Consider the following 115,343-nt stretch of genomic DNA (forward strand, 5'->3'; position numbering starts at 1 on the left):
CATTCTGCAATTGGATATAGAACGCCTAATGAAATGGAAATGTTCTATCGGAAAAAACAGAAATTAGTAGCATAAAAAGTCTCCACTTTTAAGTTGCAATTCCATTCTTAGTAATGGCTTTGCTCGTTTATAGACCATAGTTCATCATTCATAGTTTCAAACATTCATCATTCTAAAGTTCATAGTTTATAATCATTCCTTACAAATGCCCTTTCACATATAAAGTAATTAAAGAAGCATGCGGCATCCCTAAAGTATTTCCCGGAGTTATTTTTAATAAATTCTGTAAATAAATATCACAAATGCCCTGTAATACCTTGTACTGATTTTCTTTGGTGTCTTCATCGTAAGAAGGAAAGTCATATACTGTTATTTTGCCGGTGACATCAACAATAACCCTGAAGGCATAATTGAACTTTTTGTAGGCGTTTTGAATATCAATTTTAAACTCGGGATACAAATAATCGTAAGAGCTGCTTTTAGTAAGAGGATCAAAAGAAGAGTAAACCTCCACGTTTACAGCTTTGCTTTTTGATTCTAGTTTAACCGGATTTCGGGCAGCAAATAAATAATTGGAATCTAAAGGGTTTTCATTAGCCAGTTTAATTCTTTCTTTAACAAATAAGGTGTCCTTAGAACCAGGTTCCCTTAACTTCTCTTTAGTAGAATGCAGTACATCCTTAATATATTCATCCGAGTAAAAAGTCATATAAACATTAGATCGGTCATCGTTCTTTACCCTTAGGCTTTTCACCTCTAAACGTTGTAAAATAATACTGTCTTTGCTCAATAATTTTACAGCAAACCATTCCCTTGCAAAATTATAATAGTTGCTATGATCGTGGTGCAGATAAAACCCAACTAGTTTATTTAGGGTAGGACTATAAACCTCAACAGAATCATTCCTTTGAAAGCGCAATACCCATTCCGGTTCCTGCTGAAAACCAATAGTGTCAAAAGATAAGCCGTTTTCAAATTTTCTCTTAACCTCATTAAATGTAATTCCTTTAAGGCTTTCAAAATCAATACTGTCTTTGCGAGATGAAGTGTTTTTAGGATTGTTATTTCCACAAGAAAATGTAGTAGCCAGTATAAAAATGCAGAAAATATAGTGCAGTGCTAATTTCATCAACGTAAATATAGTTTTAAGAAAGCTGCAAAAATGCTAGAAAAAAAGATTAAAAGCGAATTGTTGTTTCACATAATAGCAAGTTTAGCAGGGTATTACATCTGTATGTTATAGTAAAACAGCTACGAGGCGTAAAATAAGTGTGTTTATTGAAAATCTTATCACGAAAATACCAAATCAACTTTTATCTTTGCAAGCTATTATGAATAAGACTGCTAAAGAAATTCGTCAGGCTTTTTTAGATTTTTTTGCTTCTAAGGGCCATCAGATAGTTCCATCGGCACCCATTGTGGTGAAGAACGACCCTACGTTAATGTTCACCAATGCCGGAATGAACCAGTTTAAAGATTTATTTCTGGGCGAAGCCCCTATAAAATATCCGCGGGTGGCAGATACCCAAAGATGTCTGCGTGTTTCGGGTAAACATAACGATCTGGAAGAAGTGGGGATAGATACCTACCACCATACCATGTTTGAAATGTTGGGTAACTGGAGCTTTGGCGATTATTTCAAAAAAGAAGCGATAGAATGGAGCTGGGAGTTACTAACTGATGTCCTGAAACTGGATAAGGAACGTTTATACGTGAGCGTGTTTGAAGGGGACGAGAAAGAAGGTTTACCTATGGATACCGAGGCGTATAATTATTGGAAAGCGTTGGTACCGGAAAGCAGAATTCTGAAAGGCAGTAAAAAAGATAATTTTTGGGAAATGGGAGATACAGGACCTTGCGGACCTTGTTCTGAAATCCATTTTGACAATAGAACCGATGAGGAAAGAGCAAAAGTAGATGGCGCTTCCTTAGTTAATGCAGACGACCCTCAGGTAATAGAAATATGGAATAACGTATTTATGGAATTCAACCGTCTTAAAGATGGTTCTCTGAAAAAATTACCCGCACAACACGTTGATACCGGAATGGGTTTCGAGCGTTTGGTGAGGGTTATCCAGGCTAAGACTTCTAATTATGATACAGACGTTTTTATTCCGCTGATAGATTTTATAGCAAAATCTTCTGCAGTTAACTATAACTCCAATGCAACTCCAACCGATTCAGATTGGGGGCAAGCAGTAGCTATGCGTGTAATGGCAGACCATATCAGGGCAATTTCATTTGCTATTGCCGATGGTCAGTTGCCATCTAACAATAAGGCAGGATACGTTATTCGTCGTATTTTGAGAAGAGCAGTGCGTTATGCCTATCAATATCTTGGATTCAAAGAACCATTCTTAAATAAGCTGGTACCTATTTTAGCAGCACAGTTTAAAGGTGTGTTTGATGAATTGATTACCCAGCAAGACTTTGTACAGAAGGTTATTCTCGAAGAAGAAAACTCTTTTCTGAGAACATTAGAAAATGGTATCAATCGTTTTGAGAAATACATTTCCGAAAATAAAGGCGAAAAAATAAACGGAGCATTTGCTTTCGAATTGTATGATACCTACGGGTTTCCAATAGATTTAACCGAGTTAATGGCTCGCGAAAAAGGACTTTCTGTTGATATGGATGGCTTTAATGCCGAATTGCAGAAACAAAAAGAGCGTTCAAGAGCCGCTACGGCAATTGATGCAGGAGATTGGGTAGTAGTAAATGATGGCGAAGAAGTGGACTTTGTTGGATACGATGCTACAGAAGCCAAGTCCAGAATATTAAAATACCGTCAAGTAAAAGCAAAAGGAGTAGAGCAATACCAGTTGGTTTTGGATGTAACCCCTTTTTATGCCGAAAGTGGAGGTCAGGTTGGAGATAGAGGTATCCTGACAGGAGATGGTGAAGAAGTAATAATTAACGATACCAAAAAGGAAAACGGACTGATTATCCATTTTACAGATCAATTGCCCAAAAACCTGGAAAGTGAATTTCTGGCCAGGGTAGATCTGCATTCCAGAACGCTGACAGAGAATAATCACTCGGCAACCCATTTATTGCATGCTGCTTTAAAATCGGTATTGGGAGAACATGTTAATCAGAAAGGTTCATTGGTAAATGAAGATGTACTTCGTTTTGACTTTTCGCACTTTGCCAAAGTAACCGAAGAAGAACTCTCAAAAATAGAGGCTATTGTTAACCAAAAAGTCAGAGCCAATATTCCTTTAAAAGAAGAAAGAAACGTACCTTATCAAAAAGCATTGGATAGTGGTGTTACTGCCCTGTTTGGCGAAAAATATGGTGATTATGTACGCGTAATTACTTTTGATGACCATTATTCTAAAGAGCTTTGCGGTGGAACACACGTTAAAGCAACCGGTCAGATAGGTTTCTTTAAAATTGTGTCAGAAAGTGCTGTAGCAGCCGGAGTAAGGCGTATAGAAGCTATTACTGCAGATAAAGCAGAAGAATATATAGTTGCCCAAACCAGATTGCTGGGAACAGTTAAAGAATTGCTTAAAAATCCTAAAGATGTAACCAGAAGCCTGGAAACCTTATTAGAAGAAAATAATAAGCTTAAAAAAGAAATAGAGAAAACAATACTGGAACGGGCGGCAGCATTAAAGGATAGGTTGAAAGAAAATGCTAAAATAATTGACGGTGTACGTTTTATAGCTGCAGAAGTTAACCTGCCCAATACAGATGCTATTAAAAACTTAGCCTATCAGGTTAAAGATATTGTAGATAACCTGTTTTTAGTATTAGCTTCAAATATAGACGGAAAACCCAATCTTACCGTAATGATTTCCGAAAATCTGGTACAGGAAAAAGGTTTAAATGCAGGCACTATAGTAAGAGAATTGGCTAAGGAGATACAAGGTGGTGGCGGTGGACAGCCTTTCTTTGCAACAGCAGGGGGTAAAAACCCGGAAGGTATAGCCAGCGCATTGGCAAAAGCAGAAAGTTTCCTGAAATAATACATACAGAATATTATAAACAGGAGCTGTATTAAAAAAACTTGTTATTCGAATCGGAGCAAGCTCTGAATTTATTTCAGAGCCTGCCCCGATATTTAGGAATCTACTGTTACAGCGTTAAACGGCTATGTTTTAGACTCTGAAATAGCTTTTTCCAGACTCGATTCAGGAAGTTCAGAGGGATAGATTTTACTAATTTGATACAATTCCGATTCTTTTCCTAAAGCACTTTTATTAAGTTAAAGAGAAGAACTATATATCATTGCATCCGCCAGAACTTATTTCAGCACTTCTCCCAACTATTAAGAATCTGTAAACCTGGATGCTTAATCAAATTCAACATAACAGGAGTGTTGGTCTTAACTAGATACTCATGCGAAAGCATCCGGAAATCGGAATAAACAAATTACTGTTGATATAACCCTTTTTTAGCTTTGATGCTATTGGGGAAATAGCCAATAAGGAATAGCAGTCCCTTGATTTGTTATCTTTCATTTTTATTTTAAGATACTATTGATTAAATTGTTTTTTCTAATGCATACAGAGAGAAATCATTTCTCTGAAAAATACTTCCCAAAGTCCATCAAACTCCGTTAAAGTCTGCGAAAGTTCGCTGAACTCCGTTTATGCTGTATACTTGGCTCGACCCTGTGCCGTAATTGGTTCGCATTTGGCCTTATACTTGTTCGATAGTTCTTCGGGAAATGCTTTTTAAAATGTCTTTTTTGCCGAAGACTTCCCGAACAATACCCGAAGAACACTCGAAGAAAGGTGCCGCTTGTGTCGGAACTGTCTTGGGTCTGTCTCCTGTATATCATTTAGCTGGGCTGTGTCAAAAGTATTTTGTCATCGTAAGTTTGTAGAAGAGGATTTGGATTAGGTTTAACAACATATAATTCTGTTTTTTTTTATTAAGGTCCAGCAAAAGAGAAAGATAAAAACTTTTAGTCGTCTCGACCGTAGCGGAGAGATCTGTTTTAGAAGTGCTTAACAATAAGATTTTTTTAGTTCTCAATCGCCTAATCTCGAAAGAATGAGAGATATGCTAAGCGGGTAAATGCTTCTTGTGCCTTATGAGAATCTTGATATGTAGCATGAAATAAAAGAAATTATTTTAAATTTATTAAGATCCAATACACAGGCTTAGGCTACATTGCGCCTTTACAATCTTAAAGGCTACTTAGGGGGGCTTATAGAATAACCTGCATTTCCGTTCATTAGAAATGCAGGTTCACGTATGGAAGTACATACGTAGCAATATAAAAGTGCTTTAAAGTAATATTCAGAATATGCAATTAATTTAAATGGGTCTATTAGTTGGAAAATTTCACTTTGAATTTTCCCTCAGTTATTTCTACCCTGTCGTTATTTTTTGAAGTTACGTATCCATGGAAAATACCTGATACAACTCCGTCTTTTTTGTAGGTAACATCAAATAAAGCAAGACTACCACCTTCACTATCGTTTTCGGTTGAAAATAAAAGTCCGGTATTGTTGGTGTATTCAAGATAGCTGCTGCCAGAAGTTTGATCAGCACCAATAGTTAATCCTGGTACAATACCAATAAAGTTCTCAACAAAATAAAATTTAAACTTTGGATTAGCGTTATCTTTTCCTGAAGCTAAAAGTGTGAACGTTTTGTTGTCTCCTTCATTCCCTCTTAGTGCTGTAAATTCTGTAGAGGTAACGGTTGTACCATTCACTTTATAAGTTAAATAATATTCTGATTGTGTTTCTTCGTCTTTTGCATCACTATCATTTTTCTTGCATGACATTATCGCAAAAGTAGTCAACGAAATAAATAGAAGTAACTTAATAGATTTCATTTTTTTGTGTTATTTTTTAAGATAATTGTTTAATTTTTAAATTATGTATGTTTCTGTTTTTGTTTTTTGTGGTGTCTACACAAATTTTTGAAGTATTAATGTTTAACGTTCATCATTGGTGTTTTTATCTGTTGTTTTTTGTGATGCAAATATAGTTAAACATCTATAATGTTTCTTGTTATGTAATAAAAAATCTTTTATTGGTGTTTTTTTTGTTTTTATTTAAAATTTAAATAGTAGTTGTTGATGAAGATTTCAAGAAATCAGCTTTTTGATTTACAGATTTATAAAAATCTTGTTTTAACAATAAATTATTGTTGAATTGTTTTTTATGTAATTTATTATCTTTTATATTTTATTTGTGTGATTGAGTATTTAAAATATAAGTTTTTATTGTGTGTTGATGCTATGATTTGAAATTTATATATCTTTTTAGATAAAATCAATTATAAACCTTTTGCCTATGTTTACAGTTTGCTTAAATGGAATTTCCCCCCTCAATGGCGCAAGAATGATGGGATGCTAAGCGGGTAAATGCTTCTTGTGCCTTATGAGAATTTTGATATGTAGCATGAAATGACAGAAATTATTTTAAATTTATTAAGGCACAAGTATCCAATACACGGGCTTAGGCTACACCAGTTGAAGGGTAAAGCCGATTAAAAAATTTGAAAACCTATTTCGAATGAAATATTATAAAAAATGATAACGTTTTATGCTGTTTTTTTAAGAGTATTAGTTATTTGTATCGAATAAGCCGTCAAAAAAAGTACCTTTGGAGATTTTTCCGGTACTTTATGAATTTAGCTGTTGCCCTTTTTTTTGAGTTATACTTTTTTTTATTTCATAGGTAGTAATGTTTGTAAGAAGAATTTTATTAACTATACTATCTGGAATACTTGCTATTACAGCATTATTTCATCTGCTACCTTGGTTGGCCGCAACTGCACTCGTTCCATTGCTCTATAGCTTTAATAAAGCTTCAATTACTCAAACACTTCAATTATCTTCAATTTTTGCTGTCAGTTTTGGTTTATGTTTTTTTAGCTGGATACCCATTAGTGCAGAACTTTTCAACGGAAATTGGATCTCTGGATTGTTTGTTTTACTAATTTTTACCTTGGTATTAAGCATTTACTTTCTGTTAGTTTTTGGACTATATAAATATTTAGAAAAGCCTAAAGCTATTTTTAAAAATGCTTTATTATTAGGAGCAATTGTGGTGTTTTTCGACTATATCAAAGACGCTTTATTTGTTACCATGCCTTGGTTTGATTTCCATTTTGGTAATGCCTTGGCAGGAAGTAAATATACCATACAATTGGCAGAACTCGGTGGCGTTTATATCCTTAGCTTTTTCGCAGTATTTATTAATGTACTTATTGTAGAGGCTATACAAGGTAATTTAGCTGTAAACCGAGTGCTTGTTGCATTATTGCTTTTTGTAGGTATAAATGCAGGTTTACACGTTTACCGTAGCCATCAAGAAGAAGGTAAGGAGATTAAAATTAACCTTCTTACCGAAAACATAGATCCACGTATCAAATGGGAGGAAGAGGGTAATAAAGTAGTAGGGCAATTGCTGGCGCTTAACCAAAAGGCAGTTAGCTACCCTGCAGATGTTAATGTGTGGACAGAAACGGTAGTGCCTTGGACTTACATGGTTAATGATGATTTTGTAAATGAGATACTAAAACCTAGCCAACAAAGTAATAGTTTAACTTTATTGGGTATTAACACACAAGCTGCCACCAACCAAGTTTTTGATAGCGCCTATTTATTAAACCCTAAAGGTGCAGTACTGGGTAGGTACGATAAAAATTATCCATTAGCAATTATAGAAACCGGGTTAGAAAACACGCAGGTTTCTCTTAACCAAAATAGAGGAATCTCGGTAGCTAAAGGTAAAGAAACAGATCCAATAACCACACCTTGGGGCAAAATGGGAGTTTATATCTGTAATGAAGCCAGTCTGCCCAAAGTAGCAAGAAAATTAGTGGCTTCTGGAGCCAGTTTCTTAGTAAACATCAGTAACGACGGTTGGTTTGCAAACTCCTTTATTCCTAAGCAGCACTTCTATTACAACCGCCTTAGGGCTGTAGAGAACAGGCGATATGTGGTGGCCAATAGCAATTTAGGCTATAAGGGTATTGTTAGCGCAAATGGCGATATCAAGATGTATCTACCCACCAAAGAAAGCGAGCTTACACAGGTAACCGTGTGGAAACAAAGTGCCAATACGCTATATGGCTTATGGCCTCTTGGTATGTTTATCCTATCAGGTATTATCATCATCAATCATAAATACAATAAAAAATGAAAAAACAATTTCTATTACTAATCTTCTTTTTAGGGTTAGCAGAAATAGCTTCTGCTGCCGGTATTAATGTTAAAAATTGGCGTTGGCGTAATAACGATGGCAATGAAACTACAGCGACTTGGAAAGCCGCAGAAAATACGGCCATAGAAGTGGTTGATTTGAATACCGTACTAAGGTTGAGAATGGAACTTATTAGTGATCCTGATAATTCGGAAGTTTTAAACTTTATACCTCGTATTTGTTATTCAATAGGAGATGATTTGAATACTTCTACAATTATAGGAGATGAATCTACTACTGCTTTTGTATTGGTAAGTACTGCTAATATAACAGATGGTACACCCACCACAAAACAGCTTACCAGTAATTACCCCTTTCAGCCCGGTTTAGTAGTAAGCAATTTCAATTCAAACACACATAGCTTACCAGTAGGTTATAAATCAGAATACGAATTTGTAATTAAACCCACCGCTAATATAGTACCTGGCAAAAAGTATTATTTCACAATAGATTTTAAAAAACACTATAATAGTGCAACCAGACCTTATTTAACAGTCTCTTCAGCCTTACCAGTTAAACTGGCAAGCTTTCAAGTACAAAAAAATAATGAAGGAGCTTTATTAATTTGGAAAACCGAAAGCGAAACTAATAACGATAGGTTTGAGGTAGAACGTAGTGCTAATGGTAAAAAATGGGCTGTAATTGCTAAAGTACCTGGAAAGGGGATAGCAGCATCCTATCAACATCAAGATTTAACTCCATTAGCCGGAACAAATTATTACCGTTTGGTACAATATGATAAAGACGGTACTTTAGATTATTCTGGTGTAAGGTCTGTTAACTTTGCTTTAGCCCAGGCCGAAATAAGTATTTATCCAAACCCCACTACACAAAAACTTAACATTGCATTGCCAAACTTTAAAGGCAAAAGTGTAGAGCTAAAAGTTGCTGACCTTAAAGGTAAATTGGTAGCTGCTAGCACAGTAACTGTTACAAACCATAAAATAACATATCTCTTGCCAAATGGAATAGCAAAGGGGATATATGTTATCAATTTAACAGGTGATAACCTTAACTATAATCAAAAAGTAACTGTAAAATAATTGCATTTTATAACTTTTAGAGCTGTCTCTTTTAACCTGAGACAGCTCTAAATTATTATAGGCTAAGATTTTGTCTTGTCTTAAAATAGATTTACAAGTTATTAGAAAGCAGTAATACGAGCAGATATAAAAAGTGCAGAAGGCTAAGGAGAAGAAAATAAATAAAGGAAGTGTAAAGCATAAAAATAAATAAAATGCCAACAACAAAACCAGCTGTAACCAGAAAAGAAAAGGTGCTATATACTGTCTTGAAAATAAAAAATCGCTTAACTTAGGAGTTATGTTTGATTTTAGATTAAAAGTATTCCATACCGTAGCCAAAAGACTTAATTTTACTAAAGCAGCAGAAGAGCTTAATATAACGCAGCCTGCGGTAACAAAACATATCAAAGAAATAGAATCTTATCTGAAATCGAAAGTTTTTGAGCGTAACGGAACTAAAATTACACTTACTTTAGCAGGAGAAACTTTGCTGAAATATACCGAGCAGATTTTTTCTATTTACCGACAGCTCGATTATGATATCAATAATCTTAACGAAAGACATAAAGGAACATTAAGAATAGGGGCAAGTACTACCGTGGCCCAATATATATTACCACCAGTATTGGCCGGATTCCATCAGAAATATAAAGATATTAAAGTTTCGTTAACGATAGATAACTCTGAGAAAATAGATCTTTTGCTGCAACAGAAAAAGATAGATTTAGGGATTGTAGAGGGGCGGTCAAGAAATAACATGTTTAAATATACCGAGTTTCTTAAAGATGAGATTGTACTGGTAACCAATAGTAATAACGAACTCGCAAAAAAAGCATTTATTGAGATAGAAGAGCTTAAAGAAATACCTTTATTATTACGTGAACCAGGTTCGGGGACGTTGGAGATTATTGCCCATCACTTAAAGCCGTTTAACATTAAAATAAGCGAGCTTAACAGAGAAATGCAATTGGGGAATTCTGAAAGTATAAAGGCGTATTTACAACATAGTAATTGTTTTACTTTTTTGTCTGTACATTCAGTAGTAAGCGAGCTGACGGATAAAAGGTTTACCATTGTAGATGTAAAAGACCTGACTATTGAGCGGTATTTTTACTTTATGGAGCCACAGGGAGAAACAGCCTCATTGATAGAGCTGTTTAAGAATTTTGCTTTCCGTTATAACTTTAAGTAATGGCTTATTAAAAATAACTATTTCTTTTAGAATCGTAGTCGTTGCAGATTTGTACTATCAAATCACACGACATGAATATTTTAGAAACACGAAAACAATGTCTTCTCTTTTTTGAAAAGAACACCTATCTTCAAAAGACACTTTTTATAACTCTCGCCTTATTGTGCCTAACCCCGTTGGCTAGCCCTTCAGTAGCTTTGTTGTTAGGTATTTTAACTATTCAGCTGATAGGGCATCCTTATATAACGCTTAATCACAAGGCTATTCATATTCTTTTACAGGTTGCAGTGGTTGGTTTGGGATTTGGAATGAATGTAAACAGTGCATTGCAGGCAGGAAAAAATGGGATGCTTTTTAGTGTGGTCTCTATAGCTACTACTTTGTTTTTAGAACTTCTGTTAACCAAAAAACTTAAAATAGAAAAGGTAACGGGCTATTTGATAGCTGCTGGTACAGCAATTTGTGGTGGAAGTGCTATAGCTGCTATTTCACCTATTGTAAAAGCAAAAGAAAACCAAACTTCTGTGGCATTAGGCGTAATTTTTGTCCTTAATTCAGTGGCATTATTTGTATTTCCTTATTTGGGACATATTTTAAACCTAAGTCAGACTCAGTTTGGATTATGGTGTGCAATAGCTATACACGATACCAGCTCTGTGGTTGGTGCAGCAAGTAAATATGGTGCACAGGCTTTAGAAGTAGCTACAACGGTTAAACTGGCGAGAGCACTTTGGATTATCCCTTTATCTGTATTGTCTGCGGTATTCTTTAAAAATACAGAGTCAAAAATAAAGATTCCGTACTTTATAGGTTTGTTTATACTGGCAATGTTGGCCAATACCTATTTTACAGGCGTACAATACATAAGTGCTTATATTGTACACTTGTCTAAAGCGGGATTAAACTTGACTTTATTTTTAATAGGTAGTGGTTTAACGGCAAATGTACTGAGGTCTGTAGGATTAAAGACACTTGCTTTGGGGGTAGTATTATGGTTTTTTATATCAGGAATGAGCCTTCTGGTTATATTTCAGATTGCTAAATAACATGATTTTAGAGGAAAGAATAGCTTTAATTATAAGAAAGTGTCTAATAAAAAGAGACTGTCTCAAATTAGTGTTTTTTTGTCAGGCTAAGCCCCTCATCAGGCTCAGGATAAACTCAGTCTAAGCCTCTTCAGTATTACTTGGATACATATTTCGACTCCGCTCAATGTGACAAATTCGATTTTTTAGACACCTTCTTTTTTATGGTATTACTCATGAAATAAATATGTGATGTTCTTTTTAGAGAGGCATTGCTGTGAAGTCATTGCGTTAAGTTAATGCACAAAAAAGCTCTATAGTTATGCTGAACTTGTTTCAGTATCTCATTACCCAGGTCTATTAATCCCTAAATAACCAGGCAAGGTCTTTTTAGAGAGACCTTGCTGTGAAGTGAGTTTTTGTCATTAGGAGAGCCTGTTCTGATTCATTGGAAAGGTTACAACGAAGCAATCTCTTGCTGTAATTCATTCTATATTGATTTGAATTATTCCTCAGATAACAAGATCTTGTGAATACAATCTCTATGAAATGAAAAATATTCTATTTCCCGTTTTCGGCATCCTTAACCCAAACAATTTTATACTGTTTACTTAATGATGGATTAATTTGTTCTTGATAAGACTCAGGAGCAGTAATGGTTTTAGGATCTCCATCGCTGTAATAACGTGTTTTGTTTTTGTTTTGAAGGTTCATAAAATGTTCAGGACCATAAGAGGTATCACCAGCCTGTACACGTTCTATCTCCAATCGGTTGAAATCTTTATGGTATGGAGAAACTGAAGTTGCCGAACCTACTAATAAAACAGCCTCATGATGGTAAGATACATCTTCAAATTTGCCTTTAGACTCTAAAGACTTGTTTTTTGCCCGCATTCCTAAAGGAAGTGCTAAACTACGAACTTCATAATCGGGGATAAATTCTTTAATTTCTTTTACAAACATTCCTAGATGCTTTTGTACACCGGCATCATCCAGTTTATTTAAAGGCACATGATACCAGCCATGATTACCAATTTCGTACCCATTTTTAATTAACCATTCTAACTTTTCTTTTTTGTATTCTGGCTGTGCAAACAATCTTAAATTAGGCTTAATGGCAGGTAATACATAAAAGCTTGCGGTTAGTGGAAAATCCGGATGTTTCTTTTTAAAATCTTCCAGTATACCAACAGCACAGTCCGGATCTATTTCTAACTTTCCGTTTTTTTCGATATACCTGAATTGGCCACCGCTGGAGTCGTCAAAAGTTAAAGCAAAAGGCGTTTTTCCGGCAGGTATATCTAATTTTCCATAAGCAAGATCCAGAACAGAAACCGGATAGAAATTATTCTCATAAAGCATTTTTAAATCTTTTCTCAGGTTATCCGGAGTCCTTCGCCAACGGTCTTCGGGTTCACCAATAAGATGGTATTCTAAAACCATTACTTTACCCAATTCATTGGGGACAAAATCTTTGTTTTGAGCTATTACCGTTTTGGGAGCTTCTGTAATGGCAGAAGCAGAATCAACAACTACATTCTGATTGGTTTCATGATCAGTTTGTTTAGAGTTAGACTGCGAGCAAGACCATAAAGTCATACTGGCAGCAAAATAGGTCAGATGTTTTTTGAGACGCATGTACAATAGATTAATATTCACCAAAAATAAAATAAATAAGAGTCTGTTTAAACTTATCTGATGAGAATATTTATCTCTTGTTTGGGGAGGGAATGGACGGGTATATTGCTCTGTAAATGACAGGCTCTTTAACTATTTATGAATTTGAGAAATGTACCCTCTGATTATTTTAAGATAATAATTACATTTGCGGCATGTATCAATTTCTAAAGCCGATTTTTTTTCAATTTAATCCTGAAAAAATTCATCATTTTGTAACCGGAACATTGCAAAGAGCCCAAAAAGTATGGGGTTTACCTAAAATAATTAAAGCTGGATTCAGGTATGACGATAAATCTCTAGAAAGAGAAGTTTTTGGATTAAAGTTTAAAAACCCTGTAGGACTGGCTGCAGGCTTTGATAAAAATGGAGAGTATATTGAAGAACTTGCCAATTTTGGTTTCGGTTTTATAGAAGTTGGAACCGTGACTCCGTTGCCGCAACCCGGAAATGATAAACCCAGAATGTTTAGACTGCCAAAAGACGAGGCTATTATTAATCGCATGGGATTTAATAATAAAGGGGTAGATGTTTTGGCCAGAAAGCTGGAAAGTGTTAAAAGAGAAGGGATTTTGATAGGGGGGAATATAGGTAAAAACAAGAATACGCCTAATGAAGATGCGGTTAACGATTATATCAAATGTTTTGATAGGTTGTTTGATGTGGTAGACTATTTTGTTGTGAATGTAAGCTCTCCAAATACTCCTAACCTGAGGGCATTACAAGAGAAAGAACCTTTAAAGAATATCTTGAATACATTACAGGAAAGGAATGGTAAATCAGGGGTTTATCGCCCTATTTTATTGAAGATTGCACCCGATTTGACAAGCGATCAGTTAGATGATATTGTAGAGATTGTATTGGAAACTAAAATTGCGGGAGTTATAGCAACAAATACAACTATTTCCAGAGAAGATTTAAGCTCGCCTGAATACCTTAAAAAAGAGGCAGGTGGATTGAGCGGAAAACCTGTAAAGGATAAATCGACAGCGGTTATCAAATATCTTTCAGAAAAATCCAATAAAGCATTTCCTATTATTGGAGTAGGCGGTATCCATTCGGCTGCAGATGCTAAAGAAAAACTGGAAGCAGGTGCAGCTTTAGTGCAGATTTACACCGGTTTTATTTACGAAGGACCGGGTTTGGTTAAAAAAATCCTTAAATCTCTGAAAGCATAATCTAATTGTAATAAAGCAGACTGACCGTTGCCTTGCTTAATGGTCAACGATATATTTGTATCATTAAACTAAAGAAATGACTGAAGAATTAGAACACGTAAAATGTTTAATCATAGGATCTGGGCCTGCAGGGTATACTGCAGCTATTTATGCTGCCAGAGCTGATTTGAAACCGGTTATGATTACGGGTATGCAGATGGGAGGGCAGTTAACCCAAACTACTGATGTAGAGAATTTTCCTGGTTATCCGGCAGGTGTGATGGGACCCGAAATGATGGAAGATTTTCGTAAACAGGCAGAGCGCTTTGGTACAGATATCCGTTTTGGTTATGTATCATCGGTAGATTTCTCAGGATCGGTACATAAAGTGGTGGTAGATGATACCAAAACTATTCTTGCTGATACTGTAATTATTTCTACAGGTGCTTCTGCAAAATATTTAGGGTTAGAATCAGAACAGAAATATAATGGTTTTGGAGTATCTGCCTGTGCGGTTTGTGATGGCTTTTTCTTTAAAAATCAGGATGTAGCCATTGTAGGTGCCGGAGATACTGCAGCAGAAGAAGCTACTTATCTGGCTAAATTGTGTAATAAGGTTTACATGTTGGTTAGAAGGGACGAGTTCAGGGCCTCTAAAGCAATGGTTAAAAGGGTGTTAAATACACCAAATATTGAAGTGTTGTATAACTCTGAAACTAAAGAGGTGTTGGGCGATGGAAAATCTGTAACCGGCATAAAAGTTTTCAATAACCAAACTAAGGAAGAGAAAGATATTGCAGTAACAGGTTTCTTTGTTGCTATTGGCCATAAACCTAATACCGATATTTTTAAAGATTGGTTAGATATGGATGAAACCGGATATATTATTACTAATCCGGATAGTACAGCTACAAAAGTTCCCGGAGTTTTTGTTTCTGGCGATGCACAGGATAAAATCTTCAGACAAGCTATTACCGCTGCAGGTACTGGTTGTATGGCTGCCTTAGAAGCAGAAAGATACCTGGCCGCTAAAGAGTTTGAATAATCTCAGGTTTTCGGGCTGAGGTGGGGAGTTGTGTAGACTTCGGGATCCTCAGCCTGATAATATTTTTAATGTTCAATGTTGAATTGTTATAACTATGAACTATAGAATGATGAACGATTAAAACAATGAACGATCATAAACTATGAATGATGAACTATGGTCTATCGACAATGGACTATAAACTATAAAATAAATCGTCGTCATTGCGAGGAACGAAGCAATCTCATTATCAGAATCCTACAGCAGTCAGGATTAACAGTCATTCCCAATTAACTAACAGACCCTTCGAGAGCCTCAGGGTGACGTGGTTTGTTTGAGGTAGGAACGAGATGAACTTCTGAATGATGAACGATTAAAACAATGAACGATTATAAACTATGAATGATGAACTATGGTCTATCGACTATCGACCATGGACTATAAAACAAATCGTCATTGCGAGGAACGAAGCAATCTCATTATCAGAATCCTAAACCAGTAAGTGTTAACAGTTATTACCAATTAACGAACAGATCCTTCGAGAGCCTCAGGGTGACGTGGTTTGTTTGAGGTAGGAACGAGATGAACTTCTGAATGATGAACTTGTTATAACTATGAACTATAGAATGATGAATTTTTAAAACGATGAACGATTATAAACTATGAATGATGAACTATGGTCTATCGACTATGGACAATTGACTATAAACTATAGAGCATTCACAAAAATCCTTTCCTAAAAAGAACTAAAAATCAAATATCACCAATTCTTCTGCCTTCAAAAGAACTGAATCTATGATGTTTAGGTTCGCCAATAACCTGTTTGCCATAAATACTGTTATTTCCAGAAAAAAGATAAGCTACAATGCAGGCTATGGCTACGTATACGCCACATTCTGTCCCAAATAATTCCATGGCCATTAAAGTGCAGGCAATAGGTGTATTGGTGGCTCCGGCAAATACAGCAACAAATCCCATTCCTGCAAGCAATCCAAACGGTAAAGGAATAAAGAAAGAAAGGGCATTTCCTAAAGTTGCCCCGATAAAAAAGAGTGGGGTAACTTCTCCTCCTTTAAAGCCCGCAGATAAGGTAACAATAGTAAATATCATTTTAAGCAGGAAATCATAAGCGGGGAGTTGTGTAGCAAAAGAATCTACAATAACAGGAATACCTAAACCAATATATTTAGTACTCCCGATGGTGAGGACAGCTAAAGCAACAATTATCCCACCAACAAAGGGTCTTAATGGCGGATAAGAAATATTGTTCTTAAATAGCTTTCCTGTAAAATGCATGGATTTGCTAAATATTGCAGCACATAAGCCAAAAAATATACCTGCTAAAACCGCATACAAGATATTCGGTAACGAGATGTCAGGAATAAAATCAATATGATAGTGGGTATGTTTAGCATTCCATAGTTTAGTAACCAAATCTGCAATAATAGAAGCTGAGAAAGCAGGAAATATAGCATCGTATCTTAACCTGCCTATTAAGAATACCTCCATGCCAAATATAGCTCCAGCTAGTGGAGTACCAAAAACAGACCCGAAACCGGCAGCTATAGCAGCTATAATCAATATCTTCCTTTCAGCCGGAGTCAGTTTTAGAGGTTTACTTAGCTGATCGGATATAGAGCCTGCCATTTGTAATGCAGTCCCCTCGCGTCCGGCAGATCCACCAAATAAATGGGTGGTAATTGTTCCTATATAAACTAAGGGAGCCATTTTAAAAGGAATGGTTTCCTTGGGCGTATGGATGGTTTCCAAAAGTAAATTATTCCCTGCTTCAACGTCTTTGCCATAATAATGATAAAGTAAACCAATAGCAAAACCAGCAACAGGTAAGAGGGCAATTAGCCATAAATGGTTTTCACGATACTGGGTTGCCCAGTCCAGAGATTTTAGAAAACCAGCTGAAGCAGAACCTACCAGTATTCCAATAACCAGACTAATGAAGAGCCATTTTATGATATAAAGTGCGGCAGGGTAATGTCTGAAAAACACCTTGACAAACAGATTTATTTTTACAGCGAATGATTTATTTTCTTTTTTAGACATGACTTTCCCGATTAAAAAGTTAATTATTTAATTTAATCAGGCGTCATCAGCTCTTGCAGAGCGGTTGGGTAAGGAAGAACACCATTTCCTTTTCTGTTGCCGCTAATTTAGAAATAAATATTTATTTACAAAAATATTCGGAAAGTTGGACAACGATGCTTTATTTCAATAAGAGGAGAGTTATGTAAAGTATCCCAATCGCTAATGACATAACAATAAATACCTTAAAGTAGGACAGCATGATAATTTCTGCTATACATCAGCCAAAACCAGCCACATCGTTTTATGTCCTTATTGATATATTCGTTATATCAAAAAATTAAGAGCGATGAGAAAAGCACAAATTAATTTATGTCATTTAAAAAGAAAGAGTATAAAGCCGGTGTTTGCACTATCTTTAGTGACGATTATGAGTGCTTGTACATTAAAAGGAACGAACATGCAGTACCAGGAAAAACAACTGACTTTTGATCAAAAAGGTCACATGCTTAATCATACCCAAATATTTTCTCAGGATGGGAAATGGGTGGTTTACGATACCAGAAACGACGATACAAAAATAGGAGCTACACCAAGTATAGAAATACTAAACATAGAAACAGGAGAAATCAGGGAGATTTACCATACTCAAAATCAGACAGAGTTTGGTCCAGGAGTAGGGGCGGCAACTTTTTCGCCAACAGAAGATAGAGTTATTTTTATTCAGGGAATAAGAAATGCCGATAAAAACCGTCCTTACGATTTTACCAGAAGAACGGGTGTAGCTATAGATATTACCAATCCTAATCAGGCCATTTTTATGGATGCCCGGGATATCAATGCTCCGTTTACACCGGGAGCTTTAAGAGGGGGAACACATGCTCATTCATGGAGCGGAGACGGACAATATATTTCGTTTACATATAATGATTATGTAATGGAACAATTGGCAAAAACAGATTCTTCTGTTAAAGATTTGCGTACTATTGGAGTCATGTTCCCTAAAAAAGTATCGGTTAAAGACGATGGTAGTTTAGAGAATAATTCCGGAGAAATGTTTTCTGTTTTAGTTGCTGATGTAGTAGAAAACCCAGCGGATAATACCGATCAGATAGACAGGGCTTTTGATGAATGCTGGATTGGGCAAGATGGTTATCAGAAAGCTGATGGCTCAAAGCAACCGAAAGCCATTGCTTTTCAGGGGAATGTAAGAGAAAACGGACAGGTTAAAACAGAAGTTTTTGTGGTAGATTTACCAAGTGACCTGACACAGTTTGGTCCTGATCGTCCATTACAAGGCACCGTGAATAAACGACCTTACACTCCAGCAGGAGTTTCACAAAGAAGAATTACCCATTTAACAAATGGAGTGCAGGGACCACGCCATTGGCTTAGAACAACACCAGATGGTAGTCAGGTTATTTTTCTATCTAAAGATACAGCCGGTTTTATCAACGCTTTTGCGGTCAACATCAATAGTGGTGAGGTAAAGCAATTGACCCATAACCAGTTTGATATGCAAAGTGGTGTGAATATAAGTCCCAACGGAGAAGCATTAGCTTATGTGGCACAGAACTCAGTATATGTTTCTGATATTAAGAATAATAAAACAGAGCAGTTAACTAAAAACTTCTCTGATACAGAGAAACCATCCAGTGCGGTATCCTGGTCAAAAGACGGGAAAAGTTTGCTGTATAACAGAATGGTTGATGGTTATATCCAAATCTTTAGACTAAACCTTCAGTAATATATAATTCGAAGAGGGGTTGTATAAAAAATAAAAATGTTGTCATTTCGATGAGTACAGCGAAGAGAAAACTCTTACCTAAGTACTTCTGAAAGAGATTCTTCGACTGCGATCGGGATGACAAGGTTCTTTTGATACAACCCCTTCTCTATTATTTAAACTTGCTTTTATATTCTACAGGAGTGCAGCCCATCACTTTCTTAAAATGTCTGTAAAAATTAGAAGGGTTATTAAAACCGCATTCCATACTAATACCTTCAACCGTCATTGTTTCTTTAACCAACATTCTGCAGGCATGACTTATTCTTATTTCTGTTAAAAAATCATAAAAAGTCTTTTTGGTCATCTGCTTAAAATACCGGCAAAAAGAAGTCACACTTAAATTACTTAACGAGGATATTTCCTCAAGTGTAATCTCATTTTTATAATTGGTTAAAGTATAAGTACATATTTTATTTATACGCTCCGTATCAGAATTATTAGCTTTATAGAAAGCATTGGTAGAAGTAATAAATTCATATTCCTCTGTATAGGCCAGTGTATTTAAAATAGACAGCAGAATAGATAATCTATCTAAATTAACCGCATTCAGAGCGTCATGCATTAGTACTTCCAGTCTTTTTTTAGTGTTACCTTTAATAATCAGGCCCTTTTTTGCTTTCTCATAAAGTTTAGGTATTTGAAAAGCCTCTGGCAGATTCAATAGATCTTGTCCCAGGCAGTTAGGTAAAAAATGTATTACCGTAGCTTCAACATTAAGATCACTGTTATGCGAGAAATACTCATCCTTACATCTCCAGGTATGGGGGAGGTTTTCGCCTAATAAGACCATTTCCCCAGCAGAGAAGTTACTGATATTATCTCCGATAAATCTTAAACCCTCACCCTTTTTTACATAATGAAGTTCCAGTTCGGGATGGTAATGCCATATTGTGCCAAAATTAGCAGATACATCGTTCCGTATACTATAAGACGTTTGTAATCTAGTAGGAACCTTGTGGAATTGAGCCTTCATATTCATACCCTTAACAATTTAATATGTGTTCTAATCAAATAGGTTTTCTAGTATAATCTAGGTCTAGCTTAAAGCTTGAATCTAATTTAACAGAAAAAAAATGATTCTCCATAAAATATGATAATATGTTGAATAAAGAAGGTAATAACTCGCAGATTTTTCACCTATTTGCTTCTGATATTTGTATAGACAACGAAATATTGGGTATATGTATATGATATGTTATCCAATTATAATTCTTCATTCTAAACCTTTATAATAATGAATACAGAGAAGAAAATTAGCTTAGTATGTAGTGGCGATTTACGCCCATCGGCCAATATAAGCTGTTGGCAGGCACAGTCAGAAATGGAAGCCCTTTTAGGTAAAGCCATTGAAGCAGAAGGATGGAAAGTAGAAAGAGCACACGGTTATGATGCTGTTAAGAAACACGGTTTCATAGACTCGCAACGTATGGGAATCGAAGTTTTTAAAAATATAGATCCTCATGCACCTTTAATAGTTGCAGAAAGTGTTTGGCAGTATAGTCACCACGTTCTTGCCGGATTAACGACACACAAAGGTCCAATTTTAGTAGCAGCTAATTGGAGCGGTGAATTTCCGGGATTAGTGGGTGCGCTTAACCTTACGGGATCTCTGACAAAGGCAGAGGTAGAGTATAGCTTTTTGTGGAGTTTAGACTTTACCGATGAATTCTTTATTAAAGGATTGAGAGAATGGTTGTCAACAGGGAAGGTTACACAAGATTACAGTCATGTTAAAGACCTGGATAAGGTAACTTTACCAGCAGAAGACGAACAAAAAGGACGTGCTTTCGGGAAAAACCTTAAAGATAACAAAGCCATTATGGGGGTGTTTGACGAAGGTTGTATGGGCATGTTTAATGCTATAGTTCCTGACCATTTGTTGCATGCTACCGGTATTTTTAAAGAAAGACTAAGTCAGTCTACCTTATACGCAAAAATGTTAGAGGTAAACGATGAAGATGCAGAAAAAGCACTTCAATGGTTGCTGGATAAAGGTATGAAGTTTGACTGGGGAACAGTAGAAGAAACTGAATTGACCAGAAATCAATCTTTAATACAGTGCAAAATGTATATTGCTGCTGTACGTTTAGCTGATGAGTTTGGTTGTGATACTATAGGTATACAATATCAACAAGGACTAAAAGACCTGGTGCCTGCAAGTGATTTGGTTGAGGGTTTATTGAATAACGTAGAAAGACCTCCGGTATATTCAGAAGATGGCAGAGAACTTTATGCAGGAGAAGCATTGCCGCATTTTAATGAAGTAGACGAATGCGCAGGTATAGACACCCTATTAACTTACAGATTATGGAAGGAATTAGGTTTGTCGCCAGAAAATACCTTGCATGACCTTCGTTGGGGCGAACATTTCAAAAACGAAAACATTGACGACTACATCTGGACATTTATGATTTCCGGAGCAGTTCCGGCAGCGCATTTTGAAGGTGGCTATAAAGGAGCAGATAGTATCAGACAGCCAGCTATGTTCTTTAGAAAAGGTGGTGGTACTTTAAGAGGGATCAGTAGAGCCGGAAATATAGTATGGAGCCGTATATTTATAGAAAACGACGAGTTACATTGCGATATTGGTGTAGGTAAGTCTGTAACACTTCCTTTAGAAGAAACACAAAGAAGATGGGATTTGACTAATCACCAATGGCCAATTATGAATGCTACATTGGACGGTGTTAGCAGAGACCAGATGATGGGAAGGCATAAAGCAAACCACATTCATGTAGTTTATACAGATGATGAGGCTTCTGCTCATAAAGCTTGTCGTATAAAAGCAGCTGCAATTGCTGAATTAGGAATTAAAGTTCATTTCTGCGGTAACGTAGATGTAGAAGGTAAAAAGTTTGCATAATAGCATGACGATTCAAAAGTTAGTGATAGGTTTGGATTATGGTACCGATTCGGTAAGGGCTTTGTTGGTTGATGCCCTTACCGGAAAGGAACTTGCCAGTGCCGTACATCCTTATAGAAGATGGAAAGAAGGTAAATATTGTGATGCCTCTCTTTCTCAATTCAGACAGCATCCTTTGGATTATATCGAAGGAATGGAAAACACCATCCAATCTGTAGTAAAGCAGGTAGGAGAAGCAGTAGCTGCAAATATTAAAGGTATTGCTATTGATACTACAGGATCAACTCCGGTAGCGGTTGATAAGCAGGGGACACCTTTAGCTTTGTTGCCTGAGTTTGCCGAGAACCCTAATGCTATGTTTGTATTATGGAAAGACCATACCGCTAACAAGGAAGCAGATGAGATTAACGAGCTTTCGGGAAAATGGGCTGTTGATTTTACCAAATATTCAGGTGGGTTGTATTCATCAGAATGGTTTTGGGCAAAACTGCTTCATATTACCAGAAAAGACGATCAGATTTATCAGCATGCTTATTCATGGGTGGAGCACTGCGATTGGATGCCTGCTTTATTAACTGGAGTAAATCGCCCGGAAGATATTAAAAGAAGCAGATGTACAGCCGGACACAAAGCCATGTGGAATGAAGAGTTTGATGGTTTGCCGTCTGAAGAGTTTTTGGTAACCTTAGATGCTCGGTTAAAAGGACTAAGAGATAGATTGTATAAGGATACTTATACTTCTGATACCTGTGCAGGAACAATAACAGCGGAATGGGCAGAAAAATTAGGTTTACCTAAAGATGTAACAGTTGCAGTAGGAGCATTAGATGCCCATTTTGGAGCAGTAGGTGCCGATATTGCGCCTTATACTATGGTAAAAGTAATTGGTACATCTACCTGCGATATGGTTATTGCACCATTGGATAAGCATAAATCTCATTTGGTAAACGGAATATGCGGACAGGTAGACGGTTCTATTACTCCGGGATTTTTGGGATTAGAAGCCGGTCAATCTGCATTTGGTGATTTATACCACTGGTTTAAAAACCTATTGTTTAATCCGATGAAAAAGTTGATGGGAGATTATGTGGATGAGGAGAAGCTGAACGAAATAGATGGAAACATCCTGAACTTTCTTTCGGCAGAGGCCAGTAAACTACCGGTAACACCAAACGATGTGATTGCTTTAGATTGGATAAATGGCAGACGTACTCCAGATGTTAATCATCATTTAAAATCGGCCATATTTAACCTGTCTTTATCCACTGATTTTATTTCTGTATTTAAAGCTTTTGTAGAAGCAACGGCTTTTGGAGCAAGAGCTATATCAGAACGTTTTAATAACGAAGGAATCAATATTGAAAGTGTGATAGCAACCGGAGGGATTTCAAAAAAATCGGAATATGTGATGCAAACGCTGTCTAATGTGCTAAATAAGGAAATAAGAATTGCCAGTAGCGAACAAACCTGTGCTTTAGGTGCTGCTATGTTTGCAGCAGTATCGGCAGGGATTTATCCTACTTTAGAAGAAGCCCAGCAAAAGCTGTCTGCAGGATTTGATAGAGTGTATAAGCCAGAACAAGATAAAGTGGAAGTATACAATCAGCTTTATCAAAAATACCTAAAACTGGGAGAGGTAACTCTTGATTAAAATACAATAACCACAAAGGACACTATGAACGCAGAGATGTATCGAATCTTTGAGAACTTAGTGCCCTTTGTGGTTTTAAACTTATAGCGTTTTTTATTTCTTAGCCTCAGCGTATCTTCTGCTAACTTCTGTCCAGTTAATTACGTTCCAGATATTGCCCAGATAATCTGCTCTTTTATTTTGATATTTTAGGTAATAAGCGTGCTCCCATACATCAATACCTAAAATAGGGGTACCTTGTGTAGATATAAAAGGCATCAAAGGATTATCCTGATTACCTGTAGAACTAACTTGTAGCTTACCATCTGCATTTACAAGAAGCCATGCCCAACCAGAACCAAATCTTTTAACAGCAGCATCGTTTATTCTTTTCTTTAATTCGTCTAAAGACTTAAACTGTGCATTAATAGCCTGAGTTAATTCTGCTGAAGGAGCAGTGTTCTTTTCAGGGGTTAATATAGACCAGAACAATTCATGATTGTAATGTCCACCTCCGTTATTTCTAACAGCGGCATTGTTCTTGTTTAAGGATTTTAATACTTCTTCAATACTTTGTTTTTCGGCAGGAGTACCTTTTACAGCATCGTTCAGGTTTTTAACATAAGTAGCATGGTGTCTGGAATAGTGAATTTCCATAGTTTGTGCATCAATGTTTGGTTCCAATGCATTGTATGCATACGGAAGTGGTTTTTGCACAAACTGGGCAAATAAACTATGACCTGCCAATAAAAAGGCTCCTAAAATGAATGATTTAATTTTCATAACGATTTCTAGTTTTATACATTTAAATCTGCCATAATATTACTTATTTTCTCTTCCAGTTTAGCATCAACAGCATTAAAATCATTTTTATTTGACAAAGGCTCGTTAATACTGCAATAAAATTTGATTTTGGGTTCCGTTCCTGATGGACGGGCAGAAATAATACTGCCATCAGCAGTTACAAATTGTAATACATCTGATTTAGGTAATTCTATAGGTTTTACCTCGCCAGAAAGCATGTCTTTCTCCTGTCTCAGCGTATAATCTTTAAGAGCTACAACAACAGAACCCCCCAGACTTTTTGGAGGATTGTTTCTGAACCTTTCCATCATTGCTTGAATTTCTTCAGCTCCAGATTTTCCTTTTTTGGTGATAGATACCAGCTTTTCTTTATAGAAGCCGTATTTCACGTACATATCAATCAATGCATCGTATAAACTGCTTCCCTGATCTTTATAAAAAGCTGTCATTTCAGCAATAAAAGCACATGAAACAACCGCATCTTTATCCCTTACAAAATCGCCAACCAAATAACCGTAACTTTCCTCGCCGCCTACAATAAACTTTTGTTTACCTTCTAATTGGGTCATAATTTGCCCGATGTATTTAAATCCGGTAAGTGTATTGTAACAAGTAACATTCTTATCAGCAGCAATTTTATCAATAATATAAGAAGTAACTATGGTTTTTGTAATGTATTCGTTTCCGGTAAATTTCCCTTTCTTTTCCCAGGCTTCCAGCATATAATGGATTAAAAGAGCGCCTGTCTGGTTTCCGTTAAGTAATACAAACTCATTATTATGGTTTTTAACAGCAATACCCACCCGATCTGCATCAGGGTCGGTAGCCATAACCAAATCAGCATTCACTTCATCTGCCTTTTTTAAGGCTAGCGTAAGTGCTTCTTTTTCTTCTGGATTTGGATAGACCACGGTTGGGAAATTTCCATCAGGTGTGGTTTGTTGATCTACCAGAATAATGTTTTCAAATCCAAACGCATTTAAAGCTTTAGGTACCAGGGTAATCCCTGTTCCGTGAATAGGTGAGAAAACTATTTTTAAATCTTTTTGGCGTTGTATAGCCTCTGGAGAAACACTTAAAGAATGAATTTTCTGAATGTAAAGTGTATCCATATCCTCACCCAACAGTTCTATATTGGCTGGGTTTGCGGTAAATTTAACTTCATCTATAGATTGGATATTTCCCACTTCATCCATTACCATTTTATCATCAGGGGCAACAAACTGACCACCATCTGCACCGTAAGCTTTATATCCGTTATATTCTTTTGGATTATGAGAGGCCGTTAGCATCACTCCGCTTTTACATCCCAGTTCTCTCACCGCAAAAGATAAAAGGGGAGTAGGTCTTAGTTCTTTGAAAAAATATACTTGTATGTTGTTAGCAGAAAGTACATCGGCTGTTATTTGCGCAAAATAATCAGACTGATTACGGCTATCATGCGCAATAGCTACTTTTATTTTCTCGTTAGGATACTTCTTGTTCAGGTAATTTGCTAATCCCTGAGTGGCTATACCAATGGTATATTTATTTATACGGTTAGAACCTGGACCCATTATACCACGTAGTCCACCTGTACCAAATTCAAGACTTTTATAAAAAGAATCGGTTAATTCTGTATACGAGCCGGAGTCTAAAAGATCCTGTATTTTCTGTTTAGTTTCAACATCGTAATTTCCATTTAACCAAATATTGATTTTGTCTTGTACAGACTTGTCTAGTGCTTCCATATTTTTAGAACGTTAAAGCTTCAAAGTTAATAAATAGATAAAATTATACAGATAAATAAAACTCTGCATCATTAGAATTAAAGTCTAACTTCAAAAGTAAAAAATCGTGGCAAATAAATTTAATTTTCTTAGTTCTATCATGAAAAATATAAGAAATGCTACTCAATGTGTATAAGAAGTAGGAGGAATATCTTGTGTTTTATGAATAAGACTTTAGTCAGGTTTTTACCTTAAGCCTTTAGTTAGATGGTTTTGTATATAAAAAAGTGATCACTTATTGAACTACCATGATCTGGAAATTTTTAGTGTAAATAAAAATATTTAAATTCTTGTAATAAAGCTATTTATTTATTGTTATTTGAATATTTTGTTTCTTTCAAAAATACTCACCCTCAGGTTGGTGTATACGTCGTTATTTACTTAAAAATAACTGTATTATTACTTGCTTTTTATGTGCCTTTTAGCGTTTAATTACTATATTTAGGCGCTTTTACAAAAAGCACTCATAAAATAGTATAAAAACGTATTATACCAGAATAATCATAATTAAAACTATGTCGAACAAATCTAAAATTATCTACACAAAAACAGATGAGGCGCCAATGTTGGCAACCTATTCATTTTTACCCATTGTACAGGCTTTTACAGCTTCTGCAGGTGTTGATGTAGAAACTAGAGATATTTCGTTGGCCGGAAGAATCCTGGCTAACTTTCCAGAATATTTAAAAGACGATCAAAAAATTGGTGATGCTTTGACAGAGTTAGGGCAATTAGCAACCACACCAGAAGCGAATATTATCAAATTACCTAACATTTCTGCTTCTATTCCTCAGTTAAAAGCGGCTATAGCAGAGTTGCAGGCTGATGGATATGCTATTCCTAATTATCCGGATGATGCACAAACTGAAGAAGAAAAAGCAGTTAAAGCAAAATATGCTAAAGTTTTAGGTTCTGCGGTTAACCCGGTTTTACGTGAGGGTAACTCAGACAGAAGAGCTCCTAAAGCAGTTAAGAATTATGCAAAAGCTAATCCACATTCAATGGGGGCCTGGTCTGCAGATTCTAAAACTAAAGTTGCACACATGGATGCTGGAGATTTTTATGGTTCAGAGAAATCAGTAACCGTAGAAGAAGCTTCTCAGTTTAAAATAGAATTTGTTGCTACAGATGGTGCGGTAACCGAATTAAAAGGTCTTGCGCCTTTAAAAGCAGGTGAAGTTATCGATTCATCGGTAATGAGCTTGTCGGCTTTAAAAGCATTTGTTGCAAAAGCTAAAGCAGAAGCCAAAGCGGCTGGTGTGTTATTATCTGCACACTTAAAAGCAACCATGATGAAGGTTTCTGATCCTGTTATTTTTGGTGCTATTGTAGAAGTTTATTTTGCAGATGTGTTTGCAAAATACGGACAGCTATTTAAAGATTTAGGTGTTAATATTAATAATGGCTTAGGCGAGGTGTATGCTAAAATAGCAGGACAGCCACAAGAAGCAGAAGTAAAGGCTGCTATTGATACTGCTATTGCTGCTGGTCCGGATTTGGCCATGGTAAACTCTGATAAAGGAATTACCAATTTACACGTCCCTTCTGACGTTATTGTTGATGCTTCTATGCCGGCAATGATCAGAACTTCTGGTCAGATGTGGAATAAAGAAGGTAAACAACAAGATACGCTTGCTATTATCCCAGATCGTTGTTATGCTGGTATTTACGTAGCTGTAATAGAAGATTGTAAAGCAAACGGTGCTTTTGATCCGACAACAATGGGATCTGTGCCTAACGTAGGTTTAATGGCTCAGAAAGCAGAAGAGTATGGTTCTCATGATAAAACTTTTCAGGCTGTAGCAAACGGTGTTATCCGTGTAGTTGATGCTAATGGTAAAGTGTTTATGGAACAAGCTGTTGAGGCTGGTGATATTTTTAGAATGTGCCAGACTAAAGATGCACCTATACAGGATTGGGTTAAGTTAGCGGTAAACAGAGCTCGTTTATCTAATACACCTGCTGTTTTCTGGTTGGATGAAAACAGAGCGCATGACAGAGAAATTATTAAGAAAGTAAATAAATACTTACCAACTTTTGATACTACAGGATTAGATATCCGCATTTTAGCACCAACAGAAGCCTGTAAGTTCTCTTTGGAAAGAATCAGAAAAGGAGAAGATACTATTTCTGTAACAGGTAATGTATTGCGTGATTATTTAACAGATTTATTCCCAATTTTAGAACTGGGTACATCTGCAAAAATGCTATCTATTGTTCCTTTAATGAATGGTGGAGGTTTATTTGAAACCGGCGCAGGTGGTTCTGCTCCTAAACACGTAGAGCAATTTATTCAGGAAGGTTATTTACGTTGGGATTCTTTAGGTGAGTTTTTAGCGCTACAAGCTTCATTAGAGCATTTGGCGCAAACACAAAATAATCCTAAGGCACAGGTTTTAGCAGATGCTTTAGATGAGGCCAATGCCAAATTCTTAGCTAACGATAAATCTCCGGCTCGTAGAGTAGGACAAATAGATAACCGTGGATCTCATTTCTATTTGGCTTTATATTGGGCAGAAGCTATGGCAGCACAAAAAGCAGATGCTGAGCTGGCAACCAGATTTGCATCTTTGGCTAAAGCTCTTGCAGATAACGAAGCAAAAATTAATGAAGAGCTGATTGGAGCACAGGGAAAACCACAAAATATAGGTGGATATTATTTCCCTAAAGACGAGTTAGGTAGTAAAGCTATGAGACCAAGTGCCACTTTAAATGCAGCTTTAGCAGCATTGTAAGCGTTGCTATATTATATTAGAAGAAGCTGTTTAAAAGTTAAATGTATCTGTTATGTTTATGACAGGAAACTTTTAGACAGCTTCTTTTTGTTTGTACAAACAATCAATAGATTGTCATTTATCTTCTTACATACCTCAGCCAAGCGGTAATTAAATATATTTGCCGCGTATGTTTTTAAAACTGTTCCATTTTTTAGCACTTTTTGGGTATCTCAATATCCTCGTTTATGAGGCTGGTTGTAATACTATCCAGAATGGACAGTCTTTATTTGACGGAGATTCGTTGATAGAGTTTGTATTAAATGACGTACTAGATATACCTGTAAAACAAAATAACCCAGATAGTGAGGTCATGTATGATGACTATCGTATTTTTCATTCCGGGATTTATGTTTTGCCTGTATTATTTTTGATAACAGCTTTCTTTTTTGGTCTGTTGCCATTTATAATTAAAAAAGAAAGTCACCCTTTTTATCGAAATAAAAGTATTTGTCTGCCAGGATATTATTCTTTTTTATTTCGATATAAACCCTTCTAGATTTATTTCTTCAGTCAATTCTAATAGACATTGCGTAGGCTATTTGTTTACGTAAGCTATCCCTTTGAATTTATTATTCACACAACTATTAATATTTATTCTGATTTGATAAGTCAGAATTGAAACACTTTGTATTTAATGAAAGCTAATACTATTATGCAATTATTTATTGCATCTTTTGGGATTTCTTTGGTTTCTTCGTGTACAGTTAACAGCACAGAGAAAAATCCGGAACAAGAAACCAGACTTATTCCTGTTAGTCCAATCATCTCTCTGGATACAATTATCTATAACGATTATATAGCCGACATTCAGGCTGTAAAAAACGTAGAGCTGAGATCCAGATTAACAGGATTTTTAGAAAGGATTTATGTAGATGAAGGAGCAACCGTTAAAAAAGGGCAAATCTTATTTAAAATAAATGATGCCGAATATAGTTCAGATTTAGCCAGAGCAGAGGCTGCTTTAAATAATGCTATTGCAGATGCAAAAACTGTAGAACTTGAAAAACAGCGAACGGTTTTACTTGTCGATAAAAATATTGTTTCTAAAACAGAGCTCGAGTTGGCTAAAGCCAGATTTAAGGCAGCACAATCTAAAATAGAAGAGGCCAGATCTTTATATCAATTGGCAAAAACAAGATTGTCACAAACTTTAATAAGAGCACCTTTTGATGGAATAATAGATAGAATTCCTTTAAAAGAAGGCTCTTTATTAGAAGAAGGAGCTTTATTGACATCTGTTTCTGATTTGTCTTTGGTGAACGTATATTTCGATATCTCAGAAAAAGAATACCTCAACATAGCTACAGATTCTTTATTTGATAAGAATACATTTAAAAAGAAAGTAACGCTAACCTTGGCTAATGGAAATGTTTATCCTTTTGAAGGAGTTGCAGAGTTTGCAGAAAGTGAGTTTGCAACCAATACGGGATCAATTTCTTTAAGAGCTCGTTTTAAAAATCCAGAAGGTTTACTGAAACATGGTTCTTCTGGTAAAATAAATGTACCCATAGAAACCGGAGAAACGTTGGCTGTTCATCAAAAATCAGTATTTGAAATACAAGACAGAACCTATGTTTATAAACTGGATAATCATAATAAGATTAAGATGACTTCATTCAGAGCGGGGCAAAGAGTAGGACATTTCTATTTGATAGATGAAGGACTTGATTCTAATGATAAAGTAGTTTTTGAAGGAGTTAAAGGGCTTAAAGATGGAATGAATATTCAGCCTAATCACTTGAAATCAGCTGACGTTTTGGGTAAATCAAGAATTTAATTGAAGAACAGGGAAATTTAAAAACTTATGTTTGAGAAATTTATAAAACGACCGGTTTTATCGCTCGTTATATCTCTTTTTATAACCTTATTGGGAGGTTTGGCACTTTTTACATTGCCAGTAACCCAATTTCCGGATATCGTGCCACCATCGGTAGTGGTAACAGCAAATTATACAGGAGCAAATGCCGAAGTGAGTACCAATGCAGTGGCTATTCCACTGGAAAAAGCGATAAATGGTGTGGCAGGAATGACATATATGAGTTCGGTGTCTACCAATAACGGTACGACATTAATTCAGGTTTTCTTTAAAGTAGGTACAGACCCGGATATTGCCGCTGTTAACGTTCAGAACAGAGTGACTACTGTTTTAGATGAATTACCTGAAGAGGTAATTAAAGCAGGTGTAACTACAGAAAAAGAGGTGAATAGTATGTTGATGTATCTGAATGTCTTTAGTGATGATAAAACCGCTGATGAACGCTTTATATACAACTTCACGGATATCAATATTCTTAAAGAACTAAAACGTATAGAAGGTGTTGGTTTTGCTCAGATTATGGGTTTACGTGATTATGCGATGCGAGTTTGGTTAAAGCCAGATCGTTTGGCAGCCTATCAGATTTCTAGTGAAGACGTTATAGAAGCATTAAGAAAACAAAACGTAGAAGCAGCGCCGGGACAAACCGGAATTGGATCGGATAAGTCCATCAATATGCAACAGTATGTATTGCGTTATCCTGGAAAGTTTACTAAAGAATCTGAATATGAAAATATCCCAATCAGAGCCAATGCAGACGGATCTATTATCCGTGTAAAAGACATCGCTGATATTGAGTTTGGATCTCTGGATTACGAGATGGTTTCTAAAACAGATGGAAGACCTTCTGCTTCTATTATGTTAAAGCAATTGCCCGGTTCCAATGCACAGGATGTGATTAAGAATGTAAAGGATAGGATGGCAGAATTGCAAGAGACTTCTTTCCCTCCAGGCATGAAATACACCATGGGTTATGATGTTTCTAGATTTCTGGACGCGTCTATTTCTAGTGTGGTAAAAACCCTGATAGAAGCCTTTATCTTGGTTTTTATAGTTGTATTTATCTTTCTTCAGGATTTTAGGTCGACATTGATTCCTGCTTTAGCAGTGCCAGTATGTTTAATTGGAGCATTGTTTTTTATGCAAATGCTGGGTTTCTCTATCAACTTATTAACCTTATTCGCTTTGGTACTGGCTATTGGTATTGTTGTGGATAATGCTATTGTCGTCGTCGAGGCTGTTTATGCTAAAATGGAAGAAGAACATTTGCCACCAATGCAAGCAACTATAGCAGCGATGAACGAAGTTGGAGGAGCGGTTGTTGCTATTACTTTGGTAATGTCGGCAGTATTTGTTCCGGTAGCTTTCTTGTCTGGTCCGGTAGGTATTTTCTACAGGCAGTTCTCGTTAACATTGGCATCGGCTATTGTTATTTCTGGAATTAATGCATTAACCTTGACACCAGCTTTATGTGCTATTATTCTACGTTCGCCACACGATAAACCAGAAGCAAAAGGTTGGTTAGCTAAATTCTTTAAGAGATTTAATAAAGTATATGATAAAACCGCTAAAGGTTACGAAGGTGTTTTGACAAGAACAGCAGGTCGTAGGACACTGACTTTTGGATTGTTAATTGGATTTTTTGTAGCGACCTGGGGGATGAGCAGATTACTTCCATCTGGATTTATCCCGACAGAAGATCAAGGGATGATTTATGTTAATGTGACGACTCCACCCGGAGCGACTGTTGATAGAACGGAAGCTGTATTGACGGAAATAGATAAGCTTAGCAGAGAAATGAAAGCCGTAGAAACGGTTTCTACATTAGGAGGATATAGTTTGGTGAACGAGGTTTCCGGAGCGTCTTACGGTATGGGAATGATTAATTTGGTAGCGTGGGAAAACCGAAAAGAATCTGTAGATGATATTATTGCTGAGCTGAAAAAGAAAACTGCACACATAGTGGATGCGGATATAGAATTTTTTCCTCCGCCAACTGTTCCGGGCTTTGGTAACTCTTCGGGTTTCGAGTTAAGAGTATTGGATAAAACCGGTAATGATGACTTAAATGCTACTTCCAATGTTTTGAAGAAGTTTATTGAAGACTTGGAATCTACGCCAGAGGTAGGAAATGTTTTTACTTCTTTTGATGTGAATTTCCCCCAGTACGAATTGCATGTAGATTACGACATGGCGGCAAAACAAGGGGTGTCGGTAGAAAATGCAATGGCAACTTTACAGACCTTAATGGGAAGTTACTATGCTACTAACTTTATCCGTTACGGACAAATGTATAAAGTGATGGTACAAGCTGGTCCTGGATATCGTGAAAAGCCAGAAGATGTACTAAAACTGTATATCAAAAATGAACAAGGAAAAATGTTGCCGTTTTCTTCTTTCATTACGATGAAAAGAGTTTATGGTCCAGAACAGATTACGCGTTACAATATGTTTTCGTCGGCCATGCTAAATGGTGATGCAGCCGAAGGTTACAGTAGTGGCGAAGTGATAGAAGCGGTAGAAAAGGTTGCTCAAAATCTTCCGCAGGGTTATGATATTGAGTGGACAGGGATGACCAGAGAGCAGATTATATCCGGGAATCAGGCACTTTATGTATTTGCCTTATGTTTACTTTTCGTTTACCTAATATTAGCAGCGCAGTACGAAAGTTTCTTGTTGCCTTTACCGGTATTATTGTCACTTCCGGCAGGAGTTTTTGGCGCATTTTTCTTCTTGAAGATATTCGGGTTGGAAAATAATATCTATGCGCAAGTTGCACTGGTGATGTTGATAGGACTATTGGGTAAAAATGCAATCCTGATTGTAGAATATGCTATTTTAAAGCAAAAGCAAGGAATGAGCTATTTACAAGCGGCCATAGAAGGAGCGGTTGCGCGTTTAAGACCTATTTTAATGACCTCTTTTGCTTTTGTAGCGGGTTTAATTCCGTTGATGTTTGCTAGTGGCGCCGGGGCTTTAGGAAATCGTTCTATTGGTGTAGCATCAGTAGGAGGTATGTTGATTGGAACAATTATCGGTGTATTGGTTATCCCTGGTTTATATGTTTTATTTTCTAAGAACACGAAAAAGAAGAAAGCAAAAGTTATTATGGCAGCACCTCTGGTTTTATGGCTACTTGGAGCATGTTCTGTTAAAAATGATATTAAAGAGCATAAGCACCAGGTAGTTCCTCAAAACTTTAAGGAAGAGTTGACAGATACAATTACTGTAGCTACGGTTCCCTGGAAGGAGTTGTTTAAAGATGAAAATCTGATAGCATTAATTGATACTGCTTTGGTTAACAATAAAGACCTTAAACAGGCATTGTATCGTATAGAACAGGCAAAAGCCAGATTAAGGTTAAAGAAAAATGTGATGTTACCCAATCTGAATGTAGTTGCTGATGTCGGTATCACTAAATATGGGTTTTATACTATGGATGGGATAGGTAATTATGATACAAACTTCTCCGATAATCTAAAAGCAAATGAAAAACTGCCGGATCCACTTCCTAATTATTTTCTTGGATTACAGACATCCTGGGAGATAGATGTTTGGGGAAAGCTTAAGAGTCAAAAAACAGCAGCTTTGAACGAATTTTTAGCCAGTTACGAAGGCCAAAATCTTCTACAAACAGAATTGGTAAGTCAGGTAGCTTCCGCCTATCTGGAGTTGCAAAGTCTTGATGAAGAATTGAGAGTATATAATCGCAATATAGATTTACAACAGAAGTCTTTAGAGGTTATAGAAGTTAAAAAGGAAGCGGGAAAGGCCGATGAATTGGGAGTGCAACAGTTTAAAGCCATAGTTTCTAACTCGAAAGCTAAGAAAGAAGAAGTTTTACAGCAGATACAGTTTTTGCAAAATCATATCAGCTATTTATGTGGCCGGTTTGGGGAAGAGGTGAAAAGAGAAAAAACTATTGTTCAGGACGATTTATTTGAGCATATCCAAGTTGGATTACCCACTCAGCTTATTGCTAACAGACCAGATGTAAGGCAGGCCTTATTAAGCCTGAAAGCTGCCGGACATGAGGTAAAGTCTGCGAGAATGGCTTTTTTACCTACAATAGCTTTATCACCTTATATAGGCTTACATACTTTTGATATCGAAAAGTTTTTTGATGTTAAATCATTGACCTGGGGATTGTTAGGTGGTATAACGGCACCTGTTTTTAATCAGCGCGCTATCCGGTCTGATTACGAATACTTTAAAGCATCTTATGGTTTGGCTTTTGAAGATTATGAAAAAACGGTCTTACATGCATTTAGAGAAGTGAAAGATGGTGTTTCTGCAGATGAATATATTCGTAACCGTAAAAGGTATATGCTGGAAGAAACTAAAGCTTTACGATTATCTGTTGCTGCTGCACAGGATTTATTTATTGCAGGTAGAATAACTTATTTAGATGTATTAAATGCACAGAAGAGTGTAATAGATGCTGAAATTAGTCAGATTACGGTACGTAAAGAATTGTTACTAAACCAAATTACTTTGTATAAAGCATTGGGTGGTGGCTGGAGGTAATTAATCTCTATAAAAACTGAAATAGTGTGTCGATGGAAAATCTTATTCCAGACACACTATTTTTATTTTAAGAGTTTTCTTTTTTACCGTAGATATTTAGAATTAAATAACCAATAATACCAGCTAAACAGGAAGCGATTAATACAGAGAATTTAGCCTGTGTCTGATACTCGGGGTTGCTGAAAGATAGCAACGCTATAAAAATAGACATGGTAAAGCCTATTCCACCTAAAATACCGAGTCCAAAAACCTGTTTCCATTTACTATTTCTGGGTAAACTGCTTATTTTAAGCTTTACAGCAAGGTAAGACATCAGGGTTATACCAAGAGGTTTTCCCACTAACAAACCCAGAATAATACCTACACTTAAATGTCCGAATACGCCATCCAGCATTTCGGGTTCAAATTTTATGTTGGTATTTGCAAAAGCAAATAGGGGCATAATCAGAAAGTTTACCGGTTTAGAAAGTATATGTTCCAGTTTTTCTAAAGGAGATTCTTTAGCATCAGGAGTAGTAGGTAGAAAAAATGCCGTAATTACACCTGCAATGGTAGCATGTACCCCAAAAGAATGCACAAAATACCATAGAAACACTCCTGGTATAAGGTATAGATATACTTTTTTTACATTGAAAAAATTTAAAGCAGCAAGAATGGCTATTAAACCAATAATCTGGGGGAGATAAGAAGTGTTTAATTCGGAAGTGTAAAAAATAGCAACCACCAGAATAGCACCCAAATCATCTACAATAGCTAAAGCTGTTAAAAATACTTTTAAAGGGAGCGGGACTTTATCACCTAAAATGGCCAGAATGGCTATAGCAAAAGCAATGTCCGTTGCCATAGGGATGCCCCAACCATGTGCTGTATCTGTACCCGTATTAAATAAGGCGAATATGGCCGCAGGTACCAACATACCGCCAATTGCTGCAAAAATAGGTAATAATGCTTTTTTAACAGAAGATAGTTCGCCTTCTACCAGCTCTCTTTTTATTTCTAACCCAACCAGTAGAAAGAATATAGCCATTAATCCATCATTAATCCATAATAGAATAGGATAGCGTAAATGGACAGATTCGGAATGGTAGCCTATTTCGGTAGTAAGAAAGTTTTCGAGATAATTTCCAAATGCAGAGTTTGCAATAATTAACGAAAGTAAAACACAGAATATAAGAATAATGCCACCGGCAGATTGCGACTTCATGAAATCTTTGAAGGCGGCTAAATTGATTGATTTTGCCATCCTGCAAAATAATAAAAACCTATAAAAAACCTATAAAAAATCGGATAAATCGCCCTTACCTTGCCTCAAAATTTCGAATTCATCATCAAGGCAACTCACTACAGTAGAAGCTACATTATCGCCATATCCTCCATCAATAACCAGGTCTACCAGATTCTCGTATTTTTCATGGATAAGCTCCGGATCGGTAGAATATTCAATAATGTCGTCTTCATCTCTGATAGAAGTAGATAGGATAGGGTTACCTAGTTTTTCTACTATGGCTCTGGCTATATTATTATCAGGAACCCTTATACCTACTGTTTTTTTATTGCTTGATAACAGTTTTGGGACATTTCCGTTGGCATTAAATATAAAGGTAAATGGACCTGGTAGGGCTTTCTTTAATAGTCTGAAGGTAGAAGTATCAATGGGTTTTATATAGTTAGAGATATGACTTAAATCATGACAGATGAAAGAGAAATTAGCTTTATCTGTTTTTATCCCCTTAATTTTAGCAATCTTTTCAATTGCTTTTTGATTACTGATATCGCACCCCATACCATAAACAGTATCTGTAGGATAAATGATAACACCACCTTTTTTAAGGACATCTACCACTTGCTGGATAGCTTTCTCGTTGGGGTTTTCCTCATAAATACGTAATAACATAAGCGCTTTTGTTTTCTATTATTCTACAATATTACAAATTTAAGGTTTGTATGCTATACTGTACAGCTTAATGAACAGTTTTAAATCTGTATCTAATACAACCTATTTGGTTTAAAATGGTTTTAAGGTTACTTTTTTCTATAAAGTTACAAATGGCATTGTATTGGTATACAGTTGTTTGTGAAATCATAAAACTGAACGGTTATGGAAAATGCATTGTCTTCTTCAGAACTAGAGTTAATCAATCAATTTGATAAGCAGTTATTGTCTGTTTTGAGTAAGGATCTGGAGAGTTTCAGAGATAGGAAACAGGAATATGTGGCAGATTATTATTCATTTGCCATTTTTGATAATGATTTGAAAGAATCACTGAAGTCTGAAATTCAAAAATTAAGAAACCTGGATTTAAGTACTGCTAAATTGTTAGGTGCCATATAACAGACACTTATTATATCTATATAGATAAAAAGTAGAGAATATAAATTATTAATTCTCTACTTTTCTATTTAGGAGAGGTGTGTGCCTCTTAAAATTCAGCATTTTTAGGGAACCTAGGGAAAGGAATTACGTCCCTGATGTTGGTCATACCGGTAACAAACAATACCAGTCTTTCAAAGCCTAAACCAAATCCGGCGTGAGGAGCACTTCCGTATCTTCTTGTATCCAGATACCAATAAAGTTCGTCTTTGGGAATACCTATCTCATCCATTCTTGCTTCCAGTCTATCCAATCTTTCCTCCCGTTGAGATCCGCCTACAATTTCACCAATTCCAGGGAAAAGAATATCCATAGCAGAAACCGTTTTCTTTCCGTTTACCAGCTCGTCATCCTGTCTCATATAAAAAGACTTAATCTCGGCAGGGTAGTTGGTTAAGATTACCGGCTTTTTGAAATGTTTTTCTACCAAGTAACGTTCGTGTTCGCTCTGAAGGTCTGCACCCCATTCATCAATCAGGTAGTTAAACTGTTTCTTCTGATTAGGCTTAGAACGTCTTAATATTTCAATAGCTTCTGTATAGGTAATTCTTTCAAAATCGTTATCCAGACAGAATCTCAATTTCTCAATCAGGTTAAGCTCATTTCTTTCTGCCTGCGGTTTGTTTTTCTCTTCGTCAAGTAATCTGCCTTTTAAAAACTCCAGTTCTTTCTCGCAGTTTTTAAGCGCATAATCAATTACATACTTCAACATGTCCTCGGCAAGGTTCATGTTATCTTCCAGATCAGCGAAGGCAACCTCAGGTTCTATCATCCAGAATTCAGCAAGGTGTCTGGTGGTATTCGAGTTTTCGGCTCTGAAAGTAGGGCCAAAAGTATAAATCTGTCCCAATGCCATAGCTCCCAGTTCGCCTTCAAGTTGGCCAGATACTGTTAAGTTAGTAGATCTGCCAAAGAAATCTTCCTTGAAATTTACTTTTCCTTCCTCGTCTCTTGGCGGGTTATCAAAATCTAATGTAGTTACCCTGAACATTTCTCCTGCACCCTCGGCGTCAGAAGCTGTAACAATAGGTGTATGAAGATAAAAGAAGCCTCTTTCATTAAAAAACTGATGGATAGCAAAAGCCAGTGCATTTCTTACTTTAAAAACAGCATTAAAAGTAGTTGTTCTGAAACGCAGATGTGCAATTTCTCTTAAAAACTCCAGACTGTGCTTTTTAGGTTGAAGCGGGTATCTCTCCGCATCGCTCTCTCCTAAAATTTCTACAGTAGTAGCTTTAACCTCTACGCTTTGTCCTTTTCCAACAGATTCTACCAGTTTTCCAATAGCTTTAATGGCTGCTCCGGTATTTATTTTCTTTAAAATCTCATTGGCAGTATTTTCAAAATCGACAACAACCTGAATATTAGATAATGAAGAACCGTCATTAAGTGCAATAAACTGATTATTTCTGAAAGTTTTCACCCAGCCCATAACAGTAACTTCTTTTCCAAACTCTGTTGACTTTAACAAGTCGCTAACTTTGTCTCTCTTGATCATAATACAAACATGATATATTTTAAATGTGTGCAAAAATACAAACTTTAAGGCATTTATAATAACATTGAGGATGTTTATTGTTTAAGCTCATTACGATGTAACCACCACAAACAACTAACAAATTGTACATTTGTAAAATGTCGGTATTTCAATTTAAAGAGTTTGCGGTAGACCAGCGTGATTGTCCTATGAAAATCAACACAGATGGAGTGTTGCTGGGGGCTTTGGCAGATGTTGACCAGCGGGTAAAAGTGCTTGATATTGGAACCGGAACCGGAGTAGTTGCATTAATGCTGGCTCAAAGAAACCATCAGTCTGATATAGATGCCATAGATATTGATTTAACGGCGTTTGAACGGGCAGGGGCTAATTTTGAGGGATCTTTATTTCATAACCGATTAAAGGTTTACCATCATTCTTTTGTAGACTTCTTTGCATTAAACCCGATGAATAACTATGATTTAATAGTTTCTAATCCACCCTTTTTTTTAAATTCTTTAAGGTCTGATAAAGCGCAGAAAAATATAGCAAGGCATACTGATATTCATTTTTTTGTAGATATGCTAAGATTATGCAGTTTGCATTTGTCTGTTAATGGAGCGTTGGAGCTGATTGTTCCTATGGACTTATCAGAAGTCATCATCAATTTAGGTGCAGATTATGGCTTGCAAACTACCCAGGCTATACGTATTAAATCATTTGAGAATAAAGAGCCTTTCAGGAATATCCTTAAACTGGAAAAAAATACGGATAAAGCCTTGGAAGAAAAGGATTTTGTAATTTACGAAAGAGAGAAAGAACATTCTTTACAGTACCGTACGGCACTAAAAGACTTTTTTACGATATTTTAATTTCCATTTATGAAGAAGATAGGTTTATTGGCAGATACCCACAGCTACCTGGACGATGCTGTATTTAAATATTTTGACGACAGGGATGAAATATGGCATGCAGGCGATTTTGGAAATATAGAACTTGCTGATAAATTAGCCCAATTTAAGCCCCTGAAAGGTGTTTACGGGAATATAGATGGAAAGGATGTGAGAGTGGTTTATCCAGAACATTTGAGGTTTATGTGCGAAGAGGTTGATGTATGGATGACACATATTGGAGGTTACCCGGATAAATACAGCGCGTTGGTGAAGCCTGAGATATACACTAACCCGCCAGATCTGTTTGTTTGCGGACACTCGCACATACTGAAAGTTATTTACGACAAAAAAATACAATGCTTACATATAAACCCCGGTGCAGCAGGAAAGCAAGGTTGGCATAAACAAAGAACTTTAATTAGGTTTTGCATTTCTGAAAAAAAAATACATACATTAGAAATCATAGAATTGACTAATAGATAATGTATAAAGTACACTAAGTATTTATGGCTACAGTAAAGACACTAGGGCAGTTTATTATAGAAAAACAAGCGGACTTCCCTTACGCAAAAGGAGAACTTTCCAGGTTATTGAGAGATATCGGGATTGCAGCAAAAATTGTAAACAGAGAAATTAATAAGGCAGGACTGGTGGATATCCTGGGAGAAGCAGGAACGGTAAATGTGCAGGGCGAATCCCAAAAGAAGCTGGATATTTATGCCAATGAGCAGTTTATCAGTGCGCTGGAAAGTGGGGGCGAATGTTGTCTGGTGGCATCAGAAGAAAATGAAGAGGTGGTGTTATTAAACTCCAAATTTTCAAAAGACGGAAAATATATAGTTGCTATTGACCCGCTGGATGGCTCTTCTAATATTGAAGTAAATGTAGCGGTAGGTACTACTTTCTCTATTTACAGACGTAAAACTAATATAGACGAAGAACCTAACGAATCTGATGTATTACAAAGAGGAACAGAACAGGTTGCTGCAGGTTATATTGTGTATGGTTCGTCTACTATGCTGGTTTATACTACCGGTAAAGGTGTAAATGGTTTTACGCTTGACCCATCTATCGGCGAGTTTTGTCTTTCGCATCCAGATATGAAGATACCTGAAGATGGTACTATTTACAGTATTAATGAAGGTTATTATGTTCATTTCCCGGAGGGAGTAAAGAAATACATTAAATATTGCCAGGTACATGATAAAGAAACCCACAGGCCATATACATCCAGGTATATTGGCTCTATGGTTGCCGATTTACACAGAAACCTGATCAGAGGCGGAATCTTTATTTATCCAACAACGGCAAGTAACCCCAAGGGAAAACTGAGATTGGTGTACGAATGTAACCCATTGGCTTTTATTATAGAACAGGCTGGTGGAAGAGCGACTAATGGCTTTAAACGCATTTTAGACCTTGATGTAACAGAAGTTCATCAACGTTCATGTATATTCATTGGTTCTAAAAATATGGTGCTTAAAGCGGAAGAAATGATGCATGAGTACTCTCCAATAGATACAGAAACCGTATCTTTATAATACTATATCTTAAAGACCGTTTACAGTAAGCGTGGTACTCAACCCATACTATCCGTAAACGGTCTTTATGCTTTTAATACCCAGGCATTCAGGTTTCTCTGTGTATCTCTAAAAGTTGTTTAATTTTTTAAGAAGTATTCCTTACTTCGCTGATATAGTTTTGATTAAACCTAAGGATTGTTTATTATTGTTAACGTTAAATAGCTTTATAAACTATAACGTACTTACTATATCTATTCATATACTTAAATACTATGCGTAAACTTTATTTAGTATTACTGTCATTATTGGCTTGTACCTTTGTATTTGCTCAAAATAAGAACTACGGCATTATTCCCATGCCAAATTCTATACAGGAAAGAAATGGTTTCTTCAAATTAGATCAGGAAACTGCTATTATATTCAATACGGCTGAAGACAGAAAATCAGCCGAATTGTTTCGCGATCTGGTTAAATCAACAGAAGGTATAGAGTTGGTGATTGCCAAAAACTTTATACAGAAACCCAAAACGCTTATTTCTTTTAACTCATCGCCGGACTTTAAAGACGAAGCTTATCGACTGACCATTTCAGCAGATCAGATACTTATAGAGGGAAAGGCTAAAGGAGTATTCTACGGCACCCAATCTTTGTCTCAGCTTTATTTAGCAAACAGATTAAACGAAAATAAACTCCCTCAGTTACTGATCAATGATGAACCTCGTTTTGCTTATAGGGGTATGCATTTAGATGTTGGCAGGCACCTGTTTCCTGTATCTTTCATCAAAAAGTATATAGACCTGATGGCTATGTATAAATTGAATAATTTTCACTGGCATTTAACAGAAGATCAGGGGTGGCGATTAGAGATTAAGAAATATCCTAAATTAACAGAGATAGGGGCTTACAGAAAACAAACGGTGATAGGCAATTACCACCAGACTTTCCCCAGAATTTATGATGGGGTTAAATATGGAGGTTTTTACACGCAGGAAGAAGCCAGAGAGGTAGTGGCTTATGCAGCTTCTAAATATATTAACGTAATTCCAGAGATTGAACTTCCCGGACATTCGCTGGCAGTTTTAACGGCTTATCCGGAGTTGGCATGCGGTAAACATCCTGGCCCTTTTAAGGTGGCTGAAATGTGGGGTGTTTTTCCTGATATTTATTGTGCCGGAAAAGAAGAGACTTTTCATTTTCTGGAGGATGTACTGACCGAAGTGCTGGATATTTTTCCTTCTAAATTTATTCATATAGGTGGTGATGAAGCTCCTAAAGACAGATGGAAAACCTGTGAGTTCTGTCAAAAACGTATTAAACACCAGAAACTTAAAGACGAGCATGAGTTGCAATCGTATTTTATCCATAGAATGGAGAAGTTTTTGAATAAAAAAGGTCGTGATATTATTGGGTGGGACGAGATATTGGAAGGTGGATTGGCTCCTAATGCTACGGTAATGTCGTGGAGAGGTGAAAAAGGAGGAATAGAGGCTGCCAGACAAAAACATAATGTAATTATGACGCCAAGTAATCAGGGTTTGTATTTTGATCATATTCAGGGCAGGACAGATCAGGAACCTACTACTATTGGCGGCAACGGTTTTATAGAGCGTGTGTATAACTATAATCCGGCTTCAAGTGCTTTAACCGCCGAGCAACAGCAATACGTAATAGGGGTACAGGCTAACTTATGGACAGAATATATACCTACTTCCAATAAAGTGGAATATATGCTTTTACCAAGATTAATGGCTTTATCTGAGATTGCCTGGACACAAATTGCCAATAAAAACTATAAGAATTTTAATGAAGACAGATTACCTATGCATCTGGCAGAATTGGATAAGCAGTATCTTTCATACCGGGTGCCTGAAGTCATTGGCGCTAAGGATACCAGTATTAATGTAACGGGATCTTATGATTTTAAGTGGAAAGCACCGGTAGTAGGAGCTCATATTTATTACACCATAGATGGTTCTAACCCAGATGAAACTGCTATGTTATATAAAGGAGATCTTACGGTTAATGTACCTAAAGGTGAATCCAGAGAGGTGAAGTCTATAGCTATAACTCAAAATAACAGACGAGGCAAGATTGTGGCAACCAAGCTTTTTAACAGAGATGCATTTGAGGCGCAACAACCAGCTTTTACTTTAACTAAGGGAAGTTTAAAGTACTATTATATTCCCGGTAAGTTTACCACTACGCTGGAACTGGATACCAATACAGCTACTCAGAAAGGGACTGTAGATGCTATTAACCTGGCTAAGATAAAAAATAAGGCTAGAGAATATGGATTGGTTTATACAGGGTATATCAATGTAAATGAGGATGCTACGTTCGAGTTCTCTTTATCCAGTAATGATGGTAGCCGTTTATATATTGATGATGAGCAGATTATAGAGAATGATGGCAGGATATTTCAGTATGAGCGTTCTGCGGGTGTTCCGTTAAAGAAAGGATTGCATAAAATAAGAATTACTTATTTTGATAATGGTCCCGCTTCTGCTTTGAAGTTTTATGTTAAAGGAACGGATAATAAGAAAATAGAATTACCTTCTGTGATGATGTTTAATTAGGGGGAGAGAACGATGAACGATTAAAACTATGAACTTTAGAATGATGAATGATGAATGATGAATGATGAATGATGAATGATGAATGATGAATGATGAATGATGAGCCATGGACTATGGACTATATAACTATGAATGATGAACGATTATAAACTATGAATGATGAGCTATGGTCTATCGACTATGGACAATTGACTATAAAACAAATCGTCATTGCGAGGAACGAAGCAATCTCATTATAAGAGCCATTAACCAACAGACCCTTCAAATACCTCAGGGTGACGTCGTTTGTTTAAGGCGGGAACGATAAACTTCTGAACGATGAATGTTAAAACAATGAGCCATGATCTATCGACTATGAATGATGAACTACTACAAGCCATTGTTAAGAACGCCCTTCCGGCCTGATAAGATTTGGCAGCGTAACCATAGCAATCTTCATTTACTAACATATAATACAGCACCAACAATGCAATCTGACGTGGTGCATAACCAGTCATAAACCAATTAACAAATCCACGTGTGCAGATTGCAGCTGTCAAAAGATTGGTATAGGTGAAGCAACAAAGGTTATAAGCCTTGATTTATTCATTAGTTTTTATTGTTTTTTGGTATTCATGAACTCGCAAGCTCATTTTTTTGGTTCGTTTTTCATCAAGGAAAAATGAACTAGGCCTGTCTGGCTATGAAGACGGAAAGCCATGAATAAAGGCAAAAAAATAACAGTCATTACCAATCAACCAACAGACCCTTCGAGTGCCTCAGGGTGACGTGGTTTGTTTGAGAGGGGGAACGATTAAAACTTTTGAATGATGAACGATTAAAACTTCTGAATGATGAATGTTAAAACAATAAACTATGGTCTATCGACTATGGACAATTGACTATAAAACAAATCGTCATTGCGAGGAACGAAGCAATCTCATTATAAGAGCATTAACGATAAGAGCCATTAACCAACAGATCCTTCAAATACCTCAGGGTGACGTGGTTTGTTTGAGAGGGGGAACGATGAACTTCTGAATGATGAAAACTATGAACTATGGTCTATCGACTATGGACAATGGACTATAAAACAAATCGTCATCCCGAGCGCAGTCGAGGGATCTGTATCAGGAGTACCAGTGAATAAGATTTCTCTTCGTTGTACTCATCGAAATGACAGCATTTTTACTTTTGATACAACCCCATCATCCCGTTTGTTTTTAGTAAGTAGTTATATCCTTATTTCCTCTAAAGCCTCTTCTTTTTGATCCTCCGGTGCTTGACTGTCCGTCTTTGGAAGAGTTCTTGTTCTTTTTTCTCCAGTCGTAGCCGCTATGGTTCTTTTTATCGGTATTCTTAGCTGGTTTATTAGTTCCCTTGTTTTCTCCGCTGGCTTTATGACTGTGTGAAGCAGGTTTCTTAGCTGCTTTTTTATCGGTTTCCTTAGCCGTGAAGTTCTGCATGGGGAAAGGATTGTTTTCAGCCACCGGGATAGATAAACCTATTACTTTCTCTATATCTTTTAAAAATGGTTTTTCGTCTACATCGCAAAAGGAGAAGGCAATACCTTCGGCTCCGGCTCTTCCGCTGCGGCCTATTCTATGTACATAGGTTTCGGGGATATTGGGTATTTCGTAGTTAATTACATATTTTAAATTATCTACATCTATCCCTCTGGCGGCAATGTCTGTAGCTACTAGTACTCTTATTTTTTTAGTCTTGAACTCCTCCAATGCTCTTTGTCTGGCGTTCTGAGATTTGTTTCCGTGGATGGCGGCAGATTTGATGTTTTCTTTTAACAGTACTTTCACTACTTTGTCTGCGCCATGTTTTGTTTTGGTAAAAACCAGTACAGAGTCTATGTTCCTGTCTGTGAGTATATGGAATAATAAATTGTTCTTATTGCCTTTGTCTACAAAATATACGGTCTGGTTAATGGTTTCTGCTGTTGATGAAGCAGGTGTAACTTCAACTTTTACCGGCGATTTTAAAATCTCTTCAGACAGTTTTTGAATGACTGGCGGCATGGTGGCGGAAAAGAACAGCGATTGTCTGTGCTGTGGTAATACGGCAATAATTTTCTTGACATCATTGATAAAACCCATATCCAGCATCCTGTCTGCTTCGTCCAGCACAAAAAGACTGATGTGCTTTAAGCTCAGGTGCTTTTGATGCATCAGATCCAGCAACCGTCCCGGGGTAGCTACTAAAATATCTACACCTTTTTGCAGTGCATCTACTTGTGATTTCTGATTTACCCCACCAAAGATAACGGCATGTTTTAACCTCAGGTTTTTGCCATAGTCGCTAAAGCTGTCGCCAATCTGGATAGCCAGCTCACGGGTTGGTGTTACAATTAAAGCTTTAATGGCATTTTTCTGGTGACTTTGTTTCAACTCCTCATTCAGCAATTGCAGAATAGGGATGGCGAAAGCCGCAGTTTTTCCGGTTCCGGTTTGTGCGCATCCTAAAAGATCTTTCTTCTGTAAGATTAATGGAATGGCTTGTTCCTGAATAGGAGTTGGGTTACTGTAGTTTAAAGACTTTAAAGCTTTTTGTATGGGTTGAATCAGGTTCAACTCTTCGAATGATGCCATGGTTGTAGTATAAGCGGCAAAAATGCCTAAAGAAAAAAGAGGCTGTCTCATAAACAGGAATTGTCATATTGAGCGGAGTCGAAATATGCCTTGAGTGGCACTAAATAGACTTCGACTCCGTTCAGCCTGACAAAAAACACTAATTTGAGACAGCCCGTTTTTTAGATTTTGTTATTTTATTTTTTATTTTCTTCAATCCATTTTCTGGCATTTACGAAAGCTTCAATCCAAGGGGTAACCTCATCAGATTTTCTGTTGCTTGGGTAAAAACCATTTTGCCAAGGGAATATTGCTCTTTCTAAGTGTGGCATCATGGCTAAATGACGGCCGTCTTTAGAAACAATAGCTGCGGTATTATCTCTGGATCCGTTAGGGTTTGCAGGATAAGTTCCGTGGCTATAGCCAATAGCAATATTGTACTCGCTGCACTCGTAAGGGAACTCGAATTTTCCTTCTCCGTGAGCAACCCAAATACCTAATTTAGAGCCAGCTAAAGATTTCAATAAGATTGAGTTGGTGTCTTTGGCAACATTCACGTTCAGGAAGATAGATTCGAACTTACCAGAACTGTTATGCTTCATTTTTACTCTTTCTTTATGCTCAGGATAGATTAAGCCTAACTCTACCATTAACTGACATCCGTTACAAACACCTAAAGATAAAGTGTCCGGACGAGCGTAGAAGTTATCTAAAGCTGCTTTTGCTTTTTGGTTGTATAAGAATGCACCAGCCCAACCTTTTGCAGAACCTAACACGTCTGAATTGGAGAAACCACCCACATAAACAATAAAGTTTACATCAGAAAGGTCTTCTCTACCAGAAATTAAGTCGGTCATGTGAACGTCTTTCACGTCAAAACCAGCTAAGAACATAGAGTAAGCCATTTCACGATCGCCGTTTACACCTTTTTCTCTGATGATAGCTGCTTTAATACCGCTTTTTGTTTTTCTGCCATGCTCTAAACCTAAATCAACCAGTTTTCCTGTAAAGTTCTCAGGGAATCTGAATTCGATGGCGTGGTTGGTATAGTTCTCGAAACGCTCTGTAGCCAATTCAGGCTTAGTTTGTTTCAGGTCTAATAAATAAGAAGTTTTGTACCAGGTAGTTCTTAAATCGTCAACATTGAAAGATTTTTTGTTACCGTTTAAGCTTATTGTTAATTCGTTACCTAAAACTACTTTACCAATAGTTTGGGCATTAACACCTTGGGCTGCAAGTTTGGCTTTTATTTCTGCCGCATTGCTTACCTGAAGTACCAAAGCAGGGTTTTCGGCAAATAATACTTTAGTTAGACTCGTTTCGTTGAAGAAATCAACGTTGGCGTCAATAGTAATATTCTTTTCTGCAAAACACATTTCTAATAAAGTAGTAATTAAACCACCAGAAGAAACGTCATGTCCTGCAAGAACTAAATCATTTTCAATTAAATCCTGAACCGCATTGAAAGCAGCTTTAAAATAAGCAACATCTTTAATGTCAGGGGTATTATTTCCAACTTTGTTTAATACCTGTGCAAAAGAAGATCCACCTAAAGCCAATTCAGATTTAGTTAAGTCAATATAAATCAACTCTGTACCTTCTTGTTTTAACAAGTTTGGCGTAACGTGTTTTTTAACATCGGTAACTTCGCCAGAAGCAGAGATAATTACAGTACCCGGAGAGTAAACCACGCCGTCTTTGTATTTCTGCGTCATAGATAAAGAATCTTTACCCGTCGGGATATTGATTCCCAATTCGCAGGCAAAATTACTTACCGCTTCAACCGCGTCGTATAAACGGGCATCTTCACCTTTGTTTTTACAAGGCCACATCCAGTTGGCACTTAAAGAAATACCAGCAAGGCCACTTTCTATCGGTGCAAAAACAATATTTGCCAAAGATTCAGCTATTGCGATTCTAGATCCGGCAGCAGCATTAGCTAAAGCAATCGCAGGAGCATGTCCTACGGCTGTTGCTACACCCGCTTTTCCTCTGTAATCCATTGCCATAGCACCAAAGTTGCTTAAAGGCAATTGTAAAGAACCAACGTTTTGTTGTTGTGCCACTCTACCTGTTACAGAACGGTCTACTTTATTTGTTAACCAGTCTTTACAAGCAACAGCTTCTAATTGAAGAACTTCGTTTAAGTAAGTGTCTAGTTTTTCTTCTTTATATTCGATATCAGAGAAACTTTCTGTTTGTTTCTCGTCAGTCATAATCGTTTTTGGAGGATTACCGAACATATCTTCCAATTTCCAGTCGATAGGTTTTTCGCCCGTAACTGAAGATTCAAAAGTGAACTGATGGTCGCCAGTAATATCACCAACTACATAGAAAGGTGCTCTTTCTCTTTCAGCTACTTTTTGTAGAGTATCAATATCTTTCTCCTGAATCACCAATCCCATTCTTTCCTGAGATTCGTTTCCGCAGATTTCTTTAGCAGAAAGGGTAGGGTCGCCCACAGGTAATTTAGATAAATCAATTTTACCACCTGTAGCCTCAACCAATTCAGAAAGACAGTTTAAGTGGCCACCTGCACCATGGTCATGTATAGATACGATTGGGTTGTGTCCGCTTTCCATCATCGCTCTGATAGCGTTGAAAACCCTTTTTTGCATTTCTGGGTTAGAACGTTGAATGGCGTTTAATTCAATAGCGCTGTTAGATGCTCCTGTATCTAAAGAAGATACTGCCGAACCACCCATACCAATGCGGTAGTTGTCGCCACCCATCACTACAATTTTATCTCCAGCTTTAGGATCGTTCTTTTTAGCATCTTTATACAAACCGTAGCCAATACCACCAGCTTGCATAATTACTTTATCAAAACCAAAACGTTTACCATTTTCTTCGTGTTCGAAAGTGAAAACAGAACCGTTAATTACCGGCTGACCAAATTTATTTCCAAAATCAGAAGCACCATTAGATGCTTTGATCAGGATGTCCATTGGTGTTTGGTATAACCAATCTCTTTCCGGCATACCGTTTTCCCAATCTCTTCCTTTTTCTAAACGAGAATAAGAAGTCATGTAAACTGCTGTTCCGGCTAAAGGTGCACTACCTATACCTCCAGCAATTCTGTCTCTAATTTCACCACCAGAACCTGTAGCGGCACCGTTGAAAGGCTCTACCGTAGTAGGGAAGTTGTGTGTTTCGGCTTTTAAAGAAAGTACAGAATCTACCTCTGTAACTTCAAAAAAGTCTGCTTTATCTTGTGTAGCCGGAGCAAATTGCTCCATTTTAGGCCCTTTAGTGAAAGAAACGTTATCCTTATAAGCAGAAACTACTTTGTTAGGATTGGTCTCCGTGGTCTTTTTGATTAATTTGAATAGAGAAAGTGGTTTTTCTTCACCATCTATAATAAAACGACCATTGAAGATTTTATGACGGCAGTGTTCCGAATTTACCTGAGAGAAACCAAAAACTTCAGAATCTGTTAGTTTACGTCCGTTTTTCTCGGCAACAGATTTTAAGTAATTGATTTCTTCGTCACTCAATGCCAAACCTTCTTCTTTATTGAAGGTGTCAATGTCATCAATATATTTAATAGGCTCTGGTTGGATATCGATTTCGAAAATATCCTGTCCCAGACCATTGTAAATTACTTCCAGCATGCTGTCGTGTGCAGCATTGGCGTTGTCTACTTCTGAAAATTCCTCGATACGTAAGATTCCCTGAATCCCCATGTTTTGGGTGATTTCTACAGCATTTGTTGCCCATGGGGTTAACATTTCTTTACGTGGCCCTTTAAAAAATCCCTCTAAAGTATTGTTATCTAATACTTTGCCGTCTAGCAGCCAGTTCAGTTTTTCTTTGTCTTCTGAGGAGATTGGGTTTTGAGAATGGATGGCGTAAATACTACCACTATTGCTTTTAGCAAAAACGATCATGATTCTACTTTAGATTGAAAGCGCAAAGATACATAAATCACTTTGTTTATAGGAGCTTTTTTTAAGATTATATGTGTTATTTTATACTGTTTTGTAGATTGGTTTCTTTTTGTGTGGATGGTTTGAGGTTTTAATAGTCGATAGTCAATAGACCATTGTCCATAGTTGATTGACTATAGTTCATCATTGATCGTTATAAATCATTCATAGTTATAATCGTTCATCATTCAGAAGTTTATCGTTTCTACCTTAAATAAACTCCGTCACCCTGAGGTATTCGAAGGGTCTGTTTGTTGATTGGTAATGACTGTTAATACTTGCTGTGCTAAGATTTTGATAATGAGATTGCTTCGTTCCTCGCAATGACGATTTGTTTTGTAGTCCATTGTCCATAGTCGATAGACCATGGCTCATCATTCACTAGCTATAATCGTTCATAGTTATAACAGTTCATCGTTTTAAAAATTCATCGTTCAGAAGTTTATCGTTTCTACCCTAAATAAACGACGTCACCCTGAGGCACTCGAAGGGTCTGTTTGTTGATTGGCGATGACTGTTATTATTTGAGTGTTATTTTATTTGCCTTTACTCATGGCTTTCCGGCTTCTTGACCAGCCTAGTCAAGATACTTTTTTCCGCAAAAAGTATCCAAAAACTCTCCGCTACGCCCAATTCTTTGAAAAGGTTTTGCTAGGGCTTGACCTGTGTGTTCCGAATTGTTCTGATGCGGAATTTAAAGCTAAACGGATGTTTGTTATTCGGCCAAATCTTATCAGGACGTTTGATGTTCTTAGCAATGGCTTGTAGTAGTTCATCATTCATAGTTATATAGTCCAGAGTTTATTGTTTTAACAGTTCATCATTCATAAGTTTATCGTTTCTACCTTAAATAAACGATGTCACCCAGAGGCACTCGAAGGGTCTGTTGGTTGATTAGCAATGACTGTTAATACTTATTATTATGCTAATATTTTGATAATGAGATTACTTCGTTCCTCGTAATGGCGATTTGTTTTGTAGTCAATTGTCCATAGTCGATAGACCATAGTTTATTATTTTAACATTCATAAGTTATAATCGTTCATCATTCTAAAGCAGTTCATCGTTTCTACTTTAAATAAACGACGTCACCCTGAGGCACTCGAAGGGTCTGTTTGTTGATTGGCGATGACTGTTAATACTTTCTGTGCTAAGATTTTGATAATGAGATTACTTCGTTCCTCGTAATGACGATTTGTTTTGTAGTCAATTGTCCATAGTCGATAGACCATAGTTTATTGTTTCAACATTCATCATTCATAGTTATAATCATTCATAGTTTCATATAGTTCATCATTACAATAATTCATCATTCAGAAGTTCCCCATAAAAGCAAGGCAATTTTTTGATAATTAAAGCAAAATTCTATTATTACTACACAAAAATTGATTGATTTAAATCAAGATATAGCAGTGTTTCTGATACGGCTGAGTGTTTCGGGAGCCATATTAAGAAAAGAAGCAATCTGTCCCAGTTTTAGACGAGAGAGTGCCCATGGCATCAGCTCTTTAAATTTGGTATAACGTACAGAACGGTTGAGGTAGAGGAGTAAGGCTGTATGCTGGTCTTTCAGACAATGCGAGTATTCCAGTAAAAAGCGGGCAATATAATTCGACTCCGGATACAATTGGTACATACTTATCAGATCCCGATAATGCAACCCTAATAAATAGGAGTTTTCTTCTGCAAAGACGGTACAATGCGATTTTTGATGTATATGAAAGCTACGATGTTCTATCAGAAAATCCTGTTCTTTATAAAAAGCGGTAATCTGTTTACGCTCTTCTATGTGTGTATATGAAACCAAAAGTCCGTTTATAACAAAGTAAACCATTTGCAAAATTTCTCCCTGATTATAAAGAACGTCATTTTTTGAAATTCTTAAAATACGGAGGCGATGTAGCAGAAATATTTTCAAACTTTCTGATAAAGGATGTATTTCATCCAGATATTTTAAGAGTAAATTTCTTTCCATAGCATTATTTGATTTGGGTTAACTTATGTTTAAACTAACAAGATTAAATTAGAGTTACAAACTTATTTTTTATTTCCTGACGTATATAAATTTAATTTTTTAAAAAATAATACTGCTATGATTGAAATTTTACAATTTTTACAAGAGCTCCCAGTGATTAAAGGTGAGATTCAACAAATCGCTGAATTATTGAAAAACATAATGGAATTGAAGCTTAAAGAGGGGCAGCTTCAGGCCTTAGAAAAAGACCATCTGGTAGATTCCAGTAAAGTGAAACAACTATTGGGTATCAGCGATAGTACTTTGTTGCGTTATAAACAGAAGGGTATTCTGGTTCCAAGAGCATTGGGTGGCAAGTTTTATCTGTTGTCGGATATTTATGCCGTGGAACAGCAGTTTAACAAAGACAGCTGAATTTCATATCCCGATATCGTCTTTTTCCAAAGACGGTATCGGGGCAGAAAATTAAAAAATCAAAATTTTTGTAGTCCATAATTCATAGTCCATAGTCGATGGTCCATGGTCGATGGTTCATCATTAAAAACTCAGCATTCATAAACTCCTTACGTTTTTCCCTCATTTCACCCTCTGTTCTCTTAATCTCCTCCGTACCATCTCCTTTGCAAAGCTTACGTTTTTCTTACGCTTCTCCTACAGTTCTCTTACGTTCCTCTTACGCGGGGCTTACGTTTCTCTTACGTAGCGCTTACGTAACGTAGAAAAAAACTAAGAAAAAGGTAGTAAAAACGCAGGTAAACTACCGGATGAGGTCACCGTTTGCTTATAACCAGTTTCTGTAATTTCTGGTAAAAACGAAAAACAGGAGATCCAAAACTATCAATATCAGTCAATGTTGGTCAATACCCATCAATAAGCGTCACGCTGTTTTTTGTTGCATATCAGTGCTTTATGTTTGTTTTATGGCAGGCAAAATATACCGGTATCAGCAAGTGGCCATGTGGTTTAATTATTAATTTTTAAAATCAAAAAAAATGGGACGTTATAATCGAGGAATACTCGGGAACTTTTCCGGCAAGGTCGGAACGGTTATAGGCAGTCATTGGAAGGGCATAGACTATATGCGCAGTCTTCCCAGAAAATCGGGCAAGGCGCCCTCAGAAAGTCAGCTACAGCAGCATTTGAAGTTTGCACTGGCAGTACATTTCAACAAACCTATCAGTGCGCTGGTAAATACAGGTTTCGGTAATCTGGCTAAAAAGCGGGTAAGTGGTTATAATCTGGCGGTGCAATACACTATGAAGCATGCCATTACAGGTGCTTTTCCTAATTATGAGCTTGATTACAGTAAGCTGGTCATCAGTTCGGGGTCTTTGGCTCCGGTTACAGACGCTGTAGCTACTTCATCGGCACCTAAAAGTTTAATCATTAGCTGGGAAAATAATGCTGTGGGCGAGCATAATGCACATGCAGACGACAAGCTTATGTTTTTGGTGTATAACCCGGCAAAAGCGCGTTATATCTTTCTGATAGAAGGGGAAAGCCGTGAGAATGAAAGTCAGGAGATTACCGTACCGCTTAATTTTTCGGGAGATGAAGTAGAGGTTTATGCTGCTTTTATTTCCAGAGACGGCAATCAGGTATCTGACAGTGCCTACGTTGGTAAAGTGCTGATTGCTTCTTAAAGATGGACCTCTCGGAAGAAAAGAATGCAATTGTTTAGCGAAGTAAGGGACGAGAGCCTGAGTTGAGCTAAAATAAATCCTGCTCTATTTTACAAGAGGCGGGGTAAGCAGGTGTCTTCTGAGATGGTTTCATGGCTGTTGAAGTGGATGTATATGCGGCCTTATAAGTGCTGTGTTTTATCTGAAACAGCTTAAATAGCTCCCTCTGTCATTGGGGATTACCTCTGTCGGGGGAGCTTTTGTTTTTTATTTCACTCAAAATTTCTGTATGATGATTACTTTAAAAATTTTTCAATTTTCTTTTAAGCCCTATGCGGTGCTGCTGTTTTTTAGTATGCTCTTATTGCTATGGTGGAGCGCACCTCTATGGGTTTACCGGGTAGATAGTACCATTGGTTTGGTAGATCAGGGAATATGGTACCTGATTGTTCTGGCTATTCTGGTATTTATGTTGCTATTGGCCTTGTGCTGGTGGCTTTTAGAACATTTTTTGCATACGCTGGGACTTCCGGATATATATGCTATGGTTTCACAAATTAAAATACTTTCGATATGGCAGCAACTCGTATTTTACTGGGCTTCTTTTGCCTTATTGCTATCTACGGCCATAGCCTGTCTGGTGGCTATCTGTTAAAGAAACAGCAGGCTGACCTGCAAAGCAGAAACCGGATTGTACAGCTGGCCCGTAACGAAATTGGCGTACGGGAGCTTACGGGGAATAATGATGGTAAACGGGTGGCCGAATACCTGAAAGCGGTGGGCTTGCAGCAAGGATCGCCCTGGTGTGCCGCATTTGTAAGCTGGGTTTTCCGACAGGCTGGCTTTGCGCTGCCCCGTACGGCATGGTCTCCGGCTATGTTTAATGCTTCGGTAAATGTAAAGGAGGCACAAACGGCTGTGGTTTTCGGTATCTACTTTCCGGAGCTGAAAAGGGTCGCTCATGTAGGATTGGTGGAAAGGGTAGATGGCGACTGGCTGATGACTATTGAAGGCAATACCAATGTGACCGGATCACGGGAGGGCGATGGCGTATACCGTAAAAGAAGGCATCAAAAAACGATTTACCGCTATGCCGATTGGGTAGGAAAGGAAGGCGGGTTATGAACGTCTTTAGCTATAGCGTTGCTATCCTGTTGCTGTTGGCCTGTTGCGCTCGTAAATCTTCCCATTATCGATCTGTCAGCAAAGATTCTCTGGTTTTAAATGTGCAGACAAACTTACGGGACAGTAGCGCATTGTCAGAGATAAGCCGTGAATGGGATCATGCTCATTCAGAGCTTTATCAGGTCTCCATTATCTCACAACAGCCCTTTCAGTGGTATCCGGATTCGGGTGTACGTTTGGATGGTGGACAGTTGGTGATTTCCAGATTGAAACAGAATAGGCAGAGGGAAAAAATGATGGATCAGAGGGAACAGCATTTGCTCAAAGGAGAAGAAAAGAGGGCAATAGAAAGGAAGCAAATTAAGCAAAAGGAGGTAAGGCAGGATAAGCGGGGGAATGGTTTTAAGTGGATTGTAGGAGGTGTGCTGATATTGTTGGGTTTGGGATGGTGGTGGGTGAGAAGGTGAAGGGATTGGATTGGCATTCAAATATTGATTGATTTTTAATAATTCAATATTTAATTTGGATGATGAGAACGCTCTCCGGTTGGGGAGCGTTTTTGTTTATCTTTTTGTTGATTGAATGTATCTACATTCTTTTTATATTCGAACCTTACTTGTAAATAAGGATTATTAGAATGAAAAAGTCTGAAATTCAACAGAATCTGCAACAGATAATAAATAATATAGATGAAGAAAATTTTATTTATAATTTTCTTTTGGCTTTTGGACTTTCTAAAACGACTATTACTAGACTAAAAAAGGGAGATTATAATTTATCGAATAAGGAAGGAGAGTTATTTTATAAAAGCAAAATCTTCTTTAAAATTGAAGAAACAGGTAACTTATTAAATAAAATTGATGAGTTGTCAAAAAGCGACAAAGTTCTTAAACATCGTCCTCGCTTTATATTTTTAACTGACTTCAAAACTATAATTGCTACTGATACTAAGCTAAAAACAAATAAAGATTTTTCTTTTTCTGAACTTCCTAAATACATAGATTTCTTTTTACCTCTATCTGGTGCTGAAATTTATAGAGTTAGTACCGATAACAAAGCTGATAGAGAGGCTGCCTATAAATTAGGAGAATTATATGAGATATTAGTTACAGACAATCAGGATTGGATAGCAGAAGGGAGTCATCAACTTAATATCTTTCTTTCCAGATTGTTATTCTGCTTTTTTGCGGAAGATACGGGTATATTTAATCAAAAAAGTATTTTCATAGAGACATTGGTCAATAATACAAAAGAAGATGGTTCTGATATAGATAAATTTCTAAATTTATTATTTAAAAAGCTAAATTCTGAAACTAACGACTTCCCTGATTATTTACAAAAGTTCCCTTATGTAAATGGAGGATTATTTAAAGATTCTATTAAAAGTCCAAAATTCACGAAAAAGTCAAGAAATATTTTAGTTTCTTCAGGAGAATTAGATTGGAGCGAAATTAACCCCGATATTTTTGGTTCAATGATTCAAGCAGTCGCAGATCCTATTGAACGTAGTGATTTGGGTATGCACTATACTTCTGTTCCAAATATTCTAAAATTAATCAGACCATTGTTTTTAGATGAACTGGAGGAAGAATTCGAAAAGAATTTTGATAACTATAATGGTTTGAGAAAGTTAATAAATAGAATATCCAAAATTAAATTCTTTGATCCTGCTTGTGGTAGTGGTAATTTTTTGATTATCACGTACAAAGAAATCCGAGCTTTCGAGATAAAAATAATTAAAAGACTTATTGACTTAATTCCTCAAGGACAAACTATACCTATTTATTTTACTTCTATACAGCTTTCTCAATTTTATGGGATTGAGATTAAAGACTTTGCTCATGAAATGGCTATTTTATCTTTGTGGTTAGCAGAACATCAAATGAACCAAGTTTTTGAAACAGAACTGTTAGACTATGGACAAGTTAAACCAATTTTACCTTTAAAACAGGCAGGAAATATAATTTGTGGAAATGCAACGAGGATAAATTGGGAAATAGTCTGTTCAAAAAGTGGAGCAGATGAGATTTATATTATAGGTAATCCGCCTTACTATGGGGCTAGAAAACAAGATAATAATCAAAAAGAGGATATCGAATTTAATTTTGGAAAAGGCAAAGGAAGTAATAATTTAGATTACATCTCTATATGGTTCTATAAGGGAAGTAAATATATAGAGGGAATTAATGCAAGTTTAGCTTTTGTTTCTACTAATTCCATATGTCAAGGGGAACAGGTTTCGTTATTATGGCCTAAAATTTTTAAAATTAATGTAGAAATTTCATTTGCTTACTATTCTTATAAATGGACAAATAATGCAAAAGGAAATGCAGGGGTTACTGTAGTTATAATTGGGTTAACAAATAAGACAAGTAAACAGAAGTATCTTTATTTAGGTAATATTAAAAGAGAAGCAAAAAACATAAATGCATATTTGTTAGATTATAAGGATATTTACGTTGTATCTAGGTTAAAACCGTTATCAAGGCTGCCAGAAATGAATTTTGGTAATATGGCTAATGACGGAGGTTATCTATTTTTAACTTCTGAAGAGAGAGAGGATTTAATTAAACAAAATCCTGAAACGTTAAAGTATATAAAAAAATTATATGGCTCATTAGAATTCATTAGGGGACTTGATAAATATTGCTTATGGATAGAAGATAAAGATTTAGATTATGCATCGAGTATAAATTTTATTAAAAATAGAATTAAAGGAACTCAAAATTCTCGATTACAAAGTAAAAGAAAAGCGACTAATAAATTAGCTGCAATTTCTCACAAATTTGCAGAGATTAGACATCAAAATTCAGAAGCTATCTTTATTCCAAGCGTCTCTTCTGAAAAAAGAAATTATATTCCGTTAGGTTTTTTAAACAAGGATGATATAATTGTAGCTCCAAATTTAGCTATTTATGATGCACAGCCTTGGCTTTTTGGTGTTCTTCATTCTAAGATGCACATGATTTGGGTTGATGCCATAGGTGGAAAGTTAGAGACACGATATAGATACTCAGCAAAATTATGCTATAACACTTTTCCTTTTCCAAATATTTCTGAAAAGCAAAAGGAAATTATTAACCAATATGTTTTTGCTATTTTGGATGAACGAGCTAAATATCAAGACAAAACTATTGCATGGATGTATAATCCAGAAACGATGCCTTTAAATCTTAAAAAAGTACATCAGGAATTGGATGAAGCTATAGAAAGAATTTATAGATTAGCTCCGTTTAATTCAGATGCAGAGCGTTTAGAATATCTTTTTAAACTCTATGAAGAGATGATAAAAAAGGATACCTTATTCGCTAAAGAAAAGAAGGTTAAGAAGAAGAAAATCCAGTAATTATCAAAAGTCAATAGAATGCAGAATAGTGAATATATCAAACCTATAAACTTGGTTAGTGTCACTTATGCCCAAACAGGTAAAAGTAAGCAAACTAATGAACTTGGCATGCGGGAAATGCAGGCAAAAGCTTATGAAGCCCGTACAGCTAAGTATTTGCTATTGAAAGCTCCACCAGCATCGGGTAAATCAAGAGCATTAATGTTTATTGCTTTGGATAAGTTGATAAATCAAGGTTTAAAAAAAGTTATAGTCGCCGTACCCGAACGCTCCATAGGTAACTCTTTTATCCCTACAGAATTAACCAAATATGGATTTTATTCTAATTGGGAGCCAAATCAAAAATATAATTTATGTACACCGGGAAGTGATACAAGCAAAGTAAAAGCGTTTCACCATTTTTTACAGAGTAGCGAACAAATATTAATTTGTACACATGCTACTTTACGTTTTGCTTTTGAAGGACTAAATGAAAAAGATTTAGATAATTGCTTGATAGCAATTGATGAGTTTCATCATGTATCTGCTGACGGAGACAATAAATTGGGTAATGTGATGCGTAATATCATGGAGAAATCAAGTGCACATATTGTTGCTATGACAGGTTCTTATTTTCGAGGTGATAGCATTCCTGTATTATTGCCAGAAGATGAAAAAAAGTTTATAAAAGTGACCTACAACTATTATGACCAGTTAAATGGATATGAATATTTAAAATCTCTGGGAATTGGATACCATTTCTATCAAGGGAGATATTATAAAGTCCAGCCAGAAAGAAAAATGTCTGCTTTGGAAGAGATTTTAGACGAAAATTTAAAAACTATTATACATATTCCAAGTGTTAATTCTGTTGAATCTTCAAAAGATAAATATGAAGAGGTAAATCATGTAATAGATTGTATAGGAGAACTAGAGTATCAAGATTCCGAAACAGGAGTTATGTATGTGAAAAGTAAGCGTTCTGGTAGAATACTTAAAATTGCAGATTTAGTTAACGATAATCAAACAGAAAGGGATAAGATTGTTGCCTATTTAAGGGGAGTTAGTTCTCCGGATGATATAGATATGATTATTGCGTTAGGAATGGCAAAAGAAGGTTTCGATTGGCCGTTCTGTCAACATGCTCTAACAATTGGTTATCGTGGATCATTAACAGAAATTATTCAAATTATTGGTAGAGCAACCAGAGATAGTGATAATAAAACACATGCTCAGTTTACTAATCTTATTGCGCAACCTGATGCCGTAGATGACGAAGTTAAATTAGCAGTAAATAATATGCTGAAGGCTATTACGGCATCTTTACTTATGGAGCAAGTTTTAGCTCCTAATTTTAAGTTTAAACCAATGGATTTTGACGATGATGGGGAAAAAAATGGAGATGAACATAATGAAAATACGATTAAAATAAGAGGATTTAAAGCGCCGACTTCACAAAGAGCAAAAGATATTATAGAAAGTGATTTAAATGATTTGAAGGCAAAAATATTACAAGATGATACTATGCTCAAAGCTTTACCGGGAAATATTGAACCGGAAGTGATAAATACTGTTTTAATACCAAAAATAATTAGAGAAGTTTACCCAGATTTAAGTGAAGAGGATGTAGAGGCAGTTAGACAATATGTAGTTATAGATTCTGTTATTAAAAATAGTACAGTTGAAGAACAGGGTTCAAAGAAATTTATAAGAATGGCAGGTAGCTTTGTGAATATTGATGATATTCATATAGATTTAATAGATACTATAAATCCATTCCAAAAAGCCTTTGAAATATTGTCAAAAAGTGTTACAACCTCTGTCTTAAAAACGATTCAAGATACTATTAATGTAACTAAACTAGAGATTACGGAAGAAGAAGCTATTATACTTTGGCCAAAAATAAAAGATTGGGTACAAAGAACAGGTGAAAAGCCTAATATTCAATCATACGATCCTAAAGAGCAAAGAATGGCACAAGCTTTATTATTTTTACAAGACGCAAAGAGAAAAAGGGAACAAAATGGCTAAATCTTTAGATGATATATTTAATGATGATGATTTTGGACTACTAGATTCAAAAGATAAAAAGTCATTTGTTAAGACAGATGAGGATAGACTTATAGATTCTTTTGAAGAAATAAATATATTTTATGAAAAGAATAATAGAGAGCCATCAACGAGTTCTATGTCTGAGTATGGAATTTATGCCAGACTAAAAGAAATTAGGAATAATGAAGACAAGAAAATTATTCTTAAACCCTTTGACCGTTTCAATTTACTAGGGGAAGTAGAAATAAAAAATGAAAGCATAGAAGATATTTTTAATGATGATTCTGGACTTTTAGAGATTGAAGGAGATATATCAATTTTTGATTTTAAACATACTCCAACAGAGTCAGATAGGGCTAAATCTGATTATATAGCACAAAGAAAGCGACTATCTGAAAGGGAATTTAAGAAATATGAAGCTATGTTTCAGCAGGTTCACAAAGAACTTAAAGAGGGTAAGAGAAAATTGCTTCCATTTAATGATGCTGAAAAGAACTTAGTAGAAGGAAATTATTATTTAGTGGATGGACTTTTGGCTTATTTAGAAGTCTCTAATGCAGCAAAAGTATTCAAAGAAAATAAATCTGGCGATAGAGTAAGATTAGAGGGTAGAACTGTGACTATATTTGAAAACGGAACAGTATCGAATCTTTTATTTAGATCTTTAGCGAAAGCAATTCAAAAGAATGGCAAGTTAGTTACTAATACAGATGGAGGCATCGAGGATGAACTGTTTAAAAATTCTTGGTTAGTATCAGAAGAAGACGTAAAGAGTGGATGGATTTATATTTTAAAATCTAAATCTCAAAAGCCAGAGATTAAAGAAATTTCGAATCTTTTTAAACTGGGTTTTTCTACTGTTCCTGTTTTGGAAAGAATTAAAAATGCATCAAAAGAAGCAACTTATTTATTTGATGATGTTGAAATAGTAGCAAGCTATAAATGTTACAATATCAATATGCAACAATTAGAAAATCTGCTTCATCGTTTTTTTGCAAAAACATGTTTAGATATAGATTTATTCGATAAAAAAGGAAAAAGGTATATTCCGAGAGAGTGGTTTGTAGTTCCTCTAGAAATTATAAATGAAGCTATAGATTTAATGCTAAATAATACAATTATGAATTATAGATATGATTTAGCTAGAAGGAGGATTTGTTTGAAATAACATATTAACAGAATTGGCTAGTTTAGTTCTTGTGTATGTATTTTATAAATTAGTAATTTGTTGTTTTTATAGTTGTTTAGGTGTATTTTAATTTAATCAATTTTAAGTGTTAATGAATAGAGATAGCATATTTATTAGTCATGCAACACCACAAGATAATGAGTTTTCTATTTGGCTTACATCACGATTAGAAATGTTAGGCTATAAAGTTTGGATAGACAAAGAAGGTTTATTAGGAGGTGAGAGATTTTGGGTTACTATACAGCAAGCAATTCAATCCTCAGCTAAGGTATTATTTGTTTATTCAAAAAATATTGTTACAAATGAAGGGATTCTTAAACAAGGTATTGAAAATGAGATTGAATATGCAAAAAGCATAGCATTGCAGTTTCACATTCAAGACTATATTATCCCCCTACATATAGATGATTCACCATATAATTTAGCTATAGGGCTTCCTAATATAAACCATATTCCTTTTAATAATAATTGGGCGGAAGGCCTAAAAATTTTAAAAAAGAAATTAGAGAAAGATAGCATTCCACAGATCTTTGATACTTCAAAATCTGTTATGGCAGAATGGTATGAAAATGAATATATTTCCAATTGTTCTATTATTCCCAAAACAGAGTTATTTTATACTTCGTGGTGGTCAGTATCAGATTTACCAAAGGAGTTTTATATGTATCAATTTTCGAATGAAGTACAGGCAAAAGCAATTAGGAACTCAAATCAAACTATTCCTGTAAGTCTTATGTCAAATGTCTTATCGACATTTGATGCAAAGTTGAGTTTTGTAGTTAATAGAGACGATGAAAATATAGAGCTTAAACCAGTTCACACTTATATTTATTCTTTAAATGATATTTTATATGGGTTTGAGTCAGACAAATTTCCACAACATAGGGATGTAGAAAATCACTTTAAAAGATTACTTTATCGGGTGGTATCAAACTTTTTGATATATAAAGGACTGTGGAGAAACGAAATGTCTAATAAACGACTAGCATACTTTCTACCTAAATATGAAAAAATTAAAAAGATAGATTTTACATATCCTTATAGCAATAGGAAAAAATCCAAATCTATCTTAGGCAAATTTGAAAGTATAGGTATGTGGCATTATGCCGTATCAATTCAACCCATGTTATTTCCATTTGTTGGGTTTTCTTTAAAATCTCATATTTTATTTACATCGGATGGATTTAAAATTATTGATGATGATAAGAAACAACATTCTTATAGAAGAAAAAAAGGTAAGCGTTTCTTTAATGAAGAATGGAGAGATTTATTGTTGGCCTTTCTGCAAAGGCTAAAAGATGATAATGAGGAGATAAAGATTAAGGTGTCTCAAGAGGGTTTAGTTATGAAGATGAAAGAATGGCCTGAAATGTTTTGGAGTGAAGTAGGATATAATGACCCGAACTCAAAGATGGATCTTGATAAAATAGAAGATTATTACGAAGAAATAACGGAAGAAAGTAATGATTGAACCTGTTCTTGCATATATCAATGAACCCTTTCTAACTTTTGGAAATGGGCAACAGGCTATAGATCCACGTGATGGACTATTATTATTTGGTCCTTTTGATCATATGAAGGTCCGGGGAATTAAAAATGTTGGTATAATAGGACCAAAAGAGTTAAGAAAGAAGATGATTAATTACCTGAACAAAATTCATTCTCCAATTATTAATTCGGATACTAATATTGCTCGACCAAATTTTCCAGGGTTAGAAACAATTTTTGGTATATCAGTGAATTTTGAAAATATTATAGAAGTTGAGGTTAAAAAAGAAGATATTGAAAATTATCTTAAATATACAGATTCTCACCAAAGAGTACATAATTGGGTTAACCTCTACGTTAATCCACTTATTAAATACACAGAGAATGAAGAGATGCCTGCAGATGTATGGTTTGTTGTAATTCCTGAAGACATATTTAGGTTTGGCAGACCTAATTCTAGAATTCAGAAAGCTGAAGACAATATTGACATTGGATTGAAAAAGCAAGATCGAAATACTAGTCAGCTAGATATGTTCTTTCAAGAAGAGAAAGATATTCTTAGAGAAGCCTATGAATTTGAAGTGAATTTTCATAATCAACTTAAAGCAAAGATATTACATTCCAAGATTGTTACACAAATAATAAGAGAAAGCAAAATTGCGTATGAGGATATACTAAGTCCTAAGCAAATTGAAGAAGAAAGGAAGTTTGATACAGCAAAGGCATGGAATATATCAAATACACTTTATTATAAATTAGGAGGACTACCATGGAAATTGGGAGAAGTAAGAGAAGGAGTTTGCTATCTAGGTCTGGTCTATAAAAAAACTGAGGCAGATTCGAAGAATAAAAATGCATGTTGTGCAGCTCAAATGTTTTTGGACTCAGGTGATGGTATGGTCTTTCGAGGTAATGTAGGTCCTTGGTGGAATCCTAAAACTGGAGAGTTTCATCTTTCCAAAGAAGATGCTTATGAAATTGTATCACAATCAATAGAAGCATACCATAGTAGGTTTGGTAATTATCCGAATGAAATTTTTATTCATGCAAAAACATTTTTTGATGATACAGAATGGGAAGGTTTTGAGGAGGCTGTAAATGGTAAATCAAAGATTATTGGTATTAGAATAAGGCAAGATAATACCTTTAAACTTTACCGACAAGGGCAGTATTGTGTTCCTAGAGGAACTATGTTACAGTATAATGATCAAAGGGCCTTTTTGTGGACAAAAGGTTTTATTCCAAGATTTAAAACTCAGATTGGCTTAGAAACTCCAAACCCAATAGATGTATCTATTACAAGAGGATATGCAGAAATAGATGTGGTTTGTAAAGATATCTTAAGTTTAACAAAGTTAAATTATAATGCTTGTATTTATGGTGATGGTGTACCTGTAACGTTGAAATTTGCAGATTCTATAGGGGAAATCCTCACCGCTGGTAAAGAAATAAAAACAGGTGTACTTCCATTTAAGCATTATATTTAAACCAGTGATAAGTATAATTAATTTTAAAATTACATAATCAGAAACTTCATTCTTGCCAAACGGATACAGAATAAGTACTAATGTACTACTCGATATGGTTGCGGATCCTGTGGCGTTTATAAAATTAAATGAAAATAATAATCAATAATTAAGCAATAATAATGATTGATATTTCTCAACAATTAGACAGTATTTTTAAAGATATTGAAAGTAAGAAGTCTATTTTCACTGTTCCTACAGTATATAGTTCTTCGTATTTTCCAGAACTAGTTGAAAAAAGGTTAGAAAAGTACTATGAATTTTTATCAGATTACAACATTGGCAAAAGGCTAAATGTTATATTCCGAAACATAGAGCAAAGAAGTTCTGATGGCGATTTGTCACTCTTAAAGAAAGTACGTGGTTTTATAACAGCTATAAACAATTCAATCAGTAATTACTATGATGGTTATATGAACAAAGCATACGATGGCTTCAGCAACTCTTTAAACAAGGTAATTGAGTTTCATAACAACATAGCAGTGAGCTATATTGAGCCATATGAAAGTTTTTATAAAATTAGAGTTGACAAAAAATTAAGTCTTAAGAATAGAGATGATAACTTTCATATCCCTTTTAACTTGAGACATTTCTGTGCAACTCAGAGATATAGTATTCCTGGAGTTCCTTCAATTTATTTAGGAGCAACGTCATATTTGTCTTATGAAGAACTCGGACGGCCTAATATTTCAACCAGTTATATTTCTAGATTTGAAACAAAAAAAATAATTAGAATAATTGAAATTCAGACGATTCATAATTTCTTAAAGTTTTCAAATGATGGCGAAATATCAGGTAGATTTAAAAACGTTTTAAGGTACTTAATACTGTTTCCTCTTTATTTTACAACGACAATAAGAGTTGTTGAAACTAGTGCAAGTTTTAAAACGGAATATATTATTCCACAATTATTAATGCAATTTATTGGAGCTTCGAATAAAGGCGATGATGCAATACGAGGAGTTAAATTTCCTTCATCAAAACTAATTTATAATACAGATGATGACCATCTGCATTTTAGCTATGTATTCCCAATTGTAAAAAGCAACACAGTAGGATTCTGCAGTTTTCTCAGTAATGTATTCCATTTGTCTAAACCTAAATTAATATCTGATATTTTAGGTAAAGTTGATATCGGTAATTCTTTTATAAGCTATTCTAAGAGTGATTTTGCAATAATTGATAAGGAATTATTGAAGGAAAAAGTCGATGATGTCTTGATGGTTTAATTAGAAGAGGAAATAAATGAAAAGCTATTGGAAATTAGGCTGTAGATGGGGTAGTAAAAGTAAGGGTAAACCTTTATTTTTCGATTTGCTTATTAAGTACGGTATAGTAATAAGTTGGGAAAATAAAGATTACCGATGTGGCGGTAATATTTTGCTTACTGATGGACATACAGTATTAGGAGTAGCTAGAACAACCGACACCAGAAAACCAGTTTTTGATTTTCCTCATTATAAAGAAGAATTTGAAGCATTACAAATTGAGTATTGTCAGGATTTGTATGTGTATAATGCATATATAATTAAATTAGACCTAAATAATCGTTTTAGATTCCAAACTCAGACAGGTATATGTGGCATTAATAAGAAAGAAATTAGAGATAGGATGGATAGTATCTTAGCTTTTCACCGAAATGATTTTGAAAAAATGTTGAGTATAAAAAAATATATCGATCTTGTAAAGTACAAGAAGCAAATAATTCTGCAAGGTCCTCCAGGAACTGGTAAAACTAAATTAGCTAAAGAGATTGCTCGAGAAATTATTGGTTTTACTGCTCCGCTAAATAATGACAAGGAGCTTAATGAGGCATTGATTAAAAACTTTATTAAAGTTGGACAGAATTTCAATAGTGTGCATGGAAACACCTCTTATAAAGTTAAGGATGTACTTGATAATAAAATAATTCTTTCTGGCAATGATATAGAAGATAAATCCATTACTTATAATAAAATTATTGAGGTTTATAACTTAGGTAGATGGCAAAGGTCTTTAGATAACGGAAATGATCGTGGAGCTGGTGCAATTGCCAAATATATTTATGACAATATTGCTGAAAGAATTATAAAATCAAAAATCGGAGATTCAGAACAGTTTAAATTAGTTCAGTTTCATCCATCATACACTTACGAAGATTTTGTAAGAGGAATTGTTTCCGAGAGCAAAGGCGAAAATATTGAATATAAAAATATTAATAAGACGCTTGGTCTATTTGCAGAAGAGGCATTAAAAAACTATTTAGACAGCAAAAAGGATGTTGCAACTATTTCAAAGGAAAGTAGTATAAAGTCACATTTTGAAGCTTTTAAAGAATACTTAAATGATAAAATAGAAAATGCCGAAGGATATTTCTCTTTAACAAAAAGTGTCGGACTTATTTCTACTGATGATGAGAATGCTTTTCGTTATAAAGGTGAAAATGAAGGTTGGTTGAAAAACGGTAACAGGATATTGCATAAGGATATTTTACAAGCATATTCAGATGGTAATTTAGACAGACAAGACATTAAAAAAAATCAGAATATTTCAGGACTTGCAAGACAACATGCTAGCTATTTTGTAAGAGTTCTTAACTTATTCCAAGAATTCTTAGACAAGAATAAGTTGAAGGTTAAGGAAGTAAAAACTAGTGAAAAAGTTGCACTTCAAAATTATGTTCTAATCATTGATGAAATTAATCGGGCTAATTTGTCTTCTGTCTTGGGAGAATTAATCTATGCATTGGAGTACAGAGGAGAAGCTGTTGCAAGCATGTATGCAGTTGAAGATTCTATTAATGAGGATAAAAGTACATTAATACTACCTCCAAATCTCTATATCATTGGTACCATGAACACTGCCGATAGAAGTCTAGGTCATATTGATTATGCCATTAGAAGGCGTTTTGCTTTTGTAGATGTACTGCCAGAGTATTTGAATACTAATGATGAGCTAATTTTTCATAGCAACTTGTTTAGGGCAGTGTCTGAAATGTTTGTTAAAGACTTTGATCCCGAAATTAAATATACTGCTGAAAATACTCTTAATAATGATGTTTATTTGTCTAGTGAATTTGAAGCTAAAGATGTTTGGCTGGGCCATTCTTATTTTATCCAGATAATTGAAAAAGACGAAAAAGGAAATCAATTGCTAATTCCAGAAAATATGGAACTAAGATTGGAATATGAAATTAAGCCTATTTTAATGGAATATGTAAAAGATGGAGTACTTAAACCATCAGCAATTGATAAAATAAAAGAACTTACAATATAAAATGGGCATCTTTTTAAGAGAACATATTGCCCATACTTTAAAATTAACTGATGATTTCAATCTGATTAATACCAAAAAGATTGACTACTTGGATAATCATTTAGTATCAGAAATTAAGCCTCGCAAATTTAAAACCGAACGGGGGAAAGATTATTACTGTTTTAAATGTAAGGTTTCGGAAAAGGAAGTTGTATTACAATCTGACTATTTTGTAGGGATAGACTGGCTTACCAAAGGTCGGTTTATTCATGTTGAGCCTAAATTAAATATAGAAGTTTTAAAATCGTTTGAGAGAATTGTATCTATAAGCAATGATAATATTTCGGAAGAGGACATTCGAAACTTAGACAAAGAAGCTGCGGAGAGTACCCAAAAAAAAACTGTTCAAGAAGTTGACATTATTGCCATGCTTTTGGAAATGATGTCTCATACTGAAGTGGCAAAATACACCGATAATTTACTGTTTATAGACTGGGAAGCACCAGAAATTCCTATTAGCCAAAAACAAGATGTTTTAACACCTTTTTTAGTGGTTAAGTTTTTAAAGCTGCTTCAGGATATTGTTAAAAAAGGATTAAAAAAATCTTACTATAAGGTAACAGAAAACTTAAATAACAGAATAAAGGGGAAGGTTTTAGTAGGGCAACAAGTTAAGCAAAACATATTTAAAAATCGTTTTACAAATACGGTGTGCGAATATCAAGTATTTGGAGAAGATTCTGTAGAGAATCGTTTTTTGAAAAGAGTATATCTATTCTGTATCCAGTATGTAGAAAACAATACCAACTTTTTTAAAGATAAAAATAATATCCCTTGGATCATTAATTACATCCGCCCGGCCTTCGAAAAAATTAGTTCTGAAGTTGAATTACACGAAATAAAATATTTTAAGCATAATCCTTTCTTTAAAGAGTATAAAGAAGCTATAAAAATAGGGCAGTATATTTTAAAAAGGTTCTCTTATAATATTACAAAAACGGTTGAAGAACATATCTCTACCCCTCCATTTTGGATTGATATGCCAAAGATGTTTGAACTGTATGCTTTTGCTGGGTTGCTGAAGGCTAATCCCGAACTGACTGCCAAGCACTTTAACTATCAGTTTTCTACTTGTGGTAACTCTTTAGATTTTTTGATTTGCCATGAAAATTCTGACAAGAAGACCAAAATAGTTATAGATGCAAAATACAAAATTCGTTATCGCTATGGGCAAATTCATGAAGATATTAGACAGGTAGCAGGTTATGCCAGATTGAATAAGGTGAAAGGCGAAACTCCAATAATTAGTGGCGAAATAGCTTGTTTGATTGTTTATCCTAAGCCACTTGAGGATACTGAAAAAAACTTGGATAAATTAAATATTGAAAACTTATTAGACGAAGAAGTAAAAGCTTATCATGAAGTTTATAAGCTGGGAATTAATTTACCTTTAATGTAAGTAGATTTGGTGGAATATGGGGTTCTACCCCCGATGATAATTTATCGTTCCCCAACAGGGTTTGAACCTGAGTGTAATCTTTAAGAGGTCAATAGCCTTGATGCTTTTGTTATTTATTTGCTAATTTTGAAAAATCTAGTAACTCATCCACACTTACCTCTAATGCTTTTGCTAAATTTACTAAAATATAAGCAGTTGGATTAGCCCCTTGTTTTTCATACCTGTTGATGGCTTGTTTATCCTTCCCATCTAATATAGCAGCTAGTTCCGTTTGATCTAGTTTCCTTTCTAATCGAATTTGGGCAATTCTTTTACCTAAGTTTATTCTGAATTTTTCTAAATCAGCATCCATCTAAGCAATGTCCATAATAAATTAAAATAGTGGTCAACAAATTTGTTTACTTTTGTTTAGTTGTTTATATTTGAGTTTATAACAAGGTATTATAAAGAGTCTTACAATCGCAATTCTGACGCCGTGGTGTAAGACAGCAGAAATATCCCACTATCTATGTGTAGATGTACTATATTTGTTCATCGAAGTAGGTGTGGGCTCTGCTGTAAATCCGTATCACATAAGGCGTCAGAAACTTTAAGCGATTATGGTATGTAGAGCCCACACTTATTAATAGGTACTACTCGCTAAGACTCGTTACCATAAATAACGGGTATTATGAAAAAACAAAAAAAGCAGATTCTAAAAAGTATTCTACAGGAATATCTGGAGAGTTTATCCCTTATCCAATCTATCAAGTTTAACCGATTTGTTTTAAAAGTCCATGAAGATGGTCATCGAATACCTCTATTGGATTCTATATGGGTGATTCCCAATCAATAAACCAAATAAACCCACTATGAAGAAGAAACAAAAAGCCAGGATGGTAACCGTAGACATGTATCACAAGTATGCTGAGATAGATGAAATGTATTCCAGTAAAGTTAAAGCGGTGAAACTGAATATTCCATCCAACCTCCGGATGTTGTGTGCCATACTTGATGTGAAGGTGGAAACACTGTTAAATGATTTTATGTGGATGTTAAGTTACTCCCACCATCATTCCGCTTCAGGTAAACAGCGGAAAGCGGCAAAAAAGTTCTTTCTGTCCTGCAAATACGGTCAGCCGTTGTATACTAAAAAGCAGATCGGGCAGATGTTTGATGAATTAAAGGCCGAGCAAAAAATATATGAAACCATAGAGGGGATGGATCAGGAGGACAAGAAGCTGTTTTGGAAAAGTAACCATATGTATATGCAGCATTGGTTTAAACGTTGGTTTGAAAAGAACAGACACCAAGAGGACCTGTCGGTACTTAAAGAATATTGATTCTCTTTGCCCATACCCTTTATATCAAGATTATTAACCCTTAACCTATAAACCAAACATATTATGGAAACAACCATTTTAGCCAAACCGGAAAACACCAAGGAATTAAATGCCCTGGTAAGTCTATTACTGGAAAAGTTTAATCCGCTACAGATTTACCTATATGCGTATTACGAGGAGCAGTCGGCCTATAACAGCATCTTTCGTGAGGCGAGGCAGCAGGGAGAAAAAGTTTTTTACCTGCTGGTAGTAACGGAAGGGACAGCTTCAATGGAGAATGCTATCCAGCAATATGTAGATGCCTGTTATAAAGAGGCTAAAGCTATTATACATGCGCATGGTGAAGAAACGCTAAGGCTTAACCTGAACCAGTGCAATGGCTATTTTACAGCGGTGCTTAACCGTGGGGTGTTATTGTACAGTGCGGATGGATTGCTGGCAGTGCAAGCGGTGCAGGGACCTAATGCAGAGAAGCAATTGTTAAGGATTAAGGAGCAGTGGGAGCATCGTATCCATTTGTCCAAAGGCTTTCTACATGCTGCAGAGGAAGCGGTAGAGCATGGGGATGATCCTATCAGTATTTACCTGATGTACCAGGCGGTGGAGCAGACCTGTGTGGGTTTGATTGCCGTATTTATGGGCTATAAAACAGATATACGAAATTTAAGGCGATTGCTGTATGTATGTGGCTGTTTCTCTAAAAAGCCTTTGCAGCATTTTATGGGATCACCAGAGAATGAACAGTTGTTAAATATCATGATGAAGAGTTTCAGCGAGGTGCGTTATGGGAGTGATTTTGATTTGGAGGGGAGGTCACCGTTTCGTTTTTTGGAACTGGCAGAGGGTTTTGTGAAGTTGGCGGAGGGGATGGTTGGGGAGTTGTAGGTTTTGAGTTATAAGTAGTAAGTTATAGGTTTAAAGTGGTTGGAGATGACGGAGGAGCACCTTACTGGTTTAGGAGTTAGCAAAGCGACTCTTAAATCCAATTCATAAAACAGAGGACTTAGTCCGGCAAGAGGCAGGGGTTATAAATAAAGATAGTGTAGATATTTCGGACAGAGTCCTTGGTTTCAAAAGGCAATTTAAGTCATCCATTGGAGGACTTAAACGAGGAGGGGGGGATTTTCTGTACCTCGAAATAAAGAATTAATGCGAATTTTCAAGGATTTGGATTTGGTGGAGCAATTAGGTTCAGGTATTCCAAGGATTCTAAAAGCTTATGCGAAAGAGTGTTTTCAGTTTTCTGATGATTTTTTAAGACTGATCTTACCAGCTAGTGAACAACTTACCCCGCAAGATACCCCGCAAGTTGAGGAGTTGTTGAAGATTATGGTTGGACAGCATTCCAGACAGGAATTACAAGAGTTACTTGCATTAACTGATCGTGAAAACTTTAGATTGAATTACCTACAACCAGCCATCAATAATGGCTATGTGGTATTGACAATACCTGACAAACCTACTAGTAAAAACCAAAAGTACTATTTAACCGAAAAAGGAAAACAATATCTAAATTCCTTGTAATAACCATGAAATACACCGAAGCTCAATTAGAACAAGCCTTTATCCATAATAGCATAATCCTTGTTGTGAATAATTTTTTTGTCACAAATATTTACTAAATTTGTGACAAAACCAATAAAAAAATATGACAGAATCATCTAAAAATAAAATACAAGCAAAGATTTCTAAGTCTTCATTTGGCGAAATATTTTTTTTGGATGATTTTGCAAAGTATGGTTCTGCAGATAATATCCGCAAGGTACTTTCTCGTTTAGAGCAAGAGGGCATTGTAGAGCGTTTGGCACATGGTATTTATCTGAAACCTAAGAAAGATCCTTTATTAGGAACCATTTATCCGAATACCGAAGAAATTGCCAAACAAATAGCGCAACGAGATAAAGCCCGTATTGCTCCAACAGGGGTATTGGCTTTGTTTTTACTGGGGCTTACCACGCAGATCCCCTTAAAAGCGGTGTACTTAACAGATGGTTCGCAAAGGGCTATAGCTATAGGTAACAGAACCATTCAATTTAAAAAAACAGTTCCCAAAAGTTTTGCTATCAAAGACGAATTGTTGCATTTAATTGTGCAAGCCTTTAAAGAAACGAGTCAGCAAGAAGTATCTGCAGCGTTCTTAGAACAAATAAAACCTCACATTCTTCAATTAGATGAGCAAGTGATCCAAAAACAGTTAAAATTTGCTCCTGTATGGATTCAGAAACAGATTAATAATCTTTATACAGCGCATCAAAATGTGGATTAAGCTCACAAAAGAACAAAAAGTTCAGGTGCTTGAACAAACGGGTATAGCGAAAGGTTTGCCCGCTTTTGTGATAGAAAAAGATTGGTGGGTTTGTATTTTATTGAAAGCAATTTTTCAGTCTAAATATGCAAAATCTGTTATTTTTAAAGGTGGAACTTCGCTAAGCAAGGCCTATCATTTAATCCATCGATTTTCAGAGGATGTTGATTTAGTCATTAATCGTCATTTATTAGGGGTTGAAGAATTAACTTCAAAAACACAAATCAAAAAATTAAGAAAAGCTTCCGAAAGTTTTATTATCAATGAGTTTAGAGAGGAGTTGATTCATCAACTGGATCAATTAGGAATTGATAAAACCTTCTACGAAATTAAGTACAATGACCATGTAGATGACACCAGTGATCCGACTACTTTAGAGGTATATTATCAATCTGTAGTGCCTGTTAGCAATGCGTATGTTGAGCAAAGAGTTCTTTTAGAATTAGGTGCAAGATCGTTAGCATAACCCGCTGAAACTAAATCGATTATTTCATTTATAGACGAAAACTATAAAGGTTTACCTTTTGCGGAACCGGCATTTAAGGTGAGGGTTGTAGTGCCTACCCGAACTTTTATTGAGAAAGTTTTATTATTACACGAAGAGTTTTCTAAACCTATTGATAAAATTAGAACCGATAGATTAACGAGACATTTTTATGATTTAGAAAAATTAATGAAGGCAGAATATGGTCTGTTAGCTCTACAAAATGAAGAATTGTTTCATGCTATTGTAGAGCATAGAAAAACAGTTAACCCTATAAGAGGACTTGACTATTCAAATCATAAGAAAGGAAAAATAAAGATACTTCCGCCAGACGAAGTGCGCTCGAAATGGGAAGCGGACTATAAGACTATGCAAGAAAATATGATTGTTGGCGAAAGTTTGGGTTGGAAAGAATTATTGAATAGAATACAAGAGATTGAAAATAAATGGAATGAACAGGGTGAAAATAAGTAGCATAATTGAGCAGATATTTCTTATTTAATACAAAAACGTCCAAATAAGCATGTTTAAATGTGCTTATTTGGACAAACAAGTTTAACCTGTTAATAGACGCTACAGAATAAAAAAAAACTTAACTTGAAAAAGTTACTATGAAATACACCGAATTGCAATTAGAACAAGCATTTATCCACCTTTTGGAAACAGAAAATAAATACACCTAAATAAAAAAGTCCGTTAATTCAGTCATTTTTCTTATTTTTGTATGAAATAACATACATTTATGAAGAAGAAAATTGTTTTACCTCGATATAAAGACGCCTTAGGACAAATGGGTGAGCAAATTAAACTTGCCCGTAAACGTCGCAAATTAACGACGATACAAGTCGCAGAAAGAGCAGATATTGCTCGTTCTACTTTAAATTTAATAGAGAAAGGAGATCCAAGTGTGGCTATGGGAGCTTATTTTAATGTACTTCGTGTTTTAGGCTTGCAAGATGATTTTTTAAAGTTAGCAGCAGACGATACCTTCGGACGAAAATTACAAGATTTAGAGTTGTTATAAAATGGCAGTACAAAAAACAGATATTTATGTATATGCAGATTGGCAGGGGCTAGAAAGTCCAATGCTTATGGGGATTTTATCAGCCCATCAAGCCAAGGGGCGTAAAGCATTCAGCTTTTCGTATGATAAGCTATGGCTAAAATCTGGACATCACTATCAGTTAGATCCCGATTTGCATTTATTTGCTGGACCACAATTTGTCAACGAAAAAGAAAACTTTGGTCTTTTTTTGGACAGTATGCCCGATACTTGGGGACGTACACTAATGAAAAGACGTGAGGCCCAACTCGCTAAACAAAAAGGTGAAAAAGCAAAAACATTATACGATATCGATTTTTTATTGGGAGTCTATGACGAAACGCGTATGGGTGCTTTGCGTTTTAAGCTAGATCCAGAAGGAGAATTTCTAGATAACGATACAGCAAAGGCCACACCGCCTTGGTCTACCGTTAGAGAATTACAACAAGCGGTGGTTCATTACGAAAATGATACCGATAATGAAGCTATGACCAAATGGTTGCAACTATTGATAGCGCCTGGTTCTTCTTTGGGTGGGGCACGTCCGAAAGCCAATATTTTAGATGAAAATAAACATCCTTGGATTGCTAAATTTCCATCAAAAAATGATACCATCGATAAAGCAGCTTGGGAATATTTAGCATATCAATTAGCGATAGAAGCAGGCATAAATATGTCGAAATGCAAGATCGAGAAAATTAATGGATCGTACCATACTTTTTTTACCAAACGCTTTGATCGTGTAGGAACTCATCGAATTCATTTTGCATCGGCAATGACTATGACAGGTAATAATGAAGAAACTATTAAAAAGCAAGCAGCCAGTTATTTAGATATAGTGGAGTTTATCCAAACGCAAGGAACCAATATCAAAGAGAATCTAGCACAATTGTGGCGTAGAATCATCTTTAATATTGCTATATCCAATACAGACGACCATTTACGAAATCACGGATTTATTTTAACGAAAGAAGGTTGGATTTTATCACCAGCCTATGATTTAAATCCATCCATAGATAAAGAAGGTTTAGTATTGAATATTGATATGGATAACAATGCCTTAGATTTTGATTTGGCGAAAAGTGTTGGAGAGTATTTTCGACTAACATCCAAAGAAATGGATCAGATTATCAATGAAGTAATAGCTGTAGTTGCTAATTGGCAAGAGATTGCAAAACAAATTGGAATTTCCCGAGCTGAACATGAATTAATGGCAAGTGCTTTTAATATATAATGTATATTACATGTTATAAAAACTCAAAAATTGTAACATGTTATTATTTCATGTTACAAAAAAACAAAAAACTTAACTTGAAAAAGTTACTATGAAATACACCGAATTGCAATTAGAACAAGCATTTATCCACCTTTTGGAAACGGAGGGTTATCATTATATAGATGGGAAAGAATTATCGAGAGTTTCTAACCAAGAAGTTCTGATTAAGGAAGATTTACGTTCTTTTTTATTGAATCGTTACCCAGATTTAGAAGAAATAGAATTGGAAAGCATTGTCAACGAAATAGCTTTTCAGTCAGCTTCTAATCTGTATGATTCCAACAAATACATTTATTTGTAAATTATTAGCTGATGGTTTGATTTTTAAACGAAACAATCCACAAAAGAAAGATTTGCATATTCGATATATTGATATCGAGCATGTAGCTAATAATACATTCAAAATTGCCAATCAATTAGAAATTCAAGGTTCGGAATTGCGTATTCCGGATTTGATTTTATATCTCAACGGAATTCCTGTAGTGGTTTTTGAATTTAAAACCGCTATTGAAGAAGAAATTACCATTTATGATGCTTATAAGCAATTGACTGTACGTTACCGTAGAGATATTCCAGAATTGATGAAATACAATGTGTTTTGTGTGATTTCTGATGGTGTGAATAACAAAGCGGGTACGGTATTTTCGCCTTACGAATTTTACTACGGCTGGAACAAAATTACAGGAGATGAAAAGAAAGCACTGACAGGTATAGAAACCGCTACCTCTATTGTCCACGGAATGCTAAACCAAAGCAGATTGGTGGATATTATCCATCATTTTGTTTTATTTCCGGATACGTCTAAACATGAATTGAAGATACTGACACGCTATCCGCAATATTATGCTGCAAATAAGTTATATAAAAATATTCTAGCGCACCGTAAGCCTGAGGGAGATGGTAAAGGGGGAACTTATTTTGGAGCAACGGGATGTGGTAAAAGTTATACCATGTTGTATTTATCGCGTTTGTTAATGCGTTCTACAGATTTTGCCAGTCCCACGATTATTATTATATCGGACCGTACGGACCTGGATGACCAGTTATCTAAAGATTTTACCAATGCCAAAGATTTTATAGGCGACGAGAATATCATCAATATTGAATCGAGAGCTGATTTAAGAGCCCGTTTACGGGGTAGGGAAAGTGGCGGGGTATTCCTGACAACGGTTCAGAAATTTGCTGAAGATGACGAGATCCTATCAGATCGTTTTAATATTATCTGTATCTCTGATGAGGCGCATCGTTCGCAGGTTAATCTGGACTTAAAGGTAAAAATTGATGAGGAAAAAGGAGTGACCAAATCGTATGGCTTTGCTAAGTATTTACATGATTCCTTACCTTATGCAACCTACGTTGGTTTTACGGGGACACCTATAGATAAGACTTTAGAGGTGTTTGGCGATGTGGTGGATTCGTACACGATGTTTGAGTCTGTAAATGATGAGATTACTGTGCGTTTGGTGTATGAGGGCAGGGCAGCTAAAGTGAATTTGGATTATAATAAGGTACAGGAAATTGAAAATTATTATGAAAATGCACTGCAAGAAGGCGCTTCGGAATATCATGTAGAGTACAGTCAAAGAGCTATTGCAAAAATGGAAGTTGTTTTAGGGGATAGCGACCGTATTAAGGCTATTGCACAGGATTTTATAACGCATTACGAAAAGCGTATAGAAGAAAATGCAACAGTTGCCGGAAAAGTGATGTTTGTTTGTGCCTCACGTGGTATTGCCTATAAATTATACAAAGAAATTTTAGTTTTGCGCCCAGCATGGGGAGAGGTTATGCTTCCTGAGGGCTTAAATGAAAAAGAGCAGAAAGAAATTAAGCCTATAGAGCGTGTTAAGATGGTGATGACCCGTAACAAGGATGACGAAAAGGATTTATGGGACTTGTTGGGTAGTAAGGAGGAGCGCAAAGAACTGGATCGCCAGTTCAAACAGATTAAATCTAATTTCAAGATAGCCATTGTGGTAGATATGTGGCTGACGGGCTTTGATGTACCGTTTTTGGATACTATTTATATTGACAAGCCTTTGCAAACGCATAATCTGATTCAGACTATTTCTAGGGTAAATCGTAAATATCAGGGTAAAGATAGAGGGTTGGTGGTAGATTATATTGGTATCAAGAAAAATCTGAACCATGCTTTAGGATTATTTAATAATCAGACTGCGGATGATGATTTTGAAGATATCAGTCAGGCAGAGATTATTGTTCGTGATCAGATTGATTTACTTAGACAATTCTTCTATAAGTTTGATGCTTCAAAATATTACGATGGTTTGCCGGTAGAACGTTTACAGTGTTTAAATAAAGCGTCTGAATTGGTTTTGCAAACCGAGGAGTCGGAGAAGTTTTTTGTAAATGTAACCAAGAAATTAAAGTCTGCCTATAATTTGGTGAGTGGTTCGGAATTGTTTGCTTTAAGAGAGGTAGATGAAATTCATTTCTATTTTGCGGTAAAATCTATTGTAGTGAAGTTGACTAAAGGTGAGGCACCTGATACGGCACAGATGAATGAAAAGGTTGCTAAGCTGGTAGAAGAAGCAATTATTTCTGAAGGTGTTGAAGAGATTTTTAAACTGGATGATCATAAGGCAAATACGATTGATTTGTTTAATGATAAGTTTATTGAGAAGATAACAAATTTAGAATTACCGAATACTAAGATTAAAATTCTGGAGCGCTTATTAAAACAGACTATCAACGATTTTAAAAAGGTAAATAAGGTTAAGGGACAAGATTTTTCGGTACGCTTACAGGCAATTGTTAATAGATATAATGAGCGAAGCGAAAGGGATGTATTGGATTATGATGGTATCCAGGCTGATACAGCTGAGCAAATGCTGGACCTGATTATAAAACTTCGTATAGAGATGGATTCTTTTCATGATTTGGGAATTGATTATGAAGAGAAAGCTTTTTATGATATTCTGTATATGATTTGTAAACAGTATGGTTTTGAGTTTGATAAGGATAAAATGCTGGAGCTAGCTAAAGAGATTAAGATTATAGTGGATAATACGGCTAAGTATCCGGATTGGGCAGATCGTGATGACATTAAGGCACAATTGAAAATGGATATTATAGTGAAATTGCATCAGTATGGTTATCCGCCTATTACACAGGATGACGTGTATAAGAATGTATTGGAACAGGCGGAGAATTTTAAGAAGAATAGGTAGTTTTAAGATAATTATTAAAAATAACCATGCTTTGGAATAAAGAAGAACAGTATACAGAGGTTCCGTTCGAAAAAGAGGCAGACTTGGAAGAAGCTGTACATTTTGTGAAAGAAGCCTTATTTGGTTCGACAAGAATTTATCTTGACGATAAGAAAAAGATAGGACAGAAGGGAAACACCAATAATTTACCTGATGGCTATTTAATAGATTTAACCAATAAGCAGGACCCAAAGATATTTGTGGTAGAGAATGATTTAGCTAGTCATCAACATTTAAAACATATAGCTGTTCAGATTTTGGAATTCTCTTTGTCTTTTGAGAGTTCGAAAGTAAAAGTGAAGAACATTATTAAAGAAATGCTTCAGAAAAGACCTGCTGAATGGAAAAAGTGTGAAGCATTTGCAAAAAGTAATGGTTATGAAAATGTTGATTATTTATTGGAATCCATCATTCATAAAAAAGACTCTTTTAATGCCTTATTAATTATTGATGAGTTAGGAGATGAGCTTGAAACGGTATTAATTAGTCGTTTTAAGTTTCCGGTAGAGGTTACCACGCTAAAAAGGTATCAATCTGAAAGCGGTAAACTGCTTTACGAGTTTGAGCCTTTTTTGAATGAAGTAACGGAGGATACAGAAAAGATAGATATTTCTGATATAGACACGATTGTGATTCCCGCCAGAGAAGATGGGTTTAAGGAGGTGTTTATAGACGAAAATTGTTGGTATGCAATACGTCTAAATTCATCTATGATACCTAAAATAAAATATATTGCTGCTTATCAGGTAGCGCCTATTTCGGCTATTACGCATATTGCAGAGGTGAAGTCTATAGAGCAATGGAAGGACACGAATAAATATATACTCCACTTTGCAGAATCTGCTCAGAAGATTAAAAATATACCTTTAGGAAAGATAAAAGGAAAGGCACCTCAAAGTCCCAGGTATTCGTCGCGTGATAGAATATTAAATGCGAAATCGTTGGATAATGTGTTTTAGGGAGGCTGTTTGTTAGTGCTAGTAGGTTGAAGATCTCTCCGCTATGGTCGGGATGACGGGGAAATTAAAGCTCAAAATGCCTGTTGTTATCTGTGTTTTCTGGGTTTATTAATGATTTGTTGCAATAGGTTGCGGTTTCAAATTCATAGATATTGACGGATAGAAATGAGATTTGAGGGAATAATACTGCTAGCTTTGTAGTGATTTGTTGGGAAAGATTGGCTTTTTGGTCTGTGCTTCGTCCTTCCATAATATAACCGAATATATGAATAAAGCTTTTCTTGTTTTCTCCCAGCTTATAGTACTGGTAGGGCTGTATTCGTACTTTAATGTCGTTAAGGGCAAATAATTGGGTGGCTTCTGCGGCCTGGTATACGGTATCCATTATTAAATCTGGTGATACCTGCTGAATAATCTCCTGAGAACAGTCTATAATAAAATGGGGCATAACGTTATTTTTAGTAATGATTATAAAAATAGATAAAATATTAATTAACTCCCGATTGTATTGTTTTGGAAAGCTTGGATAAACTTTTTACGTACAAGTTTGAAATAGACCTGAATGGTTTTTGATGTTGTTTGATAGTATTGAGGGAAACAAATTGAGACTGAAGGTTTTTTCTGGATAAAGGTATATGTTATCAATATTAATGTCATGATTTAGCTAGGTGATCTGAAATGATAACATTGTTGCCATAAAATTGTTATTATAGAAGATGAACGAGAAAGTGAATCGCTTTTTTATGGTTTGGATATTACTATGATATACTGCTTATATGGCTCTGATGGGCTATTATAAAATATATTGGGTGACTGGTGTAGCTTAAAGCTTAATTTTTTCGTTATTTATTAATAAAAGGCTAAAGTATATCATAAGGGTAAGGGCTAAGTTAAGTGTATTTTTGTTGTACTGTTCTTCGTAATATTTAGTAGGGAGACAGGTTGTAACTGAAATAGAATCAATTGTTGGAGGTTTAATATGTCACAGAAAGTCGTTTTTATTAGTAGCAAGATACCGGAAGCCGGATTGGCTTTATTGAAACAGGATGGATACCAGGTTATTGAGTGGGATAGCGAACGGAGGATTAATAAGGAGGAATTGATTGCACATTGCAAGGATGCCCATGCGTTGTTGAACGCAAGGAGCACCCAGCTGGATGAGGAGTTTTTTAAGGCTTGTTCTCATCTGGAGATTGTGTCGTTGTTGAGTGCGGGGTATGATCATGTGGATTTGGCTGCCGCTAACAATTACAGGGTTCCGGTAACGAATACACCGGGTGTGCTTAGCAAAGCTACTGCGGATACTGCTTTTTTATTGATGATGGCTGCGTCCCGGAAGGCTTTTTTTCAGCATAAAAAAATTATTAACGGTAAATGGCAGAAGAACCTGCCTACTGATTTATTGGGGATTGAGTTAAGGGGAAAGACTTTAGGTATTTTTGGTTTGGGGCAGATTGGGCTGGAAATGGGAAGAATGTGTAAGCGGGCATTGGATATGGAGATTATTTATCATAATAGGACACGGAATGAGGCTGCTGAGGAGGTACTGGATGCTACATGGGTTTCTTTTGATGAGCTACTGGATAGGAGTGATGTTATTTCTGTGCATAGTGCGCTCACTGCTGATACGAAGGGGAGGTTTAATAAGGATGTGTTTTACAGGATGAAAAGCAATGCTATTTTTATTAATACATCAAGGGGAGCGGTGCATAATGAAATGGACCTGATTTCGGTTTTAGAGGAGAAAAGAATATGGGGCGCAGGCTTGGATGTGACTAATCCGGAACCGATGAGTCCGGATAATCCTTTGCTGTTTATGGAGAATGTTGCTGTGTTACCACATATTGGATCGGCTACGGTGGAGACGAGGAATGAGATGTCGTTGCTGGCTGCAAAAAATATTATAGCCAGGTTTAATGACGAGATATTGTTGACTTGTCTTAATCCTGAGGTTTTGGAGGTGACGTAGGTTTGGCTTTATAATGGTTTATTGTCCATAGTCGATAGACCATGGCTCATTATTTATAGTCCATTGTCCATAGTTGATAGACCATGGCTCATTATTCTATAGTTTATAATCGTTCATAGTTTTAAACATTCATCATTTATAGTCCATTGTCCATAGTGGATAGACCATGGTTCATCATTTATAGTCGATAGTTCATTGTTTTAAACATTCATCATTCTATAGTTCATCATCCATCATTAAACTATTTACATCACTTTTCCTCTATAATAGCTATTCCAGTTGTCTTTGGCATAACCATCTTTACCTACAGAAAAGGAAGTTGCAGAGGCTCCTTTGATAGGGGTGCCGCGATAATATACATTCCAGTTGTCTTTTGCATAACCATGGCCGAGGTATGAGATAGAAGAGGCAGAGGCACCGGAGATTTCTTTATCCTGATAAAATACGTTCCAGTTGTCTTTGGTATAGCCACCACCCAGGTTTTGGGATGAGCTAACGGCTGCTTTTTGTACTTGCTTGCCATAACGGTATACATGCCAGTTATCTTTTCCGTGGCCATCTTTTTGGTTGTACTCGAAAGATGATGCAGAAGCGTTTTCTACAGAAATTCCTTTATAATATACATTCCAGTTGTCTTTTCCATATCCACCGCCTAAATAACGGAAAGATGATGCAGAAGCTTTTTCTACAGTTACTCCTTTATAATATACCTTCCAGTTATCTTTGGCATAAGCACCGCCAAGCTGATCTAATTCCTGATAGTACGAGGAGTTTATATAAATATGAAAACCCGCCAGGGCGGTTGTGGTGGATATAGTTAATAAAAAACCGAAGAAAATGAAAGCTGCTAATTTATTCATAGGGAACCAAATTAATTAAAATACTCCATATTGAGACTTGAGGTACTTAAATTGGTTTAAAAATAGGGTTAACGGATTTGCTACCTTGTAATATTGAGATGAAAACAGAATGCATGTTTTTTTGAATTTTTAGACATTATTAACAGAAAAGTTTGAAAGCTTTTATCTATTTTAGCGGCCGTTAATAACAAATTATTAAAAACAATAAACAAATGAAAGTTCTAAAATTCGGGGGTACATCTGTAGGAAGCCCTGAAAGAATGAAAAAACTCCTTGAGATCGTTAATCCGTCTGAAAGACAGATTGTTGTCCTTTCGGCAGTTTCTGGTACAACCAATAGCCTGGTAGAGATTTCGCAGGCTTATCTTGCAAATGATAAGACTAAGGCTCTGGACCTTATAAAGGCACTGAAGGATAAGTACGAGATTTTCATTAAGGAACTTTTTGCTAAGGAAGAGTTTTTAATAAAGGGTAAAGAGGTTATTGATTACCATTTTGATGTATTAACTACTTTCTCTAATGATTTGTTTACGCCTACTGAAGAGAAGGTTGTATTGGCGCAAGGTGAGCTGATTTCTACTACTTTGTACCATACTTATTTACAGGAAATAGGTGTTAAATCTATCTTATTGCCTGCATTGGAGTTTATGAAAACTGACGAAGATAATGAGCCTGTTGTGGATTACATTACAGAAAAATTGACTCCGTTATTACTTGCAGACAATAACCTGTTTATTACGCAGGGATATATTTGCAGAAACTCTTTTGGTGAAATAGATAATTTAAGAAGGGGTGGAAGCGATTATACTGCTTCTTTAATTGGTGCTGGTATTAAGGCTGATGAGGTTCAGATCTGGACAGATATTGATGGTATGCACAATAATGATCCGCGTATTGTAAAAGGTACAAGACCTATTTCTCATCTTTCTTTTGATGAGGCTGCCGAGCTGGCTTATTTTGGTGCTAAAATTTTACATCCGCAATCTGTTTTCCCTGCGCAACGTTATAAAATACCTGTAAGGTTGTTGAATACAATGGATCCAAAGGCTTTTGGTACATTAATTAGCAGTGAAAGTGATGCTGAAGTGGTAAAGTCTATTGCTGCTAAAGATGGTATTACAGCTATTAAAATACAATCTAGCAGAATGTTATTGGCTTATGGTTTCTTGAGAAAGGTGTTTGAAATATTTGAGCGTTATAAAACACCAATAGATATGATTACGACTTCTGAGGTTGCTGTTTCTTTAACTATTGATGATACCAGATATTTGGGTGAGATAACCAGAGAGCTTCAGGATTTTGGTATTGTTGAGGTAGATGTTAATCAAACTATTATCTGTGTGGTTGGAGATTTAGGTGTAAATACACATGGTGTTGCGGCAAGAATTTTTGCATCATTACAAAATATTCCATTAAGAATGATTTCTTATGGTGGCAGCAACCATAATGTTTCGCTACTTGTAAGAAGCGAAGATAAAATAGAGGCGTTAAGAAGCTTACACAAAGGTTTATTTGAATAATACAATGAGTAATATGTTCAATAGTCAGGTAGTTTCTGGTTTAGAGAAACATGAAACACCTTTCTACTATTATGATATAGCTGGTTTAACAGCGAATGTAAGGGCTTGTGAGGAAGCTTCTTCTAAATATAATTTTCATGTGCACTTTGCCATGAAAGCAAATTTTAACAGAAGGGTTTTGGATGTGATCCAAACAGCGGGTTTTGGTGCGGATTGTGTGTCGGGCGGTGAGGTTAAAAAAGCATTAGAGAGTGGTTTTTCTGGTAAAAGCATAGTTTTTGCGGGTGTAGGAAAATCGGATGCCGAAATAAATCTGGCATTGGATAATGACATTTTCTGCTTTAACGTAGAGTCTGTACAGGAGCTGGAAATTATTAACGAGCTGGCTGAGAAAAAGGGTAAAAGGGCATCGGTTGCTATCCGTATAAATCCAAATGTGGATGCGCATACGCACCATTACATTACTACCGGATTGGATGAAAATAAATTTGGTATTAACTCGTGGGACTTACCTAAGGTAATAGATACGTTAAAAGCTTCTAAAAATCTTGAGTTTGTAGGGATACATTTCCATGTTGGCTCTCAGATTACTGATATGAATGTTTTTAAAAGCCTTTGTGTTAAAGTGAATGAGATGCAACAATGGTTTGAGGAGAGAGGTGTTGCTATAAAGGTGTTGAATGTTGGCGGTGGTTTGGGGGTAGATTATCATCACCCAGATCAGAATGTTGTTGTAGATTTTGAATCTTATTTTAAGATATTCAACGACTTTTTGGATGTAAAACCTCATCAGGAAGTGCATTTTGAATTGGGTAGGGCTTTGGTTGCCCAGTCTGCCAGCTTAATTACAAGGGTTCTTTACCTTAAACATGGGATTAAAAAGAATTTTGCTATTGTAGATGCGGGTATGACGGAATTGATGCGTCCGGCCTTGTATCAGGCTTATCATAAAATAGAAAATATCAGTGACCTGGCTTTTTCAAAGGAGCTTAAATCTTATGATGTGGTTGGGCCAATATGTGAATCTTCTGACTGTTTTGCTAAAGAGATTGAATTGCCTGAGTTAAGTCGTGGAGATTTACTGGCTATCAGAACGGCAGGGGCTTACGGAGAGGTTATGGCATCGGCTTATAATTTAAGACCTTCTATCAGGAGTGTTTATTCTGATGAGATATAATTTAGGAGAGAGGGAGATTCATAAGCCTCTCTTTTGATTAACAGCAATATTTAAAGACATAAAAAAAGCGGATAATTTTTAAATTATCCGCTTTTTTTATGGAAGTATTTTCTTCTTATAAATGTATTACTTCGTCGTAAGCATCTGCAGCGGCTTCCATGATAGCTTCGCTCATGGTAGGGTGCGGGTGTACGGATTTAATGATTTCCATTCCGGTAGTTTCCAGTTTTCTGGCTACTACAACTTCTGCAATCATTTCGGTTACGTTAGAACCAATTAAATGAGCGCCTAGGAATTCACCGTATTTAGCATCGAAAATTAGTTTTACAAAACCATCTTTAGCTCCAGAAGCACTTGCTTTACCAGATGCAGAGAATGGGAATTTACCTACTTTGATATCGTAACCTGCTTCTCTTGCTTTTTTCTCGGTATAACCTACTGATGCAATTTCAGGAGATGCATAAGTACATCCAGGGATATTGTTGTAGTTTAATGGCTCTGGATGGTGTCCTGCAATTTTTTCTACACATATAATACCTTCGGCTGATGCTACGTGAGCCAGTGCCTGACCAGGAACGATATCGCCAATAGCATAAACTCCGCTTACATTTGTTTTGTAAAATTCGTCTACTACTACTTTTCCTTTGTCGGTTTTAACTCCTGTTTCTTCCAGTCCGATATTCTCAATATTGGCAACAACACCTACTGCGGAAAGTACTACCTCTGCTTCTAATACTTTAGCTCCAGATTCTGTTTTTACATGTACTTTACAAACATCGCCGGTAGTATCAACAGATTCTACAGAAGATTTTGTCATGATATCTATACCTGTCTTTTTGAAAGATCTGGCCAGTTGTTTAGATACTTCTTCGTCTTCTACAGGTACAATGTTATCCATAAATTCTACTATGGTAACTTTAGTGCCCATAGTTGCATAGAAATAGGCAAACTCTACACCAATAGCTCCCGAACCTACAACCACCATAGATTTAGGTAGTTTAGGTAGTACCATTGCTTCTCTGTAACCAATGATTTTTTTACCATCCTGTTTTAGGTTTGGTAATTCTCTTGAACGACCACCGGTAGCCAGAATTGTATGTTTAGCTGAATATTCTTTTACGGAACCGTCTGCTGCTTTTACTTCTACTTTACCGCCTTTTTTAATTTTTCCGTATCCGGAGATAACATCAATTTTGTTCTTTTTCATCAAGAACTGTATGCCTTTGCTCATGCCATCGGCAACGCCACGACTTCTTTTTACAACGGCTTCAAAATCAGCTTCTGCACCGCTTACGTTTATTCCGTATTCAGAAGCGTGATTGATATATTCAAATACTTGTGCACTTTTCAATAAAGCTTTGGTAGGTATACAACCCCAGTTTAAGCAAATCCCGCCAAGAGCATCTTTTTCTACAACGGCAGTTTTTAAACCTAATTGGGCAGCTCTGATAGCAGCTACGTAACCACCAGGTCCACTACCTATAACAATAAGATCGTAATTCATATCAATATATTTTGGGGTCGAATTTAAGAAAATAATTAGAACTAATCGTTTTTAAAAGGAACAAAATCCCAATTCTGACATCTTATAAACGCATTTTATATTTATAAAACCAAAGGGGTGAATTACTGACTGGTTATTCTGTTGGAGAGTTATTGTATCTTATTGAAATATTCTGAGCTTATCTTGATTTTGGGAAATATTAAGGGCTGAAGGGGAGGATTCGTATATAGACTAAATTGCTAAATTATTCTATATTGAATTTTTAATAAACCAGAATTATTAATTAGTTTGATATAAAGGAAGGTATTATTTTTAGGTACCTTCCTTTATTATTTATTGGTGTTATCAGATGTATTCGTTACCGAAGTTTTGCTTTACATCTGCAACAATTTGTTTAACATGCTGTTCGTTACTTCTTGGGCAAATTAGTAACGTGTCATTAGATTCTACTACGATATAATCGTGTAAACCTTCTAAAATAACCATCTTGTCTGAGGGAACATTTACCAGGCAATTAGAAGAATTGTACATCATCACCTTTTCTTTATTGATAACGGCATTGCCTACATAATCTTTTTCTGAGAGCTCGTATACTGATGCCCAGGTACCTAAATCTGACCATCCGAAATCTGCGGGCATTACATATACGTTATTTGCTTTTTCCATGATTCCGTAATCAATAGATATGTTTACGCATTTTTGAAAGCCTGTTTGGATATATTCTTTTTCTTTATCTGTATTGTAATAGGGCTCACCGTCTCTGAATATTTCATTCATATCTGGTAAAAACTTGTCGAATGCTGTAGTAATGGCATTTACAGACCATACAAAAATGCCTGAATTCCATAAAAAGTCGCCACTGGCCAAAAAGGTTTCAGCTATTTCAATACTTGGTTTTTCTGTAAATGTTTTTACTTTATGAAGTTCATGATCTTCTCCCAAAAGCTCATCGGAAAACTGGATGTAGCCATAACCTGTATCGGGTCTGGATGGTTTAATTCCTAAAGTAATCAGACAATCGTTTTGTTTAGATGCAGCTAAGGCCTTATTAATAGTTTCAACAAAAACATCAGTTTCGAGAATCAGGTGATCTGAAGGTGCTACTACAATGCTTGCTCCGGGATTTATCTTCCTTATTTTAGCGGTACCATAGGCTATACATGGTGCTGTATTACGCATAACAGGCTCACATATAATTTGGTGGTCTTGTAAAAAGGGTAGATGTTCTTTTACCAGCGAGCGATAGTTTTCGTTGGTTAATATATATATGTTCTCGACAGGGATAATCTTTTTAAATCTGTCAAAAGTTGTTTGTATTAAGCTTTTTCCTGTACCCAAGATGTCTAAAAACTGCTTGGGAAAGGATGTTCTACTAACCGGCCAAAAACGACTTCCAACGCCTCCGGCCATAATTAGTGCAAAATTATTGTTCATTCCAAAAAATTAAATTATACCTTCTTTCAACAAATCGTGAAGGTGAATAATGCCTTCGTATTTACCTTTATCTAAAACAGCCAGTTGCGTAATGTTATGCTCGCGCATAATGGTTAACGCATTAATGGCCAATTCGTCAGCTTCAATGGTTTTAGGGTTTAGACTCATAATGTCTTTTGCCTTTAAGTTATCAAAGGAAGCAAATTTTTCCATCATTCTTCTTAAATCTCCATCTGTAATTACACCTTTTAATATACTATCTTCCAAAACTGCTGTAATCCCCAACCTTCGTTTGGTAATTTCTAAAATTACATTTCTTATATCACTATTTAAAGAAACTAATGGTTTTTCGTTTTGAGATGACAAATCCTTTACCCGTAAATATAAACGTTTTCCTAATGAGCCGCCCGGATGGTATTTTGCAAAATCGTCAGAGGTAAAGCGACGAAGTTCTAACAGACATATTGCCAAAGCATCGCCTATGGCTAGCTGTGCCGTTGTACTGGTGGTAGGGGCCAGATTTAATGGACAGGCTTCGGCATCAACTGTAGCATTTACAACAAAATCTGCATTTTTAGCAAGATAAGAATCTATGTTTCCAACTATACAGGCTAATTTATTGTTTCCCTGTTTAAGCAGGGGAATCAGCACTTTAATTTCTGGAGTGTTTCCACTTTTAGAAAGGCATAAAATCAGATCATCTTTTTGGATAATTCCCAGGTCGCCATGGATGGCTTCTCCTGCATGCATAAATATAGAAGGAGTGCCTGTAGAGTTAAAAGTGGCTACTATTTTCTGAGCAATGATGGCACTTTTGCCAACACCTGTTACAATAACTCTCCCTTTTAGGTTAAATATGGTTTTAACCAGAATAGAAAAATCTTCATTGAGATATTCAATGATTTTTGAAATCGCCTGAGATTCAGTGTTTAATGTTTTTTTTGCCGACTCTAAAATGTCCTTGCTAGATTCCAAGATGAAAAAGTTTAAATATTAGTACGAAATTATGGCAAATTTATGTTATTTTGAAGTTTAAAATTGACATGAGTTAATTTTCGTTTTTTTAAAATGCAGATCAAAAAATCTTTAATAGACAATTTACAAACGTTTTTTGGGTTCGATAACTTTAAAGGGGATCAGGAAGCTATAATTACCAGCATTCTGAATAAGGAGGATACGTTTGTGATTATGCCTACAGGTGGAGGCAAATCTATTTGTTATCAATTACCAGCTTTGATGAGTGAGGGTACGGCATTGGTAATTTCTCCTTTAATTGCCCTAATGAAAAACCAGGTTGACCAGTTACGGGCGTTTGGGGGATACGATAGTATCGCACATTTTTTAAACTCGTCATTAACGAAAACGGAAACGACAAGGGTAAAAGAGGATGTTACATCGGGTAAAACAAAATTACTTTATGTAGCACCAGAATCTCTTATCAAACAGGAAAACATAGATTTTCTGCAGTCGATAACGGTATCGTTTGTAGCGGTTGATGAGGCTCACTGTATTTCTGAGTGGGGGCATGATTTCCGTCCGGAGTACCGGAAGATCAGACAGGTGATTAATAATATCAGGGAAAATATTCCTGTTATTGCACTAACAGCTACGGCGACCCCAAAAGTTCAGAACGATATTCAGAAAAACCTTCAGATGTTGAATGCCAACGTATTCAAATCGTCGTTTAATAGAAGCAACCTTTATTATGAAGTCAGACCAAAGGCTGACGACATCCTAAAAGACATTATCAGGTATATTAAAAATAATACAGGAAAATCTGGTATTGTGTATTGTTTAAGTCGCAAAAAGGTAGAGGAAGTAGCTAATGCGCTGGAGATAAATGGTATCAGGTCTTTACCTTACCATGCGGGACTGGATCCAAAAGTACGGGCAGAAACTCAGGATAAATTCCTGATGGAAGAGGTTGATGTGATTGTGGCTACTATTGCTTTTGGGATGGGGATAGATAAACCTGATGTGAGGTATGTGATTCACCACGATGTGCCTAAGAGTATGGAAGGGTACTATCAGGAAACCGGAAGGGCAGGAAGAGATGGAGGGGAAGGGAATTGTCTGGCTTATTATTCTGAAAAGGATGTAGACAAGCTTGCTAAATTTATGAAGGACAAGCCTGTTGCGGAAAGGGAAATTGGTACACAGATATTAAAAGAGGTAATAGATTACTCGGAATCTGCTGTTTGCAGAAGAAAACAGATTCTGCATTATTTTGGAGAGAATTTTAACGAGGCCGGTTGTAGCGATATGTGTGATAATTGCCGGGCTCAAAAACAGTACTTTCAGGCTGAAGAATATCTGACCAGGGTATTGAATATGGTTAAGGATTTTGGAGAAAAGTTTGATGACCACCACCTGATGAATGTTTTAATGGGCATTGAAACTGCTCAGGTACACTCTTATAAACATCAGCAGACTGTATATTTTGGAAGCGGAAAGCAGGATGGGGTGATGTTGTGGAAGTCTTTGATAAGACAGGCCGTACTCAATAATTTTCTTTCAAAAGATGTAGATAATTTTGGCTTACTTAAGCTAACCAAAAGTGGTAAGTCTTATCTTACAAGTCCGTATTCTTTGCGTTTTATACTGAACAGGGAGATGAAAGCGGCAGAAACGGAAGATACAGGCAATAAACAGGGTGGGGGTGCTTTAGATACCCAGCTGTTGCAAATGCTTAAAGATCTTAGAAAGAAGATTGCCAAGCAGAAGAATTTACCTCCGTTTGTAATTTTCCAGGATCCTTCGTTGGAGGAAATGTGTACGCATTACCCGATAACAATGGACGAGCTGAAGCATATTTCTGGTGTAGGAAATGGTAAGGCTATGAAATTTGGTTCTGCTTTTCTGGAACTGATCAATAAATATGTTGAGGAAAATGAGATAGATCGTCCAGTAGATTTTGTTGTTAAAACAACAGCTAATAAATCGGCATTAAAAGTTTCTATCATCCAAAACATTGACAGACAAATATCTTTAGAGGATATTGCATCTGCTAAGGGAATTTCTTTTGAAGATTTGTTAAAAGAGGTAGAATCTATAGTAAGCTCTGGCACTAAATTGAATATTGCTTATTATATAGATGAAATTATAGATGAGGATAGACAGGATGAAGTGTTTGATTACTTTAAATCTGCTGAGGTAGATTCTATTGATATGGCCCTGGATGAATTAGGTACAGATGATTACAATAGAGAAGAAATTCAGTTGATGAGAATTAAATTCCTTTCTGAATTAGGAAACTAGAAAACGACACTAAATGAATTTAGATAAATTAAAACATCAGGAGTCTGGTAATTTTTTTCTGATGGCTGGTCCTTGTGCTATAGAAGGCGAAGAAATTGCTCTGAGAATAGCGGAAAGGATAGTTAGTATTACTGATAAATTACAGATACCTTATATTTTTAAAGGTTCTTTTAAAAAAGCGAATCGATCCAGAATAGATTCTTTTACGGGGATAGGTGATGAAAAAGCCTTACGTATTTTAGAAAAAGTAGGAAAGGAATTTGATGTTCCTACGGTTACGGACATACATGAAAGTACAGATGCTGAAATGGCAGCAGCTTATGTGGATGTTTTACAGATACCTGCTTTTTTATGCAGACAAACAGATTTATTGGTTGCTGCAGCCAGAACCGGAAAGTTTGTGAATGTTAAAAAAGGTCAGTTTTTGTCGGCCGGATCTATGAAATTTGCGGTAGATAAAATTAAGGAGTCCGGAAATGAGAATGTTATCCTTACGGATAGAGGGAATACTTTTGGTTATCAGGATTTGATTGTGGATTTCAGAGGAATCCCAGAAATGAGAGAATTTAATGTGCCGGTAGTTATGGATTGTACACACTCTTTACAGCAACCTAACCAGTCATCTGGAGTAACGGGTGGTAAACCGGCTTTAATAGAAACTATAGCCAAAGCAGCTATTGCTGTGGGAACTGATGGTTTGTTTATAGAAACACACCCTGACCCTAAGAATGCAAAATCTGACGGTGCCAATATGCTGCATCTGGATCTTTTAGAAGACCTGATGACTAAATTGGTGAAAGTAAGAAAAGCGATAATTTAATTATCGCTTTTCTTATTTTTATACCTTTTACTTCTATAAAGTGCTAACTTTTATCCATGTCTTACTTTCAAAATCATAAGTTTTTATTATACGGGCAGGATTACCCAATGCGATTGAAAAAGGAGGGATATCTTTGGTTACAATACTACCAGCTCCAATAATAGCGTGTGTTCCTATTTTTACTCCAGCCAATATAACAGAGTTAGCTCCAATCCAAACATCGTCTTCTATAGTAATTAAGTTTGTATTTACACCCTGGTCGGCAATAGGGACTGATACGTTTTCGTAATTATGGTTTAAACCAGAAATCGTTATGCCTTGGGCTAGATTTACTTTCTTGCCAATATGAACCGGACCAATGATGGTATTTCCTAAACCTATTCTGGACTCGTCTCCAATTATAATTTCGCCAACAGCATTGTTTATAGTAGAATAGCTTTCTATAATTGATTTATTGCCCAGGTAAAAGGGGTTAAAAGGGACAATATCTTTTCTTACACTAGAATAAATAAAGGATTTTCTGCCTTTTTTTATATAAAAAGGTTGAGCTAAAAGCCTTACCCACAGTCTGGGACGTGTTTTTACAGGGTGCATTATTAAGGAGTGCACTATTTTTTTTAGACGTTGGTTTTGCTTTATTTTGCTTTTAATATCCATTGTATGTTATTGATAACCTACTTTTTATTGTAAAGTAAAGATTTATAAAAAGATAGTGTTTCTTCTGCAATTTTTTCTGCTGAATATTGATCTAATATTGTTGTGTTAGAAATTTCAGTATCATTATTAAGCATACTTGCCTTAAGATGATTTTCTGAAATTTCGCCATCATAAAGCTTTATGAAATTTCCATTTATTGCTTCCTTTATTTCTGTAAAAGTTTTATTTACAGGTACTAAGGTTGGTTTGTTGAAGCTTATATTTAAGAAAACAGAACCTGAATTAAATACATTACTATACGGAGCAACTATTAGATTACAGGCATTAAGATAAATTTGAAGATCTTTATCTGCAATAAACTCGTTCCGAAATAGAATGTTTTTCTGATTTTGAATGGCAATAAGAATATCGTCAATAAGTTCTTCATGTGCTTTACCTGCAATAAGTAAAAATTTATTATCAACCTTTAATTCTTTAAAGCTATTAATTAAGTTCAGAATATTTTTATATCTTCTGATTTGTCCAAGGAATAAAAAAACAAATTTATCCTGAGGGATATTTAGAATTTTTCTGGCTTCATCTTTAGAGATTTCGTTAGGATAGTATCCTGTATAAAGAGGATGAGGGATATAAGCAAATTTTTGATGTTTTTTGCTAGAAGCAAGTTGTTTTATCTGAGAAAGTCCACTTTTATTTAAACTTATAAATCCATTGGTATATCGATAAAGTATTTTATTTAGCTTATTCTGCAGATCAGGAAATTCACTTTCATGCCCTTTTAAGTTATGGACTGTCCATACTACTTTTTTACCACAGAGTTTAATCATAACCAGAAAATATTTAAGTAGGCACACTCTACGCTTAGCCTGTATATAGGTAGAGTAAGTGAGAATATTTGTAGGCCAATGTATATGAAATATCCTGTATTTATTGGATAACAAAAACTTGAAAATATTTTTTATGTTAAAATCAAACTCATATATATGATGTCCTTGTTTTTCGATATTTGAATAAATCAGGTAATTATATGGATTTCCAGATCTTGTGGCATAGGCTGGCCAGGCAAGTATTCCAAATTTATTTCTTACTCCTTTAGTCATGTTTCTTTCTTGCGAATACTTTTTTTAGTTTATTTTTATATGATTTTGGTATAAATAAATAGATAAAAAACAAATATGACAATATACCGGTGAATATCAGGATCACCAATCTGATTGTTAATGATAGTGTTGAGATATAAAGAGATAAGAAATAAATAAGTATTACCATTAGTGCTGTTGCCGCAAGCGATGGAAATAATTGTCGGAAGTATTCCTTAAAACTACATTTTAAAAGAACAAGAGAACACCAGACTGATAATGGATATAGTAATAGGGCTCTTAAAGAAAAAGCTAATGCGGTATAAATAACACCGTATTTGGTGAATAAAATGAACGCGGCAATATTTGTTAATGCATACAAAATGGTTAATCTGGTTTGCCATTGTGGCTTGTTTTTAACTAACATAACACTTTGATTATAGTAACCTATAGAGAACAGAAAACCTGTTAAAGTTACTATTTGCATCACATAGGCTGACTCTAACCATTTATCTCCTAAGAGCAAAAGTGTAATATCTTTGGAGAGTATACTTAGTCCGGCAAATAAGGGAGCTGTAAGTGTAGCTGTAATACCTGTTGTTTGTAAAAAGGTGTTTTTTAATTCTTCTGTATTATCCTTTATACGTGCAAAAGCGGGTAGAGATACTCTTAATAAGGAAGCTGATATTACTGTATTTAAAGTGCTTACAATTCGTTTACCTGTAGAATATATTCCGTTAGCGGCAGCACCTAAATAATAGGTTACAAAAAATGAATCACTGTTTTGATTGGCAAAGTTGGTTAAACCAGTTAAGGCAACGTGTTTTCCGTAGCTTTTGATTTCTCTAAAAGCTTGATAAGAGAATTCGAATTTAGGTTTCCAGGGGGTAACAATCCAAATTAATATCAATTCTAACAAAGCGGTACCAACTTGTTGAGCAACCAAGCTATAAATTCCAAAATTTTTATATGCAAGTATAATACCTAAAACCCCTCCAAAAAAAGTAGCAACAGATGATCTGATGGCGAGAGATTTAAAGTTCATTTGATGTTGTAACCAAGCTTCATGCATTCGGCTTAGGCCTGCAGTTAATAAAATAAAACTGGTGCCTTTAATAACTGTGGACAGGCCCATACTATTTGTCCAAGTTTCAAATAAATCTGATGATAAAAACAGGATTATAAAAGCAGGAACCGAGATCAATATGCAAAGAACAAAACCGGTATTATAATCAGTCTTGTCCGGGACAGATTTTCTAACAATAGCAGTAGCAATACTATCAAAAATTACATTTCTGAATACCTGTACAAATAGCATTGCAAAGGCTAATAGACCAATAATTTCAGGAGCAAGTAATCGGGCTAAAACAATAAAGACAATAAACGTAAAAACCTGTTTTACGAAGTTATCCAGGATTGACCAAAATGTTCCTTTATATATTTCTTTAGCAATACTTTTTTCAGACATAGTTTATTTCCAGAGATCTAAAGGGAAAGCACTTAATAATTTCTGATAATCAAACTGAATAGGGGGCATTCCTTTCATCTCAAGAGCTTCCTCAATTGATGTGGCGTATTCAATTTCTCCCTTTCTTCCTGATCCTAAATAATAGTCATTGTATTTAAAAAGATTTTCTTCGTCAGAAAGTCGGATATATCTGGCAGGTATTCCAAAACTTTCGGCGATGATTAATCCGTGTAGTGAACTTGCTATAACAAATTCAGCGTTTAATATTTCCTCTATACATTTATTCCAGCTATTTAATGGGGAGATAACGTTATCCCATGCATTTTGATGAGCTATTCTTAAGTCATGCAGATTTGGTACTATTACATAAGGTTTTATACCTGTTTTTTTAAATTTATTAGGAAAAATATGAGGAAGCAATAATGCCGGGTCTCCGTAAATTTCGGGAGTATCTATACCTTTACTTATTAAAAATTCACGGGTTAGGGGACCTCTTACGGCTCTTACATCTAGGTTTTGATAAGTGTGTTCATGCAGGCCCACTTTACCATTGAAGCCAGTTCCCCATATCGTATCATTACTGTTAGCAAAATGTAAAACAGAACCTAAAGCTAATAAACGAGAGTTTTTAGACGTTTCTTCTTCTAATAGAAAACCGTTGTCTGCTAAAGTTTTTGTAACGATAATATAGGATAAATGATCTCCAAAGTTTAAAGAGCCATCCCTGGGGCGCCAATAAAAAAAGTCTACATGATTAAATGGAATAGAATTATTTTGTGGTGCTTCCTGTATAATATTTAATTTACGAAGTATCTTTTGTGTAAAGCTCATATCTGATTAATTTCTACATATTAATAATGGGGTAACGGGAATAGAATGTTACCAATAATACTTATTGTTTTGTGTTAATATAGGCAATCTATACGTGTTTTGATAAAAGCTGTCTGTTGATGTAAATAAGGGCTGAATTTATAATTTTTTTTAGACTTTAGATATAAATAAACCTATTTAATTTGTATTTTAAGCACAAATATTATTCGTTTGGAAAAAGTAATGAATTTTGTCTTTTTAAGTCTTCAAAGAATAAATGCTGATAGGGAATCTACGTCTACGGGGTTAGCTAGGGAATTGGCTAAAAATCATAGAGTTCTGTACGTTAACCCTTCTATCAATAGAAAAGTATTACATTCAAATAATAACGACAAGTTTATAACTGAACATATCAGACAAATTAAGGAAGGTAAAAAGGGGTTAAAAAAAATAGATGAAAATTTTTACAGTCTAAATACCAAATGTATAATTGAATCTATTAATTGGATTCCTTTTACATGGTTGTTTTCAATTTTTAATAAAAGAAATAATAAAAAGATAGCGAAAGAAATAAAAGAAGCTTTAGTAAAATTGGACATGGAAAACTTTATTATTATTAATGATAAAGACATGTTTAACAGTTTTTATTTAAAAGAACTACTAAAACCACAAGAGTATCTTTATTTAGACAGGGATAAAACAATAGCTGTTGACTATTGGAAAAAACACGGTACATCACTGGAACCCCGATTAATGTCTAAATCTGATGCTGTTATTTGTAACTCTTACGATTTTGAAAAAGCAGCTAAAAGATACAATAGCAATAGTTATTATATTGGAAACGGGGTCGATTTAAAACTTTTTGATCCTACAATAGAATATAAAATACCTATAGAACTAAAAAATATAGCTAAACCAATTATTGGTTATGTGGGGGCTTTGTTATCTATGAGGTTGGATATAGGTTTAATGATTGATTTGGTTAAATCAAATCCTGATAAAAGCTTTGTATTTATAGGCCCTGAAGATAATGATTTTGTTAAGAGTGAATTGCATAGTTTACAAAACGCATATTTTTTAGGAAAACGACATAAAGATATAGTTCCTTCTTACATTGCAAATTTTGATGTGTGTATTAATCCTCAGATTGTAAACGAGATAACCATAGGAAATTTTCCTTTGAAAATAGTTGAGTATTTATCGATGGGTAAGCCAATAGTAGCTACAGAAACCAACACAATGAATGAATTGTTCTCAGAAGTAACTTATATAGCTAAAGGTAAAGAAGAATTTAGCGATTTATTGGATAAAGCAGTTAATGAAAATGCTCCAGAGAAAGAAAGGCAACGCATTAAGTTTACCGAGCAATTTGATTGGAAAGAAGTTGCAAATAATGTACTAGCTGTTATAAAAAAGATAGAAGAAAACTAATATTCCGGCAAGCAATGAATTTTTTTAATAGTCCAGAATGGATAGCCCAATATGCTTTTGAATATGAAAAAGCAGAAGATGTACCTCAGCATATTTTTGATGAAATAAATATAGGATTAGATAATATACAAAGTGATACTCCTTTGGTTTCTATCTTAATTTCGGCGTGGAATGAGGAAGTTAATATTTTACGTTGTATTGCTACTTTATCTAAGCAGAAAACAAGTATTCCTCTGGAAATTATAATTATAAATAATAATTCGGCTGATAATACACAGTACACCATCGATAAATTTCATGTAAAGAACTTATTTCAGGGAATACAGGGATGTGGACCAGCCAGACAATTAGGGCAGGAGAATGCGAAGGGAAAATATATTTTACTGGCAGATGCAGATTGTCTTTATCCAGACTGTTGGGTGGAAGAAATGCTGAAAGTACTACAGCAGAAAAATGTTGTTTGTGTATATGGAAGGTATTCATTTATTCCAGAACCCGGTTTTCCAAGATGGAAATTATTCTTTTTTGAAAAATTTAAGGACATTATAACGGAAATACGTCATATAAGACAACCTTATCTAAATTGCTTTGGAATAAGTATGGGGTTTATGAGGGAATATAGTCTTAAAATAGGTTTTATTATGACTAAATTTTGGGGAGATGATGGACAATTAGCTATGCAAATGATGCAGTATGGAAAGATAAAGCAGGTTAGGGCTAATAAAGCCAGAGTTTGGACAGGAGTAAGGTCTCTTCAAAGGGATGGGAATTTTGTAGAAGCATTAACCAAAAGACTAAGAAAAGAGTATAAGCGCTTTTCTACTAATTTTTTTGGTAGGTTGCATGGAAGATAAATACAAGAGTATAAAAACCTCTTTTTAATAAAATCCCTTTATTTCTTTTTAAATAATAAGGGGATTTTTTCTACCACATTCCCAAATTTCACTAAATATCTTTTTAATTCTCCAATAGGTTTCTCTCCTTTCCATTTGGTTTGTTCAAGATATTGGTAGAAAATGTTTTGGTAATCTTTGTTGTAGTTGTATGTTTTATAGAATGGCTTTCTATGAAAAAAATGTATAAGATAAGGAGAGGGATGATTACCATTCGAATAATAATTCCATAAAGGATCCAGTTCTAACCATTTATCTGATAAAATAACATTTAAACCATATTGGTCACTAAAAGAAGCATAGTTTCTGTTTTTGTTTACACATTCAATTACTTTTGGGGTAACGTTGTACTCTATCCATTTTTTTAGGTTCATAAGCAATAAACCAGAATTAAAATAAGGAGCCGAAGGTTCCAAGCCCAATTCTTGATAGTTTTTGATACCTATTCTAGTGATTTTGCAGATAGAATCGGTAACAGCTCCTGCTATATAGTTTTCAATATTGGTATTCCATAGCTTAGATATGTCTTCAAGAACCAGCATATCTACATCTAAGTATAATGCTTTATCAATTTCCTTTGGAAGAAAGTAAGGTATAAATAACCTCATAAAAATGTTTAATGGATAGGTGTTTTTATCAAGAGGAAGACTCATTCCCTGAGGAATAGCTTTTTTTGAACTAATCCAGTTTAAACCCATTGTATTACCAGATATCGAATCTTGTAGCTTTTTCTTGTTTTTTCTGGTAATATTATCTTCAACTATCCAAACGTCAATATATTCTTCGCTAATGTGATTAATTTCTATTGATTTAAGAAGAGCGGCAAGCATAATCAAATAATGATTATCACATGCAACAACAATGGTTATATTTTCTCTCTTAGTCATAGCTGGTTTATTAAAAAAGATGTTTTACTGGCTTTTTAGGTTTTGGATAATTTTTATCATGTAATTGTCTCGTAATAGTTATAATAGCTACTACCAGATAAAAATAAATACTTGTTGGAAACTGTACTGTCGCTTCCTGAGGATAGCTACCAACAGCTATAGCAAAAGCAATTAAAGTCATTGCTAAACAGTAGTTTTTGAGTTCAGGGTCTTTTATTTTTATGTAACTATTAATTCCACTTGTTACTACTACAAAAAACAGAGTACAAAACAATAATAAACCCACCCAACCTAATTCTACGGCTACACGTACGTATCCACTATCGGGAGCAAAACCTGTAAGTACGGAGTGTTTAACCATTTGTTTACCAGTTAAACTTACAGCTCCAAGTCCTGCTCCAAAAGGATGGTCTTGTATATAAGGTTGAATTCTTTTTTGATTGATAGCGCGTACGTTAAATGACGCATCGTTAGATGGTTTAAATGCTGATTGGAACCTTATAAGGTTATAGTTTGAGGTTGGAACGTAAATAAGAATACCCAGAATCATACTTGCTGCTCCGGCAATTATCAATACCTTTATGTTGGTCATCTTTAGTAAAGCCAATAAAAGTAATGCCGCAGGTAATAACACATAAGCTCCACGTGTACCCGAAAAAATCATTGCCCAGATCATAAAGAATGCACATAAACCTAAAAATATCCTTTTCCATATTTTAATAGGATTAAACATCATGGTAATACATAAAATACTACTGATAACCATATTGTAGGAAAATGCCACCGGATCTGAATAAATAGAGAATTTTCGCCATCTTCCTGCAATGTATAACAAGGCTTTGTATTTAGGATCTGAGTTTAAGAATCGTTGTTCGAAAGGGAGGAAATCGATATACTCTTGCCAAAAAGCATAAGCTGCACCTATGATAGATAAAGCTATCCATATTTTTATGAGTAGTCTGATAAATTCTATACTTCTGATATGATAAACAAATACAAAATACATAATCATTACGGCAGCAACAGATCTTATAGTGTAGACCCATACCAACCTGGATTCTGCTATAGGGTTAAATACCTGAAGTACATTGTAACTTACCCAGATTAAAATTATATATGAAGCTGAATTTCTAAAAACACCCCAGTTTGGATTCTTTTTTTGTTTTATAAAAAAGCCAATAATAAGTAATAACTCAATGATATCGATAACTGTCCCTAAAGGGTAGTCTATCCCCATGTGGGTAAACCACATAATAAAATAGGATGCTATTAATAGGATGATAATACCATATTTGGGATATGTTACTATAATATAAGCAATCGGGAGAGAAGCTAAACCTATTAATATAATAGCAGCAGCAGCAAAACCTTCATTAATAATATAATAACCTAATAGGAGAGAACTAAGGAATAATAAAATGTATCCAATAAATAATGCAGTCTTCGCTTTTCCAAAACCTAATATACTTTTGGTTTCACGCTCACTTAAAGTTTCGCCTACTTTTATTTTAAATTCGCTCACTATTTTTATAAAAACAAAAGTTTAATAAAAAAGAAGTAGATTACTCCGAAAACAAGGGCTATCGCTATTTTGCGAAGAATATTTTGTATTTTCTTTGTGATATAATCTTCTTCAAGTACGTATTTATCCGGATTTATTTTCATAGTAATATCACTGGTTTAGATGCTCAATATTTTTATTATGGAAATGCTGAGTTGAAACTGAATGTTTATTGGCATTCTTGCTTTTTAGCAGCGATATTATCTGAAAGAACATAAATTTAGGGATAGAAATCAAGGATTTGTAAATCCTTTTGTCTGTGTTAGAAACTACTAATGAAATTACAAATCCTATGATGAACAGAAAAAATGCAGTTGTCCATACTAAAGCCAAAGTTGAGTTTCCTATGATTAAATTGCAGAGTAAACACATTATTGAGAGAATTAGAAATATAAAAAGGGGAGGTCTTAATAGAGTTATACCAAATAAAAATTGATTTAAACTCAAGTTTCTGATCCCTTTTCCTATTAATCCGAAACCAAGTTTAAAATATTTAAACCAGGTATTTATCCACCGAGCCCTTTGTTTTACCAGCTGATCGGATTGTGATGTTTTTTCATCATAAACAATTGCATATTCTGAGAAAGCAATTTTTAAATCCTGTGCAACAATAAAATGTTGTAAGATCTTATCAAATCCGGCGCCCTTTATTTGATTTTTATCTAAAAAATCCTGATACAAATCTGTTCTGAAAGCCATTCCAGACCCTGCTAAAGTTGCGGATGAGCCTAGCTGGAATAAAATTTTCCCATCATAAAAATGGTAATAAATATCTCTGGCGGCATCCAGACAAGAATAAGTGGTATCTAAATTTTTAGCGGCTCTTACTCCCTGCACAGCAACATAACCTTTTCTGAAATAATGATTTAACTCATTAATGTATTCTTCATCAACCAAATTATCGCTATCTATGATAGTTACATATTCATGCGGCCTCTTAAATCGTTCCACAGCATAGAAGTGAGAGCCGGTATTACTGGCGATAATTGTCTCTGGCTTTAGAAGAATAACTTTTTCATTGCTAAAACTTAGATTATCAATATTACAATTATCTGCAACAATATAAACCAGATAATTATTATAGTTAATTTTAGTAATGGAGTCAACAACCGACTTTAAATTATCGGTATATTGATAAGCTGTTACAATAATTGCATAGTCAGGTTCTTTTTCCTGGGGTTCTGTTACAGATTTACGTTTAGAGGGAAATAAAGCCCATAATAAGAATAGGATAAGGGGTAAAACCAGGTTATAACCTATAATAATCTGTAATATATTCCATAACCAAGTTAAAGCTTCCATCATAAACCTTATACTTTAGATATATACTCAACAGGAAGTTTGTTCAAAATCCAACCTTTGAATTGACCTCCCAATCCATTTAAGTAATCTGTATATTGCTTTTTAGACTCAGATATGTTTTTATCAGCTTCAAATACACCAACAATACTATTAGAGAAAAGCAGCCATTCTGTTGCCTGATTAAGTTTTGTTAGAGATACTGTTTCAATAACTATAACATCAAATATAGACCTCAGTTTTTCCATCTTAGCTTTAATAGCAGCAGCACTTGCTATTTCAAGTAAAGAGGTGTCATGACCTGAATTTCCCATAATTTGCAATGGCTGGTTGTCAAAAACTTCTGTACCTACTTTTCCTGAAAAATAATCTTCCAGTGAAGCTACAGGCTGTACCGTTTGCGTAATGTCCGGATGACCGAAATTACTGTCTATTAATAAAACTTTCTTATTGGTCATGTTCCAGGCAAAAGCAAGATTTAAAGCAACCAAAGTTTTACCTTCACCATCGTTTATACTGGATATAACAATGGTTTTATCATCCATTTCCTTATCTAATTCAAAGCGGATAGAACGCAAATGATTCTTAAAGTCAGATTCATCTTTATTCAGATTGGTTTTAGTCCATATCTCTCTGAGATCAATTATAGATGCTTTTAGAGCATTTACATAACCTATTACAGAGCTTTCTGTCTTATTAGCCAGTATTTTTGGTGATTTTATAGCGTTGTCTATATAGTAAAGTACAAAGATGACAAACAGACAGAACACAAAGCTGATAATACCACTTAAAATTACCAATAACATTTTCTTTGATGGCTGTGGTAAACCAGGCATTGCGGTTTGTACTAGTTTTAATTTAATAGATAAGCCATACTCCATACTACTTTGGTTGTATTTTTCTAAAATAGCAAGGTATTCTCTACTGGCAACATCAACATCTCTTTCCAGAGATTGAACTTCGGCTTCATGTGGAACGAGTTTGTCAAACTGGTTATTTAAATAGTCTAACTGTCTTTCTATTAATCCCAAGCTGTAACGAAGCATATCGAGCTGAATATCAAGATTCAGTTTCTGTTGTATTAAATCCTGTTTAGCTACCAATGGATTGTAAATGTATTGGTCTGTATACCTGTTAATTTGACCGCTTAATATAGACCTTAGAGAGTCTATGGATGATTCATACTTTGGCTCAAAACCACTTTCCACATATAAATCATGAAGAGATTTTAAGTTTTGTTTAGTATTGATAATACTCTGATTTACTCTTGTTAATGTAGATTCTAAATAGCTTCTTTCTTTTGGACTGAATTTTCGGTCTATTTCATTTAACGCTCCAGATTTAGAAGCAATGCCCTCTTTAACTTGTTGTATTCTATCTGTATAGATTAGTATTTGTGCATATAGCTGGCTGGATTGTTCCTGAAGATTTAATACCCGGTTTCTGATTTTGTAATTTCTAAGAGAATCTATTTTTTTATTCATAGCATCTCTTTTATCATTAACCAATTTACCTAAAAAAGTAGTGGCATTTTTTTGGTTGGATTTAACCAATAATGTATAGTACTCAATAAACTCGTTACTTAAATTATTGACAATAAATGCGGAAAGTTCCGGGCTTTCAGAATCAAACTCTATATTGATAAAATCACTGTCTCCTTGTCTGTAAACTTTTAAGTGACCACGAAGAGATTCGCTATCGTATTTCATAGAACGCAAAATGTCATAAAGTTCAATTTGCTTCTTATCAAACAGATTTAAGCCTTCTGTTTTACCATGTTTTAACTTGAATGTTCTGATAACAGATTTGAGTTCTTCCGGAGATAAATCTTTGATTTTGTTACTCTTTTCTCTAAAGGGCTTCTCTTGAGTAAGATCATGAATAATCAAAGTATATGAAACCTGATCGATGATTTTTTTCATTTTCATAATCTCAATCAGATTGCTGAACTCCTGGTTTACCTGAACAGCTTTCTGGCTATCTGAATTACTTAGATAGGTAGTGCGCTGGGTTTCGTCAACTATACCTGTAGAAATTTGGGCCTGAGATATGTACGAGTCGGAAAGATTCCTCACCAAAAAGAATGTGATAATAATAGTCACAACAGGTATGATTACTAAAGTATACCTGTATTTTTTTAGGAGTCTAGAAAAAACGGCAATTTCTTCCATTATTTAATGTCTTCGAGTTTAACGGTTAGTAATTCTTCAAGTTGAAATTTAGCGGAAAACATATTTGCTTCGGCAGAAATTTTGGATTCTTTTACAGATGTTAAGTAAGTAGAAGCATCATTAAATTCCTTGAAAGAGATTTCATTTCTTTCGTATTTTGTTTTCATAATTGTAAAGGTAGCTTCGGCATCAATCAATCTGTTATTTGCGAGTTTGAGTGTATTTAGGTATTGAAGATAAAAAACATACCTTCTTTTCACCTCGGTTTCCAATTGTAAAGCATATTCATCTCTTTCGGCTGTAACTGTTTTAATCTCAGATCTGGCATTTTTAACATGATATGGTTTTTGAGCCAATGATGATGGTGAAAATGCAATATTTAAAAAATAGCCACTCAACATGTTCGAGTTTACACCATCTATAGCATAAATATTAGTTCTGTTTACGTAATTAAACGAAAAAGGATCTAACCAGGAAGCTTTAGCTATACTTAAATTATTGCCTGCTATATCTAATTTATTTTCAAACACTTTATTTCGGGGGTAATTTTCCTTAGCAATGGCAATTAATTTTTCCATATACAGATAAGAGAAATCCGAAATCATACTTTCCTGAGCAAAAGAATGCTTAGGTATATACAATAATGACAAAAGAATAACGAACAAAAAGTGCAAAGCTTTTTTAAAAGAGCTCATAAATATTTTTACTTGTATAAAATGTATTCAAATATATATTTTATAAGTGTAAGTAGAATACTAATATTATACCATAGCTATCTTTAATTGTTTTCAATTTATATAATTTTTATTAAGGTTTATTCAAATTTTATAAGGATGCTTTATAGATAGTTCGTTATAGCCCCTATGAATTAGATATTTGTAAAATGTTTATTATGATGAGGGACTTTAAAATAAATGGGTTAAAAATAGCATCTGTGTATAAATGGGTATTTTTATACGTTGTTGGGTAAAATAATTCCCGTTAATGTTGTTTTTGTTATTAAGGAAGAATTACTTAAATAAAAAAAAATATGTTTATTTGCCATAACACTATCATGTAATGGAATTAAAAGACTTATGGCTTTATTTTTGGTTGCCGGTTAGTGGTAAAAATCACTAATTCTTATTTATTTATAGTAACATGCTCAAGTTTTTACGAAATTTTATACCGCTTTTTCTAGTATTTTTCATCAGTAAGTCATTTGCTCAAATTTCTTCTTTTCCATACCACGAGTCATTTATGAACTCAACGGCTCCTGGAATTGTTTGTAAAGGGGGAGATATTCCTGCTACTGAAGGATATGCTTTTTTAAGAGCCGATGCTACTTCTCCATACAATATGGACCCTAAAGCTAATGGAAGTGGGTATTTAAGGTTGACTAATAATAAACAATATCAAAAAGGATATATTTATAATGAAGATATCGTAATTCCTTCTCAAAACGGATTAAAAATAGAATTTGAGTATTATATATGGGGTGGAAACGGTGCAGATGGTATCTGTTTCTTTTTATATGATGCAGATGTTACTCCTAATTTTAGAATAGGCGGTTTTGGAGGATCTTTGGGATATGCCCAATACAAAAAAAATGATTTACCAACAGGTCCTGTTGAAGCCGATGGGGTAACCGGAGGTTATTTGGGAGTAGGTATTGATGTTTATGGATATTTTGCCAGAACTTATGAAGGAAGACAACCTTTTTTAGACGGAACCGAAGTGAACGCCCGACAAATGGGCTCTATAGCCATAAGAGGTAAAGGTAATGGGTTTGATTTAGCGAATGGTAAAAATCCTTTTGTAGCTGGTAATTATCCTTTATTAGCCTATAAACAAACTTCTTCATTAAGCTCTCCTTTTACACTAGTGGGACCTAATAATGATCCTGACATTTCAGGAGCAAACCAAAAAACTAATTATGGGTACAGAAAGGCTCAGATTTTATTAGAGAGAAATGCAAATGGAGGATTTGATATTACGGTAAATATTTTACAAGGAGATCCATCCGGAACTTTAAAAGTACATAAGGTAATAGAAAAATTTTCTTATAATGAACTGGCACCTGAGCGTTTAGCTTATGGTTTATCAGCAGCTTCGGGACAAAGTTATAATAATCATGATATCAGGAATTTATCTATAGAATTACTAGCAGATAAACCTATAGGATATGCAGATTATGAAAAAACCCATACCAATGTTCCTAAGGATATTAATGTTTTGCAGAATGATCCTTCTAAAACTGTACCCGGTATTATTGTTATTGCAGATACAAACCCTGCTCATGGTACTGCGACAGTAAAAGATGAACATACAGGGATTATGACTTATACTCCTAATCCAGGTTTTAGCGGTAGAGACCAGTTTACTTATAAACTACAAGACCAGAATAAAATATCTAACCCTATTACAGTGACGGTAGATGTATTTCCTATAGGTTCTCCGGATTATGCTCAGACAGCCATTAATACACCTAAACAGATAGATGTAAAAGATAACGATTTATCAAAAACTGGAACTTCTGTCGTTATTTCTACTCCACCTGCAAATGGTAATGTAACTGTAGATCCTGTTACGAATATAGTAACCTACACTCCTAATCCTAATTTTGAAGGAAAAGATACTTTTTATTATATACTTAAGACTCCGGATGGATTAGATTCGGATCCTATATTGGTAGAGGTTGATGTAAAAAAATCTGTTGCTCCATTATATCCTGCAAAAATAGGGTTGGCAAAAGCTTTAGTAAAGGTCGAGAAAAATGTTGATGGTAGTTTTACCTTATATTTTACATTTACGGCAGTTAATATAGGTCAGGTTACAGCAGATCAGTTGACTCTAACAGATGATTTAGCTACTGTATTTGCATTAGCAAATTATAGTGTAAAAAGGGTTACAGCCACAGGAAGCTTAATCGCTAACCCGACATTTAACGGAAATTCAGATAAAAACCTGTTAAATCCAGGTAGTGTTTTAGGGCCTTCATCAAAAGAATTCGTTTATTTGGAAGTTATTGTTTCTATTAATAGAGATGAAGAATACTTTGAGAATTATGCCTTATTGCAAGGAAAATCTACAGATGACGGTTCTCCGGTAGAAGATGAATCTATAGATGGTTTTGCTCCAGACCCTTATGCTCCTGGAGTAAAAACACCTTTTAAACTTAAAAAAGGTGGCATATTTGTTCCGGAAGGCTTCTCACCTAATGGAGATGGCATTAATGATACTTTTGTTATCGAAAACTCGGCAGGCTATACTATAGATTTAGAAGTTTATAATAGATGGGGAAATATTGTTTATAAATCCAAAAGCTATCAAAATGACTGGGCAGGAAAGTGTAACGAAGGGTTGTATATAGGTCAGGATGTGCCAACAGGAACCTATTATTATGTTGTTAAGATTAATAATGAGAAGAAGGTAGGCTTTATAACAATTAACAGATAAAAATGAGAACGAATAAATTAATAATACTAGCTGTTTTACTGCTGTCAATTGTTTATAAGGTGAATGCCCAGCAAGCAGCCATGTATTCACAGTATATGTTTAATACATTGGCTATAAACCCGGCCTACGCGGGTAGTCGTAACGTAACATCTGCTACTGCTTTATACAGACATCAATGGACAGGGATAGAAGGAGCACCAAAAACTGCTACTTTTACTATAGATGCACCATTGGATCAGAAACGAATGGGAATTGGCTTTCAAGCTTATTCAGATAAAGCCGGAATTATTAAAAATAATGGGGTAGCATTAAGCTATGCTTATCGAATAAGAATGGATAAAGGTACATTGGCGTTTGGTATGCAGGCAGGAGCCAGTCAATATCAGGCAGATTTTACTTCGGTTAGTCTTAGTCAGACCAGTAATACAATAGATCCTGCTTTTGCTAATAATGTAGACAAACTGCTTTTTGATTTGGGAGCTGGTTTATATTATAATTCCGATAAATTCTATGTGGGATTAGCAGGTATGGGATTATTAAAAAATCGTTTTACAAGTTACGAATCGGCTGGAGTTAAGTTCGGTAGCAGAGAAGAAGTTCACCTGTTTTTATCTTCAGGAGTTGTTTTGCCTCTGAATGAAGATTTTAAATTAAAACCCTCTATTTTAATTAAAGGAGTTAAAGGTGCACCCATAGAAGGGGATATTAATGCAACTCTATGGATTAAAGATGTTATTGCAGTTGGAGCACAATATAGAACCAGTGCAGATTTAGCAGGTATGCTGGAAATACAGGCTACGCCACAAATTCGTATAGGTTATAGTTATGATTATAGTACTACGCAGCTGAGAAATTATAATTCTGGAAGCCATGAGATTATGTTGCGCTACGAGTTTGGCTTCAACAGTAATAAATTTTTATCACCTAGATACTTTTAGACGTTTATAATGAGATTGAAGATATTTATACTAACTTTTGCCCTTTTTAGTTTTAGTGCTTTTACTATAAATGCCGCTGATAAAACTAAGGACAGAGATATGAAAAAAGCAGTTGCGGCATTTAACTCATTAAGTTATGCTTCTGCTATAAAGCTTTTTAGGCCCATCGTAGAAAAAGATACAGCCAATGTAGAAGCATTGGAGAAACTGGCTTATAGCTATAAAATGGTAAAAAATTACGATCAGGCTTTGGATGCTTATGCTAGATTGGTAAAAAAGACACCTGCAAAAGCTGAATGGAAACTCTATTATGCTGAGGCCTTAGCGAATAATCAACAATATGAGAAATCTGTTAATGTTTATCGTGATTATTTAAAATCAGTACCCAAAGAAAAAAGAGCATCTTCTTTTGTAAATGCTAACCTAAAGTCATTTGAAGAAAATAGAGGAAGTTGGGGAATTTATTTTACCAATTTAAATACTTTGAGTTCAGAGTATGCTCCGTCTTATTATAAAAATGGACTTATTTTTAGTAGTAACCGTTTAAGAAATAAAAATACAAAAAGAGTTTTCTCCTGGGATAATACACCTTTTTCTGATTTGTATGTTGTAGAGAAATTAAGTGATATTAAGCACTTAAATGCAGATAGTGTACTCTCCAGTTTATCGGCTAAAGGAAACAAACCTTATAAATTTAACGATGATGACACCGAAGCTACTAGTAACGACAGCAAGGTTCTGGGAATATATAATCCATCTTTAGAGAGAGATAGTTTAGCTTTAACCATAGGAAAAGATCTTCCCGTTAAATTATTACAAGGAAAAGTAAATACAAAATATCATGAAGGTGCATCTGCATCTTTTCCAGATGGCACAATCATCTTTACAAGAAACAATTTTTTTAAGGGTACAAAAAGAAAAAGCACTGATGGTACCAATAAGTTGAAAATGTACATTGCCAGCGGAAATGACTTAAGCAAAATTGTTGAGTTTCCTTATAATAGTGACGAATATTCTGTTGGACATCCTGCATTAAGTAAAGACGGAAATATTTTAGTTTTTGCATCAGATATGCCTGGAGGTTATGGAGGAAGTGATTTGTACTATAGTGTAAAATCAGGAAATGGAAAATGGACAAGACCAGTCAATATGGGCAAAGTCATCAATACGGAAGGAGATGAAATGTTTCCTTTTCTGGATGCTGAGAACAAACTGTATTTTTCTTCGACCGGACATGCAGGTTTAGGTGGACTGGATATTTTTGAGGTCATGTTGCGTGATATGAAACCAACTTACGAACCAAAAAATATGGGAATTCCTATCAATTCGCCAGAGGATGATTTTGCATTGATTAAAGATGCTGCCGGAAGGGAAGGGTTTTTTAGTTCTAACAGATCTGGAAATGATGATATTTATTCTTTTAAAAGAAGTACACATCGTATAATTTTAAAGGGAGTGGTAAGAGATGGTAAAATGGGAATTCCATTACCAGGCTCAAGGATATTATTAAGACACCTAGATGGTGTAGATACTATAAGAGTGGGAGCTAAAGGCGAATTTGAGAAAGAGCTTGCTAAAGAAACTGATTACGAGTTAACGGCTCAGAAATTAGATTATGTAAGCCAAAGAGCATTTACTACATCTGTGGGGATTAATAAAGACTCTACTATCATTGTAAATATTAATCTGTATAAAACAGAATCTAATCAGGAGTGGGTAATTAACAATTGCGAAACACTGAAAGCAAAATTCAATTTAGAAAATATTCATTACGATCTGGATAAATCGGATATCCGCCCAGATGCCAGACCAGCTTTAGATCATATTGCATCTTTGATGAGTCAGCATCCTGAACTTTCTATCATTACGTCCAGTCACTGTGATAGTAGGGCTTCGTCTGAGTATAATAGGTTACTTTCAATAAGAAGGGGAAATTCTGCTAAAGCTTATCTGGTATCAAAAGGTATTAGTGCCAGTAGAATAAAGGTTGAGTATTACGGAAAAACACGTTTAACTAACCGCTGTTATGATGGAGTAATGTGTTCAGAAGAAGAGCAGCAGATGAATAGAAGAACCGAATTTGAAGTGGTATTAAATGGAGTGAATTTAACACAGTTGGATTGCGATTCTAAACTTTAAAATTATCTGATCAAATTATAAATTGAGAAAGGCTATCTGTTCAGATAGCCTTTTCATTTTATTAGGGAAATCACAAAAACTACTTATGAGTAGTTCTATGATTTATTACCAAAGTTTTTCCGGATAAACTCCTTCTGCTATAAGCTTGTTAATATTGTTTTGTACAATAGGTTTATCTTCAATAAAAGTAACGCCAAACCATTTCTCGTCTGTAGGTATTACTTTAAAAGTAGCTTCGTTATTTTCTACAAGATAATCAGCCACAGAAGGGATATAAAACTCTGCTTTTGGATTGGATTCGTTTTTGGCTGCAAAATCTACAAAAAGCTCTTCAATAGTAGAAAAAACATCGGGTGTAAAACCCCAGCAATTCATAGATACAGGATTGTCTGCAGATAATTCAGACTTTTCTCCTGCTTCTTCATAGTATACTTTTCCATCCTCACGAAATACTTTAGTACGCTCTACTATAGAAGAAAGAAAGCCATTTGGATCACTCTGGCATACACCTCTGGAAACCGAACCGTTTTCGGATAAGGTATTACCAATTTTATATCCTACTAAGCAGTATTTGTTTTTTGCCGATTCATCATTCAGGAAGTTCACCATTTTTTTAAATGCATCATAACCATAGTAGTCATCGGCATTAATTACGCAAAAAGGTTCGCTTATCTGGTTTTTAGCTTCTAAGACAGCATGACCAGTTCCCCATGGTTTTTCACGGTATATTTCTTTATCAATTCCATATTTAGTAAGGTCAAAATTCTGGAAAACATAATCAGTTTCAACTTTTCCTTCAAGTTTCTTATCAAAAATAGCTTTGAAATTATCTTTGAATTCTTCTTTAATAATAAAGGTTATTTTTCCAAATCCGGCTTTAATGGCATCATAAATAGAATAGTCTATAATTGTTTCTCCGTTAGGCCCAAAGCCGTCTATTTGTTTCATACTTCCATAACGACTCGCCATTCCCGCCGCTAAGATTAATAATGTTGGTTTTTTCATTTAATACCCGGTATTCGTCTTTTTCCTGCAGATAAAAATTTTGGTAAAGTAACTAAAAAAATATGACTTAGCGTACGTCTAAAATCACAGTATTTCAATGAATTTATAATCTAAAAGCCAAAGAAAGATCCGCCAGATTTACCTCTAGGTTTTTTACCACCAATCATTCCAAAAATTCCCCGAACGATTTCTCTTCCTATTTGTTTGGTTATAGATGCGTCCATTACTTTCTCGAAAGTACTTTTTTCTATCCGCGTAGTGCTACGAGTAACCGTTACAGTAGTTTGATTTCCTTCTATCTTGCTTTTTGCTTCAATTCGTTCTACCAGAATTTCATAAGCACTCCTAGGGTCAATAGTTTCCTGATATTTTCTGTATAGATCTGAATTGTCCATTAGTTTCTGACATTCTGCATCGCTCATAGGGCCCATAACCGCTGTAGGTGGTATAAGGTGTACGGCAACTGTTTCGGTAGGCACACCTTTTTCGTTAAGTACTGTAATAATAGCTTCTCCTGTCCCTAAACTGGTAAGTACCTTGTCTATTTGATAAAAACCAGAAGAGGGGTAAGTTTTTACGGTTTTCTTTAAAGAATCTACATCGTTTGGTGTAAAGGCTCTTAAGGCATGCTGTACACGATTACCTAATTGTCCTAATACAGATTCAGGCACATCTGTAGCCGCTTGTGTACAAAAGAACACGCCAATGCCTTTAGATCTGATCAGACGTATCACTTGTTCTATTTGCTCTAAAAATGCTTTGCTAGAGTTTTTAAATAGTAAATGGGCCTCGTCAAAAAAGAATACTAATTTAGGTTTATCTAAATCTCCTACTTCAGGCATATTATAAAAAAGTTCGGCTAGCAGGCTCAGCAGAAAAGTAGAATATAATGAAGGCTGATCTTGCACATCTGAGATATTCAGAAGGCTTATAACACCTTTTCCATCGACCTTTTCAAATAAATCATGTATATCAAAAGAAGTCTCGCCAAACATTGGAGAAAGCCCCATTTGTTCCAGTGCTACTATTTTACGCAAAATAGTACCCGATGTTGCTGTTGATATTTTGCCATAAGTATCTTTAATTTCCAGAGCACCATCACCTTCGGATAAATAGCTTAATAGTTTCTTTAAATCTTTAAAATCTACCAAAGCCATTTTATTGTCATCGGCATATTTGAAAATGGCAGAGAGTACACCAACTTGAGTATCATTAAGATCAAGGATTTTCCCCAGCATTACCGGACCAAATTCTGATACGGTGGCACGCATTTGAGCTCCTTTTTTGCCCGAAAGAGAATATAATTCTATAGGAAAGCCAGTGGGTTTAAACTCTATATTTAATGCTTTAGCTCTTTCTTCTATTTTAGCATTGGTTTCTCCGGGTTGGTACAAACCAGATAAATCGCCCTTTACATCCAACATAAATACCGGAACGCCTGCATTAGACAATTGTTCTGCTATGAGTTGTAAAGTTCTTGTTTTTCCGGTTCCGGTGGCTCCAGCAATTAAACCGTGTCTGTTCATCATTTTTAACGACAAATTGACTTCAGCCTCTGATAATACTTTTCCATCGAGCATACCTGCACCAAGGTAAATGTATTCTCCTTTGGGGTTGTATGAGTTTTTAATCTTATCTATAAACTCTTGTTCTTTAATCATAATTAGAATTTATTTGATGTATAGTCTGATGTGTTTCAGCATATATACAAAATGTAATACTCGTTGTTTTTCTTAGATCCTGTTCAATATTCTGGCAATGTGTTGTATAAAAACATAAAACTTCTCTATTAGTTTCTACAACCTGAATATTGATTTCTAATTTAGGAAAAATAAGAACAAGTTTGAATAGCTGGCTGAATCAAATGAGTTTTAAAACATTATTTATCAGTATATTTTTTAATCCAGGTATCCATTTCCCATAACATGTGTAATACCGATTCTTTTGCTTTATAATGATGGCCCTCGAAAGGTAATATTACTAAACGGGCTGTGGCACCATTTCCTTTTAAAGCGGCATAATATCTTTCACTCTGCATAGGAAAAGTCCCGGTATTTTCATCTGCTTCACCATGGATAATTAAAATAGGCGTTTTCTGCCTATCTGCATAAGAAAAAGGGGACATCTTAAAGTATAAATCAGGGTCTTGCCAATAAGTACGTTCTTCGTTCTGAAAACCAAATGGAGTTAAAGTTCTGTTATAAGCTCCGCTTCTGGCTATTCCGGCCATAAACATTCCGTTGTTATGTGTTAGCAGATTAGCAACCATAAATGCGCCATAGGAGTGACCTCCAATAATGATTTTTTTTCTATCGCCAATTTCCAGTTTTTCAACCTCGTCTATGGCTGCAATAGCATTATCTTTTAATTGCTCAATAAAGGTATCATTAGGCATATCATTGCTTTCTCCAACTATAGGCATATCTACTTCCATGACAAGAAATCCCTGAGTTGCCCAATAGATAGGGGAAGACCAATTTATTTTGGGAGATAGGTAAGGAGAGCCTTTAACTTGAGATGCAGCAGCAGCTGTTTTATATTCTTTGGGATAAGCCCACATTAATACAGGCAATTTCCCTTGAGAAACGTGATAGTCTTTTGGTAAATAGATAGTTGATGATAGCTTTAAACCATCAATTCTTTTATAATTAACCTGTCTTTTGGTAACACCTAATAATGGTAAATAAGGATTTTCAAAATAGGTGAGCCGATACTCCTTCTTCGATTTTAAGCCCATGGCATAATAATTTGCTGGTTGCATAACCGATTCTCTGGAAAACAGTAAACGCC

General features: G+C 35.3%; 82 protein-coding genes, 2 pseudogenes and 1 riboswitch (1 of these 85 running past the window's edge). Of the genes and pseudogenes, 53 read left to right on the forward strand and 31 right to left on the reverse strand.

Annotated elements, in window-relative coordinates; translation table 11 throughout:
• Positions 1-199 precede the first annotated feature (199 nt).
• Positions 200-1,129, reverse strand: a complete 930-nt coding sequence (locus ACFSAH_RS11590) for a hypothetical protein (RefSeq protein WP_379662904.1) — start codon at positions 1,127-1,129, stop codon at positions 200-202.
• Between the two features lie 202 nt (positions 1,130-1,331).
• Between ACFSAH_RS11590 and alaS the strand changes: the two genes are divergently transcribed.
• Positions 1,332-3,974, forward strand: a complete 2,643-nt coding sequence (gene alaS, locus ACFSAH_RS11595) for an alanine--tRNA ligase (protein ID WP_379662905.1) — start codon at positions 1,332-1,334, stop codon at positions 3,972-3,974.
• Between the two features lie 1,313 nt (positions 3,975-5,287).
• On the opposite strand, the gene ACFSAH_RS11600 is transcribed toward alaS, so the two are convergent.
• On the reverse strand, positions 5,288-5,800 hold the full coding sequence (locus ACFSAH_RS11600; protein WP_379662906.1) for a hypothetical protein: 513 nt from the start codon (positions 5,798-5,800) through the stop codon (positions 5,288-5,290).
• 856 nt (positions 5,801-6,656) lie between these two features.
• On the opposite strand from ACFSAH_RS11600, the gene lnt reads away from it, so the two are divergent.
• The 4 genes from lnt to ACFSAH_RS11620 all read left to right on the forward strand — a co-directional run bounded on the left by lnt (position 6,657) and on the right by ACFSAH_RS11620 (position 11,443).
• Positions 6,657-8,120, forward strand: coding sequence for an apolipoprotein N-acyltransferase (gene lnt, locus ACFSAH_RS11605; protein ID WP_379662907.1), 1,464 nt, complete (start codon positions 6,657-6,659; stop codon positions 8,118-8,120).
• Positions 8,117-9,223 carry a T9SS type A sorting domain-containing protein gene (locus ACFSAH_RS11610; protein ID WP_379662908.1) on the forward strand — a complete coding sequence of 369 codons (1,107 nt, stop codon included), beginning with the start codon at positions 8,117-8,119 and terminating at the stop codon, positions 9,221-9,223. Before lnt ends, ACFSAH_RS11610 begins: the two co-directional genes overlap by 4 nt.
• A gap of 280 nt (positions 9,224-9,503) precedes the next feature.
• Positions 9,504-10,397: a LysR substrate-binding domain-containing protein gene (locus tag ACFSAH_RS11615; protein ID WP_379662909.1), complete on the forward strand. Its 894-nt coding sequence runs from the start codon at positions 9,504-9,506 to the stop codon at positions 10,395-10,397.
• A gap of 71 nt (positions 10,398-10,468) precedes the next feature.
• Entirely contained in the window at positions 10,469-11,443 is a 975-nt protein-coding gene (locus tag ACFSAH_RS11620; protein ID WP_379662910.1) for a YeiH family protein, read from the forward strand.
• 540 nt (positions 11,444-11,983) lie between these two features.
• Here the strand turns inward: ACFSAH_RS11620 and ACFSAH_RS11625 are convergent.
• A complete protein-coding gene (locus tag ACFSAH_RS11625) occupies positions 11,984-13,060 on the reverse strand; it encodes a polysaccharide deacetylase family protein (protein WP_379662911.1) in 1,077 nt (358 codons plus the stop codon).
• A 194-nt stretch (positions 13,061-13,254) separates the two neighbouring features.
• On the opposite strand from ACFSAH_RS11625, the gene ACFSAH_RS11630 reads away from it, so the two are divergent.
• Together ACFSAH_RS11630 and trxB are read left to right on the forward strand one after the other, a co-directional pair.
• Positions 13,255-14,277, forward strand: coding sequence for a quinone-dependent dihydroorotate dehydrogenase (locus ACFSAH_RS11630; RefSeq protein WP_379662912.1), 1,023 nt, complete (start codon positions 13,255-13,257; stop codon positions 14,275-14,277).
• Between the two features lie 76 nt (positions 14,278-14,353).
• Positions 14,354-15,301: a thioredoxin-disulfide reductase gene (gene trxB, locus ACFSAH_RS11635; protein ID WP_379662913.1), complete on the forward strand. Its 948-nt coding sequence runs from the start codon at positions 14,354-14,356 to the stop codon at positions 15,299-15,301.
• Between the two features lie 732 nt (positions 15,302-16,033).
• Here the strand turns inward: trxB and ACFSAH_RS11640 are convergent.
• Complete coding sequence (locus tag ACFSAH_RS11640; RefSeq protein ID WP_379662914.1) at positions 16,034-17,341, reverse strand: voltage-gated chloride channel family protein; 1,308 nt, start codon at positions 17,339-17,341, stop codon at positions 16,034-16,036.
• 30 nt (positions 17,342-17,371) lie between these two features.
• Positions 17,372-17,439: riboswitch (Fluoride riboswitch) on the reverse strand.
• 230 nt (positions 17,440-17,669) lie between these two features.
• On the opposite strand from ACFSAH_RS11640, the gene ACFSAH_RS11645 reads away from it, so the two are divergent.
• Positions 17,670-19,067, forward strand: coding sequence for a DUF3748 domain-containing protein (locus tag ACFSAH_RS11645; RefSeq protein ID WP_379662915.1), 1,398 nt, complete (start codon positions 17,670-17,672; stop codon positions 19,065-19,067).
• Positions 19,068-19,218: 151 nt separating this feature from the next.
• Here the strand turns inward: ACFSAH_RS11645 and ACFSAH_RS11650 are convergent, their stop codons facing one another.
• Positions 19,219-20,082: an AraC family transcriptional regulator gene (locus tag ACFSAH_RS11650; RefSeq protein WP_379663029.1), complete on the reverse strand. Its 864-nt coding sequence runs from the start codon at positions 20,080-20,082 to the stop codon at positions 19,219-19,221.
• Positions 20,083-20,343: 261 nt separating this feature from the next.
• Between ACFSAH_RS11650 and ACFSAH_RS11655 the strand changes: the two genes are divergently transcribed.
• Positions 20,344-21,972 (forward strand): fucose isomerase, encoded by a 1,629-nt coding sequence (locus tag ACFSAH_RS11655; RefSeq protein WP_379662916.1) that lies wholly within the window; start codon positions 20,344-20,346, stop codon positions 21,970-21,972.
• Between the two features lie 4 nt (positions 21,973-21,976).
• Complete coding sequence (locus tag ACFSAH_RS11660; RefSeq protein ID WP_379662917.1) at positions 21,977-23,623, forward strand: ribulokinase; 1,647 nt, start codon at positions 21,977-21,979, stop codon at positions 23,621-23,623.
• 93 nt (positions 23,624-23,716) lie between these two features.
• Here the strand turns inward: ACFSAH_RS11660 and ACFSAH_RS11665 are convergent, their stop codons facing one another.
• Together ACFSAH_RS11665 and ACFSAH_RS11670 are read right to left on the reverse strand one after the other, a co-directional pair.
• Positions 23,717-24,385 (reverse strand): superoxide dismutase, encoded by a 669-nt coding sequence (locus ACFSAH_RS11665; RefSeq protein WP_379662918.1) that lies wholly within the window; start codon positions 24,383-24,385, stop codon positions 23,717-23,719.
• A gap of 14 nt (positions 24,386-24,399) precedes the next feature.
• Positions 24,400-26,136, reverse strand: coding sequence for a phospho-sugar mutase (locus ACFSAH_RS11670; RefSeq protein WP_379662919.1), 1,737 nt, complete (start codon positions 26,134-26,136; stop codon positions 24,400-24,402).
• Between the two features lie 554 nt (positions 26,137-26,690).
• Between ACFSAH_RS11670 and ACFSAH_RS11675 the strand changes: the two genes are divergently transcribed.
• From ACFSAH_RS11675 to ACFSAH_RS11690, 4 genes are all read left to right on the forward strand, one after another.
• Positions 26,691-28,910, forward strand: coding sequence for an NADP-dependent isocitrate dehydrogenase (locus tag ACFSAH_RS11675; RefSeq protein WP_379662920.1), 2,220 nt, complete (start codon positions 26,691-26,693; stop codon positions 28,908-28,910).
• A gap of 169 nt (positions 28,911-29,079) precedes the next feature.
• Positions 29,080-29,448, forward strand: a complete 369-nt coding sequence (locus ACFSAH_RS11680) for a hypothetical protein (RefSeq protein ID WP_379662921.1) — start codon at positions 29,080-29,082, stop codon at positions 29,446-29,448.
• Between the two features lie 138 nt (positions 29,449-29,586).
• Positions 29,587-30,729 (forward strand): efflux RND transporter periplasmic adaptor subunit, encoded by a 1,143-nt coding sequence (locus tag ACFSAH_RS11685; protein WP_379662922.1) that lies wholly within the window; start codon positions 29,587-29,589, stop codon positions 30,727-30,729.
• 27 nt (positions 30,730-30,756) lie between these two features.
• A complete protein-coding gene (locus tag ACFSAH_RS11690) occupies positions 30,757-35,295 on the forward strand; it encodes an efflux RND transporter permease subunit (protein ID WP_379662923.1) in 4,539 nt (1,512 codons plus the stop codon).
• 67 nt (positions 35,296-35,362) lie between these two features.
• On the opposite strand, the gene nhaA is transcribed toward ACFSAH_RS11690, so the two are convergent.
• Both nhaA and ACFSAH_RS11700 read right to left on the reverse strand, forming a co-directional pair.
• Positions 35,363-36,538: a Na+/H+ antiporter NhaA gene (gene nhaA, locus ACFSAH_RS11695; RefSeq protein ID WP_379662924.1), complete on the reverse strand. Its 1,176-nt coding sequence runs from the start codon at positions 36,536-36,538 to the stop codon at positions 35,363-35,365.
• 30 nt (positions 36,539-36,568) lie between these two features.
• Positions 36,569-37,189 (reverse strand): L-threonylcarbamoyladenylate synthase, encoded by a 621-nt coding sequence (locus tag ACFSAH_RS11700; protein ID WP_379662925.1) that lies wholly within the window; start codon positions 37,187-37,189, stop codon positions 36,569-36,571.
• A gap of 204 nt (positions 37,190-37,393) precedes the next feature.
• On the opposite strand from ACFSAH_RS11700, the gene ACFSAH_RS11705 reads away from it, so the two are divergent.
• Positions 37,394-37,627 (forward strand): hypothetical protein, encoded by a 234-nt coding sequence (locus tag ACFSAH_RS11705; RefSeq protein ID WP_379662926.1) that lies wholly within the window; start codon positions 37,394-37,396, stop codon positions 37,625-37,627.
• An 88-nt stretch (positions 37,628-37,715) separates the two neighbouring features.
• On the opposite strand, the gene asnS is transcribed toward ACFSAH_RS11705, so the two are convergent.
• A complete protein-coding gene (gene asnS / locus ACFSAH_RS11710; protein WP_379662927.1) occupies positions 37,716-39,164 on the reverse strand; it encodes an asparagine--tRNA ligase in 1,449 nt (482 codons plus the stop codon).
• Positions 39,165-39,301: 137 nt separating this feature from the next.
• Here asnS and ACFSAH_RS11715 point away from each other — a divergent pair, with 137 nt between their 5' ends.
• From ACFSAH_RS11715 to ACFSAH_RS11730, 4 genes are all read left to right on the forward strand, one after another.
• Positions 39,302-40,015 (forward strand): tRNA1(Val) (adenine(37)-N6)-methyltransferase, encoded by a 714-nt coding sequence (locus ACFSAH_RS11715; RefSeq protein ID WP_379662928.1) that lies wholly within the window; start codon positions 39,302-39,304, stop codon positions 40,013-40,015.
• A gap of 9 nt (positions 40,016-40,024) precedes the next feature.
• Positions 40,025-40,519 carry a metallophosphoesterase family protein gene (locus ACFSAH_RS11720; protein WP_379662929.1) on the forward strand — a complete coding sequence of 165 codons (495 nt, stop codon included), beginning with the start codon at positions 40,025-40,027 and terminating at the stop codon, positions 40,517-40,519.
• 23 nt (positions 40,520-40,542) lie between these two features.
• A complete protein-coding gene (fbp, locus tag ACFSAH_RS11725) occupies positions 40,543-41,577 on the forward strand; it encodes a class 1 fructose-bisphosphatase (RefSeq protein ID WP_379662930.1) in 1,035 nt (344 codons plus the stop codon).
• Positions 41,578-41,831: 254 nt separating this feature from the next.
• Complete coding sequence (locus ACFSAH_RS11730) at positions 41,832-44,135, forward strand: family 20 glycosylhydrolase (protein ID WP_379662931.1); 2,304 nt, start codon at positions 41,832-41,834, stop codon at positions 44,133-44,135.
• Between the two features lie 1,202 nt (positions 44,136-45,337).
• Here ACFSAH_RS11730 and ACFSAH_RS11735 read toward each other — a convergent pair.
• The 3 genes from ACFSAH_RS11735 to ACFSAH_RS11745 form a co-directional block, all read right to left on the reverse strand.
• Positions 45,338-46,765 carry a DEAD/DEAH box helicase gene (locus ACFSAH_RS11735; protein WP_379662932.1) on the reverse strand — a complete coding sequence of 476 codons (1,428 nt, stop codon included), beginning with the start codon at positions 46,763-46,765 and terminating at the stop codon, positions 45,338-45,340.
• A 125-nt stretch (positions 46,766-46,890) separates the two neighbouring features.
• Positions 46,891-50,583 (reverse strand): phosphoribosylformylglycinamidine synthase, encoded by a 3,693-nt coding sequence (gene purL, locus ACFSAH_RS11740; RefSeq protein ID WP_379662933.1) that lies wholly within the window; start codon positions 50,581-50,583, stop codon positions 46,891-46,893.
• Positions 50,584-52,021: 1,438 nt separating this feature from the next.
• Positions 52,022-52,597: a Crp/Fnr family transcriptional regulator gene (locus tag ACFSAH_RS11745; protein WP_379662934.1), complete on the reverse strand. Its 576-nt coding sequence runs from the start codon at positions 52,595-52,597 to the stop codon at positions 52,022-52,024.
• A 117-nt stretch (positions 52,598-52,714) separates the two neighbouring features.
• On the opposite strand from ACFSAH_RS11745, the gene ACFSAH_RS11750 reads away from it, so the two are divergent.
• From ACFSAH_RS11750 to ACFSAH_RS11810, 13 genes are all read left to right on the forward strand, one after another.
• Positions 52,715-53,011 carry a MerR family transcriptional regulator gene (locus ACFSAH_RS11750; protein WP_379662935.1) on the forward strand — a complete coding sequence of 99 codons (297 nt, stop codon included), beginning with the start codon at positions 52,715-52,717 and terminating at the stop codon, positions 53,009-53,011.
• Between the two features lie 578 nt (positions 53,012-53,589).
• Positions 53,590-54,240 carry a DUF6266 family protein gene (locus ACFSAH_RS11755; protein WP_379662936.1) on the forward strand — a complete coding sequence of 217 codons (651 nt, stop codon included), beginning with the start codon at positions 53,590-53,592 and terminating at the stop codon, positions 54,238-54,240.
• A gap of 268 nt (positions 54,241-54,508) precedes the next feature.
• Complete coding sequence (locus ACFSAH_RS11760) at positions 54,509-54,874, forward strand: hypothetical protein (RefSeq protein ID WP_379662937.1); 366 nt, start codon at positions 54,509-54,511, stop codon at positions 54,872-54,874.
• Positions 54,793-55,344: a CHAP domain-containing protein gene (locus tag ACFSAH_RS11765; protein ID WP_379662938.1), complete on the forward strand. Its 552-nt coding sequence runs from the start codon at positions 54,793-54,795 to the stop codon at positions 55,342-55,344. The genes ACFSAH_RS11760 and ACFSAH_RS11765 overlap by 82 nt, the downstream gene beginning before the upstream one ends.
• Positions 55,341-55,811, forward strand: coding sequence for a hypothetical protein (locus tag ACFSAH_RS11770; protein ID WP_379662939.1), 471 nt, complete (start codon positions 55,341-55,343; stop codon positions 55,809-55,811). The genes ACFSAH_RS11765 and ACFSAH_RS11770 overlap by 4 nt, the downstream gene beginning before the upstream one ends.
• 170 nt (positions 55,812-55,981) lie before the next feature.
• Positions 55,982-58,690 carry a class I SAM-dependent DNA methyltransferase gene (locus tag ACFSAH_RS11775; RefSeq protein WP_379662940.1) on the forward strand — a complete coding sequence of 903 codons (2,709 nt, stop codon included), beginning with the start codon at positions 55,982-55,984 and terminating at the stop codon, positions 58,688-58,690.
• A gap of 18 nt (positions 58,691-58,708) precedes the next feature.
• A complete protein-coding gene (locus ACFSAH_RS11780; protein ID WP_379662941.1) occupies positions 58,709-60,700 on the forward strand; it encodes a DEAD/DEAH box helicase in 1,992 nt (663 codons plus the stop codon).
• Positions 60,693-61,889: a GIY-YIG nuclease family protein gene (locus ACFSAH_RS11785; RefSeq protein ID WP_379662942.1), complete on the forward strand. Its 1,197-nt coding sequence runs from the start codon at positions 60,693-60,695 to the stop codon at positions 61,887-61,889. Before ACFSAH_RS11780 ends, ACFSAH_RS11785 begins: the two co-directional genes overlap by 8 nt.
• A gap of 112 nt (positions 61,890-62,001) precedes the next feature.
• A complete protein-coding gene (locus tag ACFSAH_RS11790; RefSeq protein WP_379662943.1) occupies positions 62,002-63,381 on the forward strand; it encodes a toll/interleukin-1 receptor domain-containing protein in 1,380 nt (459 codons plus the stop codon).
• The gene (locus ACFSAH_RS11795) at positions 63,374-64,885 is read left to right on the forward strand and encodes an argonaute/piwi family protein (protein ID WP_379662944.1); all 1,512 of its coding nucleotides are present in this window, start codon (positions 63,374-63,376) and stop codon (positions 64,883-64,885) included. The genes ACFSAH_RS11790 and ACFSAH_RS11795 overlap by 8 nt, the downstream gene beginning before the upstream one ends.
• Before the next feature lie 161 nt (positions 64,886-65,046).
• Complete coding sequence (locus ACFSAH_RS11800; RefSeq protein ID WP_379662945.1) at positions 65,047-66,153, forward strand: hypothetical protein; 1,107 nt, start codon at positions 65,047-65,049, stop codon at positions 66,151-66,153.
• A gap of 16 nt (positions 66,154-66,169) precedes the next feature.
• Positions 66,170-68,179 carry an AAA family ATPase gene (locus ACFSAH_RS11805; RefSeq protein ID WP_379662946.1) on the forward strand — a complete coding sequence of 670 codons (2,010 nt, stop codon included), beginning with the start codon at positions 66,170-66,172 and terminating at the stop codon, positions 68,177-68,179.
• 1 nt (position 68,180) lies between these two features.
• On the forward strand, positions 68,181-69,617 hold the full coding sequence (locus tag ACFSAH_RS11810; RefSeq protein WP_379662947.1) for a 5-methylcytosine restriction system specificity protein McrC: 1,437 nt from the start codon (positions 68,181-68,183) through the stop codon (positions 69,615-69,617).
• A gap of 109 nt (positions 69,618-69,726) precedes the next feature.
• Here the strand turns inward: ACFSAH_RS11810 and ACFSAH_RS11815 are convergent, their stop codons facing one another.
• Positions 69,727-69,969, reverse strand: coding sequence for a helix-turn-helix domain-containing protein (locus ACFSAH_RS11815; RefSeq protein ID WP_379662948.1), 243 nt, complete (start codon positions 69,967-69,969; stop codon positions 69,727-69,729).
• Between the two features lie 499 nt (positions 69,970-70,468).
• Here ACFSAH_RS11815 and ACFSAH_RS11820 point away from each other — a divergent pair, with 499 nt between their 5' ends.
• The 11 genes and pseudogenes from ACFSAH_RS11820 (at position 70,469) to ACFSAH_RS11870 (ending at position 80,235) form a co-directional block, all read left to right on the forward strand.
• The gene (locus tag ACFSAH_RS11820) at positions 70,469-70,939 is read left to right on the forward strand and encodes a hypothetical protein (RefSeq protein ID WP_379662949.1); all 471 of its coding nucleotides are present in this window, start codon (positions 70,469-70,471) and stop codon (positions 70,937-70,939) included.
• Between the two features lie 63 nt (positions 70,940-71,002).
• A complete protein-coding gene (locus ACFSAH_RS11825; protein ID WP_379662950.1) occupies positions 71,003-71,824 on the forward strand; it encodes a HEPN domain-containing protein in 822 nt (273 codons plus the stop codon).
• Positions 71,825-72,070: 246 nt separating this feature from the next.
• A pseudogene (locus ACFSAH_RS11830) lies at positions 72,071-72,157 on the forward strand (ATP-binding protein); the annotation flags it as partial.
• Positions 72,146-72,463 (forward strand): Fic family protein, encoded by a 318-nt coding sequence (locus tag ACFSAH_RS11835; protein WP_379663030.1) that lies wholly within the window; start codon positions 72,146-72,148, stop codon positions 72,461-72,463. The pseudogene ACFSAH_RS11830 and the gene ACFSAH_RS11835, both read left to right, overlap by 12 nt.
• Before the next feature lie 124 nt (positions 72,464-72,587).
• Positions 72,588-73,205, forward strand: a complete 618-nt coding sequence (locus ACFSAH_RS11840) for a DUF6088 family protein (RefSeq protein WP_379662951.1) — start codon at positions 72,588-72,590, stop codon at positions 73,203-73,205.
• Positions 73,195-74,202, forward strand: a pseudogene (locus ACFSAH_RS11845) (nucleotidyl transferase AbiEii/AbiGii toxin family protein). The gene ACFSAH_RS11840 and the pseudogene ACFSAH_RS11845 overlap by 11 nt, the downstream one beginning before the upstream one ends.
• Positions 74,203-74,470: 268 nt before the next feature.
• A complete protein-coding gene (locus tag ACFSAH_RS11850) occupies positions 74,471-74,752 on the forward strand; it encodes a helix-turn-helix transcriptional regulator (protein WP_379662952.1) in 282 nt (93 codons plus the stop codon).
• A 1-nt stretch (position 74,753) separates the two neighbouring features.
• The gene (locus ACFSAH_RS11855; protein WP_379662953.1) at positions 74,754-76,004 is read left to right on the forward strand and encodes a type II toxin-antitoxin system HipA family toxin; all 1,251 of its coding nucleotides are present in this window, start codon (positions 74,754-74,756) and stop codon (positions 76,002-76,004) included.
• Between the two features lie 91 nt (positions 76,005-76,095).
• Positions 76,096-76,347 (forward strand): hypothetical protein, encoded by a 252-nt coding sequence (locus ACFSAH_RS11860; RefSeq protein ID WP_379662954.1) that lies wholly within the window; start codon positions 76,096-76,098, stop codon positions 76,345-76,347.
• Complete coding sequence (locus ACFSAH_RS11865) at positions 76,319-79,237, forward strand: type I restriction endonuclease subunit R (protein ID WP_379662955.1); 2,919 nt, start codon at positions 76,319-76,321, stop codon at positions 79,235-79,237. The genes ACFSAH_RS11860 and ACFSAH_RS11865 overlap by 29 nt, the downstream gene beginning before the upstream one ends.
• 26 nt (positions 79,238-79,263) lie before the next feature.
• Positions 79,264-80,235: a hypothetical protein gene (locus tag ACFSAH_RS11870; RefSeq protein WP_379662956.1), complete on the forward strand. Its 972-nt coding sequence runs from the start codon at positions 79,264-79,266 to the stop codon at positions 80,233-80,235.
• Between the two features lie 64 nt (positions 80,236-80,299).
• Here ACFSAH_RS11870 and ACFSAH_RS11875 read toward each other — a convergent pair whose 3' ends face one another.
• Entirely contained in the window at positions 80,300-80,683 is a 384-nt protein-coding gene (locus ACFSAH_RS11875; RefSeq protein ID WP_379662957.1) for a 5-carboxymethyl-2-hydroxymuconate Delta-isomerase, read from the reverse strand.
• A 531-nt stretch (positions 80,684-81,214) separates the two neighbouring features.
• On the opposite strand from ACFSAH_RS11875, the gene ACFSAH_RS11880 reads away from it, so the two are divergent.
• Positions 81,215-82,204, forward strand: a complete 990-nt coding sequence (locus tag ACFSAH_RS11880) for a 2-hydroxyacid dehydrogenase (RefSeq protein ID WP_379662958.1) — start codon at positions 81,215-81,217, stop codon at positions 82,202-82,204.
• Positions 82,205-82,449: 245 nt separating this feature from the next.
• On the opposite strand, the gene ACFSAH_RS11885 is transcribed toward ACFSAH_RS11880, so the two are convergent.
• Complete coding sequence (locus ACFSAH_RS11885; RefSeq protein ID WP_379662959.1) at positions 82,450-83,064, reverse strand: DKNYY domain-containing protein; 615 nt, start codon at positions 83,062-83,064, stop codon at positions 82,450-82,452.
• 212 nt (positions 83,065-83,276) lie between these two features.
• On the opposite strand from ACFSAH_RS11885, the gene ACFSAH_RS11890 reads away from it, so the two are divergent.
• Both ACFSAH_RS11890 and lysA read left to right on the forward strand, forming a co-directional pair.
• Positions 83,277-84,584 (forward strand): aspartate kinase, encoded by a 1,308-nt coding sequence (locus ACFSAH_RS11890; RefSeq protein ID WP_379662960.1) that lies wholly within the window; start codon positions 83,277-83,279, stop codon positions 84,582-84,584.
• A gap of 13 nt (positions 84,585-84,597) precedes the next feature.
• Positions 84,598-85,761, forward strand: coding sequence for a diaminopimelate decarboxylase (gene lysA / locus ACFSAH_RS11895; RefSeq protein ID WP_379663031.1), 1,164 nt, complete (start codon positions 84,598-84,600; stop codon positions 85,759-85,761).
• Between the two features lie 115 nt (positions 85,762-85,876).
• Here the strand turns inward: lysA and lpdA are convergent, their stop codons facing one another.
• The 3 genes from lpdA to ACFSAH_RS11910 form a co-directional block, all read right to left on the reverse strand.
• Positions 85,877-87,265, reverse strand: a complete 1,389-nt coding sequence (gene lpdA, locus ACFSAH_RS11900; protein WP_379662961.1) for a dihydrolipoyl dehydrogenase — start codon at positions 87,263-87,265, stop codon at positions 85,877-85,879.
• A gap of 345 nt (positions 87,266-87,610) precedes the next feature.
• Positions 87,611-88,699: a mannose-1-phosphate guanylyltransferase gene (locus ACFSAH_RS11905; RefSeq protein WP_379662962.1), complete on the reverse strand. Its 1,089-nt coding sequence runs from the start codon at positions 88,697-88,699 to the stop codon at positions 87,611-87,613.
• A gap of 9 nt (positions 88,700-88,708) precedes the next feature.
• Positions 88,709-89,674, reverse strand: a complete 966-nt coding sequence (locus ACFSAH_RS11910; protein ID WP_379662963.1) for a KpsF/GutQ family sugar-phosphate isomerase — start codon at positions 89,672-89,674, stop codon at positions 88,709-88,711.
• A gap of 93 nt (positions 89,675-89,767) precedes the next feature.
• On the opposite strand from ACFSAH_RS11910, the gene recQ reads away from it, so the two are divergent.
• Together recQ and kdsA are read left to right on the forward strand one after the other, a co-directional pair.
• Positions 89,768-91,957, forward strand: a complete 2,190-nt coding sequence (gene recQ / locus ACFSAH_RS11915; protein WP_379662964.1) for a DNA helicase RecQ — start codon at positions 89,768-89,770, stop codon at positions 91,955-91,957.
• A gap of 13 nt (positions 91,958-91,970) precedes the next feature.
• Positions 91,971-92,777 (forward strand): 3-deoxy-8-phosphooctulonate synthase, encoded by an 807-nt coding sequence (gene kdsA, locus ACFSAH_RS11920; protein ID WP_379662965.1) that lies wholly within the window; start codon positions 91,971-91,973, stop codon positions 92,775-92,777.
• A gap of 33 nt (positions 92,778-92,810) precedes the next feature.
• Here kdsA and ACFSAH_RS11925 read toward each other — a convergent pair whose 3' ends face one another.
• Genes ACFSAH_RS11925 through ACFSAH_RS11940 form a run of 4 tightly spaced genes read right to left on the reverse strand, consistent with a single transcriptional unit; the run spans position 92,811 to position 96,812 of the window.
• Positions 92,811-93,434, reverse strand: coding sequence for an acyltransferase (locus ACFSAH_RS11925; protein ID WP_379662966.1), 624 nt, complete (start codon positions 93,432-93,434; stop codon positions 92,811-92,813).
• Between the two features lie 17 nt (positions 93,435-93,451).
• Positions 93,452-94,534, reverse strand: coding sequence for a glycosyltransferase (locus tag ACFSAH_RS11930; RefSeq protein ID WP_379662967.1), 1,083 nt, complete (start codon positions 94,532-94,534; stop codon positions 93,452-93,454).
• On the reverse strand, positions 94,527-95,981 hold the full coding sequence (locus ACFSAH_RS11935; RefSeq protein ID WP_379662968.1) for a lipopolysaccharide biosynthesis protein: 1,455 nt from the start codon (positions 95,979-95,981) through the stop codon (positions 94,527-94,529). The genes ACFSAH_RS11930 and ACFSAH_RS11935 overlap by 8 nt, the downstream gene beginning before the upstream one ends.
• Before the next feature lie 3 nt (positions 95,982-95,984).
• Positions 95,985-96,812, reverse strand: coding sequence for a polysaccharide pyruvyl transferase family protein (locus ACFSAH_RS11940; RefSeq protein ID WP_379662969.1), 828 nt, complete (start codon positions 96,810-96,812; stop codon positions 95,985-95,987).
• A 222-nt stretch (positions 96,813-97,034) separates the two neighbouring features.
• Here ACFSAH_RS11940 and ACFSAH_RS11945 point away from each other — a divergent pair, with 222 nt between their 5' ends.
• Together ACFSAH_RS11945 and ACFSAH_RS11950 are read left to right on the forward strand one after the other, a co-directional pair.
• The gene (locus tag ACFSAH_RS11945; RefSeq protein ID WP_379662970.1) at positions 97,035-98,222 is read left to right on the forward strand and encodes a glycosyltransferase; all 1,188 of its coding nucleotides are present in this window, start codon (positions 97,035-97,037) and stop codon (positions 98,220-98,222) included.
• A 14-nt stretch (positions 98,223-98,236) separates the two neighbouring features.
• A complete protein-coding gene (locus ACFSAH_RS11950; RefSeq protein WP_379662971.1) occupies positions 98,237-99,076 on the forward strand; it encodes a glycosyltransferase family 2 protein in 840 nt (279 codons plus the stop codon).
• A gap of 38 nt (positions 99,077-99,114) precedes the next feature.
• Here the strand turns inward: ACFSAH_RS11950 and ACFSAH_RS11955 are convergent, their stop codons facing one another.
• The 5 genes from ACFSAH_RS11955 to ACFSAH_RS11975 form a co-directional block, all read right to left on the reverse strand.
• Positions 99,115-100,002: a glycosyltransferase family 8 protein gene (locus tag ACFSAH_RS11955; RefSeq protein WP_379662972.1), complete on the reverse strand. Its 888-nt coding sequence runs from the start codon at positions 100,000-100,002 to the stop codon at positions 99,115-99,117.
• Between the two features lie 10 nt (positions 100,003-100,012).
• Positions 100,013-101,524, reverse strand: a complete 1,512-nt coding sequence (locus ACFSAH_RS11960; protein WP_379662973.1) for an O-antigen ligase family protein — start codon at positions 101,522-101,524, stop codon at positions 100,013-100,015.
• Between the two features lie 150 nt (positions 101,525-101,674).
• The gene (locus ACFSAH_RS11965) at positions 101,675-102,868 is read right to left on the reverse strand and encodes a glycosyltransferase (protein ID WP_379662974.1); all 1,194 of its coding nucleotides are present in this window, start codon (positions 102,866-102,868) and stop codon (positions 101,675-101,677) included.
• Between the two features lie 5 nt (positions 102,869-102,873).
• Positions 102,874-105,033, reverse strand: coding sequence for an exopolysaccharide transport family protein (locus ACFSAH_RS11970; RefSeq protein ID WP_379662975.1), 2,160 nt, complete (start codon positions 105,031-105,033; stop codon positions 102,874-102,876).
• The gene (locus ACFSAH_RS11975) at positions 105,033-105,728 is read right to left on the reverse strand and encodes a TolC family protein (RefSeq protein WP_379662976.1); all 696 of its coding nucleotides are present in this window, start codon (positions 105,726-105,728) and stop codon (positions 105,033-105,035) included. Before ACFSAH_RS11975 ends, ACFSAH_RS11970 begins: the two co-directional genes overlap by 1 nt.
• A 544-nt stretch (positions 105,729-106,272) precedes the next feature.
• Here ACFSAH_RS11975 and ACFSAH_RS11980 point away from each other — a divergent pair.
• Genes ACFSAH_RS11980 through ACFSAH_RS11990 form a run of 3 tightly spaced genes read left to right on the forward strand, consistent with a single transcriptional unit; the run spans position 106,273 to position 111,548 of the window.
• Entirely contained in the window at positions 106,273-108,471 is a 2,199-nt protein-coding gene (locus ACFSAH_RS11980; protein WP_379662977.1) for a T9SS type B sorting domain-containing protein, read from the forward strand.
• Between the two features lie 2 nt (positions 108,472-108,473).
• Positions 108,474-109,409 (forward strand): PorP/SprF family type IX secretion system membrane protein, encoded by a 936-nt coding sequence (locus ACFSAH_RS11985; protein ID WP_379662978.1) that lies wholly within the window; start codon positions 108,474-108,476, stop codon positions 109,407-109,409.
• Positions 109,410-109,418: 9 nt separating this feature from the next.
• Positions 109,419-111,548 (forward strand): OmpA family protein, encoded by a 2,130-nt coding sequence (locus ACFSAH_RS11990; protein ID WP_379662979.1) that lies wholly within the window; start codon positions 109,419-109,421, stop codon positions 111,546-111,548.
• Between the two features lie 105 nt (positions 111,549-111,653).
• Here the strand turns inward: ACFSAH_RS11990 and ACFSAH_RS11995 are convergent, their stop codons facing one another.
• From ACFSAH_RS11995 to ACFSAH_RS12005, 3 genes are all read right to left on the reverse strand, one after another.
• Positions 111,654-112,553 (reverse strand): nucleotidyltransferase family protein, encoded by a 900-nt coding sequence (locus tag ACFSAH_RS11995; RefSeq protein WP_379662980.1) that lies wholly within the window; start codon positions 112,551-112,553, stop codon positions 111,654-111,656.
• Positions 112,554-112,663: 110 nt separating this feature from the next.
• Positions 112,664-114,214, reverse strand: a complete 1,551-nt coding sequence (locus ACFSAH_RS12000; RefSeq protein WP_379662981.1) for a helicase HerA-like domain-containing protein — start codon at positions 114,212-114,214, stop codon at positions 112,664-112,666.
• Between the two features lie 218 nt (positions 114,215-114,432).
• Positions 114,433-115,343, reverse strand: partial view of an alpha/beta hydrolase family protein gene (locus ACFSAH_RS12005; protein ID WP_379662982.1) — the 3' end only. 1,540 nt of this gene lie beyond the right edge of the window; the window shows 911 of its 2,451 coding nt (coding positions 1,541-2,451); its start codon lies beyond the right edge, outside the window; its stop codon occupies positions 114,433-114,435.

Origin of the sequence: Pseudopedobacter beijingensis (genome assembly GCF_042678145.1) — a bacterium.
Taxonomy (GTDB): Bacteria; Bacteroidota; Bacteroidia; order Sphingobacteriales; family Sphingobacteriaceae; genus Pseudopedobacter; species Pseudopedobacter beijingensis.

What these genes read in the sequence shown, in the direction of transcription:
- ACFSAH_RS11985 (WP_379662978.1), top strand. Translation starts at nt 108,474, where the DNA reads ATGAGAACGAATAAATTAATAATACTAGCTGTTTTACTGCTGTCAATT.
- ACFSAH_RS11660 (WP_379662917.1), top strand. Translation starts at nt 21,977, where the DNA reads ATGACGATTCAAAAGTTAGTGATAGGTTTGGATTATGGTACCGATTCG.
- ACFSAH_RS11865 (WP_379662955.1), top strand. Translation starts at nt 76,319, where the DNA reads ATGATTCCAACAAATACATTTATTTGTAAATTATTAGCTGATGGTTTG.
- ACFSAH_RS11750 (WP_379662935.1), top strand. Translation starts at nt 52,715, where the DNA reads ATGATTGAAATTTTACAATTTTTACAAGAGCTCCCAGTGATTAAAGGT.
- ACFSAH_RS11735 (WP_379662932.1), bottom strand. Translation starts at nt 46,765, where the DNA reads ATGAGACAGCCTCTTTTTTCTTTAGGCATTTTTGCCGCTTATACTACA.
- ACFSAH_RS11690 (WP_379662923.1), top strand. Translation starts at nt 30,757, where the DNA reads ATGTTTGAGAAATTTATAAAACGACCGGTTTTATCGCTCGTTATATCT.
- ACFSAH_RS11840 (WP_379662951.1), top strand. Translation starts at nt 72,588, where the DNA reads ATGACAGAATCATCTAAAAATAAAATACAAGCAAAGATTTCTAAGTCT.
- ACFSAH_RS11980 (WP_379662977.1), top strand. Translation starts at nt 106,273, where the DNA reads ATGAACTCAACGGCTCCTGGAATTGTTTGTAAAGGGGGAGATATTCCT.
- ACFSAH_RS11860 (WP_379662954.1), top strand. Translation starts at nt 76,096, where the DNA reads ATGAAATACACCGAATTGCAATTAGAACAAGCATTTATCCACCTTTTG.
- ACFSAH_RS11965 (WP_379662974.1), bottom strand. Translation starts at nt 102,868, where the DNA reads ATGATGGAAGCTTTAACTTGGTTATGGAATATATTACAGATTATTATA.
- ACFSAH_RS11875 (WP_379662957.1), bottom strand. Translation starts at nt 80,683, where the DNA reads ATGCCCCATTTTATTATAGACTGTTCTCAGGAGATTATTCAGCAGGTA.
- ACFSAH_RS11850 (WP_379662952.1), top strand. Translation starts at nt 74,471, where the DNA reads ATGAAGAAGAAAATTGTTTTACCTCGATATAAAGACGCCTTAGGACAA.
- asnS (WP_379662927.1), bottom strand. Translation starts at nt 39,164, where the DNA reads ATGATCAAGAGAGACAAAGTTAGCGACTTGTTAAAGTCAACAGAGTTT.
- ACFSAH_RS11755 (WP_379662936.1), top strand. Translation starts at nt 53,590, where the DNA reads ATGGGACGTTATAATCGAGGAATACTCGGGAACTTTTCCGGCAAGGTC.
- ACFSAH_RS11700 (WP_379662925.1), bottom strand. Translation starts at nt 37,189, where the DNA reads ATGTTATTACGTATTTATGAGGAAAACCCCAACGAGAAAGCTATCCAG.
- ACFSAH_RS11590 (WP_379662904.1), bottom strand. Translation starts at nt 1,129, where the DNA reads ATGAAATTAGCACTGCACTATATTTTCTGCATTTTTATACTGGCTACT.
- ACFSAH_RS11810 (WP_379662947.1), top strand. Translation starts at nt 68,181, where the DNA reads ATGGGCATCTTTTTAAGAGAACATATTGCCCATACTTTAAAATTAACT.
- ACFSAH_RS11990 (WP_379662979.1), top strand. Translation starts at nt 109,419, where the DNA reads ATGAGATTGAAGATATTTATACTAACTTTTGCCCTTTTTAGTTTTAGT.
- ACFSAH_RS11940 (WP_379662969.1), bottom strand. Translation starts at nt 96,812, where the DNA reads ATGAGCTTTACACAAAAGATACTTCGTAAATTAAATATTATACAGGAA.
- ACFSAH_RS11745 (WP_379662934.1), bottom strand. Translation starts at nt 52,597, where the DNA reads ATGGAAAGAAATTTACTCTTAAAATATCTGGATGAAATACATCCTTTA.
- nhaA (WP_379662924.1), bottom strand. Translation starts at nt 36,538, where the DNA reads ATGGCAAAATCAATCAATTTAGCCGCCTTCAAAGATTTCATGAAGTCG.
- ACFSAH_RS11815 (WP_379662948.1), bottom strand. Translation starts at nt 69,969, where the DNA reads ATGGATGCTGATTTAGAAAAATTCAGAATAAACTTAGGTAAAAGAATT.
- ACFSAH_RS11765 (WP_379662938.1), top strand. Translation starts at nt 54,793, where the DNA reads ATGGCAGCAACTCGTATTTTACTGGGCTTCTTTTGCCTTATTGCTATC.
- ACFSAH_RS11870 (WP_379662956.1), top strand. Translation starts at nt 79,264, where the DNA reads ATGCTTTGGAATAAAGAAGAACAGTATACAGAGGTTCCGTTCGAAAAA.
- ACFSAH_RS12000 (WP_379662981.1), bottom strand. Translation starts at nt 114,214, where the DNA reads ATGATTAAAGAACAAGAGTTTATAGATAAGATTAAAAACTCATACAAC.
- ACFSAH_RS11930 (WP_379662967.1), bottom strand. Translation starts at nt 94,534, where the DNA reads ATGACTAAAGGAGTAAGAAATAAATTTGGAATACTTGCCTGGCCAGCC.
- ACFSAH_RS11905 (WP_379662962.1), bottom strand. Translation starts at nt 88,699, where the DNA reads ATGAACAATAATTTTGCACTAATTATGGCCGGAGGCGTTGGAAGTCGT.
- ACFSAH_RS11890 (WP_379662960.1), top strand. Translation starts at nt 83,277, where the DNA reads ATGAAAGTTCTAAAATTCGGGGGTACATCTGTAGGAAGCCCTGAAAGA.
- ACFSAH_RS11945 (WP_379662970.1), top strand. Translation starts at nt 97,035, where the DNA reads ATGAATTTTGTCTTTTTAAGTCTTCAAAGAATAAATGCTGATAGGGAA.
- ACFSAH_RS11955 (WP_379662972.1), bottom strand. Translation starts at nt 100,002, where the DNA reads ATGACTAAGAGAGAAAATATAACCATTGTTGTTGCATGTGATAATCAT.
- ACFSAH_RS11655 (WP_379662916.1), top strand. Translation starts at nt 20,344, where the DNA reads ATGAATACAGAGAAGAAAATTAGCTTAGTATGTAGTGGCGATTTACGC.
- ACFSAH_RS11995 (WP_379662980.1), bottom strand. Translation starts at nt 112,553, where the DNA reads ATGAAAAAACCAACATTATTAATCTTAGCGGCGGGAATGGCGAGTCGT.
- ACFSAH_RS11775 (WP_379662940.1), top strand. Translation starts at nt 55,982, where the DNA reads ATGAAAAAGTCTGAAATTCAACAGAATCTGCAACAGATAATAAATAAT.
- ACFSAH_RS11805 (WP_379662946.1), top strand. Translation starts at nt 66,170, where the DNA reads ATGAAAAGCTATTGGAAATTAGGCTGTAGATGGGGTAGTAAAAGTAAG.
- ACFSAH_RS11825 (WP_379662950.1), top strand. Translation starts at nt 71,003, where the DNA reads ATGGAAACAACCATTTTAGCCAAACCGGAAAACACCAAGGAATTAAAT.
- ACFSAH_RS11975 (WP_379662976.1), bottom strand. Translation starts at nt 105,728, where the DNA reads ATGAGCTCTTTTAAAAAAGCTTTGCACTTTTTGTTCGTTATTCTTTTG.
- ACFSAH_RS11615 (WP_379662909.1), top strand. Translation starts at nt 9,504, where the DNA reads ATGTTTGATTTTAGATTAAAAGTATTCCATACCGTAGCCAAAAGACTT.
- ACFSAH_RS11885 (WP_379662959.1), bottom strand. Translation starts at nt 83,064, where the DNA reads ATGAATAAATTAGCAGCTTTCATTTTCTTCGGTTTTTTATTAACTATA.
- ACFSAH_RS11820 (WP_379662949.1), top strand. Translation starts at nt 70,469, where the DNA reads ATGAAGAAGAAACAAAAAGCCAGGATGGTAACCGTAGACATGTATCAC.
- ACFSAH_RS11790 (WP_379662943.1), top strand. Translation starts at nt 62,002, where the DNA reads ATGAATAGAGATAGCATATTTATTAGTCATGCAACACCACAAGATAAT.
- kdsA (WP_379662965.1), top strand. Translation starts at nt 91,971, where the DNA reads ATGAATTTAGATAAATTAAAACATCAGGAGTCTGGTAATTTTTTTCTG.
- ACFSAH_RS11625 (WP_379662911.1), bottom strand. Translation starts at nt 13,060, where the DNA reads ATGCGTCTCAAAAAACATCTGACCTATTTTGCTGCCAGTATGACTTTA.
- ACFSAH_RS11600 (WP_379662906.1), bottom strand. Translation starts at nt 5,800, where the DNA reads ATGAAATCTATTAAGTTACTTCTATTTATTTCGTTGACTACTTTTGCG.
- ACFSAH_RS11680 (WP_379662921.1), top strand. Translation starts at nt 29,080, where the DNA reads ATGTTTTTAAAACTGTTCCATTTTTTAGCACTTTTTGGGTATCTCAAT.
- ACFSAH_RS11650 (WP_379663029.1), bottom strand. Translation starts at nt 20,082, where the DNA reads ATGAAGGCTCAATTCCACAAGGTTCCTACTAGATTACAAACGTCTTAT.
- ACFSAH_RS11610 (WP_379662908.1), top strand. Translation starts at nt 8,117, where the DNA reads ATGAAAAAACAATTTCTATTACTAATCTTCTTTTTAGGGTTAGCAGAA.
- ACFSAH_RS11925 (WP_379662966.1), bottom strand. Translation starts at nt 93,434, where the DNA reads ATGGATATTAAAAGCAAAATAAAGCAAAACCAACGTCTAAAAAAAATA.
- ACFSAH_RS11720 (WP_379662929.1), top strand. Translation starts at nt 40,025, where the DNA reads ATGAAGAAGATAGGTTTATTGGCAGATACCCACAGCTACCTGGACGAT.
- alaS (WP_379662905.1), top strand. Translation starts at nt 1,332, where the DNA reads ATGAATAAGACTGCTAAAGAAATTCGTCAGGCTTTTTTAGATTTTTTT.
- ACFSAH_RS11630 (WP_379662912.1), top strand. Translation starts at nt 13,255, where the DNA reads ATGTATCAATTTCTAAAGCCGATTTTTTTTCAATTTAATCCTGAAAAA.
- ACFSAH_RS11685 (WP_379662922.1), top strand. Translation starts at nt 29,587, where the DNA reads ATGAAAGCTAATACTATTATGCAATTATTTATTGCATCTTTTGGGATT.
- ACFSAH_RS11620 (WP_379662910.1), top strand. Translation starts at nt 10,469, where the DNA reads ATGAATATTTTAGAAACACGAAAACAATGTCTTCTCTTTTTTGAAAAG.
- ACFSAH_RS11670 (WP_379662919.1), bottom strand. Translation starts at nt 26,136, where the DNA reads ATGGAAGCACTAGACAAGTCTGTACAAGACAAAATCAATATTTGGTTA.
- ACFSAH_RS11935 (WP_379662968.1), bottom strand. Translation starts at nt 95,981, where the DNA reads ATGTCTGAAAAAAGTATTGCTAAAGAAATATATAAAGGAACATTTTGG.
- purL (WP_379662933.1), bottom strand. Translation starts at nt 50,583, where the DNA reads ATGATCGTTTTTGCTAAAAGCAATAGTGGTAGTATTTACGCCATCCAT.
- ACFSAH_RS11705 (WP_379662926.1), top strand. Translation starts at nt 37,394, where the DNA reads ATGGAAAATGCATTGTCTTCTTCAGAACTAGAGTTAATCAATCAATTT.
- lnt (WP_379662907.1), top strand. Translation starts at nt 6,657, where the DNA reads ATGTTTGTAAGAAGAATTTTATTAACTATACTATCTGGAATACTTGCT.
- ACFSAH_RS11785 (WP_379662942.1), top strand. Translation starts at nt 60,693, where the DNA reads ATGGCTAAATCTTTAGATGATATATTTAATGATGATGATTTTGGACTA.
- ACFSAH_RS11665 (WP_379662918.1), bottom strand. Translation starts at nt 24,385, where the DNA reads ATGAAAATTAAATCATTCATTTTAGGAGCCTTTTTATTGGCAGGTCAT.
- ACFSAH_RS11760 (WP_379662937.1), top strand. Translation starts at nt 54,509, where the DNA reads ATGATGATTACTTTAAAAATTTTTCAATTTTCTTTTAAGCCCTATGCG.
- lpdA (WP_379662961.1), bottom strand. Translation starts at nt 87,265, where the DNA reads ATGAATTACGATCTTATTGTTATAGGTAGTGGACCTGGTGGTTACGTA.
- ACFSAH_RS11645 (WP_379662915.1), top strand. Translation starts at nt 17,670, where the DNA reads ATGAGAAAAGCACAAATTAATTTATGTCATTTAAAAAGAAAGAGTATA.
- lysA (WP_379663031.1), top strand. Translation starts at nt 84,598, where the DNA reads ATGTTCAATAGTCAGGTAGTTTCTGGTTTAGAGAAACATGAAACACCT.
- ACFSAH_RS11795 (WP_379662944.1), top strand. Translation starts at nt 63,374, where the DNA reads ATGATTGAACCTGTTCTTGCATATATCAATGAACCCTTTCTAACTTTT.
- ACFSAH_RS11730 (WP_379662931.1), top strand. Translation starts at nt 41,832, where the DNA reads ATGCGTAAACTTTATTTAGTATTACTGTCATTATTGGCTTGTACCTTT.
- ACFSAH_RS11855 (WP_379662953.1), top strand. Translation starts at nt 74,754, where the DNA reads ATGGCAGTACAAAAAACAGATATTTATGTATATGCAGATTGGCAGGGG.
- ACFSAH_RS11970 (WP_379662975.1), bottom strand. Translation starts at nt 105,033, where the DNA reads ATGGAAGAAATTGCCGTTTTTTCTAGACTCCTAAAAAAATACAGGTAT.
- recQ (WP_379662964.1), top strand. Translation starts at nt 89,768, where the DNA reads ATGCAGATCAAAAAATCTTTAATAGACAATTTACAAACGTTTTTTGGG.
- ACFSAH_RS11675 (WP_379662920.1), top strand. Translation starts at nt 26,691, where the DNA reads ATGTCGAACAAATCTAAAATTATCTACACAAAAACAGATGAGGCGCCA.
- ACFSAH_RS11715 (WP_379662928.1), top strand. Translation starts at nt 39,302, where the DNA reads ATGTCGGTATTTCAATTTAAAGAGTTTGCGGTAGACCAGCGTGATTGT.
- fbp (WP_379662930.1), top strand. Translation starts at nt 40,543, where the DNA reads ATGGCTACAGTAAAGACACTAGGGCAGTTTATTATAGAAAAACAAGCG.
- ACFSAH_RS11800 (WP_379662945.1), top strand. Translation starts at nt 65,047, where the DNA reads ATGATTGATATTTCTCAACAATTAGACAGTATTTTTAAAGATATTGAA.
- ACFSAH_RS11880 (WP_379662958.1), top strand. Translation starts at nt 81,215, where the DNA reads ATGTCACAGAAAGTCGTTTTTATTAGTAGCAAGATACCGGAAGCCGGA.
- trxB (WP_379662913.1), top strand. Translation starts at nt 14,354, where the DNA reads ATGACTGAAGAATTAGAACACGTAAAATGTTTAATCATAGGATCTGGG.
- ACFSAH_RS11770 (WP_379662939.1), top strand. Translation starts at nt 55,341, where the DNA reads ATGAACGTCTTTAGCTATAGCGTTGCTATCCTGTTGCTGTTGGCCTGT.
- ACFSAH_RS11950 (WP_379662971.1), top strand. Translation starts at nt 98,237, where the DNA reads ATGAATTTTTTTAATAGTCCAGAATGGATAGCCCAATATGCTTTTGAA.
- ACFSAH_RS11780 (WP_379662941.1), top strand. Translation starts at nt 58,709, where the DNA reads ATGCAGAATAGTGAATATATCAAACCTATAAACTTGGTTAGTGTCACT.
- ACFSAH_RS11640 (WP_379662914.1), bottom strand. Translation starts at nt 17,341, where the DNA reads ATGTCTAAAAAAGAAAATAAATCATTCGCTGTAAAAATAAATCTGTTT.